The organism is Fulvivirga sedimenti (assembly GCF_020328055.1).
Map to the genome: position 1 here is coordinate 57672 of NZ_JAIXNE010000005.1, position 115343 is coordinate 173014.

Here is a 115343-nt window from a genome sequence, read left to right on the forward strand (position 1 = left end):
GGCTCCGGAATTAATCTTGCGAATTTTCTGCCAGCAAATGAATATCGGCGAAATGACCCGTTTACATTCCTGGTCATTTCCAGGTTAATTACAGATAAGGGTATTCTGGAATATGTTGGAGCCGCCCGAAAACTGCGCAGCGAAGGCCTGCCGGTTCGCTTTCAGATTTTGGGTGCAATGGATCCACAGCATAAACGCGGAATCGACCCCTCCATCATTGAAAGCTGGGTAAAGGACCGGACCATTGAATATTTGGGCACAACCGATGATGTCCGCCAGTTTATCTCAGATGCGGACTGCATAGTTCTTCCTTCTTACCGGGAGGGAACTCCCCGGTCACTACTGGAAGCAGCAAGTTGCGCCAAGCCCATAATTGCAACAGACGTTCCCGGATGCCACCATGTGGTCGAACATGAGTACAATGGATTATTATGTACTTTGAAATCTGCTGACGATCTGGCCCTTAAAATGAAGCAAATGGCATTGGCCGATAATGAGACCCTTCAGAAATTTGGAGAAAACGGACGCAAAAAGGTTGAATCAGAATTTGACGAAAAAATCGTTATTGAACGTTACCTGCATTCTATCCGGGAATTACAGTAAAAAAATTTAATACCTTTGACCATCCATTATGATAGAGGTAAAAGAAACAGGCATAGAAGGATTGGTTGAAATCATACCGGCTGTCTTCAGTGATGACCGAGGATTTTTCACCGAGATATATAATCGACAGAATTTTGTCAAATCCGGTATTACAACCGAATTTGTGCAGGACAACCTATCTTACTCGGTAAAGGGAGTAGTGAGAGGATTGCACCTTCAATATCCACCTCATGCCCAGGCAAAACTGGTAAGGGCAGTTAAAGGTCGTGTACTGGATACGGTTGTTGATATCAGGCCAGGCTCAGATACTTTTGGCAAGGTCTTCCAATGTGAGCTCACCGACAAAAAAAACAACGCTTTGCTCGTGCCCGCCGGTTTCGCACACGGTTTTGCGGCACTCGAAGACAGTATATTTCTCTATAAATGCTCAAGTCATTATGCGCATGAATTCGAGGGAGGTATTTGCTGGAATGATCCCGAACTGGCGATAAACTGGGGCATCGAAAAGCCGATAATCAGTGAAAAGGACAGTAAACTGCCATCTTTCAAGGATTTTCAATCAAATTTTAATAAGGTCTCATGAGTACACTCCGCCTTATCCTGATTCTGATACCTTTTGGTATATTGTTTTCCTGCAGTAGTTATAAGCAGAATATCATGTTCAAAACCGATGAATATGATTCGCTGCAAACACCTGTATGGACTGAAACAAGGTATACCATAGAACCTTACGATCAGTTGGAACTTCACGTTTTTACAAAGAACGGAGAAATCCTGATTGATCCGAATCTGGAGCTCATTGAAAGAAATTATCAGAATACTGAAACCATCAGACCAGAATTGTACTATGAAATTCTACCGGATGGAACGGTAAAAATGCCGATGATTGGTGAAGTGCAATTAATAGGTAAAACGCTGCCCGAAGCTGAAGCATACCTTGAAGCAAAGTATGCTGAATTTTACAATGAGCCTTTTGTGAAACTGCTGTATCTCAATAAACGCGTTTTCCTCCTGGGTGGATTTGGAAGCAAAGTGATTCCGCTGAGTAGCGAAAATATGACCGTGGCCGAAGTAATGGCACTTTCAGAACGTGATGATACGGATATTAAAGCAAGCAGTATTCGACTCATTCGTGGCGATGAAGTCTATGAAATGGATTTTTCAACCGTTGCCGGATATCAGCAGTCGCGCATGCGTGTCGAGCCGGGAGATATTGTTTATGTGGAGCCTGTTCGCAGGCCTTTCAGTGAGTTTTTACGTGACAATGCGCCTTTGATCACCATATTAAGCAGCCTTACCACACTCATCGCAGTGCTTATAAGCCTTTGATATTATGTCGACAAAAACAGTAGATGAAATAGGAATTGATTTGGATAAATTCTGGTCTGTTATCCGAAAAAATATCCTTTGGATCCTCCTGATATTCCTTTTTACCAACCTGATTGCATATCTGGTTATCCGCTGGACTAAACCTTTATTTGAATCAGAATCAATTCTGCGGCTGGATGTACAGGAAGAGGCTAATCTGCTGGGATTGGCACCGTTCCAGGATGCACCCGAAAACCTGCTGGCAGGTGAAATCGAACTTATACAGTCAAAACTCTTTCTGAACCGTATTATCGACTTCCTTGACCTGAAGGTGAGTTATTATGCCGCCGGGAATGTGCTGAATGACGAAAAATTCGGATCCGCCCCTATTCAGGTGGATGTTAATGTGCTTGATGATAAAATCCTGGATCAACGGATTTATGTGGAAATTATCGACGAATTTACCTACAAAGCCGGGTTTGGGAGTGAATCTGCACTGGAAGATTCTCCCATATATAAATGGGACCAGAGGGTATCATGGCCCGGTATGACATTCAGATTATATCTCACAAAGACCTATGACCCCAGCAGCGAGGTTCGTGTATATTTTTTCGTGGTAAACAGCCGGGATGCCCTGCTGAAATATCTTCAGGCCAATCTCATTGTTGAACCCGATAAAGAACTTGCCAAGACAATTCGAATCGCATATCAGGATAAAAGTGCAACAAAAGCGCAAGAAATCGTCGCCAGCATCGATTCACTTTATCTTCAGTATTCCGAACAGAAAAATAACCAGGAAAATGAACAAAAGATTGCCTGGCTAAATGATGAGCTTTCGAAAATAGAAAAGCAACTCGAGGGGTATGAGAATTATATCGAGAAATTTACGATCGAAAACCGCACCAGCGATCTCAACGAAGATCTGAAAAACGTACTGGTTTTAATGAATGAACTGGATTCCCAGCGATACAATTTCACCTCCAGAATCCGGCAGATCGATAAACTTTCAAAAGATGTAAAGTCGGGTGAGGCCGACTTCATTGATCTCAAAGCCATGGAATTGCCAGATTATATGGGTGAAGAACTCGATGCCCTGAATGAATTACTCAGAAGACGGGAGCGACTTGAATTATCCTATCGTGAATCAACACTGGCGATTCAGCAGCTCGATGAAAGTATCAAAAGCGCGCGGGAGTCTATATTGGGAAGACTGTCGGCACTTCGGGACCGCTTTGTGACCGATCTGGAACAGGTGGAAAAAACAAAAGCACGTCTGGAACAGGAATTCACCTCACTCCCCGGGAAAAGCAACGAATTCAACAAGAACAAACGCTTTTACGACCTTTACGAGGAGTTTTATCTTAGCCTGCTCCAATCCAAGGCAGAATTTGAAATTGCACGAGCCGGATCAAACACCGACTATGAAATCCTTTCGCCGGCTTCCACACCGGAATCCCCGATTTCACCTAATGTTTACCTCATTCATGGTGTAGGAGCCGTAGCCGGATTTATGCTTAGCATCCTTTTTATTGGAGTATCCTATCTGGCCAATAACAAGATCAATAACCTTTCGGAACTGGAAAAACTAACACCCGTATCAATCCTCGGTTCCGTTCCAACAGCTAATGTTGTGCTTAACACATCACAACTAATAGTACACAAGCATCCTAAGTCGGCCGTAAGCGAATCACTTCGTTCTATAAGAACCAATATTCAGTTCATGACGAGTAAGAAGGAAAAAAATATCATCTCGGTCACATCCACCATCGGTGGGGAAGGAAAGACATTTATTTCCGTAAACCTGGGAGGTATTATTTCCGTGACCAAGAAACGGGTGATCGTGCTTGATCTTGATATGCGAAAGCCACGGGTTCATTTGTCCTTTGGTGATGCCAACGAGGAAAAAGGTATATCCACCATTCTGATACATAAATATGATTACAAGGAATGTATTCGAAAAACCGAACTCGAATATCTCGATTATATTCCCGCCGGGCCTACCCCACCCAACCCTTCTGAATTATTGCTGAGTGCGGAATTCAAAACGTTGCTGGATCATCTTTCTGCCGAATACGATATGGTAATCCTGGACTCACCACCTATCGGACTGGTAACGGACGGAATTATTATCATGGAGCGGGCCGACCTGTCGTTATACATTATACGTTCCGGCTATTCAAAAAAGGAATTTGTCGAAACGCTAAACAGGGTAAACAAGGAAGAGAACCTTCATTCAAAAATCGCTGTTATCCTTAATGCTATGCCGAAATCCGGATCCTCCAGCTATGGTTACGGATATTACCATGACGGCAAGCACCACACAAATGCTACATAAGCTCAAGGACTTTTTTGGCAAAACCGGAGAGAATTCACCGCAACGGTCCTGTTTGAAAACAGATATTCACTCCCACCTTTTGCCGGGTATAGATGACGGTGTTGAATCATTCGAGGATTCTCTGGCTCTGATACGCAGGTTTTCTGCTCTCGGATACGAACGCCTCATCACCACTCCCCACGTAATGCATGACTTCTACCGCAATGATGCCGAAACCATCCGGAATCTGGCCGGAGAGCTGCAACATAAAATCCGGGAATCAGGCATACCCATCACCCTGGAGGCCGCAGCGGAATACTACCTCGATGAAGGTCTGATGGAGAAACTTGAGAATAACGAAGACCTGTTGACCTTCGGGAAAAACTATCTCCTGTTTGAAACTTCCTTTATCAATAAACCCATCTATCTTGAAGAATTCATCTTCAAATGTACAAGCCAGGGAATTGTCCCTGTGCTGGCACATCCCGAGAGATATGCCTTCGTGCATCAGGAACCTGGATTGTTGGGTGAGCTTGCGTCCCGGGGCGTATTGCTGCAGATAAATGCTAATTCAATCAGCGGCTACTATTCAAAGGAGGTAAAAAAGCTCACTCGTAAACTGATTGATCAGGGAATGGTTAACTTTGTAGGCAGCGATTGCCATTCCGAAAAACACATGAAACGTCTCGAACAGACCGTAAATGATCCGTACTTCGGAAAGGCTTGCGAATTACCGCTTTTAAATAAGTATTGTTAATGATCCTAGTTACGGGCGCCAACGGATTTGTGGGAAGTTATATTTGCAGGCAACTTGTGTCATCCGGGAAACCGGTGAAAGCACTTGTTCGTGAAGATGCCGATCTCAGACGTATCAGTGATATTCTGGATCAGATGACGATTTGTACAAGTGACCTGCTTGATCTACCCCTGCTGGATACACATTTCACTGATATCGAAAAAGTGGTCCATTGCGGTGCACAAATCTCATTTCACAGTTCAGATTGTGATGACCTGATGGCCGTAAATGTTGAAGGAACACGAAATATTGTAAATCTGTGCCTCAAATACGGTGTAAAAAAACTGGTTCATGTCAGCTCTACTGCGGCAATCGGACGAACCGGCCCCACAGACGTGCTGGATGAGGAAACCCCCTGGAATGAAACTAAACTGACCAGCTGCTATGGCAAATCAAAATACCTGGCGGAGCTGGAAGTATGGCGCGGACAGACCGAGGGCCAAAATGTGGCAGTGCTCAACCCATCTGTGATCCTTGGGCAAAAAACCCTGGGTAAGGGGTCCGGGCAACTGCTGGAATATGCGCGAAAGGAGCATCGGTTCTATCCTACAGGAGACCTGAATTATGTGGACGTCCGGGATGTGGCGAGCATTGCTATCCGGTTGCTGGACGACGAACATAACGGAAAGAAATTCATTGTTAATGCCGGGGCGGTATCATATCAAAGGTTCTTTACCGAAGTAGCGGAAATCGTGGGTATCCGTCCGCCGGAGATCGCGGCTGAAGGCTGGAAATTACGCATTGCAATATGGGGGGATTTCCTGCGTTCGGTATTCACAGGGAAAAGAAGAAACCTGAGTGCTGAAATGGTGCGATCCACGGCAGCCAAACCAGTTTTCAAAAATACCCGGGCTGTGAAGGAACTTAATTATTCATTTATTCCTTTAGCAGAATCACTGAAATGGGCATACGCCGAAAATTCGGAGAACGAAAAAAGTTAACAGGGCCGTAGGCTATCTGTTCAGAATGTTATAAATTGTTCAAACCTTATATACTTCCTGCATGGCAGAAAATTTTAAGAAAAGAAAAGAGGAAAATGAGCTGATTCGCAGGTTTGAAGACCACGTCAAAAACAAAGCAACTTACTTTTTTGAACTGGAAGCCTTTGAGGAAATCATTGCACATTACAGCGAACGCGGACAATATAAGCATGCACTGAAGGCTATTCAGCTGGCTTCAGAGCAATATCCTTTTTCAACCGAACTCATTCTTCAGCATGCCCAGGTGATGAGCCAGACGGAGCGTTTTGACGAAGCCCTTGATTTACTGGAACGCGCTGAAAACCTGCAGCCCGCAGATTCTGAAATTTATTTCATGAAAGGTTCGATCCATTCGCTGCTGGGCCAGTATGAGGAAGCTATCGAGGATTATCATAATGCTCTACTCTACACTGAAGATCAGGATGAAGCCTACTATAGTATGGGCCTTGCATTTCAGAGTATGGAAAAATACACTGAGGCCATCGAGGCATATAAGGAAGCCATTGAACTCAATATCTACCATGAAGGCGCATTGTATGAATTGGCATACTGCCTGGACCTGACTGGTGAGCTGGAAAAAAGCATCAGTTACTATCTCAAGTTCATTGACGCAGATCCTTTTTCCCAGGCGGCATGGTACAATCTGGGGATCGTTTATAACAAGCTCGAAAGATTCGATGAAGCGATTGAGGCATATGAATATGCGATCGCCATCGAACAACACTTTTCCTCCGCATTTTTCAATATGGGCAATACATATGCCCAAATGAAACAATACCCGAAAGCACTGGATGCTTACAGAAAGACAATCGATATCGAAGGTGCGAGCCCCGAAGTGTATTATCAGATGGGGGTTGTTTATCAGCAACTGGAGCAATTTGATCTGGGGCTGAAATATTATCAGAAGGCTACAAAGCTGGATACCATGTACGATGAAGCCTGGTTCGGGGCAGGTAAATGCCTTGAATCTCAGGACAAGTGGTACCAGGCGCTGCATTTTTATAATAAGGCTTTGAAGCTTGATCACGAAAATCCTGAATACTGGAAAGCAGTGGCTGATTGTGAATACCGGGTAGGGAACACTATATCAAGCCTGGATGCTTATGAAGAAGCCAGTATGCTTGATCCGGAGGATCGTGACATATGGCTGAACTGGTCATTTATTTACTTTGAACAGGGCGAATATGACAAGGCCATAGACCTTTTGCTTACCGGAATGGAAGAGCGTCCGGATGAAGCCATCTTCTTTTACAGGCTAACGGCGTACCTAATATCTGCAGGTAAATACAAGGAAGCCTTTAATTATTTGGAAAATGCGTTAATTTTGGATTTTGAAGGACATACCGCTCTCTATGAGTTCTTTCCAAAACTGGAAACTCAGAAAGCGCTTTTCCGTATCATAGAACAATTTAGAAAAGATAATCTCGAATGAACTATACGCTCAAGAACATTCCTGAGCGGACCCAGAAACCAAGGCAGTATGGTTTTACCATGGCCATGGACAAAGGTCTGAGCATCAGGGAGGTGGAAGATTTTCTGGATATTTCAGGAGATTTTATTGACATCGTGAAGTTTGGATGGGCTACAAGCTTTGTTACACCTAACCTCAAGGAAAAAATTAAGGTCTATCATGATGCAGGCATTCCCGTTTATTTTGGGGGTACGCTCTTCGAGGCCTTTGTGATAAGAGACCAGTTTGAAGATTACCGGAAGGTACTCGACAAATATGATCTTCAATACGCAGAAGTCTCGGACGGCTCCATTGAACTGGATCATGACAAAAAATGTGACTACATCAGCAAACTCTCAGAGCAGGTAACTGTGCTTTCTGAAGTCGGATCGAAGGATGCGGAGAAAATTATCCCTCCTTACCAATGGATCAAACTTATGCAGGAAGAGCTTGATGCCGGTGCATGGAAGGTAATTGGTGAAGCCCGTGAAAGTGGCAACGTAGGCCTGTTCCGGTCAACCGGCGAGGTACGTTCCGGACTCGTTCAGGAAATCCTTACCAAAATCCCATTTGAAAAGATCATCTGGGAAGCTCCGCAAAAAGCACAGCAGGTATGGTTTATAAAATTACTGGGGGCCAACGTGAACCTGGGAAATATTGCGCCGAATGAAGTGATACCTCTCGAAACTATTCGTCTGGGCCTTCGGGGTGATACCTTCTCCCATTTCCTTGATCTGAATCCATCCTGATTTACCATGCGTAACACACTGCTTATTTTCCTGAAAGGAATGGGAATGGGTGGTGCGGATGTTGTACCTGGCGTTTCGGGCGGAACAATCGCACTCATTGCCGGAATCTATGAACGATTGCTGAATGCGATCCGATCTGTAGATATGGATGCACTGAAGCTTTTGTTACGTTTTCAGCTGAAGGAATTATGGACAAAAATTGACGGTGCCTTTCTGTTGCCACTGTTGCTTGGGATTCTGACCAGTCTTTTAACCCTGGCCCGCCTGATCAAATATTTAATGTCCGATCACCCCATTCCACTGTGGTCGTTTTTTTTCGGACTTATCCTGATCTCGGCCTTTTGGGTACTGAAGGAAATCAAACAATGGAAGGCCGGCACAGTTATTTTCCTTATTGCCGGAGTGATCATTGCGTTTCTCATCACTACCCTCACCCCTGCGGAAACGCCAGAAGCATACTGGTTCATATTCCTTTCCGGTGCAATTGCCATTTGCGCGATGATCCTTCCCGGAATATCGGGCTCCTTTATCCTGCTGATCCTGGGTAAATATGAATACATCCTGGAAGCGCTGAATGAACGCGACTTTGTTACAATCGGAATTTTCGCACTCGGCTGTCTTACCGGCCTGCTGAGTTTTTCCCGTGTGGTTTCCTGGCTTCTCCGACACTACCACAACGCTACCATTGCTCTTCTTGCGGGATTCATGCTTGGCTCACTGAACAAGGTATGGCCATGGAAAACTGTTTCATCGTTTCGTATCAACAGTGCAGGGGAACAAGTGCCGTTCATTACAAAGAATGTGCTGCCTACAACCTATGCTCAAAATACCGGCGAACCATCTGAAATACTGATGGGAATATTTTTCTTCGCACTGGGCATCCTGGTGGTGGTAGGACTTGAGCGTTTGGCAGCTTATCGTTCAACCCCCTCTGCTTCATGAGGCAATTCGGACTGATCGGCAAAAAGTTATCCCATTCATTTTCCGCTGGTTATTTCAATACAAAGTTTAAAAATGAAGGGCTCACAGATCATTATTATGCGTTATACGAAATCTCATCCATCGAAGAGATCATCAGGATTTTCGGGATCCCGCACCTCGCGGGTCTGAACGTAACCATTCCCTACAAACAGGAAATCATCCCCTTCCTTGCAGACCTCGACAGTTCAGCAAAAAAAGTTGGGGCAGTGAATGTTGTAAAAATGTCTCCCCGGGGTCCGGTAGGATATAATTCCGACTATTACGGATTTCAGCAATCGCTGATGAGCTGGCTGGGGAACAAAAGTATTGAAAAAGCCCTCATTCTTGGCACCGGCGGTGCGGCAAAAGCAGTGCTGGCCGCCCTGGAAGATCTGAATATTGCAGCAACCAGCGTTTCAAGAAATCCTGCCCCCGGTCAACTTGGATATTCTGATCTCAATGCTGAACATATACGTGAATACAAACTCATTGTAAACACTACCCCGCTGGGGATGTATCCTGAAGTTGAAATATTTCCCGATATTCCATATGAATATCTTGATCAAGATAATTTTCTGTACGATCTGATATACAATCCGGAAACAACAGCGTTTATGAAGATGGGAGCAGAAAAAGGCGCCCGGGTAAAGAACGGACTTGAAATGCTGCACCTGCAGGCGGAACGATCCTGGGAAATTTGGAATTCATAGAATATGGAATTTAACATCACAAGCGAATATGAACCTACCGGGGACCAACCCTCGGCGATCACTGCACTTTCGGAAGGTATAGATGACGGGGAACGCTTTCAGACCTTGCTGGGAGCCACCGGAACGGGTAAAACCTTCACCATTGCCAATGTGATCCAGCAGGTACAGCGGCCAACCCTCGTTTTGAGTCATAACAAAACCCTTGCTGCCCAGCTCTACAGTGAGTTCAAGCGGTTTTTCCCGGAAAATGCTGTGGAATACTTTATCAGCTACTACGATTACTATCAGCCCGAAGCCTTCATTCCTACTTCCAACCTGTATATTGAAAAAGACCTTTCAATCAATGAAGAAATTGAAAAGCTCCGACTGAGTGCTTCATCATCACTGCTAACGGGCCGCAGGGACATTATCGTTGTTGCTTCAGTTTCCTGCATCTACGGTATCGGAAACCCGGAACAATTTGCGAAGAACGTTATCAAGCTGCGGGCGGGTGAAAAAATTGCAAGAAACAGACTGCTCCATGCGCTGGTCGACATTCTTTACTCCCGGACCACTGCTGAATTCAAGCGCGGTAATTTTCGTGTTAAAGGAGATACCGTCGATATTTTTGTGGCCTATGGAGACTTCGCCTACAGGATCATCTTCTGGGGTGACGAAATTGAAACGATCCAGCAGATTGAACCTGATACCGGAAGGAAAATATCGGATGAAAAGGCTATCACCATATTTCCGGCGAACTTATTTGTTACCGGCAAGGACCAGCTGCCCCAGGTGATCCAGGAAATTCAGCACGACATGGTGGCCCAGGTGGAATTTTTTGAAAGTGAACGCCGCCACCTCGAGGCCAAACGCCTTCAGGAGCGGACCGAATTTGACCTTGAAATGATACGGGAGCTCGGATACTGCTCAGGTGTTGAGAATTACTCCCGCTATTTCGATCGCCGGCAACCTGGTGCACGGCCCTTCTGCCTGCTGGATTATTTTCCGGATGACTACCTGATGGTTATCGATGAAAGTCATGTTACCGTTCCGCAGATTCGCGCCATGTGGGGTGGAGACAGATCCAGGAAGGTGAACCTGGTGGATTACGGCTTCCGGCTGCCATCGGCACTTGACAACCGGCCTCTCACGTTCAATGAGTTTGAAGCCATGCAAAACCAGGTTATCTATGTAAGTGCGACCCCTTCTGAATACGAATTGCGTAAATCAGAAGGTGTCGTCGTGGAACAGATCATTCGGCCTACCGGTCTGCTGGATCCGGAAATTGAAGTACGCCCGACACCCAACCAGATCGATGACTTACTGGACGAGATTGACGAGCGTATAAAAAGGGAAGAACGCGTGCTCGTAACCACGCTCACAAAGCGCATGGCAGAAGAATTAACCAAATTTCTGGAACGCGCCGGGGTGAAAACAAGATATATCCACAGCGAGGTTGATACCCTCGATCGGGTTGAAATTTTGCGTGAATTACGACTGGGAATTTTTGATGTCCTGGTGGGTGTCAACCTCCTGCGTGAGGGACTTGACCTGCCCGAAGTATCCCTGGTCGCTATTCTGGATGCCGATAAGGAAGGGTTTCTGCGAAACCAGCGATCCCTCATACAGACAATTGGAAGAGCCGCACGAAATTCACGCGGTATGGTGATTATGTATGCCGACAAGATCACTGATTCGATGCAGCAGGCCATCGATGAGACCAATCGCAGACGAAGTATTCAGGAGGCATACAATACCGAGCATGGAATCACGCCCACCACGATTCTTCGGTCGAAGGAATCAATTTTACAGCAGACCAATGTGGCAGATAGAAAAAAAGCACGTAAATTTTATTCTGAAGAAGAATCCGCTTCCGTGGTTCAGGATCCTGTTGTTCAGTATATGGAAAAGAAGGACCTGAATAAACTGATGGCCAAAACACGTCAGGCAATGGAAAAAGCTGCCAGGGAATTGGATTTCATTGAAGCTGCCCGCCTCAGAGATGAACTCATGGAGCTGGAAAAGCTCGCCGAAAATCGGGCGGAATAAGTAAAATATATCGGGAATTAAACCGAATCGGGAAAAGTAACGTTAAAAAAGGAAAGTCTGTAGAATCATGAAGTTTACCCGGATTTATTTTGGCATGTTCTTTTCAGCGCTGACAGGTGTTCTTGTTGCGTTGTTCTTGTTTTATGAATTTTGGTCACCGGGTTCATCAGCATCCTATAATTCCATTTCCAGGAGACAACAACAGGTAGCATTGACCGGCCAGTCAGATTCTACACTGATAGAAATGGGCGGCCTTAATTTCACTTTCGCCGCAAATAAAGTTACCCCCGCAGTGGTTCATATCAGAACACTTTATGCTTCGGGCCGATACAGTGTAAATCCAATGGATAATTACTTCAGGGCACCATCCAGGAGTTCGGGTTCCGGAGTAATTGTTTCTGATGACGGGTACATAGTCACAAATAATCATGTGATTGAAGATGCACGGCAGGTGGAGATCGTCCTGTTTGACAACCGCAGTTATGTGGCCGAAATCATTGGCGCCGATCCTACGACCGATCTGGCGCTTCTTAAAATCGATGAAACAGATCTGCCATTTGTGCCCTACGGGGACTCAGACCAGGTTTACCCGGGAGAATGGGTGCTGGCAATAGGAAATCCTTTTGATCTTAATTCCACCGTAACAGCAGGTATTGTAAGTGCAAAAGCCCGAAACATTGGCATACTGCGTGACAGAAATAATCTGCAGATTGAATCCTTTATTCAAACCGATGCCGCAGTCAATCCGGGAAACAGCGGTGGTGCCCTGGTAAATCTGAGAGGTCAGCTTGTGGGTATCAATACAGCCATCGCCACTCCAAACGGATCTTATGCAGGCTATTCATTTGCAGTTCCGGTCGCACTGGTGAAAAAAGTAATGGATGATCTGCTGGAATTTGGAAGAGTGCAGAGGGGCCTACTCGGAATCCGGATTAATGATGTCGATGCCCGGTTTGCGGATGAACGTGATCTCAATGTAGTGAGTGGTGTCTTCATCAGCCTGGTGAATGATAACAGTGCCGCAATGGATGCAGGACTTCAACAGGGTGATGTGATCACCGGTATCAACGGAATGACCGTTACAAATGTTTCTGAATTGCAAGAACTTGTAGCAAGAAATCGCCCCGGAGATGAAGTGGAAGTAACCTATATCCGTGATGGAGAAGTAGCCAAAACCATGGCAACCCTTCGCGATTATGAAGGTAACATTTCTGTTCAGCCAAAAGTGATCAGGGATGAGATCAGCGGTGGATTTTTTGAAGACCTCAGCGACCGGGATCTTGAAAAATATGAAATTGACGGTGGAGTACGGATCGCTCAGGTTGAGGACGGACCCTGGAAAGATGCCGGGATAGAACCCGGACTGATCATTACCCGAATCGATAAGGTTCGAATATTAAACCTGGAAGATCTTAACCGTAATCTCGAAAACAAAAACGGTCCTTTCCTCCTGGAAGGCATTTATGAAACGGGTGATCACGGAATTTTTGGTGTAACCTGGTAGAAGAGACTATCTAAATCAACGATTGTTACCTTTTTATTAGTCCAATTTCCTAGCTTTGACATGGAATCAATAAGCAATCATAACCATGTCTGAAGACCTGTACGGAATAGAAAAAGCCCTGAAAAATCTGGGGATTAAGGGTGAAAATAGCGGGACATCAACGGGAAATAACTGGCTGCCTGCAAAAGGAGCATGGCTGAAGTCATCCTCACCCGCAGATGGCAACGAAATCGCCCAAGTCGCATCCACTACCGAAGAACAGTATGAAAGTGTAATAGCAGCAGCGCAAGGTGCCTTCATCAAGTGGCGGCAGGTGCCGGCCCCTAAACGAGGTGAGGTAATCCGTCAGATTGGAGAAGCATTGCGCGAAAAAAAGGCGGATCTGGGCAAGCTTGTTTCCTATGAAATGGGAAAATCCTACCAGGAAGGTCTTGGGGAAGTGCAGGAGATGATTGACATCTGTGATTTTGCTGTGGGACTATCTCGTCAGCTGCACGGACTTACCATGCACTCAGAGCGGCCCAACCACCGCATGTATGAACAATATCATCCCCTTGGCATTGTAGGTATCATTAGCGCCTTCAACTTCCCGGTTGCTGTATGGTCTTGGAATACTATGCTTGCCTGGGTGTGCGGGGATGTATGCGTCTGGAAACCCAGCGAAAAAGTACCTTTGTGCAGCATCGCCTGCCAGAATATTGTAGCCCGCGTCTTCGCCGAAAATAATGTCCCGGAAGGGGTATCATGCCTGGTCAACGGTGACTACAAAATAGGCGAACTACTCTCCCATGATCATCGGATCCCGCTTGTCTCGGCAACCGGATCAACGCGAATGGGCAAGAAGGTAGGAGCTGCAGTTGGAGCACGGCTGGGAAGAGCATTGCTGGAATTGGGAGGAAATAATGCGATCATCATCAGCGAGACAGCTGATCTGGACGTAGCCATCACCGGAGCCTTATTCGGAGCAGTTGGAACGTGCGGCCAGCGTTGCACCTCCACCCGAAGGTTAATAATCCATGAAAGCATTTATGGTGAAATAAAGGAAAAACTCACCAACGCCTACAAGCAATTACGAATCGGTAATCCACTAAATGAAAAAAACCATGTTGGCCCGCTGATCGATACGGATGCTGTGAAGATGTATATGGACGCCCTGCAGAAAATTAAAGATGAGGGTGGATCCATTCTCACGGAGGCAGGTGTTCTTGAGGGCAAGGAATATGAATCAGGATGCTACGTGAAACCAGTAATCGCTGAAGTTGAGAATTCCATGAATATTGTTCAGACGGAAACCTTTGCTCCAATTCTATACATCATGAAATATTCCAACATTGAGGACGCAATTGCCATGCAAAATAACGTAGCACAGGGCTTGTCTTCGGCGATCATGACAATGAATATCCGTGAATCTGAACTTTTCCTATCCCAGGCCGGATCAGATTGCGGAATAGCCAATGTAAACATTGGTACATCAGGCGCGGAAATCGGCGGCGCATTCGGCGGTGAAAAGGAAACTGGCGGAGGTCGTGAATCCGGTTCAGACGCCTGGAAAGTATATATGAGACGTCAAACCAATACGATAAATTACGGACGGGAACTGCCGCTTGCGCAGGGAATTAAATTTGATTTATAAGTAATTAGATTTGAACCCTGACGGTTAGTTATTTATTTTGTTATTATATGTGAAAAAACTATATTAGCCGACGTAGAAACGCAGATATGGCAGATAACCAAAAGAAATTTAATACAGTAATGCTGGTTGATGATAATGAGATTGATAATCTCATTAATCAGAAGATGATCGAAGCAGCAAACATCGCAAGTCACATATTCACACATACCGGTGCCAAGAGCGCAATGGAGTTCCTGAAAAACATGGAACGCCTGGATGTGGATGAACGGGTTTTGCCGGATGTAATCTTTCTCGACATCGATATGCCGTTAATGGATGGCTTCCAGTTTCTGGATGAATTTGAAAAGCTTTCAGACGAAACCAGGAATAAATGCAAGATCATCATGCTTACATCTTCGATAAATCCTCAGGATATGAGTAAGTCAAAGAAATACAGCTACGTAAAACAATATCTGAACAAGCCCCTTTCACAGGATACGCTGGATAAGATCAATATCTGATTTCAGGATAAACTTAAAACAAGACCAAAAAAAAGAGCCGTCCTCCCAGACGGCTCTTTCCAATTTTAACCACACCTTTATCTTCAGACCGATAATCTGTCAATGAAATCATCATCCATTCTGATCAGCTTAATCGGTGTAAAGTGATCGGTTTTGATTTCATTCAGTTTATCGAGCAAACTCTTTATTTTCTGTTCTTTGTTCTTTCTTTTCTCTGAAATGGAAACTTTCAGAATCTTGGAAAGAATCAGAATATGTTCACACTTGTCTTTTCCGACAAGACGAATATGACGCTGAATACTATTAATCAGCTGGTTGAACAGGTCATAATCCCTCATCAGGCAATACAATAACGCCAACATGATCTTAATCTCAAGTAAGACCAGCGGGTATTTCTTCAGACTCACCTCATTCAACAGCTTATTGATCCAGCGGCTTCCTTCTGAATACTTTTCAACATAATAGCAGCACACCGCATGGTAAATACTGTAAGTCACAAAACTGGGTGTATCCTGAACATCAAATTCGTAATCCTGGAAGATGTTTTCATTCTCCTCATACACTTCATTGATCGTATCATAGCGAATATTCCGCATGATCTTGGTAATGAGGAATTGTGCAGGATATGTATATTGAGTGTAATTTGTCAGCAGGTTGCTTGCCGCATCATTCACTTCCTCAAAGTACTTCTCAGCCTTCCGGTAAACACCGTAATGATTATAATATTCGAGCTTAAGAAATTCAAACACCAGGTTGAGGTGATAATAGATTGAATCCAGGTGATAGGATTCAAATATCTTTTCAACATTATCCAGTATATCCTCTATCGGTTCCTGGGAATCGTCCAGACTTTCCCCTCCTTCAACGAACAGTCGATGGAAAATTGCCATACAACTGTGATAAACGTACAGCCTGTGCGACTCATACAGTGCACTTACATTACCCATTTCCTTCATCAGAAGGTTGAGCTCAAGTTTATCGATATCATCACCGGAAAGAGTGTAATACCCATATTTCTTAAAGTATTCCGCCAGCAGGTCCTCCGCCTTGTCTACGGCGAGCATGTAGGCTACGTGGCGGTTATACAATTGTGAATAATTGAAATAATCCGGTGAATTAATGTGCAGCTTTTTGAGCGATTTATATACGACTGTCAATTCGTTGGAAAGGTCGTAGTCCAACAACTCCTTTTCCAGCTTTTTCAGTGTCGCGATTGCAATGTCCTTCTTCTTTGTGAAGATGATCTCATTGATATTCGCCACTTTTTTCAGGATGTCCGTTCGTGGACTTTCCATCTGCTGCAGGAGATACTCCTCAATTTTCTGATTTAACCTCGATCGAAGTGTGTAATACGCATTCGTATTCACATCCAGTTCATCCATGATTTTTGCGTCGGAAAGAGAACGCTCCCGTAACGACTGCAGCAAGTACGCCGACTTATCGGCACTACTCTCAATCAACGAATCCTTAATCGCTTCGTAATCCTTGTCAGAAAGTTGTTTAATGATATTCTTCAGCTTCGCCATAAAAGAAGATGATTGGTAGTAAAAGTTTGGTCAAAAAAACGAGTAAAAAAATCTAATTCTATATAAAATACATCCCCTAAAAAGGTCATGGATGATTCGGTTTTGGTTAAAAAAAATAAACGTAATCCTAAAAAATAGCTTAAAAAACGTCTTTTCCTACATCAAAACAATCGCTTGTGAATTCAGCAATTGCCCTAAACATGGCGTAATATAATAAAATACTGATAAATCGCTACAATTTATTACATCTTATTTTTCAAATGAAAAATTACCAATTTTAAAAAACTGACAGGCAAAAAGTTAATTACGTGTTACTCGACTACAGTTGCATCGAAAGCTGTGTTCAGAACCTGTCCGTTTCTTTTCATTTGAATCCAGATCCTGTAGTCACCCGCCTCAGGAAAGACATAGGGAAATGTCACGACAGAATGGCCTTCATGTTCCCCATCGGATTCAATGTCGTGGTTCATCAGTTCTGACAGGTAATCGTTTCGCTCTTCTTCGGTAAGTGAAGCAATACGCTCAACTTCGTTGTCGACGCTATCCATGAAAACCGGCGCAGGAGAGAACTCTCCCGGCCTGCCCGAACCGGCTATCCGGGTGTCCATTATTTCCTGACTTGCTGTGGAATAACTTCCTACCGGATGCAGGTGAATATAGACAGACCCGTCATATTTCATCACCACCATATGACCCATCATTCCCATATAGGGCTCCAGTTCAGCCGGTTCACCGTCTGGATTAAGAATATTGAAGGTCATTGGGTAAAGTGTTCCGGTCTTGAGCGGCTGTGCGGCATCATATTCCCAGATCGCCGTGGAGCCGTCAGGCAGGGGTGTCCGTACCCCGGGTTTTCCGCAGACTATCACATCCGATCCGAAATCGAAATCATCATTTGATTCGACAGGATTTGAACGTATGAACGTATCATCGCTGTCCATTCTGTCCCATTCCTCCGGAGTTACTTCTGATTCCACAACAAGGGTGTCTACAATGGTTTCCTGAAACCCGTGAGCCCTTACGATATCTGCAAAAACAAAGTATCGGCCCTTAGGAAGCGGGGGCCAGTTAGTTTCGTAGGTCAGACTGTCCTTTCGGTGCGGATGAAGATGGGCAAATGCGTCAAGGGTACCTTCCCTCATCACGAACATATGCATAAGTTTTCCATGATCCGGAATCATATAAGCAGGTGACAGGGTGTTTCCACGGTATTCCCGGTAATTGGGATCGATCATGAATTCCATCACCGTTTTACCATTCTTTGAAACGATGGAGGATTCTGCCTTGAAGGGCTCATACATATACCGCTTGTAATTATCCGCCCAGCTATTCCACCAGCTCGCACCGCCATATAAAATCAGGGACATCAGTCCCAGTGAAATGGTAATACCGCGGATTCGACGGCCACGCAGACTGGATTCCTTACCGGGAGGCAGCAGTGCATCACTCACACTCGACCCGATAATAGTTGCCATAAGAATGACCAGCAAAATACCAAGGATTGCCAGAACCCATCCCAGGCCTGGTTCCATCTCCTTCTGGGCTGTCGCGGCTGCCATCAGCGGGATCAGGGCTTTGCCTTCGCCATCCGGGCCTTTAACCTCAATTTCCAGGCTTGCCGTTCCGGAAGACATGAGCCAGACAATACCCTGATACTGTCCTGGTGAATCGGGCACAGGTAAAGCAGGATCCGGTGAAGGGGATCCCTCGTCACCTGCATACCAATATATCGGTTTTACCCAAATCTCATCTACAACCCCATTTTCCACATAGATCTGAATATTGGCTGTTCCGGGGATTACGTCGGGTGGACTGATACTTACCATGAGTTGATAAGGTCCCGCTTTACCTTCATATACGACACCCGGACTGCCAACATGGGCAAAGCTGTTGGCAGAAAGCAACAGGCAAATTGTGAGAACAATGCGCTTTATCAGATTCATCATCGTTGTACTTTTTTCATCCAGTTTCCCCAATATAAACCAAGTCGTGATGTCAATACAGCTATGCCAATTGCTATCAGGATACCCCGTACTAGAATCCAGCCGGTAGAAACCATCCAGGGTGCGTAGGCATACCTGTATTCCCAGTCCGGACTATTACCAAAATACCACGTTTCTGTTCCAAACACCCAGTTACGGGCGTATTCGGTCATCAGGAAATCTCCCATATTCCATTGGACCAAAAGAAGGATCAAAATGAATGCAGGACCGATGATCAATGCCCGGAACCAATCGTTTCGGAGCGTCTTATGCTGAATATAATCAAGTGCCAATGCCGGAATGATCAGAAGCAATGGGAAATCCCAGGATTGAAATGAGTCGATGGGATTTAAAATAGGACCTAATTTTGGTTCCGCCGGAAATAAAGGTAATATCCAGTTCATCAGTAGCTGCACCAGCATATAAACCGCCGCTGCTGAAGTCGCACCCCAGCGCGACTGTGAAGAACGGGAAAAGGCAGATAAAAGAAGAGGATAAAATATGCCCGCTACAATATAAAATGTCGCACTGTGCATATCATGACGCGACTGGTATTCAGATAAAATGGTGCATACCATCATCAGAAAGAACCCCCCTGCCATCGCATAAATAACATTCAGTATGCGATTACGCTTCTCTGAAAACTCATCTGCCAACTGAGTCGACCGATTCTGAATCGCCATTACACTCACCATAGCACCGAACTGAATACCAACCATTCCCAGCAACAGCACGGTATGAGGCGGAGACAGAATGGTTACATCCAGTCCGTAAGTATTATGCCACCAGTCATCAAAGGGAGCCGAGGTAAGCATGGCTATTGCACCCCAGATACAGAACATCGCCCCCAGAGACCCGTAAAATATCTTCCAAAACTTCACCGATTGAGTTTTTTCCGCTGCTGTTCCGGCAATCGTTGTTTTAAGTACCTGGTAACCCGAAAACACGCCAGATATCACAGCCCCCAGATACATGGCCAGGTGGGGTGGAGAGAAAAGGCCGTCCCTTCCCACACTAATATGCCAGCTAATATCCCAGATTAGTCCGATCACAATACTCAACGAAGCAAAGACGGTTGCAAAAACAAAAACCGGAATTCCAAGGGTACGGTCAGAAGGTTGTGAAATCGGGTAAGAAACGGTAGTGTCCATAAGGTACTATTTTCATTTTTTGGAAGAATGAATATAAAAAAAATAGTACGGAAATTAGAATATAATATTGTCTCTCTGATATTTAACTTTCGGAAATTATCTGAATCAGCATGCAGATCATCCTACAAGCAACTCTTTGAAACGAAATGATTTTTACTTAAGAATTTGATCATAAGTAAGTGATCGGATCCATATTTTCTGCTCATTTCCCGAGACAGATGACCAGCTAACGACAACTTTCCCCTCATGAACATCCATTCTGGCAAGCAATGGCAACCACTGTTCATTTTCTACATTTAAAGCCACTTCATTAAGCTGCATATGATCAAAAGATTGTGCACCATCATCTGACAATGCAACGAAGAGATTGTACGTTCCGTCTCCGTTTTTTTGATAGTAAAGGGCGTAGAGAAATCCGTTTGACTGATCCAGGTACATTTGGGGTGAACGAACATCCAAAGGATCACCAGAATGTACCCTGAGCGGGGTCGTCCAGGAATCACCGTTGTTCGTACTCCTTGACGACAAAATATCATACCCTGACTCAACCGAATCAGCCCACATTACATACAAGGCCCGGCTCAGTACACTCCGGCTATTGTCACTAAGAACGGTCGGTTTTCCAGTTATTGAAGCCCCCTTCCGCGGATGTATAGCGATGTCTGAACGTAACCATTTTTCACCTCCATCATAGGACCTGTCCAGATAAATCACCCCATCATTCGACCATGCCGCAAATAAGTAATCCTGTGGTCCCTTTGTGATTCCGCCGTTGGAAAAACCAGGAGTTCTGCAGGAGATGTCATCACCATTTAGCCGTTTGGGATCTGTCCATTTCCTGGAATTTGATGATTGCAAAAAAATCAGTTCAATAGTACAATCATTCTCTTTAAGGTAAGAAACCATCACACGTTCCTTATCCGGATCAAAAAAGATGGATGGATAACCTGTAATACCTGGCAGCTCCAGGTTCCCTGCTTCTTTCCACTCAGTACCTCCATCAGTAGAAACACTCACATCCAGCGCTGTTTCAGAAATTCTTCTGAAATAAAAAAGATCGCCCTTTTTATTGCTGAATATCCATCCTTCACTCCCGGATACGGGATTTGGCAAAGCATGCTCATTCCAGGTCTCACCTGCATCATCGGTCATTAGCACGTTACCATTTGTGAAAAGCACGGTTAAATTCTCAGGTGATTTCCTGTCCACTGCCGGAAGCAATAGCACAGGTCTGAGGCTCTCTATGGTAAAATTTCTTGTGACTATTTTCTGACCTGACCCAACGTGTGGGACAGCCATTAAAACTGAAAGTATGAATATGATGATCCGCATGTCACAAAGATGTAAAAAAAATCCCGGGCAGAATCACGATCCGCAGTGAACCGCCTAGTCCTTTTTAGTTTTTTGCTGCTGATTCGCCACATGAATAATAAACTCGCGTTCCTCGGTAGAGAGATATTCAAGTTCGCTGGGCAATTCCCGTCCTGCCCTGCGACTGCGTAAAACTTCATCAACGAGTTGTTTCTGCCGTGACGGGAGAGTTTCATAGGTAAAAGGATCTTCCAGCCGGTTTTTGCGAACCATTTCCAGTTTTTCCAATTCTTCCATGCTCACCTCATCCCTGCGGGCTGAAGGTCCGCTTTCAAAAACCTGTGTAAAAAATGACTCCGGTTCCGGCAGTTCTGAAAAATAAATATCAAAGTTTCCTTCCGTCCCTTTCCGGTTCGATGACCAGTAAAAATGACCCGCATGGATTGTTGAATACGCGTCGTCACGGCTTGAATTGAAGGGTTTTCCGATATTTACAACATTCATATTGCTTCCTTCTGCATCCGCGATATAAAAATCAAACCCCCCAAAATTCTGATGTCCTTCGGATGAAAAAACGATGAGTTCAGATGTCACCCATCGCGGAGAAAGCTCATTGAGACCGGTATTAATATGGGATAGATTCACTGCATTGGTCCATCTCCCGTTTCCGGTTGACACACTCATCCAGATATCATTCATTCCTTTTCCTCCCGGTCGGTCGGATACAAACAGCAGGGTATCCCCTCCCACTGATAAAGATGGCTGTTTGGCATCATATCCTGGGTAATTCACTGCCGTATTTAATGGTCTGGGTTTGTCCCAGCGGCCCTGTTCATTTTGTTCTGTGACATAAATGCGGCAGTTCACCGAAATATCTCCGCAGGATGTAAAAAAATAACGCCTGAAATCGGCACTGAATGAACCATTCCCGTCATGATATTTCGAATTCACCATATCCAGTATCGAATGATCAAATGGCAGCCATTGATTACTGCGTTTCCGGAACGCATATTGATTCATGAAGCCCTCTCCATACTTCAAATCTTTCTTACCGGTCCAGCCCTTTCCTCTTCCGCTGGTGAGTATGAGGATATCTTCCCCCAGAAAGGCTGGCGAAAAATCATTGAACGGTGAATTCACAGGTGAGCTCAAATGATGAACCTGAAACCGGCCTTCGTCTTGAGTGATAAGGGCGAGATCCGCTCCGGCTTTCTCAACATATGCCTGATCCAGAAATTCGGGATATCGCCCTGAATTTCCAACCTGGGTTATGAATGCGGTAAATTCACCGGAAGCCCGCTCAAAATTACCTCCCAGCTTTAGCATTAGTGCGTAATAATAAATGGAGAGCGGCATTTGATCCGCCCATACATTACGGACTTTCCTGTAATTTATCTCGGCGTTCTCATATTGAAATGATAACCGGAATGCCTCTGCTAATCCGAATAACGTTTCAGGATTCTGATCATCAAGGGCAACCGCATCCTGATAAAGGGCAATAGCCGATTCATAGCGGCCGGCCTTCATCTCATCCCTCGCTTGTGAGTTTATGACAGACCAATCCTGACCAACGCTCGCGTTGACCCCAAACAGCCATAAAAGGATCGTTAGGTATTTCATCCTTGCAGTAGGGAACGAAGATATCAGAGATTAGTTCATTTTATCATAAAGCTACCACTTTATCGGATCATAATCCTTGAAGGGCGTAACCTCCAGGGATTCCATTGCTCTCCGGTATGCAGGCCATTCCGACTGGTAGAACGAATTCACCTCGTTCACAATAGATCGAAGCTGATCCTCAGCCTGCTGCATGAGACGTTCCTCAGTGGGACCCGGTGCCTGCAGTGACGATTGCATATAGCCGGATGCCGAACGCAAACGGCTGGATACCGGTACTTCAAGAAAACTAACGATTCCCTGAAGGTCGCTTTCCTTTCCGACAATGGGTTCCATCAGCAGTTTGATAGAATCCTGAATAGCTTTTGAAGCATCAATCTGTTCTTTATATGCTTCCTTATCAAGTTCTGCCAGACGTTTTGCATAGTCTTCGGCTATTTCCGAGGATTCGCGGAGTCGTTTGAGGGCATCGGCGGCAATCTGCTGATTCTTTTCCAATCGCTTTCCATATGAATATTTTGCCTGCAATGTGGCCATTGTAATGTCAACACGAGGATCAAACTTCACCTCTATCATCGTTGAATCCACGAATTCCCCATAAGTCATCTTAAGCTTGTACGTGCCTGGCAGGACATCCACACCCCCTGGTTCCTGATTGCCCCGCTGAGCCCGGCGACTCGGCGACTCGGCTCCTTTTTCATCCAGGTACCAGAAAATTCTATGCACACCTGTGGTATCCGGTGCTTTCCTTTTCAACGTACGGATCAACTCATTTGAACTGTTGAAAATTTCCAGCATCAACGAATCAGGGGAATCTTTTTCAGGTTTTTCTGAAGAAGTAACATCCGGCTGTTCTTCATTGCGTTTCTTTTTACCCTTTGAATTTTTATCCGAACCAGAGTTCTCAACAGGAGCCTCTTTCTCCGGAAGCCTTGTAAAATAGGTAATCATCGCACCGCGCGGCCGGTTCTCACCATTGTAAATCGCATCAGCGCCAAACCGGGATCCGGATGGCTGCTGGTTGAGTACATGATATGCGGTGGGCGGATCAAACAGCACCAGCTCTTTCTCCAGGAGTCCGGTGCCATCGGATGCCAGGCGACGTAATGGCCGAATATCATCCAGCACATATGCAGCTCTGCCGAAAGTGCCAATGATCAGGTCATGCTCACGCGGATGTATAACCAAATCCATGGTTGAAACGTGTGGAAACCCGTGCTCCCACTGCGTCCAGTTTCTGCCTGCATCAATCGAAATAAACAAACCTCCATCCGTTCCAAGAAACATAAGCTTAGGCTCTATGGGATCCTGCACAAAACTTAGTGTGTAGGTCCATACCTGTGACTCATTTATCAGAGATGTCCAGGTTTTGCCATAGTCGGTTGTTCTGAAAAGATAAGGTTTGTAATCAAAATTCCGGTAGTTATTTACGACAGCAAACGCTTCTCCGGCATTATAGGTGGAGGCCTTTACCTGCGCCACCCAGGACGCAGCCGGCATACCGGTAATGTTGCTGGTAACATCGGTCCATGATGTTCCGCCATTTCGTGTAATCTGAATCTTACCATCATCCGTACCAACCCAAATCACTCCTTTTTCGATCGGGCTGGGAGTGATCGCCAGAATAGTGGTATTATTTTCGGCACCCGTGGCGTCCATGGTCAATCCGCCGCTCAGGTGCTGCTTTTGTTTCTCAGGGTCATTCGTTGTGAGGTCCGGGGAAATAATTGTCCAGGAATGGCCCTTGTCGGTGCTTTTGTGGACAAACTGGCTTCCAAAATAGATCGTTCCATTGTCAAACGGATCCTGGGCGATAGCCGCGTTCCAGTTAAACCTCAATATAGTATCAGCGACAGGGTGAGTGGGGCGAATAAGTCTCGTATGTCCTGTTGCACGGTCGTATCGAACCACATACCCTTCCTGAGACATGGAATACCCAAACCGGGAATTATCGGGATCGGGAACCACATCGAACCCGTCACCAAACGAAATTTCCTGCCAGTATGAATTCCGTATCCCCTGGGATTTCCAAACATAGGCAGGCCCGGCCCACGACCCGTTATCCTGCATTCCGCCATAAACATTGTACGGATACTCATTATCTACATTAATGTGATAGAATTGTGCAAGTGGAAGGTTTTCGACGAACCGCCATGTCCTGCCCCGGTCGCGGGTGATGTTCAGTCCGCCATCGTTCCCCTCGATCATGAAATCGGGGTTTTCGGGGTGGATCCACCAGGCGTGATGATCCGGGTGAACCGCGCCCGTCCCCCCGTTTGCGGGCATGAGTTCTGTAAATGACCTGCCCCCGTCCTCACTGTAGTTTACCCGGCTGAAAAGTGAATAGAGCCTGTTCTCATTGGATGGGTCTACATATATTTCTGAGTAATAAAAAGGCCGGTTGCCAATTTCTCCTTTATCATTGATTTTGGTCCAGTTGTAGCCACCGTCATCAGAACGGTACAACGCATTTTTCTTTGATTCTATTAGCGCATAGACACGATCAGGATTGCTTCGTGATACCGCCAAACCCATTCGGCCGAGCTCACCCTCGGGCAAGCCATCTTCACCTGAAAGTTTTTTCCATGACTCTCCCCCGTCGACGGTAACATATAATCCGGAACCCGGACCTCCCGAATTAAAGGTCCATGGTTTACGCCTGTGCTCCCACATGGCAACAAAGATCTTGTTCGGGTTGGATGGATCCATCACCATGTCTGCCACACCTGTTTTATTATCCACGAACAGGATTTTCTCCCAGGACTTGCCTCCATCACTTGTTTTATACACGCCCCGCTCAGGATGCTCCCCCCAGGGTGATCCGATCGCACCCACATAAACAGTTTGAGGGTCGGAGGGATGAACAATGATCCGGTGGATATGCCGTGTTTTTTCCAGACCCATCAATTGCCAGGATCTCCCCGCATCGAGGGACCGGTAAACACCAAAGCCCCCGTTAAGGCTATTCCTTGGATTGCCTTCGCCCGTTCCCACCCAAATCACGTCAGGATTACTCTGCTGAATGGCGACCGCACCGATTGACATGATTTTCTGATCATCAAAAACAGGCGCCCAGTTGATACCTCCACTTGTTGACTTCCACAATCCGCCCGAAGCGGTACCGGCATAAATGATCTCAGGTTCTGCATGAACCGCATCTATGGCTGTTACGCGGCCGCTCATTCCGGCCGGACCGATACTGCGGGCTTTCATCGTTTTCAACAAGTCGGCCGGTACAGGCTGAGCTATAAGTGCCAATGGCAAAAGGAGGGTAAGCAGGATTAAGAATGGTCTGATCATATTTTTTTATTTTTCTTTTGGAAGATCCTAATTCCAGGTTAAACCGGCAATCCGGAAATTGTATAGGGGCCCAATTATTTGATGAATGGCCAATTTAAAGGAATTCAACCTCCTTGAATCGAAAATCGCGCTCCCCGCGGGGTGTTTCCATCACTAATTCACCGGAAGGACGTACATCAATGATCCTCCCACTGAACACTTCTCCCGATTTATAAAGATGATCTTCCCCAAACTGATACATATTTTGCAGATATTCCTTCTTCTGCCGACGTTCATGATCATTTTTAAGGATGAGGTATCTTCCTTCTATCTGTGAAAGAAGCGATTCAAATATATCCTGGAGATTATACTCCTTTCCGGTAATACGGGAAAGCGATGTAGCCGCAGGATATGAAAAATTTTGTTGATTCAGGTTCAGGCCGATCCCAATGATGGAATAGTCAAGCTGCCTGCCTTTGAGTGTGTTTTGGATCAGCATACCTGAGACCTTCCGGTCCAGGTGATAAATGTCGTTCGGCCACTTTACAGAAAACCCGCTTGAAAAACTTTTCAACACATCCAGCATGGCCAAAGAAATTGCCATGGTGAGGCGAAATTGCTCATTTACAGCAAGGAATGATGGCCTGAGGATTAGCGAAAATGTAAGGTTTTCACCAGGCGCAGATTCCCAGGTATTTCCCATCTGTCCACGGCCGCGTGTCTGATCATCCGTAATGATGACAGTTCCGTCCGGAATAGCTTCCTTACCAATTCTGTCATAGGCTTCCTCGTTAGTTGAATGACATGTTGTCAGGAAAACGAGCTTTTTCCCCATAAATAAAGTTTTGGCAGGAATTTTATACACAAGTTTTTGTAGTTTTGTTTATTAACCAAAGTTAGTTAATGGGTAAAAAAAATAATCCAGCTCCTTCCGAAATATTAAGTGATATCGTGGTGAAAGGAATGCAGGAAAAAAAAGCTTCCAACATCACTGTAATGGACCTGAGACAGGTTAAAAATGCCGTAGCAGACTTTTTTGTTATTTGTTCAGGGAATTCGGATACACAGTTGGATGCAATTGCCGAATCGGTCGACAACGAAGTGAGCAAACAACTTGCCCAGAACCCCTGGCACCGCGAGGGAACGCAAAACAAAGAATGGGTGTTGCTCGATTACGTTGATGTCGTTGCACATATCTTTAAGCCAGATAAACGAAAATTTTTTGGATTGGAAAATATGTGGGGGGATGCTACCATTCACCAGATTGAAGATGTTGCATAGGTATAAACCTTATGGCGACCAAATCGTTAAAACAGAGAAATAAAATTAGAGATGCCAGATAAGAAAAAGAAGATGATACCCGCGAAACCGCCAAGACCGAATTACCAGGTCTGGGTGATCGTGATTTTGATCGTAACCATCTTCGGTGTAACCTATCTTAATCAGAACAGCGCTGTGAAGCCTGTGACCCTGAATAAGCTTGAAGAAATGCTGAAGGACGGAGATGTGAAGGATGTTAAACTGATCAAGAATCAGGGGTTCGTAGAGATTACGCTAACGGAAGAGGCCCTAAGCAAGAGTAAATATAACGACCTGGAGTCAAATTCTCCTTTAGGAATGGGTTCCGGTCCGCATTTTAAATATCCGATTGCCAGTATTGACACATTCGATCGCAAATGGGAGGAAATTAAGAATAACCTTCCGGAGGATAAGCAGATGGATTATACCTCTGAAGAGAAATCCGATATCATCGGATGGCTCTGGCAGTGGGGAATCCTGTTTTTCATTCTCTTTGGATTCTGGTTCCTGATGCGCCGTATGACCGGTGGCGGAGGTCCCGGCGGTCAGATATTCAATATCGGTAAATCAAGAGCTGCCCTCTTTGATGCTGAAAACAAGGTAAAGATCACATTTGATAATGTTGCCGGACTAGATGAAGCCAAGGAGGAAGTGAAGGAGATCGTTGATTTTCTTAAGAATCCCGCCAAATTTACACGCCTGGGTGGTAAGATCCCGAAAGGTGCGTTGCTGGTTGGATCACCGGGAACAGGTAAAACCCTTCTCGCTAAGGCTGTGGCCGGAGAAGCGGCAGTGCCGTTCTTTACTTTATCGGGTTCCGACTTCGTTGAAATGTTTGTGGGTGTGGGCGCGGCACGAGTTCGCGACCTGTTCAAGCAGGCGAAGGAAAAAGCTCCATGTATTGTCTTCATTGATGAAATTGATGCCATTGGACGTTCACGCGGAAGAGGCCAGATGCCCGGCTCCAATGATGAACGTGAAAATACGCTGAACTCACTGCTGGTGGAAATGGACGGATTCTCTACAGATTCCGGGGTTATCATCCTGGCAGCGACCAACCGTCCCGACGTGCTGGATTCAGCCTTGATGCGCCCGGGACGTTTTGATCGTCAGATCAGTATCGACAAACCGGATATCGTTGGCAGGGAAGCTATATTCAAGGTTCACCTGAAGCCCCTGAAACTGGCTAAAGAGGTAGATCCCAGGAAACTGGCGGCTCAGACACCAGGTTTCGCGGGTGCCGAAATAGCCAACGTATGTAACGAGGCAGCTCTTATTGCCGCGCGAAAGGATAAAAATGCGGTAGACATGCAGGACTTCCATGACGCTATCGACCGTGTTATCGGAGGACTTGAGAAAAAGAATAAGATCATTTCTCCGAATGAAAAGAAAATCGTAGCCTTCCATGAAGCCGGTCACGCCGTTGCAGGCTGGTTCCTGGAGCATGCCGATCCGTTGGTAAAAGTGAGCATCGTACCACGCGGAGTGGCTGCGCTGGGTTATGCGCAATACCTGCCCAAAGAACAGTTCCTCTATCAAACAGAGCAACTTATGGACGAGATGTGTATGGCACTCGGAGGAAGGGCCGCTGAAGACATCATTTTTGGTAAAATTTCCACGGGAGCACTCAGTGATCTCGAACGGGTAACCAAAATGGCCTACAGCATGGTTTCAGTATATGGTATGAATGACAAGATCGGAAATGTTTCTTTCTATGATTCGAAACAGGCTGATTATGCATTTACCAAGCCTTATTCTGATCAAACGGCAGAAACCATCGATAACGAGGTTCGGGTGCTTATCGATAAAGCATACAATCGCACAAAGGATCTCTTGCTGCACCGAAAGACTGAACTCAAAACTGTAGCTGAGAAGCTTCTTGAAAAGGAAATTATTTTTCAGAGCGATCTGGAAGGACTTATTGGAAAGCGACCGTTTGAAGGCCAGACCACCTATGAAGCCTATACAAACGGACAGGCAGAGGATACAAAGACAGATGAGAAGGAAGAAAAGAAAAAGCCTTCCGGCAAAACATCTGCTCCCGAATCCAGTACTGAGCCAATCGAAGAAAAGCCTGATTTATCAAAATAATCAGGATACAAATCCATTTATGAAAGGGTCAGGTGCTTTAAAGTACCTGATCTTTTTTATTTTAGCCGAATATGGAAAATAATCCGTACAGCATTCCTGATCTGCAGGGCAAGAAACTATACTTCGCTTCAGATTTCCACTTGGGCGTTCCCAATCATGCCGAAAGCCGGAAGCGGGAAGACCGAATTGTACGGTGGCTCGAAGATATCCGTCATGATGCGCATACGATTTTTTTGCTGGGGGATGTATTTGATTTCTGGTTTGAGTACGGTACTGCCATTCCGAAGGGATTCATCCGGCTTCAGGGCAAACTGGCCTCACTTACCGACAGCGGTATACCTGTAATCATGTTCACAGGAAATCATGATATGTGGATGTTCAATTACTTTCCTGAGGAATTAAACATCCCAATTTACAGGGATCTGCTGCCCGTCGAAGTTGGCAATAAACGATTGCTAATTGGTCACGGAGATGGCCTTGGCCCCGGGGATCACACCTATAAATTCCTGAAAAAAGTATTCCGCAATAAGTTTTGTCAGTGGTTATTTGCTCGCATTCACCCGAATACCGGCATTGCGATTGCCAATCACTGGTCGAAAAGATCGCGCATCAGCAATTCGGATAAACAGGAGGACCAGTTCAAGGGAGAAAAGGAATACCTGCTCCAATACTGCAGAGAAATGGAAGGAAAGACGCATTTCGATTTTTATGTTTTCGGGCACCGCCATTTGCCACTGGATATTGAGATCAATGAAACAAGCCGGTATTTCAACCTGGGTGAATGGGTAAATTACAATACCTATGGCGTTTTTGACGGGAAGGATTTCGAACTTAAAACCTTCATGCATTGATCAGGTATGGCTGGATATTTATTTTTTTACTGTCATTCCTGAACCTCCGGGCACAGGATGTGCTGCTCGACAATATTCAGTCGGCCTCACTGGACAACAAGGGAAATCTGTATGTGGGGGACCAAAAGGGTAATCTTTACCAATATCTACCCACTGGTGAACGATCTGATCTGCTCTATGCTCCGCCCAGGCCAAGCGGCCTTACCCTCATCGATGCGTCAAACCCCCTCCGGATCTTTGCTTATTACCAGGATCTGCAGGAATACGTGATTCTGGACAGATTTTTAACTGAATCTGCCCGCTATTCCCTGACTGATTTTACTACCTTTTCCGGTTTATGTGCACCCAGCCAGAACAATCAGATATGGCTTGTGGATTTACAGTCATTTGCTTTAAAAAAAATCGACCCCCTGCGCAATATTGAACAAATATCAGTGCCCTTGGAGCAGGTGCTCGACCCTGACAGTTACGAGATTACCCATCTCCAGGAATATCAGAATCTTGTATTTATGTCAGACAAATATCGCGGGGTATATATTTTTGACAACCTGGGAAATCTGATGATCCAAATTCCCGTAAGGAATGTGTCCCACTTCAGCTTTTCGGGCGATGATATCCTGATGGCCACCAGCTCCAAAGAACTGATCCGTTATAACCTTTATGAAGGAACAGAACAAAAGATCACACTCACCTACCCGGTACTGATGTATTTCGAGTCGGCGAAACAGTATTTTATAAACTCCGGTGAGATCAGGATCAGATAATCAGATTCCCGTAAGCACCCAGCCTGATACCTGGTCATTCGAACTGATGGAGTGACTCGCATGGAGGTAGGTATTATAAAAAAGATATGCATCAAGTTCGAGAAACAACGGAATGCATGACACCGCAGTCAGGTTGTCAAAACGCACCTTACCGAAACGAAAAGAAGGAACCATACCGATCTCGTTTCCGGTGAATATCGAATCATCTATACGCAGTTTACATCCCGACTGGTAAAGTGGCGCCCGATCTGCAACATTGGTAAACAGGGTATCATTACCATAAAAATAGAAAAGGGCCGACGAAAAGCGATCTGGCAATAGCAGATAATCCTCTTTCTTTTCAATGCGGTATGTAACCGGACTTGCGTTTTGTTTGAATAACGGACTACCTGGCGTGAATGACTCGCTGAAGTACAACTCTTCATCTATCTCCTTTACTGATAGTATCAGGGTATCGCCTGTGTAGATTGCACTTGCTGGAAAATTACAGGAGCCTGTATACCGGACATAATAGGATCGCTGTCCATCCACCGGGTTCTTCAATGATGTGTTAATCGCTGTAATAACGATGGGTTCATAATCATCTTCGGAACAGGAAGACAATCCCGCCAGCAATATGAACATAAGAAACACAAGTTGTCTTTTCATAGCCCAGATAAGACACATTCGGCGTAAAAGACGTTGGAAAAGGGGCAAAAAAAGAAGTGCCCCAGGTCAGGAGGCACTTCAAGGTCAAAAACTCAAAATAATTCGGATAAATAGATTTATCCAATAACAACAACGCTAATATAACAAACTTTTAACAAAAAAGATTTTAAAAATTAAAATAAAATCCCGCAAACACGGTGATAAATTCATCCATTTATCAATTTTTCGTTTCGTTCTTTCACGCAACTTCATCAAAACCAATTATTTCTGAGAATAATTCGGATGAACTGAAATTTTCTGTTTGGGTTTAAAAAATTTAATGCATTTCGGGCTTTATCCACTGTGGTTACTAAGAAACGCAAATTGCACAGTGATTAATTAGGTGATGTTATGTAATTTTAACAATGTAAGGAACAGATCTGCTTACGGTCTGACAATCAATACCCGTTTTTGGTAAACCCCCGATATGGAAGAGAAGGAAATAGGCAAAATTTTAATGATCGATGATGATGAGGATGTGTTATTCGCAGCTAAAATGCTATTGAAAAAACACGCAAAGCAAATCATCATTGAAAAGAACCCGAAGAAAATTCCTTTCCTGCTAAACAACGACACTTACGACGTGATTCTGCTGGATATGAATTTCAGCAAGGATACCACCAGTGGTAAGGAGGGATTTTACTGGCTGGAAAAAATTCTGGAGCATGATCCCTCCCTTGTGGTGATAATGATCACGGCGTTTGGTGACGTGGAAATGGCAGTTGAAGCACTTAAAAAGGGTGCGACCGATTTTATCCTGAAGCCATGGCAAAACGAAAAGCTGCTTGCCACCCTGGGCACTGCCATGAAGCTGAAAGAGTCCTACCGGGAAGTAGACAAACTGAAAAAGGCAAAAAAACAGCTTGAGGAGGAATTGAATCAACCTTTCAAGGAGATCATCGGTAACAGTAAATCTATCACAGAGGTGTTCCGAATGATTGAAAAGGTTGCTTCTACCGATGCCAATGTTTTGATCCTTGGTGAAAATGGTACGGGCAAGGAACTGGTAGCACGGGCGATCCATCAGCGATCGTTGCGCCGTGATAACAGTTTCGTTACCGTGGATATGGGGGCTATCACGACAACCCTGTTTGAAAGTGAACTTTTTGGCCATAAAAAAGGATCCTTCACCGATGCAAGGGAAGACAGGGCCGGCCGTTTTGAAGTGGCCAATGAGGGAACACTGTTCCTTGATGAGATTGGCAACCTTCCGATGGGACTGCAGTCCAAGCTGCTGACCGTACTGCAAAACCGGCATGTAACGCGTATTGGAACGAATAAACCCATACCTATTGATATCCGACTGGTCTGTGCGACCAACATGCCATTATATGACATGGTTCATGATAATACATTCCGCCAGGATCTCCTTTACAGGATCAATACCGTTGAAATTAAGATTCCGCCGCTGCGGGAGCGAAGAGATGACGTAACACTGCTGGCCGACCACTTCCTGGTGCAGTATGCTAAAAAATACAGGAAGGAAATCGAGAAGATCAGTGAGGAGGCAATGATGGAATTGAAAAAATATCCATGGCCTGGAAATATTCGTGAACTTCAGCATGCGATAGAACGTGCTGTGATCATGTCTGACTCGGAAGAAATACAACCAGGTGATCTCTTTCTTCAGATGGGAGATAAGGAGCATGAAATGGGCGCCATTGGTATGGATAACATGAATCTGGACGATGTTGAACGCGCAGTGATTAAAAAAGCCCTGGATCTACACGAGGGCAATATTTCAAAAGCAGCGGAAGATCTTGGTCTTACCAGGGCATCCCTGTACCGACGATTGGAAAAGCATGGACTTCAGTAAACCCGGTACACAAACGGTACTACGGGTTCTTGGAATCGGTTTAACCAGTGTTTTCTGGGCGACAACCTATGTTCAAAACGGTTCCTTCCCATTTCAGCTGCTTTGGATGATCCTTTTCAGCGTTCAGCTCCTTTTGCTTGTTCGATTTGTTGACGGAAAACGTGAAGAGAAAAAAGATTATGAGGAACCCGTACAGGAACCTCTGCAGGCAGTTCCGGATGCAGGAAATTCTGAACGGGCAGAAGAAACACCAAAACCTGAGCGCGACAAGGCCAGGGAAGAGGAATTTTTGTTTCTTAAAAATATCGTTCAGCATGCCGGAACAGGTCTGATGGCCTTCAAAGCCAATGGCGATATTAAAATCATAAACCGTGCTGCCAAAAAGCTGCTGAAAGTAGACGAGCTTTCTAACGTTAATCAGCTCTCAACCAGCATACCGCTATTGCTGGAAAGCATGAAACGATTAAAAACCGGTGGCCGTGACCTGGTTCGTGCGGATATCGACGGAAATATTCAGCAGCTGGCTGTATATGCAATCCAGCTCAACCTGCATAACGAGGAAGTAAAACTGATATCCCTTCAGAATATCCAATCGGAACTTGAAGAAAAAGAAATGGAGGCTTGGCAGAATCTCGTGCGCGTGCTGACCCATGAAATCATGAATTCCGTAACACCCATTTCGTCTCTTGCAAATACTGTAAGTGAAGACCTGGCGGATCGGATCAAAAAACCGGAATCATTAAGCCCGGAAGATATCGAGGATTATCTGCTGTCTATTGGCACCATCAGAAAGCGCAGTGAAGGACTGATCCGGTTTGTGAAAGACTTTCGGAATCTCACGCAAGTGCCTAACCCGGAACTGCACCGTGTGCATGTTGAATCACTGCTGAAGGATGTAATTATACTACATAAAAAAGAATGGGAAAATAACGGCGTGAAAGTGGATATGATGGTGGAAAGGGAAGGCATGCATATTCTGATGGATAAGGGTCTGATTGAACAGGTGCTGATCAACCTGATCAAAAATGCATTTCACGCACTGGAAGAGACTGAGGTCGGGGAAATAACCCTGCGCGCCGGATATGATAAGGACAAGCACCCCTATATTTCCGTAAAGGATAACGGAAGCGGGATCGATGATGAAGCCATGGAAAAAATCTTCATACCGTTTTATACCACCCGTAAAACGGGTTCAGGCATAGGATTGAGTTTATCCAGGCAGATCATGCGCAAACACCGTGGAACATTAAACGTGCGGACGTGGAATGAAGGTGGCACTGAGTTCATTTTAAGGTTTTAGAAAAACAACATATTTTTTTACATTTACGAAAACATCTACCCATGCAAATACAGAATCAGATTACGCAAATTTTAGTGGATAAACTCGGTATTGCTCAAACCGAAGTAACACCGGAAGCAAATTTCATCAAGGACCTGGGAATTGATTCGCTGGATTATGCTGAGCTGGTTATGGAATTTGAACAAACTTTCAATATCCGTATTCCGGATGAAGATGCTGAACAACTGCAAACCATCAATCAGGCGATTAACTATATCGAGAAAAAGATGGTAAACCCGTGACAGCATTTAAATTCTTCGACTGCTGATCATTTGTCTTTACTGCCGCATCCCTCCTGGCTATTCTCAACGCAATACTCCTGAATCCGCGTAGAAATAGTTCTTGCAACAATTACACCCATCTTTTATCTTAACATGAAATCACCTGAAAGATGAAGAAAAGGGAGATCATGAATTCGGTTTCCACAACCATTGAAGTGGGTATACGTGTTCTAGTATTCACGTTTGTAATCGGTTGGTGTCTGTTTTTAATGCGTCCCTTTCTCACTCCGATACTTTGGGGTGTAATTCTCGCCGTTGCTGTAACACCCTTCTATAACTGGATTAATCATAAAATTTCAAACCGAAATATCCTCGCATCCATCATCGTGGTTTTTGTTCTTTTAGCAATGCTTGCCGGGCCGACTTTATTGTTCTCAAGTTCAATTTTACACGCAATGCAAAAGATTGGAATACACCTTTCTCATGGCACGCTTGAAATCCCAGATCCGCATCCTTCAGTACTTGAGTGGCCATTTATCGGTGAGTCTTTCCACGATATGTGGCAATCAGCCCATGATAATATGAATGGATTTTTTATAAAATATAAGTCTGAATTGTCCTCTGCCGGACTTTGGTTTTTAAATGCACTTAAACATATTGGGTTGAATATTCTCCATATCCTTGTTGCCATTATCGTGGCCGGCATTCTACTCGCTACCCGGGGCACCCAGGAAACAGCCGAGCTCTTTTACATTAAGCTGATTGGAAGGCGCGGTCCGGAACTGCGTATTTTAACTGAACAAACAATTCGGCAGGTAGCCAAGGGAATCCTTGGTGTGGCCTTCATTGAAGCCACTTATTTCGGATTGATATTTTTATTTGCCGGTGTTCCACATGCCGGGATTTGGGCGTTGCTTTGCCTTATATTGGTCATCATCCAGATAGGTTCCCTTCCTGTACTGATTCCGGTGGTTATTTATATGTTCTCTACCCTGGAGCCTTCCCTGGCCATTCTCTACCTGGCATTGTTAATTTTCGGTATTATCATTGATCATATTCTGAAGCCAATTCTTCTCGGTAAAGGAGCGTCAGTACCAATGTTGGTCATATTCATGGGCGCGATCGGCGGGTTGCTCCTCTCCGGATTCATAGGCCTTTTTACCGGCGCAATTGTATTATCACTGGGATATAAGCTATTTGTTGCATGGCTTTATGATGAACCAGCAACAGACGCAGAAATAACCGAAGAAGATTACCAGCCTATACCGTAATCCTCTCCGTAATTGCTGGATCCACCCCAGAAGGTCTTGTTCTCCGTGTCGAAATAAATCGCATTGATCGGTCCGGATGTGTGCTTTCTTAAATCGATCCGATACCCCATTTCACGAAGCTCATCCAGTACCCACGGCGGCATGTCATTACGCATTTGAACGCTGCCGGGCTTCGGACTGTGATCACCGAAAGAATTTCGCATTTGAAAAGAAATAATGTTGGCTGCTTCGGTAGCTTCCTGAACTGTCATCCCGAATTCAACTACATTCAAAAAGAACTGAAGTAAAACCTGGTCCTGGATGTCTCCTCCCTGGACAGCGAAAGACAAAAACGGTTTACCGTCCTTCAATGCCAGCGAAGGTGTTAGTGTTGCCCTGGGACGCTTCCCGGGCTCCAGCACATTATATGGATTCTCACTCGCGTCCAGTACGAAACTCTGCATACGCTGACTAAGTCCGACACCGGTTTTTCCGGCGATGTAGGCCGGCACCCAACCGCCGCTTGGCGTTACGGAAACAACCCAGCCTTCAGCATCTGCTGCCTGAATGGTCGTTGTCCCTGCTGTGAAAGAAGCCTCATGTTCGGCGTCCGGGATCTGAGCCGGCTCGAAAAGTGCCGCCGACTTGTCATACCACTTTTCAAGATAATTTCTGAAGGGATTCTCTCCCTCCTGATATTTGTAGGGATCCCCGGGCATTACTTCTTCTTCATTTTTATCGGGGTTAATCAGCTTCACGCGTTCCCTGGCATAATCCTTCGACAATAAGCCTTCCATGGGTTCTTCCGGCGGAAAATAGGGATCTCCATAGTAAAAGTCGCGATCGGCAAACGCCAGGTTCATTACCTGGTATAAGGTATGAAGATAGCGCGTTGAATTATACCCCATTTCCTTCACGTCTATATTCTCGAGCATATTAAGCGCCTGCAGCAGTACAGGGCCCTGAACCCACGAAGTGAGTTTGTACACATCTATCCCTTTATAGTTCGTGGAAACGGGCTCTTCAATATAAACCTGCCATTTATCCAGGTCTTCCATGGTGAATAAACCACCTCCTTCACGGGTACCCCGAACAATTTCTTCCGCGATATCACCCCGGTAAAAACGGTCATACGCTGCATAAATGGCCTCTTTACGTGACTTTCCACCTTCCAGTGCTTTTTTTTCAGCCTCCACCAGCTTCAGTAACGTGGCATGAAGGTCGGCCTGCCGGAATATCTCGCCGGCGTGAGGGGCTTCACGCTCCTCCCCCTGGTGTACAAGAAATACGTCGCGGGAATATTTCCATTCCCTGATCCGGTCCTTGCTGCGCTCAATGGAATTGGCAGTTTGGGCCTCAATAGGATATCCTTCTGCCATTTCAATGGCAGGAGCCAATACATCGGCAAGGCTCATCGTTCCATATTCGGCAAGCATGGTGAACAGTCCACCCGGGGTACCGGGTGTTACCGCAGCCAGTGGCCCGAATTCCGGAGGGAAATCCATACCTTTTTCCTTGTAATATTCAGGTGTCGCACCTGTTGGCGCCACACCCAGTGCATTGATACCAATAACTTTTCCAGTATTCGGATTATAAATAAGCGCCTGGGTTTCACCACCCCAGCTAAGCACATCCCACATGGTACACGTAGCAGCGAGCATTCCACATGCCGCATCTACCGCATTCCCTCCTTGCTGAAAGATCATCGAACCGGCCGTTGCAGCCAGCGGTTTTCCGGTAATGGCCATCCAGTGCCGGCCGTGCAAGGGCGGTTTTTCCGTCTTTTGGGAAATGGCAGCTTCAGACAGGAAAAAGCAAATGAGTATAGTCAGAATTATTCGCATTGTTCAGGTTTTGAGTGTTCCTGAAGATACAGATAATGACACAATTTTTAAATTTTTCCTTAACTGCATTTTAAACCGTTTACGATGGTATAATTGACGTTGGTTACATTATCACTTAATTTGGGGGAAACAAACCATTAGATATATGCGATTTACAATTTTACTGGCCGGTCTGCTCCTGATTGGAGCCGGTTCCATAGCCCAGGAAAAAAGATTCTTCATCCCGAAAGAAGTAAGGGATGCCTACGAATCGGGAACACGGAGCATGAATGGTGCTCCCGGTCCGAACTACTGGCAAAACACAGTAGATTACAAGATTAACGCCACACTTGATCCGACAACCAGGAAGATATCGGGATCCCTGTCGGCGACCTATTACAATAATTCGCCGGATGCGCTGAATACCATTGTAATCCGGCTTTATCATGATGTTTTCAAAAAGTCGAATAAACGACTGATGCAGGTGGCTGCCGAAGACATTAATGAAGGAGTGGATGTTACCAAAGTTGCCATTAACGGAGTGGATTACCCGCTGAATACACAGCAGGTTCGCAGGAGTGGCACCAATATGTATATTACCCTGAGTGAGCCGCTTGAGCCAAATTCGTCTCTTGAGTTCGCCACGGATTGGTCATATGTGGTTCCTCAGACACTGCGCCGTACAGGTGTATATGACAGCACAAGTTATCATGTAGCGTACTGGTACCCTCAGTTTTCCGTCTATGATGATATTTTCGGATGGGACACGATGGATTATACTTTTCAGACCGAATTCTATAACAACCTGGCCAACTACGATGTAACGATCACTATTCCCAACCGCTTTAATGTCTGGGCTACCGGTGTTTTGCAGAACCCCGATGAGGTCTTCACGAGTGAAATTCTCTCACGATATAATCAGGCCAAAACATCCGAGGAGGTTGTGCATATCATTGCCGATAAGGATTTTGCCTCCGGGTTTGCCAATAAAGGAAATACATGGCATTACAAAGCCGACGAGGTCAGTGATTTTGCATTCTCAATTAGCGACCACTACCTCTGGGATGCTGCGATTCAGAAGGTAGACAACCGGGATGTGCTCGTTAGTACTGTTTTCCCGAAAGGCAATGCGGTGGTTTATAAGGATGTGACATCGAACCAGCAAAAGGCGATGAAGCATTTCTCCGAAGACATCCCAGGGGTGCCTTATCCTTATCCTGCATTTACCACTTTTATCGGACTCAGAGGCGGAGGAATGGAATTTCCGATGATGGCCAATAATGCCGGTCCGGGATTGGGTGTAACCGTTCACGAAATGTACCATACCTATTTCCCGATGTATGTACGCATTAACGAGCGCAGGTTCGCATACATGGACGAAGGATGGGCACAATACATCACTAAAATAGTAACAGAGCGTTATTTTGAAGAGGATAACAAAACCTTCGAATTTGAAGGACTTGTAAACGGCGGTGCCCCTATGGGAACTTTCGAAGACCTGCCGCTGATCACTTCGACGCAATTTATGGATGGATCCAACTATGGTTATGCTTCGTACAGCCTGCCTGCATATTTTTATGGTATGCTGCACCACTATTTAGGGGACGAAATGTTCCGCAAGGCATATAAAACCTATATAGAGCGATGGGCAAAAAAATCACCAACACCTTATGATTTCATCTATACCATGGAAGACGTATCGGGTGAAGACCTTGGCTGGTTGTGGAATCCGTGGTTCTTCAATTACGGAAATGCCGACCTGGCGCTCAAGTCTATCAAAGGTGGCAAGGCAACCGTTGAAAAACTCGGTTCACGACCTGTTCCGGTAAAACTGGATGTATTCTATAAAGATGGCGGCAGTCAGACTACAGTGCTGAACGCCAAGGTCTGGGAAAAAACCAACGAGGTGACCCTGCCTGTTCAGAAAGAAAAGGACATCGCCTATGTGATGGTAAGCCAGGGCGTACCAGATGAGAACAGTATGAACAATATTTATCCTTCGCTAAAGGAAATTTATACGAATTATGAAATTGCGGAAGGTTTGACAGGTGAGTACGGACTGGATCAATACCCGGTTTCCATGTTCATTGAGGAAGAAGACGGTGTTTTAACGCTGAATATCCCCCAGGCTGGCCTGGGTGGCGAGCTTCTGCCTACAGGTTCAACAAGCTTCAGAGCGGTCGATGGGTTATTCACCGTGGAGTTCACAAAGGATGATGACGGCTCCTACAGCAAGGCACTGTTCACGATCCAGGGACAGAAAATTACAGCCACGCGGAAGTAGATCTGAATTGCATTTAAAAAGCCCTGCCGGAATGATCTGGCAGGGCTTTTTTTGTGACCCCGGCGGGAGTCGAACCCACAACCTTCAGAACCGGAATCTGACATTCTATCCAATTGAACTACGGGGCCGGTCTTGCTCCTGCAAAGGTAGTGCAAATCTGAAAATATGCTATAGCTGGTCGAAATTCTTAAAAAACTGCTGTAGAGAAAGACTGCCTCAGGCAGGTAATAATAACTACTGACTATCCCAACGGGACGCCCCTGGCGCTGACTACTGACTACTGACTAAAAAACCCGCCACTTCCGTGACGGGTTTTTGCTTTCTTAGTGACCTTGTCAGGATTCAAACCTGAAACCTCCTGAGCCGTAATCAGGTGCTCTATTCAGTTGAGCTACAAGGCCATTCCAACATTACAGACGAAAACCGTGTCTCCTTTCCGTAACGCCGTGCAAATTTAACCAATTATTTATGGCAAAAAAAAGCATCTCCCCCCTTACTTTTTCAAAAAAAGTTATCTTTGCCCACCTGCAACAAAAAATTCAATCTGTAGTTAGACCAATATGATACGTTCAATACTTGCACTAATTTTTATATTCTCATTGTCAGCCTCCTTTGCAACTGACACCGATCCGCTATATAAAATGGCACCGGTGAGCGTACGTCAGGCACAGGCGCGGCCCGACCTGCCAGGGAACCTGAAAGTTGAACTGGGCTGGAATTTTCTGCAGAATGAACCTGCTCCAATGGCGATCAACTCTTTTGGATCCCGGACCATAAACGTCAGCTATTCCTATGAATTGCCAATAGGGAAATTCGGACTATACTTTGTTCCGGGTATCGGAGTGGGAATGGATCGGTATAAGTTCGACGCAGACTTTACCCTTTCACAAAATGCCAATGGTGATGTTTCCTTCACCGATATCGCTGAACTGGATCCCAAAAAATCCCACCTCATCACAAACTATGTCGATATTCCACTTGAATTCAGGTTTTACTCCAATCCAGGTGACCGTAAACGCAGTTTCAACATCAGTTTCGGAGGAAAATTCGGATTCCTCTTCGAATCTCAGACAAAATTGAAATATGATGACGGCAGCGAAATGGTGAAAGTGAAAAACAAAAAATCGTACGGACTCAATCCTTTCAGGTACGGATTAACGGGCCGAATTGGTTACGGAGGTTTCAACTTTTTTGGTTATTACAGCCTGTCGGAATTATTTGAAAACGGACCCAACGGAACGGCCGACACATCCAACTTTACAATCGGACTGTCGGTTAACCTTTTCTAGAAGTCTCCATCCATATCCATTCTGTCATCACCACCTTTCCTGTCGCCTTTCCTCTGGCGGTCAGGCTTCTGATTGATGCGATATGTAAAGTTCACAGTGAACTGACGGAAACGTCGGCGGTATTCTGATTCAGAATAGAAGTTCTCACCCTCGGTAACACCGCGATAAACACCGGTATTGAAGACATCATTCACATTCATAACCAGGGTTGCCGCCCCGTTCAAAAGATCAGTGCTGAGGCCGACATCCAATGTATTGAATGACTTACGCGTTCCCTGGGTCGTGTTGCGAGGCGCACGGTAACGATAATTCATCTGGATATCAATCTTATCCCAAACCGTAAACCTGGAATTTAGACGGCCATTGGCCGAAAATGCCTGCGCATAATACCGCACATCCGAATACACCCCGTCTGTTTCGGAATAATAAACGTTGGCATTCGCATTGATCGTCCACCATTCTGCCAGGTCCTGAGAATAATTAAATTCGAAACCAACAGCATCCTCGGTCGAAAGGTTTACAGGAAATGACGTACTAACGCCTTCATCATCTACGGTGGTAATGCGTTCCCACTCACCGGTGCTGTGACGATAATATACACTGCTGAATAATGATCCCGTACCCCAGTTAAGCAAATAGCCCAGCTCATAGGAATCTGTATAAACAGGATCAAGATCAGGGTTACCTGTACGCAGGTATCTTGGATCACTAAAATTTGAAAAAGGATTCAAAATCCAGAAACCCGGGCGGCTCAATCGGCGGCTATAACTTGCCTGTAGCGAATTCTCCCCTCCCAGCTTGTAATTCAATGAGGCACTGGGGAAAAGGTTGAAATAATTCTTATTATTCACCTGTTCCTCCTCCTCCGGATCCAGGGGTTTCAGATCTGTCTGTATGTCTGTATATTCTCCCCGCATTCCCAGTTGCCAGGACCAGCGATCCCTTGTGTTTCCCACAATAAAATATGCTGCCTGAATTGACTCATCATAGCGAAAGTCATTACTGAAGTTGTACAGTGGCTCAAAGTCACCAGACTCATTCTGCTCCTGTACCAAATAATCATTGCCTATGCGGCGAAAATTGCTTCGTAAGCCGAATTCAAGGATACCGTTCTCAGCATATGGATGAACGTAAAAGGTCTCAATAAGAAAATTCCGCTCCCCCTCTTCATTCCTTGAGGTCTGAATTAACGGTGTATTTCCAAGGCCTTCACTGAAAATTGTTTCTTCATACAAATCTGATTCTTCCAGCTCTGTATTGTTTCTGTATTGAACATCAAAATTGAACTCCTGCTTCTCCTTGTTAAAACTCTTGCGGAAGGAAAGCGTATATTCCCGACTGTTCTCCGTCTCCTCTTCATTATCTGTTCGCACCGATCGCTCCTGCAAATCCTGATTCTGATCGAACTCAGCATAGTATGTATTACGGTCATTATTTTCATCAGATCTTCTGATGAGCATTGACCCTGTTAATACTGTCTTGTCATTGAAGTAGTACTCCGCTCCAAACTGAACATTATTGGAGATGCCACCCCGCTCAAAGTCAAAATCACGATTGAGGTATGTGGTGGTATCGGCACTAAACTGGCGCCGGCGTTCATAGCCTTCTCCCGGACTTCGCCGATAATTCAATCCGTAATTCCCGAAGAAATTGAAATTATTGGCCCTGTAATTCAGATTTGCTGAAATTCCATGGTCATTAGGGTATCCTGTATTGAGGGAGATACCACCGTTGAATCCCGCTTTCCTGTCTTTCTTCAGAATAATATTGATGATACCGCCTTGTCCTTCCGCCTGATAACGTGCTGAAGGGTTTGTAATCACCTCGATACTTTCTACCAGGTTCCCCTGAAGCAATCTCAAGCCATCACTGTCTGTTAATCCAATCAGCCCGGAAGGCTTACCGTCAATAAGGATCTGGACATTTGAACTTCCGCGTAGACTAACATTTCCTTCCTGGTCCACGGCAACTGATGGTACACGATCGAGTATTTCGGCTGCACTCCTTCCTGTATTGCTCACATCCACACCCACATTGAAAACACGCTTATCCAGCATCATCTCCATTTCCTGCTTTTTCCCGGTGATCACTACTTCCGACAGGGTTTCAACATCCTGACTTAATGTGATCGGACTGATCGTGTACAACTGTTGCTCTTTTGGGATTTGAATCCCGGAAACAGTTTTGGCCTCATAAGAAACAAACTGGGCAACCAGATAATAAGATCCGGGAGGCAGCATGAGTCGGTAATTACCCTCAAGATCGGTTATACCACCCGTGACAAGGGATGAGTCCTTCGGCGTATAGAATGACACCGTTCCATATTCAAGCGGGCCTCCGGTCTTTTCGTCAATCAGCCTACCGCTTACGGTAACCTGTGATTGACCCGATACGGTTAGTGCCGCAAAAAATAAAAGAATAAAAACAGTAAATCTTCGCATGTCTTGTTTGGTTTTAGCACCATAAAGACGGCAAAGGCGTGTCTATTGTTTATGTAATACCTGAATTTTACATGTACGGCAATATACCATATCAATGGTAAATTGCGTGTTTAAACATCAATATTGAAACGACACTCAATCACAGTACAGCTGTGAAGTAGAAATAGATCATGACAGCAGAGGCGGCCAGCTTGATGAATGTACCAGCAAGAAATCCCAAAAAACTCCCAAACGCTGCTTTAACGGCCTTTTTTTGATCAGAGCCAGCCAGGAATTCACCGATCAGCGCTCCCAGAAGTGGTCCGATTATAATTCCAAAGGGGGGAAAGAATATCAATCCGACAAAAAGACCAACCAATGTACCATAAATGCCATATTTGGTCCCGCCAAACTTCTTGGTTCCATAGGCTGGTATCCAGTAATCCAGCAATGCTACGGCCAGTGTGATCAGCGCCCAGATAACCATAAACCTGGTGGAAAACGGAGGTTCCTGCATCAGCTGAAGAATCAGTAGTCCGACATAACTCAGCGGTGTTCCGGGAAGAACTGGCAGCAGGCACCCGATCAGACCAATCAGTAAAAATATCCCCGAAAGAATCATCAGGAAGACATCCATCACTCAATCTCTTTTTCAACCAATTCAATACCCTCTTCAACAAGTTCCTTCAAAATCGGATCATAGATTTCCTGAACAATGGGAATCTGAACTCCACGCAGCCGGATATTTCCATTCAGTATGTGACGGGCCGCCATACCCAAAGGAAGGCCGACCGTCTTTGACATTGCTGTATTCACCGGATCATCGCCGATCGCAACCATGGTACTATGAATCTCCCTGTGTTTGCCGGAATCCATAAAGTCAAATTTATGCCACATAACAATCATGTCCCGATCATCAGGATCAAGAGTCCATTTCTTTTTCAAAATGTGCTCCAGTACCTGGGCAGGTGTTCCCTTATCCAAACCAACGGGGGTCTCGTCAAACAAGCCAAGCCACCGGAGCCGGTGCATCTCCGGGCCGTCAAGTTCCAGGCGCATATAATGAGCCAGCTTCAGCTCGACGGAATCATGCGGATTGTAGGACAGAAAACTATTAATGAATGACCGATGCGTCATTTCGCCTACGCCCTCCATATAATAGGCATCATCTGTGGCGCCCAGCTGAACAAAGATATCCCAGGTACGGCAAAAGCCGGGACGCCGGAAGGTTCCCCTGTAGATAGTTCTTATGCCCCGCAAGCCATAAACATCCAGATACTTGAGTGAGTCGCGGTTGGCGTAGCCTTCAAAGTGGCCATAGCCGGGAATATGAACGATCTCAGTTCGTCGAAAAAGACGCTGATACGGGATATATTTATAGGTCCCCTCCTGGATAAACTTAACGATACCCTGTCCGGCAAGTACCACATTCCTCGGGTTCCAGGTGAATTTATAATCCCATGGATTGTCCGCCCGTTCATTTGGAGCAAGCAAACCTCCGGTAAATGATTCAAATCCAATCAACTCATGTCCGTCCGAACGTATTTTATCGATCACACGCATAGCAGACATATGGTCGACCCCCGGATCCAATCCGCACTCATTGAGTAACAGAATCCCTTTCTCCTTAGCTTCACGGTCGAGCGACCGCATTTCATCTGAAACATAGGAGGCTGTAAGCAGGTGAACACCATGGGACAAGCACTGACGCGCCACCATCGGATGATAGGCAGCGGGAAGCATACTGATAACCAAATCTGCCTTGCCTACTTCCACACTACATTGTTCAGGATGGTTTATATCGAACTGAAAAGCCTCAGCCCTGCTGCTGTTATGGCACTTTTCACGGGCAATGCTTTCGTCATAATCCCCGACCCGGATCACCCAGTCATTCTCCATACTGTTTTTGATCAGGTATTCAATCAGTGAGGTTGCCGACCGGCCGGCGCCAAGTACTAAAATCGTTTTCATAGGTGATCATTCAATTCACACCCTGAAACTAAGGGAATCATTATGCGTTTAAAAAACAACGATCAAAAATATTTTTAACCCGACGAATTAACGACCTTTAAAGACCATGGAACAAGACAAATACACGATTATCGGTCAGTTCGATGAGCTGGTTGAATCTGATAAGTCATTAGCACAGGCTGCAATGGATGCACTCAGATTTTCCTATGCCCCTTACTCGACATTTCATGTGGCGGCGGCAATCCGTTTGGCCGACGGGACGGTAATTACAGGGGTCAATCAGGAAAATGCCTCATCACCTGCGGGATTATGTGCAGAACAGGTTGCACTCTATCGCAAGGGCATCGAGTTTCCGGAAAAAGAAATCACCCAAATCGCCATAGTTGCCCGTTCCGGAGACAAGCAAGATCTTGTACCTGTGAGTCCGTGCGGGAACTGTCGTCAGGTAATGGTTGAATTCCTTCACCGACAGGAACCCAATTATTCGATACTCATGAAATGGGAAGGGAAAAGCTGGATAAAGATCCATCAGGTCGATTCGCTTTTGCCTTTTAGTTTCACTGCAAAATCACGTTAGATAGTACACGCCCCTTTCATTTTCAGGCATATATAGTAAATTGGTTAATCTATTTCCGAATGCGCCCGTGCGCTGAAGAATAGCATTCGTTCCATTTTGGCGTCATCATTCATATGAAACGTCAGGCGGAACCTTGATTTTTTAATGTGTGAATGCCGGTGGCATTTACCTATGGAGTGGCTGGAAAGAATTTTTACACCATGCTGTTCACAAAATCATTTAAAAAAAGAAAAAACCTTACCATTTGAGATGGTGCTGGTTTTGGCAATCAAATTACGCGGAAGCGTGTATTGTTGGGTGAAGACTGAAAGAACATGATAGACATCGACATTGCTGATATCAAGCAGATCACAGAGGTGATAAGAAGCCGTTATGATTACGACTTTACCAACTACGCCCTGTCATCCTTTAAACGACGTGTAACACGGATTCTTGAACTTAACAGGTTCAGCGTGGAAACACTCATCAGCAAGCTGGACGATCCCACCTTCATGGAATATTTCCTGAATGAAATCACCGTAAATGTAACCGAAATGTTCCGCGACCCTTCCTTCTGGAGGATAATGCGCGATGATATTCTTCCCGCTATTCTGGTCAATCATGATAAAATACGTATCTGGCATGCCGGATGCTCCTCAGGTGAGGAAGTCATCTCAATGGCCATCCTGATCAAGGAGATGGGAATTCTCAATAACGTCAGCATGATTGCCACCGATCTGGATACCAATATTCTGGAAAAAGCACGTGCTGCACGTTACTCCGTGAAGCATATGGATCTGAATGAGAAGAACTATATCAGATTCCAGGGAACGTCATCCATCCGGGATTATTATGAAGAAAAGGACGGGATTGCGATCATGGATCCCTCGTTACTCGAAAACATCTCCTTCAGAAAACACGACCTGGTGAAAGGAAGTGTTTTCAATAAATTCGACCTGGTTCTCTGCAGGAATGTTATGATCTATTTCAATCAGCAGCTGCAGAATGAGGTGTTGAAGAAATTTCATGAGAGTATGTTCAAATATGGCTATCTGGCGATTGGCTCAAAGGAATCCCTGATATGGTGTGAGATAGCCAATAAGTTCATTGTAGTTAACAATGAAGAGAAAATTTACAGGAAAATAAAGGACTGATGCGGCATAAACTATGATCATCACATCCTTACATAATAAATATAAAGCCATCGTAATTGGCGGATCAGCGGGAAGCTTCCAGGGGATCACCAGAATCCTTTCAGAACTTCCGGATAATTTCCCGCTGCCCATAATTATGTGCCTGCACCGGTTGAAACACGTGCGAAACGGGTTTGTCGAAGCCCTTTCCATTAAAAGCATTGCAGAAGTGATCGAACCCTATGATAAGCAGCCCATCAAGAAAGGCAAGGTGTACCTGGCCCCGGCAAATTATCATATGGCGATCGAATTGGGGAATTATTTCAGCCTGTCCACGGAAGAAATGGTCAATAACAGCCGGCCAGCCATCGATATCACGCTGAATTCGGCATCGTATGTCTTCAAGGACAAACTTATCGGGATCCTGCTTTCGGGGGCCAACAAGGATGGCGGATTAGGAATGAAACATATCAAGAGCAGAGGCGGCCTGACGATCGTGCAGGATCCATCAGATTGTATGATAGATGCCATGCCAAAGGCTGCATTGGAACAGACGAAGATTGATATGGTCATGAAGATCGATGAAATCGTTCTTTTTTTGAAAGAGTTGAATAAACAGTATACAACATGAAACGAGGAAACTTCAACGGAATAATATTCACGATCATTTTTGTGATCGGAATCCTTATATCAGGATACCTGCTGATTCAGTTGAAATCAGACCTGGCCCTCACGTCGGGTGTGCTTTCCACCACTGAAATCGAACTGGCCATGCCCTATTTCATACGACTGCAAATAGCTGTATTCGGAACATTCCTGGTTGGACTTCTCGGTTTTTATTTCATGCAACGCCACCATCAACATGAATTAATCTATGTTGACCGGAACCGACAGGAAAAACGTTCACAGGAAGATAAGGAGCATAAGGAAGCCGATAATAGAGCTGACGACGCTTCATTTATTGATGAAATCTTAAAAAAGGAAAAAAATAAACCCCTCGAAAAGGCATTTCATGCACTTTGCGAGCATCATGAGGCCATTGCAGGGGCATTGTACCAGGTAAATGGCAAGAAAAATTCACCTCAGTTCGAACTTACAGTGCCGTTTGCACTGTCATTCTCCGAATCTGAGCGGCCCGTATATGAATTTGGCGAAGGGTTCATCGGACAAACAGCTAAAGAAAAGCGGGCAATGTTTATCGATAATATACCTGAAAATACACATCGTGGAATCAGCGGGCTTGGGCAGGCACCTCCGAAGTTTCTGTCGGTCGTTCCACTGATCCATGAAGATGATGTGGTTGGAGTCTGTGAATTGGGGACTTACAAAGTTTTGAATGAAGGAGAACGTAAAAACCTCACCATTGAGTGTGAAACAATCGCAGGCTATCTGAAGAAAGGAAATGGTATCAAACAAGAAAAAACTCCGAAGTCATGAATAAAAGATTCAGTATACGGACGAAAATAACAGGATTGGTAGTTGTTCTTGTTGCCGCAGCTGTGGCAATCAGCAGCTATATTTCATTTGAGGTAAGTCGGGATTCACTGGAAGAACGATACCAGGAAAACCTTGCCTTGCTGGCGGGAAATAAAGCACTGGAGATTGAACTCATGCTGCAGCGCATCTCACAAAACCTTCAGTTCGCTCAGGAAAACGGATTCCTGAATCCACCTGATGAATATGAGGTTCCTGCCGAAGAGGCCTCTGAATCAGGTGATCCCTTTGCAGACATGTTCACTGTAAGTGACGAAACCTCCACAGATGATAACTCTTTCCTTGCAATGGAAACAGTGAACGATGATAAAGGAGCAGACATCGTGGCCATGTTAATGTCCTACAAAAAATCATATGAGTTAGGTGATATACATCTGACAAAAAGGAATGGTGTAGTAACGCACAGTACCCGCCCTGGGCTTACAGATCAGAATTTTCCGGACCCCGGATCCATCATTTCAGAAACATCTAATGGGCTGTTTATCAGTGAGATTTATGGAAAAAGATTCTTTGCCGGAATTCCATTGAATTCGGCCACTGATAAATCATTGCTGATCTTCGAGATCAATGCCGATGAGATCAACAACATTTTGAGCGATACACTCGGGCTTGGAGACAGCGGTGAACTTCTGCTGGTTTCCGGGAACGAGGAAAACATAACCATACTGAATCATCTTCGCCATAAACCCGGCGACAGTGTTGAAATCGTGAAACCAACCTCCCGGTCGGGACAGTCACTTGTTCGGGCACTGGCTGGCGAGAAAGGTGAAAGCATGGATATAGATTACCGCGGCCGCGAGGTACTGGCAGCCTATCATCCAATTGCATCAACGAATTGGGCCATCGTGGCAAAAATAGACAGCGATGAGGTATATGCCTCCACAGGTGGAACATTCATCAAATACCTGGTAGCCGGAATGCTGCTGTTGCTTTCAAGTGTTTTTCTGTCCCTGATCGTATCAAGACAGCTGATCAATCCCTTGATCTCCCTGAAATCAAACCTTGAACTCCTGCGAAACGGAATTCTGCCTGAGAAGATAGACCAGATCAGCGAGGATGAGGTAGGTGAAATGGCTCAGAACGTTAACCAGCTCAATGAATCCTTAAAGGCCACAGCACTGTTTGCACAGGAAATCGGTGAGGGCAACTTCGATGCTGATTACAAGCCCGTAAGCGACAGTGACGCACTGGGTAATGCATTGATCACCATGCGCGACAATCTTATCGAGGCTGAAAAACGTGATAAGGAAAGGAACTGGATCGTTACCGGAGTGGCGGAAATCGGCGAGATACTACGGGCAAGTGATAACCTCCAGGAACTTGGAGACGAAGTGATCAAATACATCATACAGAAGATCGGAGCTGTGCAGGGTGCGTTTTATGTGGTAAATGATGACGGCGACGAACGTATTCTGGAAATGACAAGCAGCTATGCCTACAGCCGGAAGAAATATCTGGAGGCGAAATTCAAATTCGCAGAAGGACTCGTGGGCCAGGCCGCCGCTGAAAAGGATTCTGTACTTCGCACGGAAATACCTGATGACTATGTCACCATTACCTCCGGTATTTTAGGGGACACCAAACCAGGCTGCCTGTTGATCGTTCCGTTAGTCGCCGAAGAGAACGTTTACGGAGCGCTTGAATTCGCAGGATACCAGAAATTCTCAAACAGCGAAGTTAAATTCGTCGAAGAACTTAGTGTAATTACCGCCAGGACAGTATTTAACATCAAGGTGAATGAAAGAACGCGGAACCTGCTGGCAGAATCTCAGACCATGAGTACAGAACTCCAGGAAAAACAGGAGATCCTTCGCCAGAATGCGGAGGAAATGCAGGCGACCCAGGAAGAGCTTCAGCGTTCAAACCAGCGACTCGAAGAGCAGATCGAAGAAGTGAACTACACCCAGCGCAGAATGCAGATTCTGCTGGAAAATGCCTCAGAGGTGATTACCATCTATGACGAGGATGGCACCATCAAGTATGTAAGCCCCTCGGTTGAACCTATTCTTGGCTATTCACAGAATGAAATTATCGGAACTCACGATATAGAAAAGGTGCATTCCGACGGTCAGGAAGCGTTCAAAAAACTGTTCAACCGCTTGCTGAAAAAGCCGGATGAGCAGGTGACCATTCAGTATGAATACCGGACCAAGGAGGGCGAATACATCTGGATGGAGGCAACGGGAAGTAACTTCCTGGGCAATCCGGCCATACGCGGGTTGGTAATCAATTCTCAGAATATTACGGAACGCAAACGTGCAGAAGCCGAACAGCGTATGCGAAGTAAGATGCAGGCACTATCGGAAAATTCTCCTGACCTCATTACCAGGCTTGAGCAGGGAGTAATTTCCTATATCAACCCGGTTATTGAGGAATATACCGGTAAACATCCTGAATCCTATATTAATCAGCCCGTTGATCAGGCTCAATTGAATGAAAAGGTTCTCGAGCAGTGGCTGTCGATCGTGGAACAGGTACGTGCCGAGGATAAAACGCTGAAAACAGAAATGGACTTCCCTTCTGAAATGGGGGAACGCATCATGCAGGTGAATGCCATTCCGGAATACGACGAAAATGAAAGCCTGGAATCGGTTCTTGTTGTTTCCCATGATATTACAGAGCGGAAACACATTGAACTTGAAATTCAGAATAAAAACAAGAAAATCGCCGATAGTATCAACTACGCGAAACGAATCCAGAATGCAATTCTGCCTGATAATTCGGTAATAACCCGAACACTGCCCGATTCATTTATACTTTACAAACCAAAAGATGTCGTAAGTGGAGACTTCCCCTGGTATGTGGAGGTGAACGATGCGATCTATATCGCCGCGGTAGACTGTACCGGCCATGGTGTTCCCGGTGCTTTGCTCTCGCTGATCGGGTATTTCCTTCTCAATGACATTGTACGGAGCCGGAAGATCTCCGACCCGGGAGTGATTCTTGATATTCTCGATGAAGGCGTAACGACAACCCTGCGACAGGATCAGGGCGATTCCCAGACGAAGGACGGTATGGACATCGCGCTGTGCCGCATCGACAAAAAATCAAGAAAAGTTGAATTCGCAGGAGCTCATCGTCCGCTGTATGTGATGAAGAAGGGCGAGATGGATGAGATCAAGGGGAATAAATTCGCTATCGGCGGCGGGATCTATAAGAACCAGACCAATTTCACAAGTCATCAGATTCAGCTTTCGAAGGGTGATTCCATTTTCTTCTGCTCAGACGGATACCCCGATCAGTTCGGAGGACCGCAAAACCGTAAGTTTGGACCGAAACGCTTACGTCAGCTAATCGAAGATATGCATGACAAACCGATGAAAGCAGCCTATAAAGCCTTCGATGACCAGTGGGAAACGTGGAAAGGTGACGAAAAACAAACAGACGATGTTTTATTAATAGGTATTAAGTTTTAGAAAAAAACATTAAGTAGTATTTTGGGGCTACTTTTTAGCCCACCGGATATATATTTTAACGAAAACACATTTTTTAACTATATCACTTATGAGGTATATATATGACTTACATCAGACGATGATTGACCATCACCTGATCCTTGTTTACGAAGGTGAATTTACCCAGGAGATCACAAAATCCGTTTTGGCCATGGCCGAACGTAATATGGATTCCACGGGAGAAGAATCCTCGATCAAGAGAAAGGTATTCAATGTAATGGTAGAATGCTTGCAGAACATCGTAAAACATGCTGATCATAACAATCAGGATAATGCGGCGGTGTTTCTGATCGGCAGAAGTGCTGACTCCTATATCATCACTTCAGGTAATCCGATACATCAGTCGGAAATAGCAGGTCTGAAGCAAAAACTTGAGAATATAAACAACCTGGATAAGGATGGTCTCAAGGAATTGTACAAAGACATTATTAAGAACACCCAGATTTCTGACAAAGGTGGTGCAGGCCTGGGCTTTGTTGATATGGCGCGTAAATCCGGACAGCCCCTGGAATTCGAATTTGTAGAACTCGACAATGGTGGTGCATTTTTCTGTCTGAAATGCTCCATCCCACGCGCTTAATTTTTTAATGAATACAAAAAATCAGAAACCATGGATATACTTAATCTAGAAGGAACAGAAGATACTCCAAAAATATTACTTGATAAAGGAAACGGTATTTTTGAAATCTCGGGCCGTTCGTTACCCGAAGACTCCGCTGAATTTTTTCAGCCCGTACTGGACTGGATCGATGCCTATTCCGCTGAACCAAACAGCTCAACAGAATTTGTTTTCAAGCTGGAATATTTCAACACTGCATCATCCAAACTGATACTTGATGTACTATCAGCATTGGAAGACATAGACGGAACAACGATTCACTGGTATTTTCACGAGGATGATGAAGATATGGAAGAAGCAGGTGAGGAATTTTCCGAGCTGGTTGAACTTCCCTTTGAATTCAAAACTTACTAGTCGCTGATCGGCCATTTTTTAAGGAGAAATTTTTTTAACTGAACCTAGCCGGTAACAATGAGTGAGGAAATACTTAAAGCGTTAACGCAACTTTTTGCCATTATCACTAAACAGGATGGTGGCGTCACAGAAAAGGAACGTCAGTTCGTAATCGGATTCTTTAAACAGGAACTCGATCAGGACTCCGTAAAAGAGTACCTGCAACTCTATGACCAGTATTCCGGGTACTCAGAGGAAGAGAAGCAGGAAGAAACCCGGAAAAAACTCACCTCCGTCCGAGATTCAGTAAAAACCCTGGGCCTTTGTAAAAAAATCAATAAGACACTTACCCAGAAGCAAAAAGTCGTTGTATTGATAAAAATCCTTGAGCTCGTGAGTTCTGATAAGAATTTTACGCCTCAGCGGATGGAAATCATCGATACGATCAGTACAGTCTTTAATATTGACAAAACCGAATACAAGGAAATTGAATCCTTTGTTATAGGCGAGGATGCTGCGGGAATAGACGCGGCAAACCTGCTCATCGTTGATCAGCGTGAGTCCGATGATCCGGAAAAGTCCCGGAAACATCTTAACGCTGAACTGGAAGGAGTGCTTTTATTCCTTCGCGTAAAGAGCGTCGATATGTACTTTACCCGCTACCTGGGGGAAGATGAAAACAACCTGAATGGATTTATCATGCAAACCGGAAGGGTATATCTCTTCTCACACGGCAGCACGGTAAAAACAATGCTGGGATCGGCCCTGTATTATTCCGACCTGATCATGATGTTCAGTGAGGAAATCCGAACCACCAAACTGTCCTTCAATGCAGATATTGAAGAGTTTCAGTTTCCAAACGGTGCAACAGGTCTCCATGATATCCATATTTCCGAGGGACCTGGCAAACTGATCGGCATCATGGGTGCCAGTGGTGCCGGAAAAACCACACTGCTTAACGTTCTTGCAGGAATTGAACCTCCCGGGAAAGGATCAATCCGGATCAATGGATATGACATCCATACAGAAAAAGCAAAGATTCATGGTGTGATCGGCTATGTTTCGCAGGATGATCTGCTGATTGAAGAACTTACTGTTTTCGACAACCTGTATTATAACGCCAAATTGTGCTTTGCCGATAAGAATGAGGAGGAGATCAGGGAAAGAGTACTGCGCGTTCTGGAAAGCCTCGGACTTGAACAGCGTAAAGACCTTCGCGTGGGCAGCGTGCTCGATAAGACGATAAGCGGCGGACAGCGAAAACGACTTAACATTGCATTGGAGCTTATCCGGGAACCCGCGGTTCTTTTCGTGGATGAGCCCACTTCCGGCCTTTCTTCACGGGATTCAGAAAATGTGATTGACCTGCTTAAGGAACTCTCACTAAAGGGCAAACTGATTTTTGTTGTTATCCATCAGCCTTCTTCAGACATCTACAAAATGTTTGATAAGATGTTCATCATGGATACCGGGGGATATCCCGTATACTATGGTAATCCGGTGGGCGCGGTAACTTATTTCAAACAGGTTACGAACCAGGTTGACAGCGAGCGCGGCCAGTGTGAAACTTGCGGTAACGTAAATCCTGAGCAGATTTTCAATATCATCGAAGCAAAGGTGGTGGATGAATACGGTCAGCTGACCAATAAGAGAAAGATCAATCCACTGGGATGGCATGAGCACTTCGGAACCAATTTCAGTCTCGACAGGGTGGAAGATGTAAATGAAAAACCACCACACAGCCTTAGCATTCCTTCCAAAATAAAGCAAAGTCTGATTTTCCTGAAGCGTGATATGCTTTCCAAAATCAGCAACCGACAATATTTACTGATCAACCTGCTGGAAGCCCCGCTCCTGGCATTGATCCTGGCATTCATTATTCGATACAGAAGCAGCCCTGATGGAAGTGAATATATTTTCAGATTCAACGAAAATATCCCCGCTTTCATGCTTATGAGCATTATTGTAGCCCTTTTTATGGGGCTTACCGTAAGTGCCGAGGAAATTATCCGGGACAGAAAGATACTCAAACGGGAGAGTTTCCTGAACCTCAGCTGGAATAGCTACCTGGTCTCAAAACTCGGACTCCTCTTCCTGCTGTCGGCCATTCAAACACTCACATTTGTAGTAATCGGAAATGTTATCCTGGAAATTCATGACATGACCTTCGCATTCTGGTTTGTTCTGTTCAGCTGTTCCTGCTTTGCGAATGTACTCGGACTGAACATCTCAGCGGCCTTTAATTCAGCCGTTACGGTGTATGTCATGATTCCGTTACTGCTCATCCCTCAGATGATCCTGAGCGGGTTACTGTTCAGTTTCGACAGGCTTAACGATATTATTACCACCAAGGGTAAAGTGCCTGTTGTGGCCGATTTGATGGCTTCACGGTGGGCGTACGAGGCCATGGCAGTGTACCAGTTTAAGGAGAACAGCTACGAATTCCTGTATTATGACCTGGAGAAAAAGGAGGCGGATGCCGATTTCAAGGCGGCCTATATTCAGCCCAAGCTGCTTGAAAAAACCAAAGAGATCAGGAATCTTCTGGCCGACTCATCGGATTCCTCACGGCAGGTAATCAATGCTTCCCTGGCCATCATTGGCAACGAACTCAAGGGAGAGTCGTTCACAGACAGCCTTGAAAGTACCTGGACGCAGGGTCCTCTCGATGCGGCTGAGGTTACGACAGCATTGCTGGACAACCTGGATGCCTACCTGCAAACATATAGAAAACATTATCAGAATATCTATAATACCACGGTGAGTGAACGTGAAAAGAAGGTTTACTTCTACGAGACCAAGACCCCTGATTATAACCTGAATGAATATAAGGATAAGTACTACAATGAAAGCCTGGCGGATCTGGTGACAAATGCCACCGAGACTGACAGGGTAATCGAATATAACGGACAATTATTACAGCAAATAAATCCAGTATTTGTGACGCCTGACAAACCGTCTAATCCACTGGATTACCGCGCACAATTTTTTGCTCCTGTTAAATATTTCGCAGGAAATTACATAGATACATATTGGTTCAATGTCGTTGTAATATGGCTTATGTCACTGGTATTATACCTCACATTGTACACTGAACTACTTAGGAAGCTGATGGATTATTTCGGTAATCTGTCCTTTTCCTCCAAAAAGAAGAGTTAACCTTACATCCCTTGTCAGACGGGCATTTGGATATGAGGTGAGGAAGTATATTTTTGTTATCAGATTAATTTTTTAACCATGAGGAAATTATTTTTTGGGCTTGGCCTGGTTTCCCTTTTAGCATCTTGTTCCGGGAACAAACCTGATGAAGCAGCCTACGAGGTGAATGCAGATTCAGTAACTGTTGCCGAACCACCGGTTTCGGAAGAAGTGATCAGCAGTGTGATACAGCAGATCCCTTCACCATTGGAAATTTCGGTGCTGCTGAAGGAATCAGGAAGTTCGTACGACAGGTCGCTGTTAAACGAAGCCGACAACAAATCGAAATACAACAGTAACTATCAGAAAGCAGTCAATCTGGGCATCTACGGTACAGACCTCGGCTATACCAATATATACGAGCAAAACCAGGACGGACTCGACTACATGGATGCCATTAAGGAAATGGCTGACGGATTGAGTATCGGGCAGTTTTTTGATATTGAAACCATCGGTCGTCTTGCGACAAACAGCAAAAACCTGGATTCATTATTACTGATTACAACCCAGAATTTTAATGAAATTAATCACTACCTGCAGGAACAGAGCCGCGCAAATCTGAGTGTTTTGCTCCTTACAGGCGGATGGCTGGAAGCCATGCATATCACCACCCAAATCGCGCAGAAAAACCCCGATAATAAGGCGTTGAGCGAAACTATTGGTGAGCAAAAGATAATTTTAGACAATATTACCATCCTACTTTCTTTCTATGAGTCGACTGATCCGCGAATAGCCGATTTGCACGGACAAATGAAAGACCTGCAGTCTATTTACGAGGCTGTGGAGATCACCCACACCTATGAGGAATCCACATATGAAATCGTCGATGGCGTGATGGTGATTAAGGATAACAGTTCAAGTGAAATAAATATCAGCCCTGAAACGGAAACAGCTATCCGAAATAAAGTAGAGGAAATCAGGAAGGGAGTAATTAACTAGGTAACAATGAAAAAAATAGTTTACATATTCATTCTGGCAGGTTTCTTTATGGTAATGAACCAGGCATCCTTTGCACAGTGCAACCCGGAATCCTTAACGGAAAATTGTATTCCGAAGCTGGCAGATGGTTTTAACTATCTGAAAAGCTATAAAATTAACGGGGCCAACGGAACGAAGGACAAAATAGAGTATTCGTATGTTTTTACGAAAGGTACTCAGTATATGATCAATCTTTGCGCAATGGGAGAACAGACCGATGGAATCGTCGTGAACCTCTTCGACAGCAATAGAAATAAGGTGGTAAGCAGTAAGATCGACGGACAGTTTATTTCTGCCATCGTCTACCCCTGCAACAACACAGGCATTTATTATATCCAGTACACATTCGACAATTCCACAAATTACTGCGGTGGAAGTGCTCTGGGTTTTAAACGATAGTAGTAGTGGTTTGGGTTTGAACCATAAAGGCCGGCGCTTCGCCGGTCTTTTTTTATTTTTGTCCGATGAAAACATCCTACATAACCTTTCCGCACACTGCGCGATTCCAGCAATTGGGCGAAATCACCACAGATACAAACGAAATTGTCTATGTTATCCATGGATACGGACAGCTTGCAAAATATTTCATCAGGAAATTTGAATCAATCGCCTCTCCGCAACGTATGATCATTGCCCCCGAAGGATTGTCCAGGTTTTACCTGGACGGCTTTGACGGACGGATCGGAGCAACCTGGATGACACGTGAAGACAGGGAAACAGACATCGCCAACTATGTTGCATACCTGGATGCCATTCACACATCCATCAAAGTCCGGCTTGACCACGACATAAAAATTACTGTGCTCGGCTTTTCCCAGGGAGCTGCAACTGCCACCCGCTGGCTCATGAACGGAAATATTAAAGCATCATCCCTCATCCTCTGGGCGGGCATACTACCCTATGATCTGAACCTTGACAATGCCGGACAAAAACTTGGCGATCTGGAAAAATGGTGCGTTTACGGATTACAGGATCCGTATCTGAAAGATGAGAAAATGAACGAAATGACTGACCTTGTGTCACGAACCGGTTTGGAATTTCAATATATCACTTTTCAGGGCGAACATGAAATTGAAACAGACACGCTTAAAGGTCTGTTCAACTAGCTTATTTCCGTGAAACGATGGTCGACGATGCCTGTGCCTGTGGCAATACCAGAATATCAGCGAGATTTACGTGAGCAGGCCTGGAAAGCATAAAAGCGATGATCTCTGCAATATCACGGGCTTGCAAGGCGTCCATCCCGGCATACACCTTGCGTGATCGGTCCTCATCACCCTTAAATCGAACCATGCTGAATTCCGTTTCCACCAGGCCCGGATTGATCGCCGATACCTTAATCCCGGTTCCGTTTAGATCGATACGAAGTCCCTGGTTGATGGCGTCTACGGCATGTTTCGAAGCGCAATATACATTCCCTGACGGATAAACTTCCTTTCCAGCGATGGAGCCAATGTTGATAATATATCCATTGTTACGATCAATCATACCGGGTAAAACCGCGCGTGTTACGTATAACAATCCTTTAACATTGATATCAATCATAGCATCCCAGTCGGCAACATCCCCCGACTGCAGCGGAGCCATGCCATGGGCATTCCCTGCGTTGTTTATAAGCACATCGATTTCCAGGTGGTCGGGCAGCGTCGCAACCGCTTCATCCACTTCAGCCTGGTTTCGAACATCAAACGTGAGTGTATGAACCTCTGTGGGCAATTCTTCCTTCAGGCGTTCCAAGCGGTCTGCCCTCCTTCCGCACAGAATAAGCTTATAACCCTGATCTGCAAGAATCTCTGCGGTTGCCTTTCCGATACCCGATGTGGCACCGGTGATGAAAGCCGTTTTAAACGTCATAGTTATTGAAACAAGAGTATAAGGGATACAGTATTCGTATTGATGCGATCAAGACCGGCACCATATGCATTATTGGCATCGCCGAGCAGGTTTGTGAACCCTTTTGAAAACCGAATTTCAGGAGAAAACTTAAAAAGCGGATAATAGATATCCACTCCAAATCCCAGTTCCCCGGAAAAATTAAAATCCTTTGTTATCAGATAGTCATCTCCAAAATCTTCGTTCTTATTCTTACCTGAAACTTCAAACCCCGGCTTTACGCCTCCCACGAAATACATTCGGGCATTTCCCCGCCGGGCAGACTTATATTTCAGCATAACGGGCAGCTCCACAACTGTTGACTCGATCAGCTGATTATCTACCGGCTCATCCACATATTCATAGTCGATAGCGTATTCGTGAAATGAAACGGTGGGCGTAAGCCTCAGATCAAAATATTCCTCAAGCCTGAAATTTACAATGAATCCCAGGCTGAAACCTGTGGACCATTTGGGTGAAATGGCATATACCGAATCAAATGAATCTGAAACAAATGCATCACTGTATTTAATCTGATATGAAGAGGTTTGTCCCTGGAGCAAAAATCCATAGGTAAGCCACCTCCTATCATAATTTGGGTTATTCAACTGCTTCCTTCGCTGCGCGAAAGCGGCCAGAGGCAACACCAGAAGGATGAGGATTATCAGGCCTTTTCGCCCACGTAAATTGAACTTACCCCGAATGTTAAAGGTTTGCATTTTGTGTTTTTATATCCTACTTGCTGCATATGCGCAAGGAATCTGTCGCCATCAGGAAAAGCTTCCACAGATTCAGGCAGGTACGTATACGCGGCCCTGTCTTTGGAGATTACCTTTCCAATTTTAGGTAAAATTGCCTTAAAGTAAAAATTGTACAGCTGCTTAAATGGAAAGCGGTTTGGTCTGCTGAATTCCAGCACAACCGCCTTGCCTCCCGGTTTCAACACCCTGTACATATCGGCCAATCCCTTATCCAGATTTTCAAAGTTCCTTACTCCAAATGAAACGATCACCGCATCAAACTTATTGTCTTCAAATAACAACCCTTCAGAATCGCCTTGCTGAAGTTCAATACGGTCATCATAACCTTTTCTCTTCATTTTCTCCCGGCCAACACTGAGCATCCCCTCAGAAATATCCACGCCAATTACCTTATCGGGATTCAACGCCAGCGCCTCGATGGCAAAGTCACCTGTGCCGGTCGCAATATCCAGGATAAGACGAGGTTTGTCCTCGCGAAGCAATTTTATGGCCTTCTTCCTCCAACGGATGTCAATTCCGAGACTTAAAAAATGGTTCAGGAAGTCGTAATTCTGACTGATATTGTCGAACATTTCGGCAACCTGCTCCTTCTTGCCTGATTCCTTGTCTTTATAGGGTACTACTGTCATAATTCATTGATATAAACCCTTAATCACATATCTTGTTCTGCGGGCCGGCAAATATCCGACAGAACTGTGGAGAAAACAAAAAAGCCATCTGTATTCGAACAGATGGCTTTCCCTTGTTCAATGAATTTTATTTCAATCCTGTCACCTTGAATTCAACGCGGCGGTTTATTTCGCGACCTTCGGCTTCATCATCATTACTGGCCAGGGGTTTTTCCTCCCCAAAGCCGACAGACATGATCCTGCGGGAATCGATTCCTTTGTTCACAAGGAAGTTCTTCACTGCATTTGCCCGCCGTTGCGACAGATCCAGGTTGTATGCTTTAGACCCGATATTATCGGTATGTCCTGAAATTTCAATCACCATGCCCGGATTCTGCGCCATCATGGTCTCAAGTTTGTTCAACTCGCTGTAGCTTTCGTCCTTGAATGTAGCTTTATCAAAATCAAAATAAATATTTCTTAAAACCTTCCTGGTTCCAAGCTCAAGCTTCCTCAGCCGCACGGTACGCTCCATCGTAGAAGATTCTGAACTGGCAGCCAGTGAGCCCAGGTCAATATCCTCGAAGAGATATCCATCCTTTTCAACAGATAACCTGTATGATTTAGGCGTAGACTGCCGAATCATAAAACGATATTTTCCAAGATCTTCCCTGCTTTTTCCAGCAACCATGTTATCCGGAATACTTTGAACACTAACCTTCGCATCCGTCGGATTTCCCGCCTCATCAAGTACGTTGACTACCACCTCCAGCGGCTCCGTTTTTTTCTCCGTCACATTCACAGCCGTTTCCAAATCGGTCTTTACCTGCTCAATGCTGTCAGATTCAACATCTTTATTGGCCAGGGCCTCCATTTCTTCATCACTTAAAATGGTCACCATATAAATATCGGTATAGCCCAGACCATCTTCCCGAACAGACGCATAATATCCGCGCTGTCCATCCTTGGTACTCACAAAGTAAATATCATCATCTGGCGTGTTGATCGGGAATCCAAGATTTTCAGGTTCCGTCCACGCATTGTTGGCACTGTCATATTCAGAACGGAAAATGTCATATCCACCCATACCCTTACGACCACGGGTACTGAAATACAACGTTTTTCCATCATAATCGATGAAAGGACCGTCATCATCATATTCGGTGTTGATGGTCGGCCCAAGATTTTTTGAACGTCCCCATTCACCCCGCGCATCCTTTACGCTGAAGTATATATCCGAACCGCCATATCCTCCCGGACGGTCACTGGCAAAAAACAGCGTGGAACCGTCGGGAGAAATCGAGATTGAACTCTCCTTAAATCCTTCTGAATTGATGTTTTCACTAAGGGGCTCCGGATAGGACCAGGAGCCATCTTCATTGCGGTTTGCCGCATAGATATCTCCGTTGTTCTCGTCCTTATAAATAAACAGTTGCTCCCCGTCGGCAGAAAGGGCAAGATTTGAATCGTGATATTCCGTGTTTACAGTACTTCCAATATTCATGGCAGGAGACCATACACCATTCTCCTTTGTCGCCATAAAAATATCTTCGAACGGTTTGTTATCCTTGAACACATTTTCATTCAGGTTGCCATCCCTCCGACGTGTGGTGAAAATCATCAGGGTCTCATCCTCGTTGAGAACGGGGGCATATTCCTCGTACTCCGTATTGATGGCATTTCCAATATTAACGATAGAGTAGTGGGCCGGATTCGCAACATATTCCTTGGCATTACTGCACTCATAGATCCTTCGGGTAACTTCAGCTAATTCAACCTTATCGATACCACGGTATCCATCCTCCTGCTTGAGTTTGTTCAGATATCGGTTGTAGTAAGCAAGGGCATTATCGAAATCCATTCCGTACTGGTAGCTCCGGCCAATCTGATACATAATGTCAAATCGATAATTCGGATCCAGCTCAAGGACCTTGAGAAAATATTTAACCGCACGGTCTTTTCCGATCGTCTTCAAATGAAAATCTCCAGCCATCCAGTTTGCCTTCACATTGGAAGGATCCGCCTCTGCGGCAAGAACGTACAGATCACGGGCATCCACCATCGCGGCTGTTGCTTCCATGATCAATTCTGCCTGGTTAATGTATTCCTCTGCGAGCTCCTTATCACTTTGCTCCTGTGCAAAAAGGGATGTTGATATACTGAGCAGAAAAACGGTAAAAAATTGTAAAACGCGTTTTTGTATCATTTCTGGCGATATTTGCAGATCATTATGGTTTACCTTAAAAAAATAGCAGCCAGGGACTGCCTTACCATACTAAATAAAGGACAATAAACGATAAAATTCCCAATTAGGGAATTAAACTCCCGCTTAAATGTTGCTTTTGTACACTAAATATAAAAAATTGTTGAATTAATTCTAGAGGCTACACAACATGTCCATCAAAAAAGCAGAATTTATCACCTCCAGCAGTGTCTATACGCAATGTCCGCCGCCTGAACGCCCGGAAATTGCATTTATAGGACGTTCGAATGTTGGGAAATCCTCTCTGATCAACATGCTTACGGGACGTAAGAAATTGGCCAAAGTTTCAGGAAAACCTGGAAAGACACAGCTAATCAACCATTTCCTGATTGACGAGAACTGGTTTTTGGTCGATTTGCCGGGTTATGGGTGGGCTAAAGTGAGCAAAACAGACCGTTCAAAGTGGGGCGAAATGATTCATGACTACCTCACAGAACGTAAAAATCTAATTAACGTTTTTGTACTGATCGACACCCGGCTGGACCCTCAGCCCGTGGATACTGAATTCATTCAGTGGCTGGGAGAAAAGGGGATACCTTTTGCACTCATTTTTACAAAAGCCGACAAACAATCCAAGAACAAAAATCAGTCTTCCATGGCTAAATACAGGCGGGTATTGAAATCTCAATGGGAGACCTTGCCTCCCATGGTGCTCACCAGCTCTGAAACCGGGGAAGGAAAGGATGATCTTACCGACTATATTAACTATTGTTTGCAGGTCGCCGCTGAAATTTAATCCCGATCGTATGGTCGATCCATTGTAATCTCTAACTTTGCGCTTTAATTTAAAGGTATATGGAATATAGCGACATCGCCTCCGTTGCAGGAAAAGGCGGACTTTTCAAAGTGATAAAACCCACACGGACCGGAGTAATTCTGGAATCCCTGGATGATGCACGTAAAAAACTGATTGCGAATGCCACACAACGGATTTCCGTGCTCAGTGACATCTCCATTTATACCACCGACCAGGAAGGTTCAACACCCCTGCCGGATATTTTCAAAACCATATTTGATGAATTCGAGGATGATCCCGGAATTGACAGTAATTCTGATACGGATGAGCTGAAGGCATTCCTGAAACATGTTCTGCCTGAATATGATGAGCAGCGGGTATACCCGTCAGATATAAAAAAACTTGTTTCCTGGTATAAAATTTTATTGAAGGAAGCACCGGAATTGATTAAAAATGGAAACCAGGACGCATCAGCTGAATCAACTGATCAATAAACACCTTCCGGATTCGATCACGCCTCTGTCCGAAGAAACTTCCGGGGAAGAACTCATGGAAGCGGTTCGGAAACGTTTAAAATTCCTGCTGGACACCGACATGGAGAGGCTTCTGCATACGCTCTACCGAATTGATGTGGCAGAAAACAGGGTTAGGGAAATTCTCAGTTCAACAGATCCCGACCTGATCGATACAGCGCTTACAGAGCTTGTTATCGAACGCATCCGGCAAAAACTTGAAACCCGAAGAAAATACAGTCAGCATTAAAAGAATGAAACCGCTTTCTCAACCATTCTTTTTGAACCAATGAAAAGAGGTACCCGCTGATGCAGGCTCTGTGGTGCAACTTCCAGAATGCGGCCTGTACCTGTTGACGCCATGCCGCCAGCCTGCTCAACAATAAAGGATAAGGCATTACACTCATACATCAGACGCAACTTGCCATCAGGGTTTTTTTCCGTAGGCGGATACATGTAAATACCTCCTTTCAGAAGATTCCGATGAAAATCAGCCACCAGCGAACCGATGTAGCGAGCGGAATACTGTTGATCGTGGCAGTGTGTAATGTATTTTTTAACGGGTTCAGGAAAGCTGTTGTACATACCTTCATTCACACTGTAGATAGAGCCATCCTCCGGAATCATCATATCCGGGTGGGAAAGAAAATATTCTCCCAGTGAGGGCTCATAGGTAAATCCATTCACCCCATGACCTGTGGTATAGACCAGCATGGTCGACGACCCGTAAAGCAGATAACCCGCAGCCACCTGTTCAATACCAGACTGCATGATATCTTCCTTCTCAATTGGCTTGCCAAGCGGAGAAACCCGTCTATAAACCGAAAAAATTGTCCCTATTGAAACGTTTACGTCAATGTTGGAGGATCCGTCAAGCGGATCGATCGCAATGACATATTTTCCGTCATTTTTCAGATCAGTGAAATGCTCGTCTTCTTCGGAAATGATGGCACAGGCTTCGCCGCCCTTCGTTAACGCACGGATAAACCGGATATTTGCCAGCACATCAAGCTTCTGCTGTTCTTCACCCTGCACATTCTGAGTGCCGATGGCTCCGCCGATATTGATTAGTCCGGCCTTGTTTATCTCACGGTTTACAACCTTTCCGGCCAGGGCAATATCCCGGAGCAACTGCGAAAGCTCCCCCGTGGCATATTGAAATTCATCCTGTTTTTTCTTGATATAGCGGTCCAGGGTAGTTCCTATTGGGAGAGCAATCCGCGAATCTTCCATGTTCAGGTTTCAGTTTTCAGTAATTAGATGCAACTTGGGCAAAGTTATATATTTTTATTGCAAACGTTTGCGATTATGCGAGTATTCAAATTTGGAGGAGCCTCTGTAAGCAATGAAAAAGCCATCCGAAACATGGCATCCATTCTCAGAAAATTCCAAAATATTCCATTGCTGGTTGTGGTTTCTGCTATGGGAAAAACCACCAACCATCTTGAAAAGATACTGGGACTTTCCGCAGATAAAGATGGGTGTAAACGGGAAATAGAACTCCTGAAAAAATACCATCTGGAAACCGCAAAAGGTCTCTTCTCTGAAATTTCCAATGAACTACAGCTCTCATTGGATAAGATTTTTAATGAAATCGAAAACGATACAACCCTTGACCTCCCCTATCCCGAACTGTACGACCGGATTATCAGTCAGGGAGAAATTCTTTCTTCAACCATCATCGCCAGCTATCTGCAGGAAGAAGGTCTTCCTGTTCAGTGGCTCGATGCCAGGGAGTATGTAATAACGGATGCGCACTTTCGTGAAGGACATGTGGACTGGTCTGTTACCTGTGGCCGTATAAACAAACTGAAAGAAACGCTCAATGCCACCATCCTGCTTACCCAGGGATTCATAGGCCGAAGCACAGACCAGCGGGTCACAACCCTCGGGCGCGAAGGATCCGATTACACCGCTGCTATATTTGCATCATGCCTCAACGCGGAATCAGTAACTGTGTGGAAAGATGTGGAAGGGATCATGAACGGCGATCCCAAAAAGATAGAGGGAACCCAGCGCTACAAAGAACTACCCTACAGGGAAGCAGCGGAAATGACCTATTACGGAGCCTCAGTTATCCATCCGAAAACTATTAAACCGTTGGCCAACAAAGGGATTCCGCTGATGGTAAAGAGCTTTTATGAACCCGATGCACCAGGTACTGTAATTCACGAATGTCAGGCTGAAAACCTTATTCCTGCTGTAATTATAAAGGAAAATCAGTGCCTGATTTCCTTTCATGTGCGAGATTTTACCTTTATTAATGAGCGAAACCTGACGAAGATATTCCATGAAATCTCAGAGGCAGACCTGAAGATAAACCTGATGCAGAATTCGGCGATTTCCTTTTCCATCTGTGTTGATTTCCACACCGGTCATCTGGATGAAATTATGAGCCGGCTGCAGTCGGATTTCAGTATTCGATATAATACCGGACTGGAATTGATCACCATAAAAAACTATACGCAGGAATATATAGACCGGTTCCGTTCGGGAAAGCATATGCTCCTGGAACAAATCTCACGAAACAATTACCGTGCAGTGATCAAACCTGATCAGCCTTCAAATGAATGACGTTCAGCCAGCCAGTCCAGAAACTGATTAGTTGACCGGTCTAAAATCTCAAACACATTCTGAAATCCCTGTGCCCCTCCAAAATAGGGATCGGGTACATCGGCCCCTTTTTCAAGCGGATCAAACATACGCATGAGTATGATCTTGTCACGGAATTTTTCATCAGGATCCAGGCGGTGAATATTGGTTTTGTTGGATGCATCCATGGGAATGATATAATCGAAATTCCCAAAGTCTTCATAGGAGAACTGGCGTGCTCTTGATTCGAGGATCAGACCATTATTCTTTGCATTTTCCCTGGTTCTGTGATCCGGCATTTCGCCGATGTGATAATCCCCGGTTCCACTCGAATCAATGTGAATAAAGGAATCCCATCCACGCTCAAGTACCTTTTTCCTGAATAAACCTTCGGCAAGAGGTGAACGGCATATATTACCCAGACAGACAAACAATACGTTGATCATATTTCTTTTTACACAAAAATAATAAAGGAAGGTTACCTGTCACCCTAAGTTGGTATATAAACGTACATAGCACTTTTGCTCACCTGTTTAGTATGGTTAGATAAAGCCGTCTTTTTTCAAAAGGCGGCTTTTCTTATTATTGCACCATACCCCTACAACTATGGAACTTATTAAAGTAAATCCCGCCCATAAAAAATATATCGCTTTAATTGAGTTGAACAGGCCTAAAGAGCTGAATGCACTCAATCTTCAACTCATGCAGGAATTGAAAGAAGCATTGCGCCAGCTTGATGAAGATGAAACTGTTCGCGTCATTATCATTACCGGTAATGAGCGTGCCTTTGCAGCAGGCGCTGATATTAAACAAATGGCAGGTAAAACCGCGATTGATATGCTGAATATCGATCAGTTCAGTACCTGGGATCAGATTCGGAAAACGAAAAAACCATTGATTGCCGCCGTATCGGGATTTGCGCTCGGAGGAGGATGTGAACTTGCGATGACATGCGATATGATTGTGGCCTCTGAAACGGCTAAATTCGGACAGCCGGAAATAAAAATCGGAGTGATGCCGGGCGCAGGGGGCACACAGCGACTGACACGCGCCATAGGAAAGGCCAGGGCCATGGAAATGGTACTGACAGGCGATTTTATAGACGGACACGAAGCCCAGCGTCTCGGTCTGGTGAACAGGGTGGTTCCGGTTGAAATGTATCTTCATGAGGCCGAATCACTTGCAGCAAAGATCGCGGCTATGTCACCCGTCGCTGCTAAACTGGCAAAAGAATCCGTAAACAGAGCTTTCGAAACGCATTTGGACGAAGGGTTGAACTTTGAACGCAAAAATTTCTATCTGACATTCGCTTCTGAAGACCAGACCGAAGGAATGAATGCGTTCATAGAAAAGCGTAAGGCTGAATTCAAGGGCCGTTAATGAACGGTTATTCCGAAACCAAGTTCGAATGAATTATATCGTTGAATGGTATAACTGCTATGAAGTGAGAAAACCAACAGTTTTACGCGAACCCCTGCTGTGACTGACGGTCCACCGAAATTATACTTGAAATCTATTGGATCATCAACGACGGTCTGCTCCTGTCCGGAATCATAAATAAATGTGCCATTTACTTCGGTAGTAGTGGTAACAAAAGTATAACCAACACCTCCATAGAAGGTGAATACCGACAGTTCCTTTGATATCATTCCCCTGAAGAGCATCGACTGAAGACGTGTAATACCTTCTCCATTCGTTGAAATCACATCATTTTCTGTGGTTATTACATCATTGCGAAGATCAGTTTTAACACGGAAGGAGGTGATTCCTGCAAATGCCGATAGTTCAAAGGTCTTATCCTGCAAGCCAAAATAAGGCTTCAGACTATGCTGTACCCCGATACCCCAGAAATTGAAATTGGTATCATCGCCTACCCTGATGGCTGGAAGCCACCGTATACGCAAATCTGTTCCGGCTGGAAGACCGATCCCCAGGTTTGCCATAGGCACAGGAGCCATTGATTTATTTATTCCGAGCAGGTCATTCATCCCGTCTGCAAGATCGATACCTTCCGGTCCGGTAAAAGTGGCTGTTTCGCCGGTTTCCGGGTCTGTGAATTCATATTCAGGCCTCAATTCCTCCCCGGATGGCCCGAATACCGTAGGAGCCTGATTTCCATTCACCTGGGTAGTATTCACCATTCCCAGGTTGTCGGTCCGGTAAAAAAGGTCCTTATCAGGGACATTTAAAAATCCCACCGACAAAGTGAGGTCCACACCGAGAACATCATGGGTTGCAGCCGTATTCGACCACCCTCCTGAAAGGCCAAAACCGGCAGCCGTATAGAGTGGCTTCAGATATCCTTCAATCAGCAGTTCAGCATCGTCAGACCCCGACTCCAAAAGAGCGGCAAAATCACTGCTTTGTCCGTGCACGGCAGCCGAGATGACTGTTAAAACGATTATTATATATTTCCGCATGATGCTATTAATATCTGATTTTCTATACGGGTAACCAAAATAATCTCCGTGGCGTTGCCTGATGACCAAATGATGACTATCTTGTTTATATTAATTATTCTTATTTAATAATTATTCTTATTTAATAATTTATATCCATATGGTACGTCAGAAAATAATGAATGCAGGATTGCGCGTCACTCCACAGCGAATGGTGATCCTGGATGCAATTCAGGGCATGAACAATCATCCTACCGCCGATGACATTTATCTCGCGATCCATCCGGCAAATCCGGGCATATCCATGGCCACTGTGTATAAAACCCTCGAAACTTATGTGGATTCAGGATTACTTCAAAAAGTGTACACAAGGGAAGGACAAATGCGATATGATCCGCGCATCGATAATCATGGTCATATCTATTGCACTAATACTGGAGAAATCATTGACTTCTATGACGACGAGTTGAATAAGATCATTACCGCATTCTTCCGAAAGAAAAAAGTAAGCAACATCCGGATCAGCAATATTTCACTGCAAATCAATGCCCTGAAAACGGATCCCGGTAAATCCATTTCCATTAAATAACCGAAACTGTGATTACCCCAATCCCGTCGGTTTCAGCCCGACACATAAATAAATTCACGCAAAGGACCCAACCCTCCGATAAGGGTTCTTTATTTTTGTCGGAACCATGGGAAAAATAGTTTACCGCTTCTTCCTCCTCCTCTACCGTACAGCTATTAAGCTGGCGGCACCTTTCAACAGCAAGGCCCGACTATTCAGAGACGGCAGGCAAAAAATCTGGGAGCAGGCTGCAGCAGTTAACCCTTCACAAAAACCATTATTGTGGGTACACTGTGCATCCCTCGGTGAATTCGAGCAAGGCAGGCCCCTTATCGAAAAATACCGGCTTGAATACCCCGAACATCTTATACTGATCACATTTTTTTCTCCCTCAGGTTATGAGGTACGCAAAAATTACAGCGGGGCGGATGCGATCCTTTATCTCCCGCTGGATGGCAAAAAAAATGCGCAACGCTTTATTGACCTCATAAAACCTACCCTTGCCTTTTTCATTAAATATGAATTCTGGCATTACTACCTCCGGACTCTGAACCGCCACAAGATCCCTGTCCTTTCCATTTCAGCGATTTTCAGAAAGGACCAGATTTACTTTCAGCCCTGGGGTGGGTTTCAGCGCGCATCACTTCGATTTATCACCCACTTCTTCGTTCAGGACCGGGAATCAGCTTCACTCTTGTCGGAAATCGGACTTACAAACGTGTCAGTTTCCGGAGATACCCGCTTTGATCGCGTTTTTGAGATCAGCCGGGAAGCCCGTGATCTTCCGGAGATTCGTTCTTTCCTGGGTGAAAAGCCGGCATTTATCATCGGAAGCGCGTGGCCTGCAGATCTGGATGTAATGATCCCCTTCATGAATGAACATGATCTGAAATACATCATCGCACCCCATGAAATTTCAGATCGCTTTCTCGCTGAGATTGAGAGTGACCTTGAAAAAAAATGTATCCGGCATTCCCGATGGACAAAGGCTCAGGAAGGTGAGTTTGATATCCTGATCATCGATAATGTAGGCATGCTGGCACATCTCTATCAATACGGAAAATTCGCCTGGGTTGGTGGTGCATACGGACAAGGCCTTCACAATATTCTGGAGGCGGCTGTTTTTGGATTACCTGTATTTTTTGGAAATAAGAATTACACGAAATTCAGGGAAGCAAGGGATCTGATAAATCTCGGTGGTGCATTCGCGGTTGCCAATTATGTCGAACTCCGGGAGCATTATACACGATTAGAAATTGAAAACTCCTACCTTATTGTGAAAGAAACCAATGAGCAATATATACAGTCTCAACTGGGTGCTACCAAAGAAATTATAACATATACAAAAGAATTACTGAATCATGACAGGTCTCGTTCTTAAATCTACCGGATCGTGGTACGAGGTACTTGCAGAAGATGGTAATCGTTATCAATGCCGGGTTCGCGGAAAATTGCGTATCAGGGATACTAAAACAACTAATCCTGTAGCCGTAGGGGATCAGGTGGAACTTGATCCGGAAGATACCAGTCAGGCAATCATTACCGATGTACTTCCGCGTGAAAACTATATTATACGGCAGTCTGTACATAAAAAGGGGCATGCCCATATTCTTGCATCAAACCTGGACCAGGCCGTTCTGATCGTTACACTATCTTATCCGAGAACTTCTCTTGGATTTATAGACCGTTTCCTTGTTTCCGCTGAATCATTTCGCATACCCCAGGTCCTGATTTTTAATAAAGTCGATCTTCTGAATGAAAAGGAGAAAAGGAAGATGGAACACTTCATAGAAATGTATGAAAAGATCGGCGTCAAATGTCTGCGTACTTCGGCAAAGAGCCAGGAAGGTATAGAACAGTTTCGTGCCATATTAGCTCATAAAAAATCTCTTATCGCCGGACATTCCGGTGTGGGTAAATCAACCCTCATTAATCTTCTTTCTCCTGAAATCGAACAGAAAACCGGTGAGGTTTCAGACTTCGCCAATAAGGGAATCCATACGACGACGTTCGCAGAGATGTTTCAGCTGGAAAATGAAACCTTCATTATCGACACTCCCGGAATAAAAGAATTGGCGCTCGTAGAAATACCCCCCGAAGAATTGGGTGACTATTTTCCTGAAATCAGGGTACTGCGGGGTTCCTGCAAATTCAACAATTGCCTGCATCTCAGGGAACCGGGATGCGCCGTTAAGCAGGCTTTGGAAGATGGGGATATCAATCCACTCAGATTTAAGAGTTATTTAAGTATGCTCGACGGCGACGAGGACTGATCCCTATCCTGCCCAGCCTTCCCGATCCAGGCTTCGGAATTGAATTGCTTCCGCCAGGTGGCCGATATCAATAGATTCAGAACCCGCCAGATCCGCGATGGTACGCGATACTTTCAGGATTCTGTCATACGCCCTGGCCGATAATCCCAGCCTGTCCATGGCGGTTTTCAGCAAGGCTCGTCCTGCCTGATTGATCTCACAATACTCCTTAATACTTGCCGTAGGCATCATGGCATTTGCGTAAACGCCATCCAACTCCTCATACCGGGCTTCCTGAATATTCCTGGCGGCAATCACACGCGATCGAATTTCCGTACTGCTTTCCGTTTTCCTCCCGGATGTCATTTCATCAAATGATACCGGCGTAACCTCCACATGCATATCGATCCGGTCCAGCAACGGTCCGCTTACCCGATTCAGGTACTTCTGCACATTTCCCGGACCACAAACACAATCCTTTTCCGGATGATTATAAAATCCGCACGGACAAGGATTCATACTGGCGATCAACATGAAATTTGCCGGGTAATCAATTGAAATCCTTGCCCTGGAAATAGTTACCCTTCGTTCCTCCATGGGCTGGCGCATCACTTCGAGTACCGACCTTCTGAACTCCGGCAATTCATCAAGAAATAAAACACCGTTATGCGCAAGTGAGATTTCTCCTGGTTGCGGAAACCCACCGCCGCCAACCAGGGCTACATCACTGGTGGTATGATGCGGGGAGCGAAACGGCCTGCATGCAATGAGTGATGCCTGTGCTCCCAATTTGCCGGCAACCGAATGAATCTTGGTGGTTTCGAGGGCCTCCCTCAGTGACAATGGCGGAAGGATCGTCGGCAGACGTTTCGCCAGCATCGTTTTACCGGCACCAGGCGGTCCGATCATGATTACATTATGCCCGCCGGCTGCAGCAATCTCAAGGGACCTTTTAATGTTTTCCTGGCCCTGCACATCGTTAAAATCAACCTCATAATCATCCAGCTCATCATTGAATATTTCGCGCGTGTTTACCGAAACCGGAGATAAGGATATTTTCCCCGTCAGGTAATCCACCGCTTCCCTGATATTCTCCACACCGATCACATTCAGATCACTCACAATGCCTGCCTCGCGAATGTTCCCTTTCGGAAGGATGAGAACATCAAATTTCCTTTTCCTTGCCTCTATCGCAATGGGCAATACGCCCTTAATAGGCAGAACTGTACCGTCGAGGGAAAGCTCACCCATGATCATGAACCTTTCGAGCTGCAACGACTTTACCTCGCCTGAGGCATGCAACATTGCAAGCGCTATAGCAAGATCATAGGAACACCCCTCCTTTCGCATATCAGCAGGAGCAAGATTTACAATTACTTTGGTCCGGGGAGGCCGATAACCGGCTGCCTGAATGGCAGAATTAACACGATGTTCACTTTGCTTTACGGCATTATCTGGCAAACCACTCATGAAGAACTTTAAGCCCTGCCCGACACTTACCTCTATGGTGACCACGTGCGCATCAACCCCGATAACAGCGGCACCATACGTTTTTGAAACCATTCAGGTTAGTTTTTCGATCAACTGTATCAGGATGTGAATTACCTTAATATGTACTTCCTGGATTCGGTCTGCGTAGCCAACATGCGGCACATCTATAATGATGCCTCCCATGTTCTTTAACGAACCTCCTCCCTTACCGGTAAGTACAACCACATCCATACCAAGTTCATTGGCCTGGCGGACAGCTGCAATAATATTTGGGGAATTTCCACTTGTAGATATTGCCAGCAACACATCACCTCTCTTTCCGAGTGCCGCCAGATATCTGGAAAAAACCTGTTCGTATCCATAGTCATTCGAAACGCAGGAAATGTGCGAGGGATCAGATATGGAAATCGCAGGAAGCGGGCGGCGATCATCCCTAAAGCGGCCTGTCAGCTCTTCCGCAAAATGCATCGCATCGCACATGCTGCCGCCATTTCCGCACGAAAATATTTTACCGCCATCATTGATACGATCAGCAATGAGCACCGCCGCCTTTTCAATTAATGACAGCTGTGCCGGATCTTTGAGGAAATTATCAAGAACATCACGCGCCTCACTGAGCTCCCGCGTAATAATCGATCTGAGTTCCATCAGTCTTCCTGGCTTTTATTCGGTTCAGATTCAATTGCCGGTTTGCCGGATGACACGGGTTTGGTGCCATGAATATCGAAAAGCTTTGCCTTCAACTCAACGATCTCCCGATCCTTGGCCTCCAGTTTCTTCTTCTCCCTGCCGCTGTCCATCCAGAGCATCAATGCATTAATTCCAAAAAGAATTAATCCGAGCACGGTGAATGTGATCAGATTACTGCTATTTAACAGCAGATTTTCATCATTGATAAAACCATTGATAAACTTGAAATCGGACTCCCTGATCTTACTGATAGTGAGAATACTCCCCATCAGCAGCAATGCATGAAAAAGAAAATAAATGAGGAGAAAAACGTATCTGAATGTGCTCATAACCAAGCTTTCTAAAAATAAACTTACAAAATCTTCCTAAGTATTCTGCATTACACTGAGCTTTTTGTACATCCCGCCCCGGCTCACCAGTTCATCGTGCGTACCTGTCTCAATAATTTGACCGTCCTGAATCACCACAATCTTATCCGCGTGCTGAATTGTACTCAATCTGTGCGCTATAACAAGGGAGGTTCGGTTGGCCATTAAATTGGTCAGCGCTTCCTGTACCAGCAATTCTGATTCAGAATCCAACGCAGACGTTGCCTCATCCAGAATAAGTATGGCCGGATCTTTCATCACAGCCCGTGCAATACTAAGACGTTGCCGCTGTCCGCCACTCAGCTTCAATCCGCGATCCCCTATATTGGTATTATACCCTTCGGGTAATTCCATGATAAAATCATGTGCATTGGCTACCTGGGCAGCATGTATCACCCGATCGGGATCGGCATCACCCAATCCAAAAGCAATATTATTAAAAACAGTATCATTAAACAGGATGGACTCCTGTGTAACGATCGCCATCTGAGACCGGAGTGATTCGAGGGTATAATCGGTGAGCGGCCGCCCGTCAAGCAAAACACGTCCAGCCGTCGGATCATAAAACCTGGGCAGCAAATCAGCCAGAGTAGATTTGCCTCCTCCGGAAGGTCCGACAAGAGCCACCGACTGGCCCCTTCCGATTTTTAGATTAATATTTCGCAGCACTTTATTGTCCTCATTGTAGGCAAAGTCCACATTGTCAAATACAATACTGTCGGAAAATCGCTCAATATTCACAGCACCCGTGGTATCCCTGATCTCCGGTTCCTTATCAATTACACTAAAGATTCTTGATGCAGAAATGATACCTTTCTGTATTCCTGAAAAAGCCTGACTAAACGATTTTGCCGGGGAAATGATCTGAGAGAATATCGCCAGATATGTGATGAATTCACTGGCTTCGAGCGAAGAAGTCTGGTTCAGAACCAGCGTGCCTCCATAATACATTATGATTAAAACGATACCCACTCCCAGAAACTCAGATACCGGCGAACCCAGCTCCTTTTTATAGTAGTAGGAAAGGTTAACTTTTCTGTAATGCTCATTCTCCTCCTCCATGACCCGCGTCACATACTTCTTGGCATTAAAGGCTTTAATAATGCGCATTCCACCAATCGTCTCGTCCAGAATATTCACAATCCGGCCAAGTGATTCCTGGCTCTGAATGGCACGCCTTTTTAATCTGCGAACAATTTCACTCAGTATTCCACCAGCAACAGGCAAAACCAAAATCGTAAAGATGGTGAGCTCAAATGAAATCTTGAACAGGACAATGAAGTAAACAATAATGGTAACAGGCTCCCTGAACAACGATTTCGGACTGGCAAGGATCGTATTGTCAACCTCCAGCACATCATTGGTCATTCTTGAGATCAGATCGCCCTTTCGCTCATTGCTGAAATAGCCGATGTGCAGCGAAGTTACCCGGTCATACACCTTCATCCGGATGTTCTTTATGACATCCAGCCTGATTTTTGCACTGACGATCGATGAGAGATAACGAAAAATATTGGTGATGAAGACCGAGAAAAACACCACAATACAAACAAAAAGCAAGGCCCTGGCTGGACCGTTTTCTGCAATGATCGTATTAAAGTAAAAATTGAAATAATCGGAAACGTAATCGATATTCAGGCGGAAAGGTCCCGGGTTAACAGGTACAGACCCCTCTTCTCCCGGATTAAAAAGCACCTTCAACAATGGCATCAGCATCGCGAGGTTCACCGCACTGAAGATAACACTGATCAGCATGTAAACGCCATACAATGTAAAGCGTACGCCTATATTCTGCGCGTATCCAAATACCCTGAAAAAAGTTTTCATAAGAATGGCGGCAAAGTTACATATTAAAATTCACTCAGCCTTGCTGGTATATTCCACCGTATGGCAAGCTCTGTTACATTTGAGCGCAATGAATATGGCTCAAATTCACTTTCAACATTACGAAATGTATGATGCGCTTCTATAAAAAAGTTGTGTTTCCACATGAACGAAACCCGCAAATCAGCAAACAACTGCTGTGTACTCACACCCTGCCCGATTTTATTATTGTAATTCTGCTCCCGGGTAGAATTATTCAGGAGAATATTGCCCCCCCAGTTGGACGATAGTGTGTCAAGTCCGTAGTCTGAATAAATCAGCTTCCCTGTTACCATCCACTTTGGAGCAGGCTGAAAGCGGGCTATCCCGATAAATTCCTTGAAATTAGCACCACGCGGATGCGCAAGCGGCTGTCGGTAATGACTGTAACTGCCGTATGGCGAATCATGGGAGAAATTGTAGGGCCGTGAAATATTGGTCTCAACCTGAAGATCGAGATGCCGTATTCCAAAGGCATTCACATATTCGGCACCTGCCTGAATCCCAAACTTATTGCCCCACCAGCCATTGCCCTCCTTCAGGTCGTCGATAACCAGCTCATCCAGCATGAATTGACCGTAGAGTGAAACACTCCGTACAGGGAGCCATTTAAAATCAAGTCCGAGCACAACATTGTCACTGCTTCCATCCTGCTGTTCGATCGCCCGGTAAAATATAATGGGATTGAGGTATTTCAACTCAAAATTACGGCTCTCACCAATTTCATTCGGACCATATATCACACTTTCAAAAACCCCGACGTTCAGCTTCCGCCCTATATTAAAGGTAAGATGATGAAATGCCAGCCACTTATTGGGAAACTCATCCGTTCCGGTCAATCCTGAACGATTTCCTTCCACGTCCGCTGTAAGCTCGGAAACCAGCATGGTATACTTTAACTTCCATACCTGGGCTTCAAACTTGAAAAAGGTATAGGCTGGCGCAAAATCCGAAAGGATCATCGAACGATAGCCATTTCCAACCCTGAATCTGTCATGACCGAATTGAATGTTCAGATGTTCGGTGGGATTGAAGCTGATGTACCCTCGGGCGGTTAGAAAATCAACCCCGTTATCCTGATAACCCTTCCAGAAACCCTCTCCAGGCACTGCAAGCGTCTGATCAATCTGATCCCGGACATATCCGGGATATATAATCTGGTTTTCACCGATATAACCGTAAAATCCAAGTTTACGATCGATCCAGCCCCGAACCTCTGCGCCTCTCGTGTTTATAAAGGGTATGTCATCAGTATCAGACGCGCTTCCGGCCGACAGATGAAGTACGGGATTCACATGTAAATTGAAGTCGCGGGTATCAACATGGAATAAATCCGGCTTAACACGATAAAAATGCTTTAAAAATGGTTTCCGGCTCGAATTATCGGGATTATCCGACCACTCCCAGTTGTCGCTTCGGAAATATCCCATGTTAAACCGGTCAATTGCATCAAGATCAGAGCGCTGAGACAGGCTGTCGGCAAAGGCTGCGATCTGATTCCGCATATACGGCTTCCAGTTGGTGAAAAATCCAGGATGAATCTCCCCCTGCAAAATCTCATAGCGATCAATAAGATGATAATAATCGTCATTCAAAGGCGCATTCACGCTCTGGGCCAGAAGAGATGAAAAAGAGAAGCTGGCCAGCAAAAAAAATAATATACGGCTCATACGGTGTGCAAAATAATCTAAATTTGTAAAACTTCATACCCCGCTATTTACCAGAGGAATTTATTACTGATAATAATCCGGGATATTGTTTGGCAATTATTGGCGGAATATTTAATTTTGTGCCTCTTTTGAAGGCAACGCACGAAAAGGTTACAATAATGAAAAAAGAAATACATCCGGAATACAAAGAAGTCGTTTTTCACGATACATCAAGTGACTTCCAATTCCTTACAAAGTCGACCATGTCGTCAAATGAGACGATCAAATGGGAAGACGGAAACGAATATCCGCTGATCAAGATTGAAGTTAGTTCGGCTTCACACCCTTTCTATACTGGCAAGAAGCTGTTTGTGGATACTGCAGGACGTGTTGAGAAATTCAACCGTAAGTACAAGAAGTAAAAGAATTAATTCGGTTTAGTTCCGAATAAAAAGTCTTCATGGTGACTGAATCATGAAGACTTTTTTATTTTTGTGCCATGAAGGTTATCCTCTTCGATGAAGCCGAAACCTGGCAGCATCTGCTTCCGCTTACATACACGCGCCCCGTTGCCGATCTGCGGGTTGGCATTCTTACACTTGCCGAAAAATGGGAAAGGCGACTTCATGCAGATTCAATGGGTTACGATACCCGGGAATATCTTCAGAAAAAATTCCCGAAAGGGACGGGTAACATCTGGATCAATGCGGCAGCTGTTGCTTCAGATATGCTTGCCAAAGCCGTATCAGACTTGTCGGAAGGTGAAGGGCTTGTTCATAATGGACGCCTGATCGCTGCTCACAGCTCAGATCCGGCCTTCAACCCCAGCGACCCAAAACTAAGCTCCGCCAGTGAATACGAAGATTTCCTGTTCATCGACCGTACATGGAAAATTTTCAGACATGTGGCCGATGAAATAAAGAGTGACTTTGCACTGATTACCAATAATCGCGAATCAGCACCGCTGGATGACCCGCATACGATCGTATATGGTCGTGAAAATCTGTTCCTCGAACCCGGAGCACGCGTTCAGGCCGCAATCATAGACGCGACGAACGGGCCGGTATACCTGGGTAAAAATTCATTTGTCTCAGCCGGATCCATTATTCGCGGATCATTCGCCCTGGGTGAGGAATCGGTGGTGAACATGGGAGCAAAGCTCCGGGGTGATACCAGTGTCGGACCCGGCTGTAAGGTTGGCGGGGAAATCAGCAATTCCGTATTCCAGGCAAACAGTAATAAATCCCATGATGGCTATCTGGGCAATTCGGTAATCGGTGAATGGTGTAACCTGGGCGCCGATACAAACTGCTCCAATCTAAAAAACAACTACGCCCCAGTGAAAACCTGGAGTTATGTAAGTAAGGGTTTTGCAGATACCGGACTTACCTTTTGCGGACTTACGATGGGTGATCATTCAAAATGCGGGATAAATACCATGTTCAACACTGGAACAGTCGTTGGAGTGGCTGCAAATATTTTCGGTTCCGGATTCCCGCGAACCTTTATCCCATCCTTTTCCTGGGGTGGAGCTTCCGGGATGATTACCCATCAGATGGGAAAAGCGACTGAAACGGCACGCCTCATGATGGAACGCAGAAAAATCCCGTTCAGCAATGAAGATCTTGAAATCATGGAAGAAGTTTTCCGTAGTAGTGCAGAATTCAGGATTTGGGAGGGGCGTAAATGAGATTCAGCGATATACATGGCATGGAAGACATCAAGCACCAGCTGGTGAAATCTGCTGCTGCCGGAAAAATTGCGCATGCACAGCTTTTCTCCGGCCGGCCGGGTGCCCCCAATTTACCCATGGCCCTGGCATATGCAACCTACCTGAATTGTGAATCCCCTACCGAATCTGACGCATGCGGCGAATGTGCGGCATGCACCAAGAACAACAAGTTTATTCATCCGGATCTCCATTTCGTGTTTCCTGTAAGCGGAACCAAATCTGTAAAATCCAAAGACGCCATCAGCCAGGTATTCCTGAAAGAATGGCGCACATTTTTGCAAAAAACACCCAATGGGACCCTGGAGCAATGGGCTGCGGAATACGGAGGTGAAAACAAGCAGGTAAATATATCCAAGGAAGAAAGCCGCCAGATCATTCGCAACCTTACCCTGAAAGCCTTCGAGGGAAAATACAAGATCATGCTCATCTGGCTGCCAGAATTTTTCCACCCGTTCGCGGCAAACGGAATCTTAAAAATCCTCGAGGAACCACCTGAAAATACAGTGTTTCTGCTGGTCTCAAATGAATCTGAACGTCTGCTCGGAACAATTCTGTCCAGAACACAAATGGTTCAGATACGCAAACATTCACCTGATGAGATCACCCAAATCCTGTCGGCCGACTCAACAATTGATCCTGCAAGGATCCGGCAGGCGGCCCGCATTTGCGACGGGGATGTTAATGAGGCCTACAGACTGCTTGACAAACTCGATGGAGATCAGCATCATACTTATGTAGAATGGGTTCGGCTGTGCTACGACCGAAGTAAAATGGATGAACTGGTACGCATGGCCGAAGACTTTCATCGCAGTTCGAAGATCGAACAAAAAACACTGTTTCAATATGGGTTAAATATTATGCGTGAATGCATGATCACTTTTCATGCACCGGAATTATCACGCTCAGGAGAAGACGAAAAGTCCTTCTTAACTAAATTCAGCAAACTGCTTAGTGTGACGCAGGTGGAGGAGATCAGTGCCAGATATAATGAAGCCCTGTTCCACCTGGAACGAAATGGAAGTCCGAAAATGACATTCCTGGATACAAGTCTTCAAATCATGAAAATTTTTCATCCCTAATGCATATCAGGATAGCCACACGTGGGAGCAAACTTGCCCTTTGGCAGGCACATCATATCGCTGCCTTGTTGAAGGATGCAGGAATCTCCACCGAGATCGTTACAATGGAAACAACCGGTGACAAAATTCTGGATGTTACCATAGCAAAGATTGGCAGCAAGGGTGTCTTTACCGAAGAACTCGAGGCGGCCCTGAAAAATGGAAAAGCAGAAATCGCCGTCCACAGTGCGAAGGATATGCCCTCAGAGCTTCCCGCCGGCTTTGAACTGATCGCATTCACACGGCGCGAAAAAGAAAATGACGTACTGATCAGTGAAAAGGACGGGGTTAGCATGAACAGCGAAATCACCGTTGGTACATCTTCGACACGCCGAACCGCACTCATCAAACATTACTATCCTCATTGCCGCATCATTCCGGTACGGGGAAACCTTCAAACACGCATACGCAAAATGCAGGAAGGCTTGTGTGACGCGCTCCTGCTGGCCTATGCCGGCATACACAGAATGGAATATGATCATCTTATCAAGGCGCACCTTGCTATGGATCAGTTCACTCCGCCGGTCGGACAGGGCAGTGTTACTGTTGAAATACACGAAGGCCTGCCAGTCGAAATAAAAAACGCGGTGCGTGCAGCAGTGAACGATACCCAAACAGAATATTGTTTAAGGGCTGAACGTGCATTTCTCAAAAAACTTGAAGGAGGTTGCAGCATCCCGTCCTTTGGATATGCACGCTGGATTAACGAGGAAATACACATGGATGCGGGCCTTGTAAGCCTGGATGGAAAGCAACTTATCCGCACATCGGGCAAGGCAGCCGGTGCTGAGGCTCACCAACTGGGATTTCGTCTGGCGACGGAAGTACTGGAAGCCGGGGGTGATAAAATTTTAAAAGATATAAAAACCAATCAATTATGAAATCAAGAAACTGGCTTATCGGATTAACGCTTGGCATGGTCCTTTTTTCAGCCTGTAGTACTGAAAAGGATTACCTGGTCACAATACATACCGAATATGGTGATATGCACGCCGTATTGTACGATGAAACTCCTCAGCACAAGGAAAACTTCATCAAATTAACGAAAGAAGGCTTTTATGACAGCCTCATCTTTCACCGGGTAATAGAGAACTTCATGATTCAGGGCGGAGATCCCGAATCCAGAAATGCGCAACCCGGACTTCCGCTTGGCTCGGGTGGACCCGGTTATACTGTACCTGCGGAATTTGTTCCCAAATACCACCATAAAAAAGGTGCACTTTCAGCGGCCCGCCTTGGAGATCAGCAAAATCCGTCAAAAGCCAGCAGCGGAAGTCAGTTTTATATCGTACAGGGCCAGGTCTACAGCGAAGAGGAGATTACGATTGATATGCAGAAACTGGGCATGATCGCACAACGGGCAATGCAACAGAATGACTCCCTGGCGAAGTATTGCGCTCAGGTCTACCAAACACAGGGCAGTGCCGGTTATGCAGCCCTGTTACTGGATCTGAAAGATAGTCTGAGTTCCATGACAGGAATGGATTACAAGCGCACGATGGATCCCGCCAGGATGAAAGACTATACCACTATCGGAGGTGCACCGCATCTCGATGACGAGTACACCGTCTTCGGCGAAGTGATTGACGGAATGGAGATCATCGATAAAATCGCCGTTCAGCCTACCGACCAGCGTGACCGTCCGGTTGAAGATATATCGTTCACAATATCCGTTGAAGAATTGCCCAGGAGCCGTATCACAAAGGACTACGGCTATGAATTTCCTTTAATCGAGAACTAAAGCCGGAAATGAAGATACTCGTTACAGGATCGAATGGTTTACTCGGACAAAAACTGGTAAAACTCATCACTTCTTCAGGAACGCATGAGTTGATTGCAACAGCCAGGGGCACCAACAGATTGCCATTCACCGACGACTATATCTATGAGACCATGGATATCACAAATGCAGATCAGGTGATGAGCATTTGCAGTAAACACAAGCCGGAGACCATTATCCATACAGCCGCGATGACCAATGTGGATACCTGTGAGACAGACCGGGAAGAATGCTGGAAGATGAATGTGGATGCGGTAAAAAATCTTGTGGAAGCGGCCCGGCATATTCAAGCACACCTGGTACATGTCTCCACCGATTTTATTTTTGACGGGAGCCAGGGTCCGCTTACAGAAGAGGCCAAACCAGCTCCCGTGAATTTCTACGGAGAGAGCAAGCTCGCCGCTGAGCAGATTGTTCAGCAATCCAATATCTCATGGAGTATCGCGCGCACCGTACTGGTCTACGGTATTGCACATGACATGAGCAGATCAAACATTATCCTCTGGGTGAAAAACAGCCTGGAAAATCAAAAAAATATCCAGGTCGTCAACGACCAGTGGCGGACGCCTACATTGGCCGAAGATCTTGCGATGGGTTGCCTTTTACTGGCGGAAAAGAAGCAACATGGGGTTTATAACATCAGTGGAAAAGACATGTTAACGCCCTATGAGATGGCGCTTGCGACTGCTGAATTTTTCAGGCTTGATAAAAACCTGATAACCGAAACAGATGGCTCAAAATTCAAACAAACAGCCAAAAGACCTCCAAAAACAGGATTTATAATTGATAAAGCCCGGCGGGACATTGGGTTTGAACCGCACAGCTTCATGGAAGGGCTGGCCATTCTTAGGGATCAGCTCACCTCCTGATCCCTGTTTTTTTCATTCTCCTTGCGAATCGCCACGGTGAGAAAGTAAATGAACCCTCCTACAACCGTGAGGATGATCAGAATCATGGTGATGATCGATAATGTACTCATGATTTAATTATTTTCTTGTAAATCCAATTGTTTAATAAAACGCCCAGCAGGATCACAATTAACCACTGAGTAACGACCGATGCATTGCTGTATACATCAAAGAAATTCCAGTTGCCTTCCTCATCAAACCATGGGTAGTCTGAATAACCTCGCGACAGCCACCAGTAAACTAAAATGACGGCCAGCGCAATGTTAATGAACATACAGGCCACAAAATAATTTGTGTTCACACGGAAATCTGAGTCCTGATCAATAAAATCTCTTTTAAACCTGGCGGCACCGTATTTCACTACTGCAATGATGATAAACAAACCACTGATGATCAGTCCGACTCCCCATACCCAATCCTGGTTGGAAAAAATATCCAGTGACCAGGCCGAGGGAAACCCGAATACCACGCAAAACACCAGAACACGCACCGCTGCCTTGCCCCGGGTTAGCCCTAAATCCATCAGGTTACTTATGAAGAGCTCCAGCATCGGCAACAGCGAGCTGAATGCGGCCAGGAAGAACGCGAGAAAGAACAGTGCTGAAAGAAACGCACCGCCTGTGAAGGTGCTGAACAACTTGGGAATTATCGTGAATGTCAGGGCCTGATTGCCCGTCTGCAGGTATGCAATAGCCTCAGATTCCGACGGCGACAATGCGAATACAGCCGGCAAAATAGCCATGGCAGCCATTATCGAAGCGGTGTTATTACCAAAACCACCAATGAAGGTATTCAGCGTAACATCCTCTTTTTTCCGTGAGTATGACGAGAGCGTCATGATCAGTCCCCAGCCGGCTCCGGTTGACCATGCCGATTGCGATAATGCCTCTATCCAAATCGCGGGATCGGAGAAATACCTGGTATTTACAGAAAACATATATTCCAAACCACTGATGCCGTTATCCATATTCAGTGACAGAATAGAGATCAGGATGAGCATCAGAAAAAGCAAAGGAATTAAAATACGGTTGGCTTTCTCAAGGCCGTTCTGAATACCCCGAACCAACAGAACAATGCCGGCAATTACTGCCAGGATATACAAAACCACGGAACCTGTATTACCATACGCTATATGATCCCAGAAATTTTCAAGATATGCGGGATCATTCTCCAGATGTTTGGCAATGGTTGCTTCTCCGCCGAGTAAATTGAACATATTGCCGAACGACAGACCCACATACTGCAATGCCCAGCCGGTTACGACAGAATAATAAAAGGCAATTCCCAGTGTACACAGTGTAATGAAAACACCACCCCACGTAAGGCCTTTTCCCGCCGCGGAAGCATAGGAGCCAATGGTTCCCATTTTATACTGCTTGCCAATTGAAAATTCTGCCAGGAGAATCGGTATCGACCACACCAGTAAGAAGACAATCCACAGGATGAGGAACGCCCCGCCGTACTGGCCTGCAAGCCTTGGAAAACGCCATAAATTCCCCGCTCCGATGGCCATTCCTAAAGATGCCAGTACTATACCCCACCTGCTGCTGAACTGTTCTGTATGCGACATATCAAGTAAATTATCAACGGCTATAATAGGGATTTTTCCGGGTGTTTCTAAATGGGAAACTGTGCAGAATAAAAATTATGTGGTAAATGAAAAAATAATTGTGTTACACCAAATCTTTTTTATCTAACTTTCGTTCATGTGCTCGTCCGGAATGTTGTATTCGGGGCATATAAAATGAAAGCAGTACAAGCGAAAAAACAAACCAATAGGAACGGAACTGGGTTCCGCGGACCTGTAGACAATCCTGAAGCTTTTTTAAGACCTGATTGGTGGCGTAAAATATTTAACGCCATGTACCTGAAAACAGACGCTGACGTCGTTGAAGATCAAAAAATAACCGCCACTGAAGTCAGCCTCTTCACCGAAATCACTAAAATCTCTGCCAACGATGCCGTTCTTGACATGGCTTGTGGCCAGGGACGGCACCTGATCGAACTTGCCAGGCGTGGATATAAAAACCTTAACGGTATCGACCGTTCACGCTACCTAATTCAGCGGGGCAGGAATATTTCGAGAAAGGAGCAACTTCCTGTCACATTTCGTGAAGGCGACGTTCGGAAATTGCCATATCAGACAGACTCCTTCGATCTGGTGACGATCCTTGGAAATAGCTTTGGGTATTTCGAAAGTACAGATGATGATGCCCGCATAATTAAAGAAGTATTCCGGTGTTTGAAACCAAATGGTCAATTCCTTATTGATGTTTCAGATGGTGAATATATACGGAATCACTTTGCCCCACGCAGCTGGGAATGGATTGATTCAAAGCATTTCGTTTGTCGTGAGCGAACCCTTGCATCAGATAATGAACGTCTCATATCCAGGGAGGTGATCACCCATACCGATAAAGGTGTTATCGTTGATCAGTTCTATGCCGAGCGGCTTTATACCCGCGAATCACTGCGTAACCTCCTCGATTCTGTAGGCTTTTCAGATATAACTTTCCATATGGAAATCAGTCCGGATTCACAGCGAAATCAGGATTTGGGGATGATGGAACGGCGACTGATCGTTACAGCACGGGCAAAAAAGGAATGGACACCCCGCAAGGACAGAAAAAAAACAGCCAATATCGTCGTTGTCATGGGCGATCCCAAACGTTCCGACATCATAAAGCCGGATGCCGTTTTTGACGACGATGACCTGGAAACGATCAATCAGTTAAAAACTGCCCTGAGCAGCCTGGATGACTATAAAATTACGTATCTGAACAATCATCATACGCTTATTGATGATTTGGCTAAAATAAAAGGTAAAACGGACATGGTTTTAAACCTTTGTGATGAAGGTTTTAACAATGAGGCGACCAAGGAGCTGCATGTGCCTGCACTGCTGGAAATGCTGGAAATTCCCTATACCGGTTCGGGGCCTCAGTGCCTGGCATTCTGCTACGACAAGTCACTCATCCGTGGAATAGCAAGTGAGGTTGGGGTGCCTGTGGCACGCGCTTTTTTCATAAAGCCAGGTGACAACCTGTTTGAAATGAATATCGCCTTTCCCGTGATTGCCAAACCAAACTTCGGTGATTCATCCTTCGGCATAACCAGCAAAAGCGTCGCCTATTCGATAGAAGAGCTGGATGACGCAATACTGATGATTCGCGAAAAATTTGGATATGCAAAACCAATTCTGGTTGAGGAATTCCTTACAGGGCCAGAGATTTCACTTGGAATCATTGGCAATCCTCCGGAACAATACCAGATCCTGCCGATCATTGAAGAAAGCTATGAGGACTTGCCCGAAGGTCTGCCAAAAATATGTGGGTATGAAGCCAAGTGGCTGGTCGACTCACCCTATTTTAAGGCACTGAAGTCGGTCCCGGCCAATTTGCCCCGGGAAACGGAACAGGTAATTATCACCTGCAGCCTGAGATTGTTCGAACGTCTGGAATGCAGGGATTACTGCAGATTCGACTGGCGGCTTGACGAACATGGTAACCCATGCCTGCTGGAAGCCAACCCGAATCCAGGCTGGTGCTGGGACGGCCACCTGGCCAAAATGGCGGCACTGGACGGCATTTCATACCCCATGATGTTGGACAAAATTATAAATTCGGCCATCATTCGGGTAAACGGCATGCACTGATCCCAATAATTCTGCTATCTTGTTTTTAAAAAAATCATGTAAAGTATGAAAAAACTCGTAGCAGAATTCATCGGAACTTTCTGGCTCGTGCTGGGAGGTTGTGGCAGTGCTGTACTGGCCGCCGCATTTCCGGATGTCGGAATAGGCCTTCTGGGCGTATCGCTGGCATTCGGTTTAACCGTACTCACCATGGTGTATACCATTGGACCGATCTCCGGATGTCATTTGAATCCGGCAGTTACATTTGGCCTCTGGGCCGGTGGACGTTTTGAAGGAAAGGATATCCTGTCCTACGTAGTAGCACAGGTGTTGGGAGGAATCGCGGCAGCAGCAGTATTGTATATCATCTCAACCGGCAATGGAAGTTCCATCGGGGATTTTGCAGCCAATGGTTATGGAGACCACTCTCCCGGTGGATATGGTCTTACTGCAGCCTTTGTTTGCGAACTGGTGATGACATTCATGTTTCTGATCATTATCCTGGGAAGTACCGATAAAAAGGCACCTGCCGGATTTGCAGGAATTTCGATTGGCCTAGCACTCACGCTTATTCACCTGATCTCCATACCGGTTACCAATACTTCGGTGAATCCTGCCAGAAGCACCAGCCAGGCGCTATTTGTTGGCGACTGGGCTATACCACAATTATGGCTTTTCTGGGTGGCACCGATTGTCGGCGCTATCATTGCCGGTTTTATCTATAAATCGGTATTCAGCAAGGAATAAAAAAAGGCCGGGGATCCCCGGCCTTTTTTATGCGTTCTCCGACGCCTTCTCCTGATATCCCAGCAAAAAGGCCTTGATGTAATCATCCAGATCGCCGTCAAGTACATTCTGAACGTCGGTACGTTCAACGCCCGTACGTGCATCCTTGATCAGTTTGTATGGATGCAAAACATAATTTCGGATCTGCGACCCAAAATCAATTCGCATCTTGGAACTCTCAATCTTATCACGCTCGGCATTGCGTTTCTCGACCTCTATCTGGTACAGCCTCGACTTCAGCATCTTGATCGCCTTTTCCTTGTTCTGAAGCTGTGACCGCTCCTGTTGACATTCAATTACAATGCCCGATGGCTCATGGTGCAGACGAACAGCGGTCTCTACTTTATTAACATTTTGACCGCCCTTGCCCCCTGCCCGATAGGTGTCCCAACTGATATCTGCCGGATTCACATCAATTTCAATAGTATCATCGATAATCGGGTAAACATATACCGATGCAAATGAGGTATGCCTGCGCCCGCCGGAATCAAAAGGTGATATCCGAACAAGCCGGTGCACACCGATTTCCGACTTTAAATTACCATAGGCAAAATCGCCTTCGATTTCTAGTGTCGCAGACTTTATTCCCGCTGTATCACCGGCCTGGTAATTCACCTGCCGCACACTATATCCATGGGACTCACCCCACATGATATACATGCGATTCAGCATGTCTGCCCAGTCCTGGCTTTCAGTACCGCCCGCACCCGGATTGATCTCAATCATCGCGCTGAGCTGATCTTCCTCACCACTGAGCATCTTGCGAAATTCAAGATCGTCAACAAGCTTTAAGGCCTTATTATATTCACGGTCCATCTCGTCCTCACCCACCTCATCAAGCTCATAGAACTCGTAAAGTGTTTCAACATCATCAACGGCCTGTTTCATCTGCTCAAAACTGTCCGTCCATACCTTTTTAGACCGTATTTCCTTCATAATCTTTTCGGCTTCCGCCGGATCATTCCAGAAATCTGGCTGTGCCGTAAGCATTTCCTGATCTTTTACCTCTTCAATCCTGCGATCGTAGTCAAAGATACCTCCTCAAGGCCTCTGTGCGCGCCTTCAAGTCTTTCAACTCGTCTGTTGTCATAATAGTCTAATTAAATGTCAAATCTACGCGAACGCCGTTCGATTTAAAAATCACCTGCGGGCGCCGAATTCCTGATCTCCGTATAATCTATAATCTCCATGACCGATTTTCCTCCCGGTCTGAATACTTTCTTCTGAATCGCCCTCAATAGAAAACTTGATGCGATCAAACTGCCTGAAACAATAGCCACTCCCGTACTTAAACCCGCAGGCTCATCACGGATCACCACCTGATTGAGCTGATCTATCGCAATAAGGCCTATGCCGGCTACAAATAATTTACCCGGACTGCTTCTAAAACTGAAGACGGTAAAATTCCTGCCTCTTACGTCGATGGCCTCTATCTCCGAAAGTTTTATAGAATAATAGTGAAACCTGATCACATCACCCTTCAATCCCTGTATATAATCCTTTATGAATTTCTTCTCTCCCTTAACACGAAATCGCATTTCTTCTCCTTCATAAAAGACAATTTGATACGGCCGGCCAACTTTTCTCAATAATAAATAACGATCCTGTCCCCATAAATGAACGATGGGAATCAGGATAAGGAGGATGGTGACAATTCGATTTTTCATTCATTGCACCGACAGCCACCCCCGGTTTCTAAAGGGTATGCAGCCAGCCGAATTTATCTTCTGTTCGACCGTAACGTATATCATCGAGCATTCGGAGTACCCGATTTGAAAAGTCCCTGCCTTCAACGGGAGGAAGATCATAATCCTTCCCGTTATACCCGATCGTGGCAATTTGCGCAATTGTCGCCGCTGTTCCAGCACCAAAAGCCTCCTGCATTCTGCCGGTTTCAATCGCATCTACCACCTCAGCAACCTCTACTTTCCGCTCTTCTACTTCTACGCCCCAGTCTTTCGCCAGAGTAAGGACACTGTCCCGGGTGATTCCGTTTAAAATGGTATCACCAAGTGCGGCCGTAATAAGTTTACCGTCTATAATAAACATGAGATTCATCGTTCCGGATTCCTCCACATATTTGTGGTACTTACCATCTGTCCAGATCAACTGGTCATATCCTTCTTCCTGCGCCAGCCTGGCGGGATAGATTGCCGGACCATAATTACAGCCCGTCTTGCAATAACCACTTCCGCCTTCAACTGCCCGCACAAAATGCGTTTCTATCTTCACACGTACGGGCTTCGAATAGTAGGCCCCAACAGGACAGGTTATCACCATATATTTGAACCGCTGTGAGGGTCGGATACCGATGAAATCGTCGTCTGAAAAAAGAAATGGGCGAATATACAAACTGGTTCCGGGATTGACAGGAACCCACTGTCGGTCGATATCCAGCAATGCATTCAGGCTATTGTAGTACACATCCTCCGGAATTTGTGGCATACACATCCGCTTGGCTGAAAGATTCATCCGCTCAAAATTCATGTCAGGCCTGAACACAGCCACTGTACCATCTTCGTGTTTATACGCCTTTAATCCTTCAAAAATGGAAATTCCATAATGAAGCGCCGGACTTGCCGGGCTGATTTGTAAGGGCTTATAGGCGTTAATAATTGGTTTAATCCAGTTTTCTCCGTCATAGCTGATCGAAAACTGATGGTCTGAATAGATCTTGCCAAATTGGATATTGGAAAAATCTACTTTCGATATTTTAGATTCAGTAGCCTTTTCTACCTGAATGGGTTGGGTGTCCAGCATAATATTATCGTTTCATTTTATAAAAAATGACTTGCGCAAAAGTAAGGAAATCTGACTTAATTACAGTGCTACTTCAGCCTCTGGAGATCCATGGGGTCTCCTTGGCTCCAAGGGACCGTGACATTTCGCGGGAAAGAACAAAAAGATAATCAGAAAGCCGGTTCAGATAATGAACGATGATCTCATCACCGGGCTCCTCATGAAATAAATGTACCACCCTGCGTTCGGCCCTTCGGCAAACGCAACGTGCGATATGGCAAAAGGAAACATCCTGATGCCCGCCCGGCAATATGAAATTCTTCATTGGAGGTAAATTCTCCTCCAGGGAGTCTATGGCTTGCTCAAGTTCAGCTACATCAGCCGCAGAAATTGCCGGAACCTTCACTTTTTCATTCCCCGGTTCCGCTGCAAGCATGGAACCAATTACAAAAAGATTATTCTGAATTCTGACGATCAGATCCTCACGGCTCTTATTTACGGATAAATCACGCAGAAGCCCTAGGTGGGAATTCAACTCATCCACAGTTCCGTATGCTTCGATACGAACATCAGATTTTTGAACTCGTTTACCTCCAAATAGGCCGGTAGTACCGGTATCACCTGTTTTTGTATAAATCTTCATAGATCAGGAAAAGCTAACTTCCCCGGAACGTGAGATACTCTGGTTCACATCGTCACGTTCGATCAGACCATCCCGCAGCCGTACGATACGATGGGCATAGTGGGCGATGTCGTCTTCGTGCGTGACCATGATAATTGTATTTCCGTTATCGTGCAATTGCTGGAACAACGCCATAATATCATAGGAGGTCTTGGTATCAAGGTTTCCGGTGGGCTCATCCGCAAGAATGATACTAGGATCATTCACGAGTGCTCTCGCAATTGCAACACGCTGTCGCTGACCACCGGATAATTCATTGGGACGGTGATGTGCACGGTCTGCCAACCCTACACTATTCAGGGCAGCCAGGGCCTTTTCATCACGGTCGGCCTTTGAAAAACCGGCATAGATTAGGGGTAATGCCACATTCTCCAGTGCTGATGCACGAGGTAAGAGGTTAAATGTCTGAAATACAAATCCGATTTCCTTATTCCGAATCTCCGCCAATTCATTTTCGGTAAGGTCAGAAACGTCATTGTTATTTAAAATATAGGTTCCACCGGTTGGGGTATCCAGGCATCCAATGATATTCATTAAGGTTGATTTACCAGATCCGGACGGACCCATAAATGCAACATATTCACCTCTGTTGATTGTTATATCAATAGATTTCAGGGCTTCAACCGTTTGAGTACCCATTTTATAAATCTTCGAAATCTCTTTCGTTTCAATTATTTTAGACATTCGCTCTGACACTTTTATTGCTATTGCACTAAGTTACATATCTTCAACTCATTTTGCTCATGCATTTCCTTAAACGGCATGTGAACAGATTGAGTGTAACTTTTAACGTTTTAATCTTCTCGCTTGTTCAGTTCGGAATTCAAATAAGCGATCGCGATAACTGTAGGTTGAAGTATCATACGTACGCTCGAGGAACGTAACCTGACCCTTTCTGCTCTTCAAAATAACACTGGAAGTACGGCTGCCATAAGTCTCACTCTTGATGAACATCGGTGACAGCATTCGCTCCATTTCAAGGCCAACACCCGTATCAGGGAGTTTATGATCCACTGCCTTGGAATCATTGTACAACAGTTCCATGAGCCCATAAATCGAAACATCTCCTGCAATCAGCGCAGCCAGTTCACTCCTTCCCCGCTCAACCTTGGGCCAGTCATCATTTAGCAGAGCATTTGACAAACCATGAATTCCGGCTGTTACCGGACGAACCTGCCCTTCATAATTGCCATAATAGAACATTCCCTCAGGATCAGCACACAATAAATTGAACCCATTGTACTGGGCTGATATCTGATCGACAGATTCCAGGTATTCTGAAGAAGACTTATTCGCCTTGAAATAATCAGAAACCAGTGCACCGCGGGAGGGGGCATCCTGCCTGATGTTTTTCAAATCCCTGAAATTAGTTAACATGGCCAACCGGCCATGCACATCGAGCCCAAGCCATGTGCCCCCGCCTTCCAAATCCTTCCCGGCAATCATCCATGGTGGGTCAGACCAGATATGGGCCGGTTCTGTCGGACGGGCATAGAATTCATCACGGTTGGCCGCCACGATGAGGTCATAATCCGGGTGTGCGTCGATGGCAAAAAGGATCAGGCACATGTGGATTCAAAAAGTGACAGCTGTTCGGGTAACTGACGAAATGATTTCCTGTGATACGGTGTTAGTCCGTTTTCCCTGATTGCATTCCGATGCTTTTCTGTGGGATAACCCTTATTGTTCTCCCAATCGTAAACGGGAAATTCGAGTGCTTTGCTTTTCATCCATTCATCCCGGTAGGTTTTTGCCAGGATCGAGGCCGCTGCAATGGATAAAAACTTACTGTCTCCCTTGATCACACATTCGAACGGAATATCGTTATGAGGCTTATACCGGTTCCCGTCGATCAGCAATAGTTCAGGACACTTACTGAGTTTCTCAATGGCAAGGTGCATCGCACGGTAGGAGGCATTCAATATATTGATGTCGTCAATTTCCTCGTTATGGACCATGGCAACACCATAAATTGCCTCACGCTCAATTTCCAGCCGAAGGATATCGCGCTTTTTCTCAGTGAGTTGCTTGGAGTCATTCATAAATGGATGATGATAATCCCTTGGCAGGATCACCGCAGCTGCAACCACCGGCCCTGCAAGACATCCTCGCCCGGCTTCATCACAGCCGGCCTCCAGCAAATCAACAGAAAAATGTGTTTGAAGCATATGTAAAGATACATGCTCACTTCAGACATAAAAAGGACTATTCCGCTGAAATTAGGAGTGGTCAAAAAAACAAATTGCTAGCTTTGGGGGATGAGTGATAAAAATAACCCCTGGAAGCGTATTTCTTCAACTGAAATTTATTCAAATCCATGGATCACCGTTACCGAGGATCAGGTCATAAACCCAGGCGGCGGTAAGGGAATTTATGGAAAGGTGCATTTCAAGAATATCGCGCTCGGCATCATTCCACTTGATGACGAGGACAACACATGGCTGGTGGGACAGTACCGGTATCCGCTCGACCGATACAGCTGGGAAATTCCGGAAGGCGGTGGCCCTGAAAATACGGATCCGCTGGAATCAGCGAAACGGGAGTTACGGGAAGAAACAGGTATTACTGCTGATTCATGGGAGAAAATTATTACCCTGCATACATCAAACTCCGTAACGGATGAAATCGCCTTCGTTTATCTCGCAACGCACCTTTCCTTTGGTCAATCTCAGCTCGAAGAAAGCGAAACAGATCTTGTGTTGAAAAAGGTACACCTCAGGGAAGCCCTGGAAATGGTACTGAATCATGAAATTACAGACAGTATCAGTATGGCTGGTATCTTGAAAGCAGCGCGCCTCCGCGGGTATTGAAATGCATCAAAATTACAGGGAACATATTAAAAAGAATTTCCTGCTGGCATATCCGGTGATGCTGAGCCAGTTGGGGCATATGATGGTGAGTGTTGCCGACAGTGTCATGGTAGGTCAGCTTGGCGCAACACCACTGGCCGCTGCCTCCCTTGCCAATGTGATTTTCACGATTGTACTGATGTTTGGCATAGGTGTTTCATACGGCGTTACACCCCTCGTGGCAGCAGCGGATGGTGAGGGGGATCACCAGAGGTCAGCCCAGTTATTGAAACATGCCTTCGTCATCAATCTTTTAACAGGCATTCTTCTTTTTCTAATTATTATTCTTGCCTCACCCGGACTTTACTTACTTGATCAGCCGGCAGATGTCGTGGAACTGGGCATCCCCTATCTGGGCATCATCACATTTTCGATCATCCCCCTGATGCTGTTCCAGTCGGGCCGGCAATTTGCCGAAGGGTTATCCAGAACAAAAATGGCAATGGTGATTGTGATCGTGTCCAACCTGTTCAATGTGGCCCTGAACTACCTTCTCATTTATGGAAAGCTGGGGTTTCCGGCATTGGGTCTTAACGGGGCCGGATGGGCATCGCTTCTTTCCCGTATAATCCTCGCGGCCTGGATGATAGCGTATCTTTATTATGGCAAAAAATTCAAACGGTACAGAGCCGGATTCCAAATAGGTGAATACTCCAGGTATTTTATCCGGCGGATAACCAACATCGGCATACCGGCAGGATTTCAATATATATTTGAAGTAGGGGCGTTTGGTTTTGCGGTAATTATGATGGGATGGCTGGGCACCAAATCACTCGCAGCGCATCAGATAGCAGTTAACCTTGCTGCGGTAACGTATATGGCGGCTTCGGGATTGTCGGCAGCCGCAACCATTCGCGTGGGCAACCAGTGGGGAAAAAAAGATATTCCTACCCTTCGCGCCGCCGCATTCTCCATATACGGCATGGTCATCGTTTTCATGTCCTTTACGGCCATCATTTTTATTACGGCGCGGTACTTTCTGCCTTCCCTTTATATCCATGATGAAGAAGTGATCTCAATTGCCTCCACCTTACTGATCATCGCCGGATTCTTTCAGCTCTCCGATGGGATACAGGTAGTGAGTCTTGGAGCTCTGCGCGGACTCGAAGATGTAAAGATACCCACGCTGGTGACCTTCTTTGCCTACTGGGTTGTTGCACTTCCAACCGGTTATCTGCTCGCATTCAGGTTTAATATGGGTCCTACCGGTATTTGGATCGGACTGCTGAGCGGCCTTACGCTAACCGCCATCTTTTTGTTTTTCAGATTTAACAGGATTACTGCCCGGATGATGCCTGAAAAATCAGAAATTGCTAATTTGGCTGAATGAATACTTTCACGAAATACTTCCTGATTCTTTTTACGTTCATTACCATCAGTTCATTTGCCCAGATTCCGGTTATTTTACCGATGAAAGAACGGGCCCGCGTGATTGATGAAATCCTTGATGAGCGAATTAAAACGGTATTACCAGATATAATGAGAAAAAATGATCTCGATATGTGGGTGATCATTAGCCGTGAATACAACGAAGATCCTGTAATCAAAACCTTCCTGCCATCAACGTGGCTTGCTGCCCGCAGAAGAACGATCCTCGTGATTTATGACCCGGGGGAAGGAAAAGACCTTGAGACGCTTGCTGTAGCCAGATATGATGTGGGCACAATGTTCAAAAAAAGCTGGGACAAGGAACAACAGCCGGATCAGTGGGCAAGATTGGTAGAAATTATCAATGAACGAAATCCCTCCAGGATCGGTGTGAATACTTCTGAAAATTATGGCCATGCCGACGGGATGGCTTCCACAGATCTTGAAATATTCCGGGAACGTCTTGGTAAAAAATATGCGCAACGAATCGTTTCTGCTGAAAAAGTAGCCGTCGGATGGCTTGAAACACGCAGCGCTACGGAATTGGTGATTTATGGGAACGTATGCAGCATTGCACATCAAATCATCAAGGAAGCGTTTTCTTCGGAAGTAATTCATCCCGGAATCACTACCACAGACGACGTGGTATGGTGGCTTCGCGACCGGATTCGCAGCCTGGGATTGGTGACCTGGTTTCATCCAACCGTTTCTATTCAACGGGCAGATCCTGAATCTTTCGACCATCTTCGCAGTTTTTCTAATCGGCCTGACAACCAGGTAATCCAGCCAGGTGATTTACTTCATGTTGATTTCGGTATCACCTACCTGCGCCTGAATACAGACACTCAGCAACACGCATATGTTCTTCGCCCGGGTGAAAATGAAGCCCCGGAATACCTGAAAAAAGCACTGGACAGAGGAAACAGACTACAGGATATCTTCACTAATAACTTCAGCGAAGGTAAGACAGGAAATGAGATCCTTAAAGAGTCACGTGAACAGGCCATCGCAGAGGGAATTAAACCTTCCATCTATTCACACCCTATCGGTTTTCATGGTCATGCCGCCGGAACAACACTGGGTATGTGGGACTCTCAGGAAGGTGTGCCCTACACGGGTGACTATCCGTTGCATGTAAATACGGCCTATGCGATCGAGCTGAATGCGGCAACCTACATCGAAGAGTGGAAAAAAGAGATCAGAATTATGCTGGAAGAAGACGCTTTCTTCCTTCAGGAAGGTGTGCGATACATCGACGGACGACAAACCGAACTTATCCTGATCCGCTAAGATGCTGCGAATCCTACGTAAGGGAATTCGAATTTTGTATGCACTCTATGCATTCCTTGTATTTTGTGTATTCTTTATTCTCTTTTTCCCCTTCTTCATGATTCCCATTATTTTTCCTTCCCTTCATAACTGGGTTGGGATTATTAACCGGATTTGGGCTCATATATTTTTCAATTTGATATTTATGCCGGTTTCAGTGGAAATGCATTTTACCCCTGAGAAGGATAAAGTCTATATTTTCTGTCCGAACCATTTCAGCTATCTTGACATCCCGGCAATGGGGCTTAATCCGGTAAATGCCATATTCGTTGGAAAGAACGATATGGAAAAAATTCCCCTTTTTGGTTACATGTACAGAAAACTGCACATTACAGTAAACAGGGAGAGCGTCAAAAGCCGGTATGAAACCCTCCTGAGGGCCGGAAAAGCCGTGGAGGATGGAAAAAGCCTGACGATCTTCCCTGAAGGAGGAATTATTACACGCCATCCCCCTGTAATGGCCCGCTTCAAGGATGGTGCATTTCGCACAGCTATCGAAAAACAAATCGAAATAGTACCCGTAACAATTCCCTATAATTGGATAATTTTACCGGATTCGACATTTTTACCAAAACGTCATAGTATGAAAGTAATCTTCCATGAACCCATAAGTACTCTGGGAATGACGCTCAGTGAAACCGGTTCATTGCGTGAGAAGACCTTCAGAATAATTGACGCGGAGTTAAAGAAATATTTTAATGAAGATCGATAAGGACTTACTCAACAAGATTGCCCATCTGGCCCGGCTGGAATTCGATGAGAATACCGCCGAAGAAATGATGAAGGACATGAGTGAAATCCTGACGTGGGTTGAAAAACTTAATGAACTCGATACCGATGGTGTCGACCCGCTCACAACAATGTCACATGAAGTGAACGTGTTGCGTGAAGACCGGGTAGGACCTCATTTGAGTCGGGAGAAAGCGTTGAAAAATGCACCCAACAAGGATTCTGAATATTTCAGGGTCCCTAAAGTGCTTGAATAAGCTATGCAAAACTTAATTTTTTGGCGCCATTGGTCGCCGGGACAGCGAGCTCTATATTTTTTTATTTTCATCTTGCTGATCCTCTTAGGAATCACCATAGTCGTACTGGAACTGGCGGGCATCGGCTCGCTGATCGGCTGGGATACGTTCGCCAGAACCGAAACCATGAATATACCTGTTCAGGATTTCAGCCTCGGACCTTTCCAGTTTTCTGTAGATGCTCCCGCACAGATATTCTGGCAGTTCTTCAGTGGCGGCGAAAACTTTATTCCGATATGGTCCTACTATTCATTCCTGGCGATTGCTGCATTTTGCTTCATCACACTGGCAACGGTTATTTCACACCTTCGCGGTTTCTGGTATTTTGTCGGGGCGTCCCTCCTGATCGCCGCCCTCGTATCACTTAACCTTGAGCTCCTTTTTCTTTTCAACACCGAATCGAAAGAAGGATTAATCCTGGCGCTTATCCTGTATGTCCCTGCGACTTATATCTTCAATCGGATCAAATCAAATGTTCCGTTCATTAAGCGATGGGTGTTCTTCCTGTCGGTGACCATCATTTTCGCGCTGATCATCTATCAATTCTCAGAGGTGAAGAACCCTTTCCTCTACCTGGCCACATCGTCATTTTATATGATGATGATCCTGTCAGTGATTTTTACGCTGATGGTAGCCCATGAAATTTTAATTGCCATAATCAGGCTACTGACCGCCAATGCAGAAGGAAACAGCAGCAGCGCTCTTCGGCATTTCCTGATTTTCTGCTTTGTATACCTGGCTATTCTTTTGATGGCATGGCTGAAGGAATCCAACCTGGTGACCTGGGAACTGATCTATATTAACCTTTTTGTTTTATTACTGGTTTCAGCGTTTCTGGGGATCTGGGGATTCGCACAACGGGAAGTTCAATACAGCTACCTCATGTCTTTTGAACCGGTGGGCGCATACTTCTATGTTTCTATGATGCTTGCCGCACTCACAACCCTAACCCATTTGATGTTCACCGGAAATGATCCGGGGAAAGAAGTATTTCGTGATTTTGTCGTAAACGGCCATCTCGCTTTCGGGATTATCTTTCTGCTCTATGTGATGGCTAATTTCATCGGTCCGCTGGGAAATAACCTGCCCGTATTTAAAATACTGTTTAAGCCGACCAGCATGCCCTACTTCACATTCCGGCTGGTAGGTATCATTACATTCCTTGGCTTTATCCTCCCGGCAGGTAAAAGTGTTTCCGTGTTTCAGACCCGGTCTGCATACTACAATGGCCTGGGTGATATGTACCTCTATGACAATCAACCCCTTTTCGCACTCAGGTATTACCAGGATGGCGCGAGCTATGGTTTCAATAACCACAAATCGAATTACTCACTCGGCAAATTTTATGCGAACGAAGGAGCACACGCACGGGCCATTCCATATTTTCAGCGGGCCATCAGCAAATGGCCAACACCACAAAGCTATATCGATCTGGCCAATGCATATATTGAAACCAGCCGGTTGTTCGATGCGGTATTCATTCTCAAAGAAGGGGTTGACAAATTTCCGGATAACTATGAAATTTTAAATAATCTCGGCCTTACCTTCAACGAGGTTAATATCATCGACAGTGCCTATATATTCATGGACCGGGCACATGAGTTACGCGATGAGCAAACAGCATCTGCGAGTAATATAACGGGTCTGCTTATTAAAAATGATATCCGGGTAAATGCAGATTCAGTCATTGAACGCTACGTGGACCGTACAGATCCGATCTCCAGAAACAATGCGTTTGTCTTGAAAAATATGCAGCACGAAGCATGGAATACGGAAGGGTCATCCTACGACTCGGCTCTTTCATTTGTGCAAAGCTCAGTGGTATTCAACGAAACACTGAATTACCTCTACCGCCAGGATTCATTCCCGTCCTCAGAATTACACCGTCATACGCTGTATCCTTTTAACAGCCGTTACCGCGACATCCTGGAATTCAGTGAAGCTCTGAATCTGAAAAAGGATCATCAGGTGAACAATGCCTTTCGGTTGATTAATGCCATGGGGAACCGATCTGAAGAAAAGGACTATTTCGAAATTGGAGGAAAATGGGCATTGGAGGAAAATGCTCCCTTTGTGGCTGTTCAGTATTTCAGCTGGTCTGTCGACCGTAATAATCCGAATGCACGCTTTAATCTGGCAGTAGCATTTTCTGAAAACCACCAAATCCAAAATGCTGTCCCGCTTTGGCAGGAGCTCGCAAATGATAAGGAGGATCAGGGATCGGTGGTTGCCTCAACAATGCTGGAAATATATCAGAGCAGCAGGGATGCTGTCATCGCTGAAAATGATAGCCGGAAATATCTTTTCCTCCGCTATAATACAGATCTGCAGGATACGACCAATTACGTGAAGATCGCATCGACCATAAACGATACCGACCTGAAGGCCAGGGCATACCTTTATGCCAGTCAATACCTTCTTGAAAAAGACAGAACAGCCTCGGCCATCGCCATGTTCGCACACATTTCCGGGTTACAGATATCCGATACAGCACTGTATGAGGAAATTGTCTGGCATGACCTCGAGCTGCTGGCTGCCAGTAAAAATATTAGAGGTCTGGCCGACCGTATTAATGACGGAATCGAGTTTGATCAGCACCATCTGTTGGAAAAACAGTATTACACAGCCCTGATCAAAGCCGCAAGCGGAGACTCGTCAGCCCTGCCAATTTTTGAATGGGTGGCTCAAAGCAATCCGTTTAAAGAAGATGCCGTGGTTACAGCGGCAAGCTATATTTCAGCATCCGACAGGTTTCTGGCCTATGATTTGCTCGTGAATGCCATAGAAATAAACCCGAACTCAGTGCGCCTTTTAAAAGCTTATATTTTACAGTGTGCCGAAACACAACTGGATTCATATGCAAGCCTCAGCCTGGAAGAACTGAGGGAGATCATCCCGAAATCTGAATTCGACGAGTTTTATGCTGAATATCTGAACAGGGTGGCTGAGGTTAAAGAAAGAGAAGAAAACTTTATTGAATAAAACCATGCGGATATACGCTGTCATGATGATCGTGGGAATGTTCATCACCGGAAACCTGAATGCCCAGGACAAAGGTTCATTGAAAATTACCGTTCAGAATATCAAAGACCACGGGGGCTCGATCCACGTTGCACTATACACCTCGGAAGATACATTTTTAGAGCTGGATCATATCACACTAAACCAATCCGCCCCGGTCAATGAAGAATCATCCATTGTGATCATTATTGAAAACATTCCAACCGGCAAATACGGATTAAGTATTTTTCACGACGTAAATGACAACGGCGAACTTGATACCAATTTCATGGGTATACCGAAAGAGCCTTTCGGATTTGGAAATGATTCCATGGGCGCCTTTGGCCCGCCATCCTTTGAAAATGCCTCAGTTCAGGTAGAAAAGGGCACTATATCAACCACAATAAAACTTAAATCGATTTTTTAATTCCCTTCGCCACATTCAGCAAGAATCCGCGTCACTTCTGTAACAGGAACAAATCGCTTATTTTCACTGAATGTATTGAAAACATATGTTCCTATCTCGGCAACTTCAAGATCAGTGAGCATGTTAAGGGGAGGCATAATCTGGTTATATGTTTTGCCGTTCACAACAATCTCGCCCTGCTTCCCATTCTTGATTATACAAATGATCGCTTCATAATTGTTAGCCAGGTAATCCGAATCCTTTAACGGGGGATAAAGATCCGCCAGACCTGTGCCATCCTGCTGGTGACAATTGGAGCAATATTGCAGGAACAGCGTTTCCCCGGCCACCATGTATTGAGCTTTTTTCATATTGTCCTCCTGTGACATTTCACTTCCGGAAGTTGAAGAAGAATTACAGGAGGTCAGTGCCCAGGCAGTTAGTAATACAAAAAGGAAGTTTTTCATCCGTTATATTCTTTTTTTAGTCGTTTAATGTCATTCATAAGCCGATCTACCTGATCGGGTTTGGTGCCGTCATATATTCCGCGAATCCTGCGTTCCTTGTCAACAAGAATGAACGCTCCGCTATGAATATAGCCGCCCGGTTCCGTCGAATCTTCCGCCGCGGTCACAATATAGCTCTTCTGCCCTATTTCAAAAATCTTTTCCTTATCACCGGTAACGAATCGCCATTGATTCCCGGTTACACCCAGGTCCTTTGCAAATTCGTGCAGCAGCGCCACAGTATCATGAGTCGGATCAATACTGTGCGATAATATGCCAATTTCCGGATCATCCCGGAATTCCTCATAAACACGCAGCATCTGTGTTTTCATGATCGGGCAAATCGTCGGACAGGATGTAAAGAAAAAATCCGCGACATAGATCTTGTCTTCGAATGTTTCATTTGTCACGAAATTACTATCCTGATCAACAAATTTAAACTCGGCGATCGTGTGGTAAATAGTATCTGTGCCATCAATTTCCTTCCTTCCCAAAATAGGAAGATCTTCCTCGTTACCTGGCTCATTAGAACACGAAACAGCGCAGATTCCAATGACGAAAACCAGGCCAAATATGAACTTATTCCTTTTCATTTTTCAATCGAACGTTTTTATACAATCGTATCGCTACGAATAAAATTATTGCCAAAATCACAAATCCAGCGAGCCCTATCACCATATTCATTGCGCTTTTCAGCACAATCAGGAAAACAATGCCAAACAGGAACAATGTTGCAACCTCATTCCAGATGCGCAGCTGCTGTGAAGTAAAGCGGATCGAATGGTTCTGAAGCTGACGATATATGCGATGACACAGCAGCTGATATACATATAACAATAATACCAGCACAAGTTTCAGCTGCATGAAACCCTGAGATAAATATTCAGGTATTAAATACAACAACCACAAACCAAAGATAAGTGTCAGAATAGCTGATGGCCATGTAATTCCCAGCCATAACCTGCGGGCATTTCTTACATATTCCTGAATTAACACAGACCTTGCCGGCTCTTCCCGCTCATTGGCCTCAATGTGATAAATGAAAATCCGCACAATATAGAAAAGCCCTGCGAACCATGTCACAACAAAAATTATATGCAGTGCTTTGATATAAAGATAGGTCATACGCCACGGTTTACGTCAAAGTTACACAGCAACACCAAATTAGAGCGGATCATACGGAGATTCTTTGCGAAGAAGTATCTGAACGGCATCCCCTTCATGAATAATGCCGTCGGACTGCACAGAGGCATGCTGCCCGAAAACTACTTTACCATCAATTTTCCGGCCTGCCAGCATCTGCAATGGCTCCTTCCCGGCAATACCCGAATCCGGATCAATGGTAGTTACAACACATCTTTCACATGGTTTAAGAGCTGAAAATTTTACTCCCCCCACAATAATTTCCTTCCAGAAAAATTCTTCGTATTCAGGAGTACCATCGATGACCAGATTCGGTCGAAATCTGCGGGGATCCGGTTGTAATCCTGTTTTCTCCGATACATCGTCAAGGCTTGATTTGCCAGTAACCAGGTAAGCATATCCATCAGCAAAACTTACCAGGTCCCTGCCCGTATGCCATCTTTTACCAATGATTCGTTCAGAATCGGCTGGCATATAGACAAGTTTGATCTCCTCACCAAGTAAATTGGAAAACCACTGACTAACCATTTTATCCGGCTCAATCGCAGATACAACATCATCCCAGACGGTCACCTGTAACTCTTCACCATGAACCGGATTTAGGTTAAGCCGACATGGTGTAGGCTCATCCGGATGACTGATTACAAGCATATCATGGGATATTGCTACATTAAATCTATAAAGTTCCTTTCGCTGACGAACCGAAATAAACCGGTTATCCTGGTCACAAAGCATGAACCTGCGGTCTCCCTCCAGGCCCCTGAGCCCAGCCAGTGCGCTTTTCACCCGTATACCGGGAAGTGATTTCACCGGATAATACCATATTTGAGCAAGTCTTGGCAATTCTGTCATTCCCTATTGAAACTGATGCTGTTGAAAATTACGTTAAACAAAAGTATGACTGATTATTCTGTTATACTTTTTTGATAATTTCAGGATACTCCCGTAACAATCAGTTTGTAATTTGCGATATGTACAACCGGGACAGATTTGAAATATACACTGATTATCAGCAAATTATTATGAGGAAATATGGAAAATAATGAGCTCTGGTTTTTCGAAGATGTAAATCTCTTCAATATTATGTGCCCGCATAAGACGGCCGGAATGGCTGATAAGCATGAATTTACCCGGTATCGAAAAAATCAGTTCATTTACTTCCCCAACGACCAGGCGCGGCATATTTATATGATTGCAGAAGGCAGGGTGCGCATCGGCTCCTACCTGGATGATGGTAAAGAAATTGTAAAAGCTATTTTGACTACCGGCGAAATATTTGGTGAACTTGTTCTGGCCGGTGAAGATAAAAGAAATGACTTTGCTCAGGCCATGGATGACAATACCACAATCTGCCCTATCAGCATCGATGAAATGAAAGAATTGATGGCAGAGAATAAGGAATTGTCATTTAAGATCTACAAACTCATTGGACTTCGAATCCGAAAACTGGAAAAAAAAGTTGAATCCCTTGTCTTCAAGGATGCACGGACCCGTATCATAGAATTTTTACGGGAAGCCGCAGCATGGAAAGGCAAAAAAGTAGGTTTTGAAACCATGATACCAACTAAACTAACCCATAAGGATATTGCCAACCTCACAGGTACATCCAGACAAACCGTAACTACTATACTCAATGAGTTGAAGGATAAGAACCTCATCTATTTCGATCGGCGCAAGATTCTCATTCGGGATCTCGACAAACTTGCCTGATCACATTAACCCGGAATCCTTAAGATCTTCAGCCTCATCAAGATCCTTCAGAAGCCGGGTTTGCGACACAGACAATCCCAAACCCTGTATTTTATCCATAGTAACATGAAAAACCCGCGAATGGCTCCAATGATCCAGGTTCAACACTTGTGGATGAAAGCGCGTCATTCCAATCAGGTAATACCCACCATCCTTGGCTGGCCCGATTACAACATCATGATCCTTCAGTTTTAAAAAGGCCTCGTTCAGAATTTCGGTTGAAAGATCCGGAATATCGGACCCTACCAGGACAGCCTTCTTATAACCCGCCTTGAATGAATTTTCAAAGGCATGCTGCATACGCGAACCCAGGTCATCACCCATTTGCGCAAATCGCGAAATATTCTGAATATTCCATTCATCTTCGGAATCTACGAAGCTGGAATAATAAAGATGAACATCATAGTCAATGCCGGAAAGTGTTTCCCTCAGTTTAGACAGTAAGCGCAGATAAATCGCCAACGCGACCTCATCCCCAAACGCTTTTGCAATCCGCGTTTTTACCTTTCCGAGCTCAGGATTTTTAAGAAAAACGATCAGTACTTGATCAGTCATATATTTTTGTTCCATTCAGCATCCAGCGCGACCAGGACTTGTTATAAGTATGAATACTGTCGGTTACCTGCTGTTTCAAATTCACAACCTCAAATCCTTCATTCTTCCACTCGAATATTCCGCCGTAGAGATTCAGGACATTGGTAAACCCCTCTTCCTTTAGCTTTTCCCCAATTTTTTCACTGCGGTAACCTACTGAACAGTAGACAACGATAAGCGTATCCCTGGGCAATCCGGAAACTGCCTCGAAACTAAATTCATCGTAGCTAATGAATTCTGCATTTCTGATATGACTCACTTCGTATTCACGCGGTGAACGTGTATCCAGCAAGACATAGGGTGAATCCAACGAATTCAGCTCTTCCGGTGCAATATACGGTACAGACTCTTTAAGGAGTCCCTTCAGCATAATATCATATTCCTTTTCACGGTTCATACACCCTGCAACAAGTAAAACAATGGCGCAGATAATAAACAGACTATATCCCCTTCGCATTTAAAATTCTTTTCGTTCGAAAATCCCATATAAGCGCAATCAGCAACACACCGTATTCCAAAATTATCCAAAAGGCAGGTATCTCATATCCATTGTCATCATAGCCGAAATAGCTGAACATTGCGACAAATGACCATATGAATGCATACCTGTAGTTTGTAAAAACCAGGAGTCCCACGATCGGGGTAATATACCACGGATGCACCGTTGTAGCTAATAACAGGTAAATAGTTAGAATGATCCCAAAAGATTCAAATAAATCAAGCCTGGCTACTTTCCTGCGCCACCAGGAATAAGTCATGATAATTGCGAATGTTACCATGCCCAGAAACGGACCGATAAAGGCTATATCATTATATCCCTTCCTCCAAAAACCGATTTCACGTATGACGTAGTAAAGGCTTGCATTGAATTCAAACTTTTTGAAATACAGACTTAGGCTTTCAGACATCCCCGAAAACAACCCATATGAGACCATTGGAAGCCCGGCTAAAATAATGATGCCTGCAAAAGCACTGAAAAATATTAACCGCTGTCTGAAGGATTCCCGAAAAAAAAGAATGGGCATAAAAATCAAGGGGACAAGTTTTACCAGTACAGAAGCGCCAAATGCAACTCCAGAAGCAACGCTGCTTCGGTCCAGCATCCAGACCATTAAAACCGTCAGAAACAGTGCGGCCCCGTCGAAATGAAGATTCCCGGTAATTTCAAGAATGATCATCGGATTCAGTGCATACAAAAGTAAATTTCGGTTATCCTTCTTTCGGGAGTATAATAGATAGAACGTGCCCGACTCAGCTAAAAGCAAAATGCCCCGCAGGAAAACAACATTACCAATCACCGACGTACCCGCCACCTTGGCAGAAATGAGGAATAGATATTGTAAGAGCGGTGGGTAAACAGTGAAATAATTCTGACTATTGAGTAATCCATAGAGGTGCTCAGACGTACCTGGCGGAAAATCTCCTGACGCCGCAATTGCTGAAGGCAAACGCTCGAACGGATCTAAACCGTTGGCCAACAGCTGGCCGTCCCAGATAAACCGGTAAATATCATCAGACAGATTAGGCATCATAAAAATAAGCACAGCGCGTAATACAATACCTGCGTAAATCAGATGAAGAAGATTCACATCGGAACGATACAAATACCAGCATGCAAGAAATCCGGGCACAAGAAACAACATCAGTTGAATATGTTGTGTACGATCTGTAAAATAGCCGAGACCTGCGACACTGCAGGCCAAAATGAGAAGCGCGAATACTTTCGCGAAACGGTTATGATGAAATGGATGTGCCCCCATGAATTGATTTCACCGACTGATAAAACACAAATCCGAAACCGAGCATCAGCATTAAATGGAAAAGCATAAGACCCGGATCACCTGCCCGGAATCCGCTTAAGAGGCCGAAACCGAAATACAGTGTAAGAAATCCCTCGGCGACCGTTCGCCAGGAGAATCCTCTTTTAACGTAACGGTTGTTCTTCCACGAATCTGTTGAATTAAGGATATTAAATTTAGGTGTACGTAAAAAAGGGGTTTTCCTCCCGAATAATCCCTCCAGAACTGCCATTCCATTGTGAAGTGAAAGACCCATGGATACAATCAGAAAAGGGAAGAAATTTAGAAAAAAGTATCCTGCCGAACGTTCCGGGTGCAACGATTTTATGGCTGTCCAGTAAAAATATGCGATCGAAAAGAACCCAATCAGAAAAATACCTCCCACATGGAAAAGGATATTCAGCTCGGGATGAGACTCTCGAATAAATATGACAGGGATACTTACCAGACCGGCGAGTAACAAGGCCACAAAAACGGAACTGTTCAGCAAATGAAAAAAAGCATGGAATTTGGAGGTTAGTGACATTGGCGACCGAAGAACCTTTCCGAGATTTTTCCGGGCGGTTTCAGCAGCTCCCTTGTTCCATCGGTATTGCTGACTTTTAATAGCCGGCATAATCACAGGTAATTCAGCAGGAGCGACATTGTACTCAAGATAGTGAAACTCCCAACCGTTGAGCTGCGCCCGATAGCTAAGATCAAGGTCTTCGGTAAGGGTATCGGCCGACCACCCGCCCGCATCAATGATACATGCCTTTCGCCAGATACCTGCCGTACCGTTGAAATTAATAAAGCTTCCAGCATGGCTTCGGCCAGACTGCTCGACAGTAAAGTGCGCATCAAGTCCGAATGCCTGCAGGCGTGTTAGCAAGGAATAATTCTCATTGATATGTCCCCAGCGGGACTGAACCACTCCGGTTCGTTCTGTAAAGCTGGCCAAAGACGTTTTAAGAAAATCAGCCTGCGGCAAAAAATCCGCATCGAAAATGGCTATAAATTCACCCTTTGCCATGCCCAGTCCGTATTCAAGTGCACCGGCTTTAAAGCCTGTGCGGTCGGCCCGTTGAACATGAACGATGGGAATTCCTCTCTCCTGCCAGAATTCAATACGTTCCCTGATGATTTGAACTGTTTCATCTGTTGAATCATCCAGAACCTGAATCTCCAGGCAGTCTGCCGGATAATCAAGATTGCAAATACTATCAATTAAACGAGCTGCAACATAGCGTTCATTGTAAACCGGTAGCTGAACCGTAACAAATGGAAACGTTTCCAATTCTGAATTCCCTGAAGTTCTTTCTTTTTGTGCTTTGCGATAATGCCAGGTAAGATGGAGCTGTCCCAGGCTGAACAAAAAGATGAACAGCAACGACAGCATGTATATGATCAGAATGATAATTTCCATCATCCGTAGGTAAAGAGCGTCCACAAAATTTTATATCCAGCCATGACCGTCCCTTTCAAGGTACCCGATACTTTTGAAAAACCAATCCTTTTCCGGTACCGAACGGGCACTTCTGTAAAGCTGAGTCCCTGTTTTGCTGCCCTGATCTGCATTTCAACGGTCCACCCGTAATTCTTGTCCTGCATTCCAAGTTCAAGAAGACGATCGAACCGAATAGCCCGGAACGGTCCAAGATCTGTAAAACGGGCACCATATTTCCAGTACAGGATGCGCGTAGCCAGCCAGTTACCGAAAACCTGCTGGGGCGTCATGGAGCCTCGTTCACGGTCACCCAGTGCACGCGAACCGATCACCAAATCTGCGTTTCCTGAAAGAATGGGCCCTATAACCATAGGCAATTCCTCTGGATAATCGGAATAATCAGCGTCCATAAATACCACAATATCAGGTCTAACCGGTTTCCCGGCAAGATATTCAATTCCGGTGAGGCAAGCCTTTCCGTAGCCGGGAACAGATTCATCAAGAACCGTGGCACCTGCCTTTTCAGCTACCGAACGGGTATTATCCGTCGATGCATTATTTACCACGACTACCTCATCGACAATTTCCATGGGAATCTCCGACAGCACATGTGCCACACTTTTTTCCTCGTTGTACGCCGGAATGATTACTTTGACGATCATGCCCTCTGTAAACAAGAATTAGTCGGAATAGGTTGCCTTGAAAAGTCCCGGTGCCGACAAAACATCGGATTAATATGCCCGGGCGAAGAGAACACGCTGTTTCGAGGGCTTACCGCTATACATACATTTTCCGCCTTCGGGTTGGTCAGTATCTATAGGAATACATCGGATCGTTGCTTTGGTCTCCTCCTTGATCTTCTCTTCGGTTTCGGGAGTACCATCCCAATGAGCCCAGATAAACCCGCCCTTTTCGTCCAGCAGATTCTTAAATTCCTCGTAATTATCTACAAAATGTGTGTTTTCTTCGCGGAAAGCCAGCGCCCGCTTGTAAATGTTGGCTTGGATGTCATCCAGTAAGGCCACAACATGATCCACAACCTGATCGAGGGGAACGGTCTTCTTATCCCTGATGTCACGGCGGGCCACTTCAATGGTACCATTCTCCATATCCCGGGGGCCCATAGCCAAACGCACAGGAACTCCCTTCAATTCATACTCAGCAAATTTCCATCCGGGGGTTTGGGTATCCCTGTCATCAAACTTAAATGAAATACCGCGTGATAAAAATGCATCCCGAATAACGTTGATCTTCTCCCGAATCGCTTCGAGCTGTTCGGGCTGCTTGAAAATAGGTACCGCAACCACTTGAATCGGTGCGAGACTTGGAGGTAATATAAGGCCGTCATCATCCGAATGAGCCATGATCAACGCCCCCATGAGACGGGTGGATACACCCCAGGAAGTACCCCAGACATACTCAAGTTTACCATTCTTGTCAGCAAATTTTACGTCGAATGCGCTCGCGAAATTTTGCCCCAGGAAATGCGAAGTGCCGGATTGCAGTGCCTTTCCGTCCTGCATAAGGGCCTCAATACAATAAGTATCGACAGCTCCGGGAAATCTTTCACTCTCTGTTTTTACTCCCTTGATAACAGGGAGAGCCATAAATTTTTCAGCGAATGTGGCATATACGTTCAGCATTTGAAGCGTCTCCTCAACTGCCTCCTGTTTTGTGGCATGAGCTGTGTGACCTTCCTGCCACAGAAATTCAGCTGTGCGCAGAAATAATCGGGTCCGCATTTCCCAGCGCACTACGTTTGCCCACTGGTTGATCAGAATGGGCAGGTCGCGATAGGACTGTATCCAGTTCTTATAACTGTTCCAAATCACGGTTTCGGATGTGGGCCGAACAATGAGCTCCTCCTCCAGTTTAGCCTCCGGATCCACGATTACTCCGGATCCGTCTTCCGCATTCTTTAAACGGTAATGGGTAACGACGGCACACTCCTTAGCGAAGCCTTCAACATGGGCAGCTTCCTTGCTCAGATAGGACTTTGGAACAAAAAGCGGGAAATATGCGTTAGAATGACCCGTATCTTTAAACATTTTATCAAGAGCTGCCTGCATTTTTTCCCATATGGAATATCCATAGGGTTTAATAACCATGCAGCCCCGAATGGCGGAGTGTTCAGCCAGATCGGCTCGTTTCACCAGTTCATTATACCACTGAGAATAGTCTTCGCTTCGTTTTGGTAATCCCTTGGCCATTATTTTTGGTACAGTTTTTGATTATTTGTTACGTAGGAAAAGAATTATGCGGCAAATATAAAGATTACGAGATCCTATTTTGGCATTTGCCGTTTAATAAATTAAGTTTATATAACGAAAGGAAAACATCATGAAAGCCCCAAAAACAAAATTCAGTGTTATTCTGGCTGCTTTTTTCGCATTTGCGGGAATAGCTCAGGCGCAGGAATATGATGACATGTACTTCACGAAGAAGGACCGAAAGGCCCTTAAAGAGAAGGAAATGAACATTAATCCTAATTTATCCAATGCGCAGGCCGAAAAAACAAGCGAATACGTGATCAAAAATGAAAACGCGTATTCTGAAGAACATGTAAATCCGGAATATCTGGCCCGATATGGGAATAATGAGACCGGAAATGCACAGTATTCAGATGATGAATACTACACTGAAGGCGGAAATGCAGGAGATGATTACCAGGTTCCAGTGGTCAATAATTATTATGTGAACACAAATCCCGGTTTTTACGATCCTTTCTATTCCGGTTTTGGCGGATGGGGTTATCCCTATAATTCATGGTACGTTCCTGCAAGATGGAGATTCAGTGTTGCTTTTGGCTTCGGTTGGGGCTGGGGCGGCGGATGGGGTCCGTCATGGGGATTTGGTCCTTCATGGGGCTGGGGTCCTTCGTGGAATGTAGGTTTCGGTTACGGATGGGGTAGTCCCTATTACGGCTGGGGTGGAGGATACTGGGGTAATCCTTACTACGGCGGTGGATTCTGGGGATATCCCGGATATGGCAATGTTGTGATCGTTAACAACTACGAGTCAAGATATAATCGCACGTTCAGAAACGGAGCAGGTCCTTCAAGAGTGACCGGAGCCCGTGAAAGAACTGCAAACGGTTCAGACGGCCGATTTACCAGTCGTACCGGTGACAGCTATGGAAAAGCAGGCAACAATTCGCGTGTCGCTTCTTCTACTGCTACACGCAGATATATAGATCCGAATAATTCCGCGTCGAGAAATCGCGCTACAACCCAGGCGGATTATCACCGCAGGTCCGTGGCCTCTTCGCGATCTGTTTCCAACGATGTGGTATCACGTTCAGTGAGTTCAAGAAACTCATCGGCATCGAGGTCGACAGCATACACAAGTCCGCGATCCAATTACTCTACCCGTACACGTGGCAGTGCCTATACGTCAGGTTCAACTTCTCGCGGGTCGTCTTACGGAAGGACTTCAACGCAGTCTTCTATGCCTTCGTACAGAACTCCTTCATCGAACTCTTACCGTTCAGGTAGCAGTCCTTCTTACAGAGGTTCGTCACCTTCAAGAAGCAGCGGATCCTCGTACAGAGGTTCGTCACCTTCAAGAAGCAGTGGCTCTTCTTACAGAAGTTCGTCTCCATCCAGCGGATCTTCTTACAGAAGTGCACCTTCCTCTAGTGGAGGATCGTACAGGAGTTCCGGAAGCTCTAGTGGCTCAAGCCGTTCATCCGGCTCGAGCGGTGCTTCGAGATCTTCAGGATCTTCAGGAAGTGTACGCAGGGGAAACTAGTATTACTTTAAACAAGTAGGTCATGAAAAAATTGCTTATAGTAATAAGCCTGGGAATGGTGTGCACTATTGGGTCGGTTCAGGCTCAGGATGCCACAGATTTCCCGGCAACGGCTTTAGAAATTACGAATACCTATAATGGAGGTTCCGCCCGCCTGCAAGCACTGGGCGGTGCCGGAACAGCCATCGGAGGTGACATCAGCACGGCGCACCTCAATCCCGCCGGCCTTGGATTATATAACCGATCGGAGTTTTCATTTACCCCTTCGATGAATTTCATCACATCTGAGGCTGACTACCTTGGGGTTCGCACGATGTCCTCCATCAATAATTTCAATATGGCTAACATCGGGGGCGCTATACATCGCCCCATCAATAAGGATAAGTGGCTGTCAGGAACGATCGGGATTTCGGTGAACCGAATTGCGAATTTCCAGAACAGTATAGTCTACATTGGCGATAATGCTGAAAGGGATTTTATCGATTTTTCTGTTGATAGCGATAATTTCTTTAACGGACTGTCCCGAAATGATCTTTCAGACCTGGCATATAATACTTTTATGACTGATGATTTCTATTCGATTTACCAGGGACAGGAAACGATTTCCATCAACGGTTTTGATTATAATGTCATAGACCTGTATGGGCCGAATGTACAAATTGGCGACAGCCTTTTCTTTGTCGATCGAAATACCTACCGAGGAAATGATCTTGGCTTCCCTACACAGGAATTCCCTACACGGCAATCGGAAACAATCAGAACACGGGGTGGTGTGTATCAAACTTCCCTGAGTTATGGTGCCAACTATGATGATCGTGTATACCTCGGTATCGGGGTGGGAATACTAACAGTAAGGAAAGAAGTCGAACGAACTTACCGTGAAGAGCCTACGGCAACAGACTTGATTAATATGACCCTCACCGATGATTATCGACTGAGTGGAGTTGGTGCTAATATTACGCTTGGCCTGATCGTAAGGCCCATCACACCCCTGATGATTGCCGCAAGCTATACCTCGCCATCGTGGTATGCACTTGAGCAATCCAGGGAAATAGCGATGTACGCCAATTTTGATAATGAATTAATTGAAGATGGCTTCATTTATCCTTCCTTCCAGTATAATCTTCAGACACCGCACCGATTCAGGGTTGGTGGAACATTTATCCTCGGAAAAGCAGGATTCATCACAGCTGAAGCAGAGAATGTAAAATTTGCAAATGCGTCGCTTTCAAAACCTTCAGAGGGCGCCTTCACAAGTGATAATAATTATATCAATAATACTTATCAGGATGCGCTGAACTTCAGAGGCGGGGCGGAAATCAGATTGGCAATTTTCAGGATTCGTGCCGGTTATGCATTTTTCGCCGATCCTACAGATGATGGTATCGATAACGAGCATTCACAATTCTCCGGTGGCGTTGGAATCCGTACAAAAACATTCTTTGCCGATCTGTCAGCGGTGACAAATATCAATCAAAAATCTGTAATCGTACCCTACCCAACAGCAGAAGCTGCCAGCGTAAATACGGATATGACGAGAGTATCCCTTACTATCGGGATGCTGTTCTAAAAACTTTATTGCTTTGTAAAGAAACGATCGATCTCTTTCTGAAGATCGGTCGTTTCGCTTTTTATATGAATCCTGGCTTCACAGTACCAGTTCTTCCTTTGTGCAAATGTTTGTTTAAGGGTTCCGTACAAATCATTGGTATTGTCCAGCAGTGGCCGTCCTTCACGATCCCGGAGTCTGTTGTAAATGGTTAATAAGGGTGTATCAAGAAAAATGGTGAGACCGGCATCATTCATGACATCGGCATTATCAAAAAAACAGGGGGCCCCGCCACCGGTGGCAATTACCCCTGTGGTCTTTTCACAAATAGACCGCAGAGCCTCCTTTTCAAGCTTTCGGAATTCGTCTTCACCCTGTTCTCTGAAAATCTGCGGTATTGATTTCCCGGCTTGCGCAACAATCCAGTCATCCATATCAGTGTAGGTACAGGAAAGCTGTTCGGCAAGCTTCCGTCCAAATGTCGACTTGCCGGAGCCGGGCATACCCCAGATAAAAATTTTGTCAGAGTTTGGATTGAAGCTCATCAGGTTCAGGTACATCATTGGCGTGCCACT

General features: G+C 45.3%; 106 protein-coding genes and 2 tRNA genes (2 of these 108 cut by a window edge). 61 read left to right on the forward strand and 47 right to left on the reverse strand.

Annotated features, from left to right (window positions below; all coding sequences use genetic code 11):
* The 14 genes from LDX50_RS23970 to LDX50_RS24035 form a co-directional block, all read left to right on the forward strand.
* A protein-coding gene (locus LDX50_RS23970) for a glycosyltransferase family 4 protein (RefSeq protein WP_225698815.1) crosses the window boundary here: on the forward strand, positions 1-603 show its 3' portion. It extends 504 nt beyond the left edge of the window; 603 of the gene's 1107 nt are visible here — the last part of the coding sequence; its start codon lies off the left edge, out of view; its stop codon occupies positions 601-603.
* Positions 604-631: 28 nt separating this feature from the next.
* Positions 632-1186, forward strand: coding sequence for a dTDP-4-dehydrorhamnose 3,5-epimerase (rfbC, locus tag LDX50_RS23975; RefSeq protein WP_255647392.1), 555 nt, complete (start codon positions 632-634; stop codon positions 1184-1186).
* Complete coding sequence (locus LDX50_RS23980) at positions 1183-1932, forward strand: polysaccharide biosynthesis/export family protein (RefSeq protein ID WP_225698816.1); 750 nt, start codon at positions 1183-1185, stop codon at positions 1930-1932. Before rfbC ends, LDX50_RS23980 begins: the two co-directional genes overlap by 4 nt.
* Positions 1933-1936: 4 nt before the next feature.
* Complete coding sequence (locus tag LDX50_RS23985; protein ID WP_225698817.1) at positions 1937-4246, forward strand: polysaccharide biosynthesis tyrosine autokinase; 2310 nt, start codon at positions 1937-1939, stop codon at positions 4244-4246.
* Positions 4236-4982 (forward strand): tyrosine-protein phosphatase, encoded by a 747-nt coding sequence (locus LDX50_RS23990; protein ID WP_225698818.1) that lies wholly within the window; start codon positions 4236-4238, stop codon positions 4980-4982. Before LDX50_RS23985 ends, LDX50_RS23990 begins: the two co-directional genes overlap by 11 nt.
* Positions 4982-5962, forward strand: coding sequence for an NAD-dependent epimerase/dehydratase family protein (locus LDX50_RS23995; RefSeq protein WP_225698819.1), 981 nt, complete (start codon positions 4982-4984; stop codon positions 5960-5962). Before LDX50_RS23990 ends, LDX50_RS23995 begins: the two co-directional genes overlap by 1 nt.
* A gap of 61 nt (positions 5963-6023) precedes the next feature.
* Positions 6024-7433 carry a tetratricopeptide repeat protein gene (locus tag LDX50_RS24000; protein WP_225698820.1) on the forward strand — a complete coding sequence of 470 codons (1410 nt, stop codon included), beginning with the start codon at positions 6024-6026 and terminating at the stop codon, positions 7431-7433.
* Entirely contained in the window at positions 7430-8200 is a 771-nt protein-coding gene (locus tag LDX50_RS24005; RefSeq protein ID WP_225698821.1) for a phosphosulfolactate synthase, read from the forward strand. Before LDX50_RS24000 ends, LDX50_RS24005 begins: the two co-directional genes overlap by 4 nt.
* Before the next feature lie 6 nt (positions 8201-8206).
* The gene (locus LDX50_RS24010; RefSeq protein ID WP_225698822.1) at positions 8207-9142 is read left to right on the forward strand and encodes a polyprenyl-phosphate transporter; all 936 of its coding nucleotides are present in this window, start codon (positions 8207-8209) and stop codon (positions 9140-9142) included.
* Entirely contained in the window at positions 9139-9870 is a 732-nt protein-coding gene (locus LDX50_RS24015; protein ID WP_225698823.1) for a shikimate dehydrogenase family protein, read from the forward strand. Before LDX50_RS24010 ends, LDX50_RS24015 begins: the two co-directional genes overlap by 4 nt.
* 3 nt (positions 9871-9873) lie before the next feature.
* The gene (gene uvrB, locus LDX50_RS24020) at positions 9874-11898 is read left to right on the forward strand and encodes an excinuclease ABC subunit UvrB (RefSeq protein ID WP_225698824.1); all 2025 of its coding nucleotides are present in this window, start codon (positions 9874-9876) and stop codon (positions 11896-11898) included.
* Between the two features lie 67 nt (positions 11899-11965).
* Entirely contained in the window at positions 11966-13402 is a 1437-nt protein-coding gene (locus tag LDX50_RS24025; RefSeq protein WP_225698825.1) for a trypsin-like peptidase domain-containing protein, read from the forward strand.
* Positions 13403-13487: 85 nt separating this feature from the next.
* On the forward strand, positions 13488-15035 hold the full coding sequence (amaB, locus tag LDX50_RS24030) for an L-piperidine-6-carboxylate dehydrogenase (RefSeq protein WP_225698826.1): 1548 nt from the start codon (positions 13488-13490) through the stop codon (positions 15033-15035).
* An 86-nt stretch (positions 15036-15121) separates the two neighbouring features.
* Positions 15122-15535 (forward strand): response regulator, encoded by a 414-nt coding sequence (locus LDX50_RS24035; RefSeq protein WP_225698827.1) that lies wholly within the window; start codon positions 15122-15124, stop codon positions 15533-15535.
* 83 nt (positions 15536-15618) lie between these two features.
* On the opposite strand, the gene LDX50_RS24040 is transcribed toward LDX50_RS24035, so the two are convergent.
* The 7 genes from LDX50_RS24040 to LDX50_RS24070 all read right to left on the reverse strand — a co-directional run bounded on the left by LDX50_RS24040 (position 15619) and on the right by LDX50_RS24070 (position 27236).
* Positions 15619-17061, reverse strand: a complete 1443-nt coding sequence (locus LDX50_RS24040) for a hypothetical protein (RefSeq protein ID WP_225698828.1) — start codon at positions 17059-17061, stop codon at positions 15619-15621.
* A 311-nt stretch (positions 17062-17372) separates the two neighbouring features.
* On the reverse strand, positions 17373-19007 hold the full coding sequence (locus LDX50_RS24045) for a hypothetical protein (protein WP_225698829.1): 1635 nt from the start codon (positions 19005-19007) through the stop codon (positions 17373-17375).
* Entirely contained in the window at positions 19004-20194 is a 1191-nt protein-coding gene (locus LDX50_RS24050) for a hypothetical protein (protein ID WP_225698830.1), read from the reverse strand. Before LDX50_RS24050 ends, LDX50_RS24045 begins: the two co-directional genes overlap by 4 nt.
* Positions 20195-20347: 153 nt before the next feature.
* Positions 20348-21526 carry a sialidase family protein gene (locus tag LDX50_RS24055; protein WP_225698831.1) on the reverse strand — a complete coding sequence of 393 codons (1179 nt, stop codon included), beginning with the start codon at positions 21524-21526 and terminating at the stop codon, positions 20348-20350.
* A 54-nt stretch (positions 21527-21580) separates the two neighbouring features.
* The gene (locus LDX50_RS24060) at positions 21581-23125 is read right to left on the reverse strand and encodes a tetratricopeptide repeat protein (RefSeq protein WP_225698832.1); all 1545 of its coding nucleotides are present in this window, start codon (positions 23123-23125) and stop codon (positions 21581-21583) included.
* A 51-nt stretch (positions 23126-23176) separates the two neighbouring features.
* Positions 23177-26422, reverse strand: coding sequence for a WD40/YVTN/BNR-like repeat-containing protein (locus LDX50_RS24065; RefSeq protein ID WP_225698833.1), 3246 nt, complete (start codon positions 26420-26422; stop codon positions 23177-23179).
* Positions 26423-26516: 94 nt separating this feature from the next.
* A complete protein-coding gene (locus LDX50_RS24070) occupies positions 26517-27236 on the reverse strand; it encodes a biotin--[acetyl-CoA-carboxylase] ligase (RefSeq protein WP_225698834.1) in 720 nt (239 codons plus the stop codon).
* A gap of 68 nt (positions 27237-27304) precedes the next feature.
* Between LDX50_RS24070 and rsfS the strand changes: the two genes are divergently transcribed.
* From rsfS to LDX50_RS24090, 4 genes are all read left to right on the forward strand, one after another.
* Positions 27305-27682: a ribosome silencing factor gene (gene rsfS, locus LDX50_RS24075; protein WP_225698835.1), complete on the forward strand. Its 378-nt coding sequence runs from the start codon at positions 27305-27307 to the stop codon at positions 27680-27682.
* A gap of 51 nt (positions 27683-27733) precedes the next feature.
* Positions 27734-29791, forward strand: a complete 2058-nt coding sequence (ftsH, locus tag LDX50_RS24080) for an ATP-dependent zinc metalloprotease FtsH (RefSeq protein WP_225698836.1) — start codon at positions 27734-27736, stop codon at positions 29789-29791.
* 71 nt (positions 29792-29862) lie between these two features.
* Positions 29863-30642, forward strand: coding sequence for a UDP-2,3-diacylglucosamine diphosphatase (locus LDX50_RS24085; RefSeq protein WP_225698837.1), 780 nt, complete (start codon positions 29863-29865; stop codon positions 30640-30642).
* Entirely contained in the window at positions 30639-31406 is a 768-nt protein-coding gene (locus tag LDX50_RS24090; protein ID WP_225698838.1) for a hypothetical protein, read from the forward strand. Before LDX50_RS24085 ends, LDX50_RS24090 begins: the two co-directional genes overlap by 4 nt.
* On the opposite strand, the gene LDX50_RS24095 is transcribed toward LDX50_RS24090, so the two are convergent.
* Positions 31407-32054: a hypothetical protein gene (locus tag LDX50_RS24095; protein ID WP_225698839.1), complete on the reverse strand. Its 648-nt coding sequence runs from the start codon at positions 32052-32054 to the stop codon at positions 31407-31409.
* A gap of 466 nt (positions 32055-32520) precedes the next feature.
* Between LDX50_RS24095 and LDX50_RS24100 the strand changes: the two genes are divergently transcribed.
* The 4 genes from LDX50_RS24100 to LDX50_RS24115 all read left to right on the forward strand — a co-directional run bounded on the left by LDX50_RS24100 (position 32521) and on the right by LDX50_RS24115 (position 36740).
* Complete coding sequence (locus tag LDX50_RS24100) at positions 32521-33909, forward strand: sigma-54-dependent transcriptional regulator (protein WP_225698840.1); 1389 nt, start codon at positions 32521-32523, stop codon at positions 33907-33909.
* A complete protein-coding gene (locus LDX50_RS24105) occupies positions 33896-35209 on the forward strand; it encodes a sensor histidine kinase (protein ID WP_225698841.1) in 1314 nt (437 codons plus the stop codon). Before LDX50_RS24100 ends, LDX50_RS24105 begins: the two co-directional genes overlap by 14 nt.
* Positions 35210-35250: 41 nt before the next feature.
* Positions 35251-35490: an acyl carrier protein gene (locus tag LDX50_RS24110; RefSeq protein WP_225698842.1), complete on the forward strand. Its 240-nt coding sequence runs from the start codon at positions 35251-35253 to the stop codon at positions 35488-35490.
* Positions 35491-35639: 149 nt separating this feature from the next.
* Positions 35640-36740: an AI-2E family transporter gene (locus tag LDX50_RS24115; protein ID WP_225698843.1), complete on the forward strand. Its 1101-nt coding sequence runs from the start codon at positions 35640-35642 to the stop codon at positions 36738-36740.
* On the opposite strand, the gene LDX50_RS24120 is transcribed toward LDX50_RS24115, so the two are convergent.
* On the reverse strand, positions 36722-38563 hold the full coding sequence (locus LDX50_RS24120) for a gamma-glutamyltransferase family protein (protein ID WP_225698844.1): 1842 nt from the start codon (positions 38561-38563) through the stop codon (positions 36722-36724). The two genes, LDX50_RS24115 and LDX50_RS24120, sit on opposite strands and share 19 nt — an antisense overlap.
* Before the next feature lie 145 nt (positions 38564-38708).
* Between LDX50_RS24120 and LDX50_RS24125 the strand changes: the two genes are divergently transcribed.
* Positions 38709-40826 carry a M1 family metallopeptidase gene (locus LDX50_RS24125; RefSeq protein WP_225698845.1) on the forward strand — a complete coding sequence of 706 codons (2118 nt, stop codon included), beginning with the start codon at positions 38709-38711 and terminating at the stop codon, positions 40824-40826.
* A 54-nt stretch (positions 40827-40880) separates the two neighbouring features.
* On the opposite strand, the gene LDX50_RS24130 is transcribed toward LDX50_RS24125, so the two are convergent.
* Both LDX50_RS24130 and LDX50_RS24135 read right to left on the reverse strand, forming a co-directional pair.
* Positions 40881-40954: transfer RNA gene (locus tag LDX50_RS24130), tRNA-Arg, on the reverse strand.
* Positions 40955-41153: 199 nt separating this feature from the next.
* Positions 41154-41227: transfer RNA gene (locus LDX50_RS24135), tRNA-Arg, on the reverse strand.
* Between the two features lie 159 nt (positions 41228-41386).
* Between LDX50_RS24135 and LDX50_RS24140 the strand changes: the two genes are divergently transcribed.
* The gene (locus tag LDX50_RS24140; protein WP_225698846.1) at positions 41387-42115 is read left to right on the forward strand and encodes a porin family protein; all 729 of its coding nucleotides are present in this window, start codon (positions 41387-41389) and stop codon (positions 42113-42115) included.
* Here the strand turns inward: LDX50_RS24140 and LDX50_RS24145 are convergent.
* The 3 genes from LDX50_RS24145 to LDX50_RS24155 form a co-directional block, all read right to left on the reverse strand.
* Entirely contained in the window at positions 42112-44556 is a 2445-nt protein-coding gene (locus LDX50_RS24145; protein ID WP_225698847.1) for a TonB-dependent receptor, read from the reverse strand. The two genes, LDX50_RS24140 and LDX50_RS24145, sit on opposite strands and share 4 nt — an antisense overlap.
* Positions 44557-44695: 139 nt before the next feature.
* The gene (locus LDX50_RS24150; protein WP_225698848.1) at positions 44696-45172 is read right to left on the reverse strand and encodes a DUF456 domain-containing protein; all 477 of its coding nucleotides are present in this window, start codon (positions 45170-45172) and stop codon (positions 44696-44698) included.
* Positions 45172-46506, reverse strand: a complete 1335-nt coding sequence (locus tag LDX50_RS24155) for a saccharopine dehydrogenase family protein (protein ID WP_225698849.1) — start codon at positions 46504-46506, stop codon at positions 45172-45174. The genes LDX50_RS24150 and LDX50_RS24155 overlap by 1 nt, the downstream gene beginning before the upstream one ends.
* A gap of 106 nt (positions 46507-46612) precedes the next feature.
* Between LDX50_RS24155 and LDX50_RS24160 the strand changes: the two genes are divergently transcribed.
* The 11 genes from LDX50_RS24160 to LDX50_RS24210 all read left to right on the forward strand — a co-directional run bounded on the left by LDX50_RS24160 (position 46613) and on the right by LDX50_RS24210 (position 59378).
* Positions 46613-47083 carry a cytidine deaminase gene (locus LDX50_RS24160; protein ID WP_225698850.1) on the forward strand — a complete coding sequence of 157 codons (471 nt, stop codon included), beginning with the start codon at positions 46613-46615 and terminating at the stop codon, positions 47081-47083.
* Between the two features lie 314 nt (positions 47084-47397).
* Positions 47398-48216 carry a CheR family methyltransferase gene (locus LDX50_RS24165; protein WP_225698851.1) on the forward strand — a complete coding sequence of 273 codons (819 nt, stop codon included), beginning with the start codon at positions 47398-47400 and terminating at the stop codon, positions 48214-48216.
* 13 nt (positions 48217-48229) lie between these two features.
* Positions 48230-48826 (forward strand): chemotaxis protein CheB, encoded by a 597-nt coding sequence (locus tag LDX50_RS24170; protein ID WP_225698852.1) that lies wholly within the window; start codon positions 48230-48232, stop codon positions 48824-48826.
* A complete protein-coding gene (locus LDX50_RS24175; RefSeq protein WP_225698853.1) occupies positions 48823-49632 on the forward strand; it encodes a GAF domain-containing protein in 810 nt (269 codons plus the stop codon). Before LDX50_RS24170 ends, LDX50_RS24175 begins: the two co-directional genes overlap by 4 nt.
* Positions 49629-53105, forward strand: coding sequence for a PAS domain S-box protein (locus LDX50_RS24180; protein WP_225698854.1), 3477 nt, complete (start codon positions 49629-49631; stop codon positions 53103-53105). Before LDX50_RS24175 ends, LDX50_RS24180 begins: the two co-directional genes overlap by 4 nt.
* A gap of 88 nt (positions 53106-53193) precedes the next feature.
* On the forward strand, positions 53194-53724 hold the full coding sequence (locus tag LDX50_RS24185; RefSeq protein ID WP_225698855.1) for a SiaB family protein kinase: 531 nt from the start codon (positions 53194-53196) through the stop codon (positions 53722-53724).
* Between the two features lie 30 nt (positions 53725-53754).
* Positions 53755-54117 (forward strand): DUF1987 domain-containing protein, encoded by a 363-nt coding sequence (locus LDX50_RS24190; RefSeq protein WP_225698856.1) that lies wholly within the window; start codon positions 53755-53757, stop codon positions 54115-54117.
* Positions 54118-54174: 57 nt separating this feature from the next.
* The gene (locus tag LDX50_RS24195; RefSeq protein ID WP_225698857.1) at positions 54175-57255 is read left to right on the forward strand and encodes an ATP-binding cassette domain-containing protein; all 3081 of its coding nucleotides are present in this window, start codon (positions 54175-54177) and stop codon (positions 57253-57255) included.
* Positions 57256-57333: 78 nt separating this feature from the next.
* Positions 57334-58233: a putative periplasmic lipoprotein gene (locus tag LDX50_RS24200; RefSeq protein ID WP_225698858.1), complete on the forward strand. Its 900-nt coding sequence runs from the start codon at positions 57334-57336 to the stop codon at positions 58231-58233.
* Positions 58234-58239: 6 nt separating this feature from the next.
* A complete protein-coding gene (locus tag LDX50_RS24205; RefSeq protein ID WP_225698859.1) occupies positions 58240-58671 on the forward strand; it encodes a hypothetical protein in 432 nt (143 codons plus the stop codon).
* Positions 58672-58736: 65 nt separating this feature from the next.
* Positions 58737-59378 (forward strand): alpha/beta hydrolase, encoded by a 642-nt coding sequence (locus tag LDX50_RS24210; RefSeq protein ID WP_225698860.1) that lies wholly within the window; start codon positions 58737-58739, stop codon positions 59376-59378.
* A gap of 1 nt (position 59379) precedes the next feature.
* Here LDX50_RS24210 and LDX50_RS24215 read toward each other — a convergent pair whose 3' ends face one another.
* The 4 genes from LDX50_RS24215 to LDX50_RS24230 form a co-directional block, all read right to left on the reverse strand.
* Positions 59380-60126, reverse strand: coding sequence for an SDR family NAD(P)-dependent oxidoreductase (locus LDX50_RS24215; RefSeq protein ID WP_225698861.1), 747 nt, complete (start codon positions 60124-60126; stop codon positions 59380-59382).
* A 2-nt stretch (positions 60127-60128) separates the two neighbouring features.
* Positions 60129-60863 carry a type IX secretion/gliding motility protein PorT/SprT gene (gene porT, locus LDX50_RS24220; protein WP_225698862.1) on the reverse strand — a complete coding sequence of 245 codons (735 nt, stop codon included), beginning with the start codon at positions 60861-60863 and terminating at the stop codon, positions 60129-60131.
* The gene (gene ubiE, locus LDX50_RS24225; RefSeq protein ID WP_225698863.1) at positions 60809-61534 is read right to left on the reverse strand and encodes a bifunctional demethylmenaquinone methyltransferase/2-methoxy-6-polyprenyl-1,4-benzoquinol methylase UbiE; all 726 of its coding nucleotides are present in this window, start codon (positions 61532-61534) and stop codon (positions 60809-60811) included. The genes porT and ubiE overlap by 55 nt, the downstream gene beginning before the upstream one ends.
* Before the next feature lie 127 nt (positions 61535-61661).
* Positions 61662-63719 carry an OmpA family protein gene (locus LDX50_RS24230; RefSeq protein ID WP_225698864.1) on the reverse strand — a complete coding sequence of 686 codons (2058 nt, stop codon included), beginning with the start codon at positions 63717-63719 and terminating at the stop codon, positions 61662-61664.
* A 187-nt stretch (positions 63720-63906) separates the two neighbouring features.
* Here LDX50_RS24230 and yihA point away from each other — a divergent pair, with 187 nt between their 5' ends.
* Genes yihA through LDX50_RS24245 form a run of 3 tightly spaced genes read left to right on the forward strand, consistent with a single transcriptional unit; the run spans position 63907 to position 65274 of the window.
* Entirely contained in the window at positions 63907-64512 is a 606-nt protein-coding gene (gene yihA / locus LDX50_RS24235) for a ribosome biogenesis GTP-binding protein YihA/YsxC (protein ID WP_225698865.1), read from the forward strand.
* A 59-nt stretch (positions 64513-64571) separates the two neighbouring features.
* A complete protein-coding gene (locus tag LDX50_RS24240) occupies positions 64572-65006 on the forward strand; it encodes a DUF5606 family protein (RefSeq protein ID WP_225698866.1) in 435 nt (144 codons plus the stop codon).
* Positions 64966-65274, forward strand: coding sequence for a hypothetical protein (locus tag LDX50_RS24245; RefSeq protein ID WP_225698867.1), 309 nt, complete (start codon positions 64966-64968; stop codon positions 65272-65274). The genes LDX50_RS24240 and LDX50_RS24245 overlap by 41 nt, the downstream gene beginning before the upstream one ends.
* On the opposite strand, the gene fbp is transcribed toward LDX50_RS24245, so the two are convergent.
* The gene (gene fbp / locus LDX50_RS24250; RefSeq protein ID WP_225698868.1) at positions 65271-66257 is read right to left on the reverse strand and encodes a class 1 fructose-bisphosphatase; all 987 of its coding nucleotides are present in this window, start codon (positions 66255-66257) and stop codon (positions 65271-65273) included. The two genes, LDX50_RS24245 and fbp, sit on opposite strands and share 4 nt — an antisense overlap.
* Before the next feature lie 75 nt (positions 66258-66332).
* Between fbp and LDX50_RS24255 the strand changes: the two genes are divergently transcribed.
* Complete coding sequence (locus LDX50_RS24255; RefSeq protein WP_225698869.1) at positions 66333-67598, forward strand: aspartate kinase; 1266 nt, start codon at positions 66333-66335, stop codon at positions 67596-67598.
* On the opposite strand, the gene LDX50_RS24260 is transcribed toward LDX50_RS24255, so the two are convergent.
* Positions 67580-68062, reverse strand: coding sequence for a low molecular weight protein-tyrosine-phosphatase (locus LDX50_RS24260; protein ID WP_225698870.1), 483 nt, complete (start codon positions 68060-68062; stop codon positions 67580-67582). The genes LDX50_RS24255 and LDX50_RS24260 overlap by 19 nt on opposite strands.
* Before the next feature lie 160 nt (positions 68063-68222).
* On the opposite strand from LDX50_RS24260, the gene LDX50_RS24265 reads away from it, so the two are divergent.
* Positions 68223-68996 carry an enoyl-CoA hydratase-related protein gene (locus tag LDX50_RS24265; RefSeq protein ID WP_225698871.1) on the forward strand — a complete coding sequence of 258 codons (774 nt, stop codon included), beginning with the start codon at positions 68223-68225 and terminating at the stop codon, positions 68994-68996.
* On the opposite strand, the gene LDX50_RS24270 is transcribed toward LDX50_RS24265, so the two are convergent.
* Positions 68993-70036, reverse strand: a complete 1044-nt coding sequence (locus LDX50_RS24270) for a DUF6588 family protein (protein WP_225698872.1) — start codon at positions 70034-70036, stop codon at positions 68993-68995. The genes LDX50_RS24265 and LDX50_RS24270 overlap by 4 nt on opposite strands.
* 139 nt (positions 70037-70175) lie before the next feature.
* Between LDX50_RS24270 and LDX50_RS24275 the strand changes: the two genes are divergently transcribed.
* From LDX50_RS24275 to rsgA, 3 genes are all read left to right on the forward strand, one after another.
* On the forward strand, positions 70176-70604 hold the full coding sequence (locus tag LDX50_RS24275) for a Fur family transcriptional regulator (RefSeq protein WP_225698873.1): 429 nt from the start codon (positions 70176-70178) through the stop codon (positions 70602-70604).
* Positions 70605-70710: 106 nt separating this feature from the next.
* The gene (locus LDX50_RS24280) at positions 70711-71964 is read left to right on the forward strand and encodes a 3-deoxy-D-manno-octulosonic acid transferase (RefSeq protein ID WP_225698874.1); all 1254 of its coding nucleotides are present in this window, start codon (positions 70711-70713) and stop codon (positions 71962-71964) included.
* Positions 71945-72856 (forward strand): ribosome small subunit-dependent GTPase A, encoded by a 912-nt coding sequence (rsgA, locus tag LDX50_RS24285; protein WP_255647393.1) that lies wholly within the window; start codon positions 71945-71947, stop codon positions 72854-72856. The genes LDX50_RS24280 and rsgA overlap by 20 nt, the downstream gene beginning before the upstream one ends.
* Before the next feature lie 3 nt (positions 72857-72859).
* On the opposite strand, the gene LDX50_RS24290 is transcribed toward rsgA, so the two are convergent.
* The 5 genes from LDX50_RS24290 to LDX50_RS24310 are packed head-to-tail and all read right to left on the reverse strand — an operon-like array spanning position 72860 to position 78917.
* Positions 72860-74398 carry a YifB family Mg chelatase-like AAA ATPase gene (locus tag LDX50_RS24290; protein ID WP_225698875.1) on the reverse strand — a complete coding sequence of 513 codons (1539 nt, stop codon included), beginning with the start codon at positions 74396-74398 and terminating at the stop codon, positions 72860-72862.
* A complete protein-coding gene (gene lpcA, locus LDX50_RS24295) occupies positions 74399-74974 on the reverse strand; it encodes a D-sedoheptulose 7-phosphate isomerase (RefSeq protein ID WP_225698876.1) in 576 nt (191 codons plus the stop codon). It abuts the gene before it with no gap.
* A complete protein-coding gene (locus tag LDX50_RS24300) occupies positions 74974-75345 on the reverse strand; it encodes a hypothetical protein (RefSeq protein ID WP_225698877.1) in 372 nt (123 codons plus the stop codon). Before LDX50_RS24300 ends, lpcA begins: the two co-directional genes overlap by 1 nt.
* 36 nt (positions 75346-75381) lie before the next feature.
* Positions 75382-77211: an ABC transporter ATP-binding protein gene (locus LDX50_RS24305; RefSeq protein WP_225698878.1), complete on the reverse strand. Its 1830-nt coding sequence runs from the start codon at positions 77209-77211 to the stop codon at positions 75382-75384.
* A 23-nt stretch (positions 77212-77234) separates the two neighbouring features.
* Positions 77235-78917 (reverse strand): hypothetical protein, encoded by a 1683-nt coding sequence (locus tag LDX50_RS24310; RefSeq protein ID WP_225698879.1) that lies wholly within the window; start codon positions 78915-78917, stop codon positions 77235-77237.
* A 158-nt stretch (positions 78918-79075) separates the two neighbouring features.
* Between LDX50_RS24310 and LDX50_RS24315 the strand changes: the two genes are divergently transcribed.
* From LDX50_RS24315 to LDX50_RS24340, 6 genes are all read left to right on the forward strand, one after another.
* Positions 79076-79318, forward strand: a complete 243-nt coding sequence (locus LDX50_RS24315) for a type B 50S ribosomal protein L31 (protein WP_225698880.1) — start codon at positions 79076-79078, stop codon at positions 79316-79318.
* 77 nt (positions 79319-79395) lie between these two features.
* Complete coding sequence (locus LDX50_RS24320) at positions 79396-80586, forward strand: GlmU family protein (protein WP_225698881.1); 1191 nt, start codon at positions 79396-79398, stop codon at positions 80584-80586.
* Entirely contained in the window at positions 80583-81707 is a 1125-nt protein-coding gene (locus LDX50_RS24325; RefSeq protein WP_225698882.1) for a DNA polymerase III subunit, read from the forward strand. The genes LDX50_RS24320 and LDX50_RS24325 overlap by 4 nt, the downstream gene beginning before the upstream one ends.
* Positions 81707-82627, forward strand: coding sequence for a hydroxymethylbilane synthase (gene hemC, locus LDX50_RS24330; protein ID WP_225698883.1), 921 nt, complete (start codon positions 81707-81709; stop codon positions 82625-82627). Before LDX50_RS24325 ends, hemC begins: the two co-directional genes overlap by 1 nt.
* Positions 82624-83487, forward strand: a complete 864-nt coding sequence (locus LDX50_RS24335; RefSeq protein WP_225698884.1) for a peptidylprolyl isomerase — start codon at positions 82624-82626, stop codon at positions 83485-83487. Before hemC ends, LDX50_RS24335 begins: the two co-directional genes overlap by 4 nt.
* 8 nt (positions 83488-83495) lie before the next feature.
* The gene (locus tag LDX50_RS24340) at positions 83496-84395 is read left to right on the forward strand and encodes an SDR family oxidoreductase (protein ID WP_225698885.1); all 900 of its coding nucleotides are present in this window, start codon (positions 83496-83498) and stop codon (positions 84393-84395) included.
* Here the strand turns inward: LDX50_RS24340 and LDX50_RS24345 are convergent.
* Together LDX50_RS24345 and LDX50_RS24350 are read right to left on the reverse strand one after the other, a co-directional pair.
* A complete protein-coding gene (locus tag LDX50_RS24345; protein ID WP_225698886.1) occupies positions 84380-84505 on the reverse strand; it encodes a MetS family NSS transporter small subunit in 126 nt (41 codons plus the stop codon). The genes LDX50_RS24340 and LDX50_RS24345 overlap by 16 nt on opposite strands.
* Positions 84502-86004, reverse strand: coding sequence for a sodium-dependent transporter (locus LDX50_RS24350; RefSeq protein WP_225698887.1), 1503 nt, complete (start codon positions 86002-86004; stop codon positions 84502-84504). The genes LDX50_RS24345 and LDX50_RS24350 overlap by 4 nt, the downstream gene beginning before the upstream one ends.
* 174 nt (positions 86005-86178) lie before the next feature.
* Between LDX50_RS24350 and LDX50_RS24355 the strand changes: the two genes are divergently transcribed.
* Together LDX50_RS24355 and aqpZ are read left to right on the forward strand one after the other, a co-directional pair.
* Positions 86179-88089 (forward strand): methyltransferase domain-containing protein, encoded by a 1911-nt coding sequence (locus LDX50_RS24355; protein ID WP_225698888.1) that lies wholly within the window; start codon positions 86179-86181, stop codon positions 88087-88089.
* Positions 88090-88134: 45 nt separating this feature from the next.
* Positions 88135-88815, forward strand: a complete 681-nt coding sequence (gene aqpZ, locus LDX50_RS24360; protein ID WP_225698889.1) for an aquaporin Z — start codon at positions 88135-88137, stop codon at positions 88813-88815.
* A gap of 27 nt (positions 88816-88842) precedes the next feature.
* Here aqpZ and prfB read toward each other — a convergent pair.
* From prfB to LDX50_RS24395, 7 genes are all read right to left on the reverse strand, one after another.
* Positions 88843-89944, reverse strand: a protein-coding gene (prfB, locus tag LDX50_RS24365; RefSeq protein ID WP_225698890.1) for a peptide chain release factor 2 whose coding sequence is annotated in 2 segments (ribosomal slippage) — positions 88843-89883 and positions 89885-89944 — 1101 coding nt in all. Because the reading frame shifts where the segments join, the coding sequence is not laid out codon by codon here.
* 43 nt (positions 89945-89987) lie between these two features.
* Positions 89988-90521: a hypothetical protein gene (locus tag LDX50_RS24370; protein ID WP_225698891.1), complete on the reverse strand. Its 534-nt coding sequence runs from the start codon at positions 90519-90521 to the stop codon at positions 89988-89990.
* Positions 90522-90549: 28 nt separating this feature from the next.
* Positions 90550-91614, reverse strand: coding sequence for a branched-chain amino acid aminotransferase (locus tag LDX50_RS24375; RefSeq protein ID WP_225698892.1), 1065 nt, complete (start codon positions 91612-91614; stop codon positions 90550-90552).
* A gap of 73 nt (positions 91615-91687) precedes the next feature.
* Entirely contained in the window at positions 91688-92236 is a 549-nt protein-coding gene (locus LDX50_RS24380; RefSeq protein WP_225698893.1) for a cob(I)yrinic acid a,c-diamide adenosyltransferase, read from the reverse strand.
* A 3-nt stretch (positions 92237-92239) separates the two neighbouring features.
* A complete protein-coding gene (locus LDX50_RS24385; protein WP_255647394.1) occupies positions 92240-92959 on the reverse strand; it encodes an ABC transporter ATP-binding protein in 720 nt (239 codons plus the stop codon).
* Between the two features lie 102 nt (positions 92960-93061).
* Positions 93062-93844, reverse strand: a complete 783-nt coding sequence (locus LDX50_RS24390; RefSeq protein WP_225698894.1) for an NRDE family protein — start codon at positions 93842-93844, stop codon at positions 93062-93064.
* Positions 93835-94443 carry a ribonuclease HII gene (locus tag LDX50_RS24395; RefSeq protein WP_225698895.1) on the reverse strand — a complete coding sequence of 203 codons (609 nt, stop codon included), beginning with the start codon at positions 94441-94443 and terminating at the stop codon, positions 93835-93837. Before LDX50_RS24395 ends, LDX50_RS24390 begins: the two co-directional genes overlap by 10 nt.
* Before the next feature lie 90 nt (positions 94444-94533).
* Here LDX50_RS24395 and LDX50_RS24400 point away from each other — a divergent pair, with 90 nt between their 5' ends.
* The 7 genes from LDX50_RS24400 to LDX50_RS24430 all read left to right on the forward strand — a co-directional run bounded on the left by LDX50_RS24400 (position 94534) and on the right by LDX50_RS24430 (position 102273).
* Positions 94534-95085, forward strand: coding sequence for an NUDIX domain-containing protein (locus LDX50_RS24400; RefSeq protein WP_225698896.1), 552 nt, complete (start codon positions 94534-94536; stop codon positions 95083-95085).
* A gap of 1 nt (position 95086) precedes the next feature.
* Positions 95087-96454, forward strand: coding sequence for an MATE family efflux transporter (locus tag LDX50_RS24405; RefSeq protein WP_225698897.1), 1368 nt, complete (start codon positions 95087-95089; stop codon positions 96452-96454).
* Positions 96451-97782 (forward strand): M24 family metallopeptidase, encoded by a 1332-nt coding sequence (locus LDX50_RS24410; RefSeq protein ID WP_225698898.1) that lies wholly within the window; start codon positions 96451-96453, stop codon positions 97780-97782. Before LDX50_RS24405 ends, LDX50_RS24410 begins: the two co-directional genes overlap by 4 nt.
* Before the next feature lie 184 nt (positions 97783-97966).
* Positions 97967-98533 (forward strand): lysophospholipid acyltransferase family protein, encoded by a 567-nt coding sequence (locus tag LDX50_RS24415; protein WP_225698899.1) that lies wholly within the window; start codon positions 97967-97969, stop codon positions 98531-98533.
* Positions 98520-98807 (forward strand): Asp-tRNA(Asn)/Glu-tRNA(Gln) amidotransferase subunit GatC, encoded by a 288-nt coding sequence (gene gatC / locus LDX50_RS24420; RefSeq protein WP_225698900.1) that lies wholly within the window; start codon positions 98520-98522, stop codon positions 98805-98807. Before LDX50_RS24415 ends, gatC begins: the two co-directional genes overlap by 14 nt.
* Before the next feature lie 72 nt (positions 98808-98879).
* Entirely contained in the window at positions 98880-101828 is a 2949-nt protein-coding gene (locus LDX50_RS24425; protein WP_225698901.1) for a tetratricopeptide repeat protein, read from the forward strand.
* A 4-nt stretch (positions 101829-101832) separates the two neighbouring features.
* Positions 101833-102273: a DUF2141 domain-containing protein gene (locus LDX50_RS24430; protein ID WP_225698902.1), complete on the forward strand. Its 441-nt coding sequence runs from the start codon at positions 101833-101835 to the stop codon at positions 102271-102273.
* Here the strand turns inward: LDX50_RS24430 and LDX50_RS24435 are convergent.
* Genes LDX50_RS24435 through LDX50_RS24450 form a run of 4 tightly spaced genes read right to left on the reverse strand, consistent with a single transcriptional unit; the run spans position 102270 to position 104753 of the window.
* Complete coding sequence (locus tag LDX50_RS24435) at positions 102270-102719, reverse strand: c-type cytochrome (RefSeq protein WP_225698903.1); 450 nt, start codon at positions 102717-102719, stop codon at positions 102270-102272. The two genes, LDX50_RS24430 and LDX50_RS24435, sit on opposite strands and share 4 nt — an antisense overlap.
* A complete protein-coding gene (locus LDX50_RS24440) occupies positions 102716-103351 on the reverse strand; it encodes an SCO family protein (RefSeq protein WP_225698904.1) in 636 nt (211 codons plus the stop codon). The genes LDX50_RS24435 and LDX50_RS24440 overlap by 4 nt, the downstream gene beginning before the upstream one ends.
* Complete coding sequence (locus LDX50_RS24445; RefSeq protein WP_225698905.1) at positions 103338-103883, reverse strand: CopD family protein; 546 nt, start codon at positions 103881-103883, stop codon at positions 103338-103340. Before LDX50_RS24445 ends, LDX50_RS24440 begins: the two co-directional genes overlap by 14 nt.
* A 39-nt stretch (positions 103884-103922) precedes the next feature.
* Complete coding sequence (locus LDX50_RS24450) at positions 103923-104753, reverse strand: MOSC domain-containing protein (RefSeq protein WP_225698906.1); 831 nt, start codon at positions 104751-104753, stop codon at positions 103923-103925.
* Between the two features lie 180 nt (positions 104754-104933).
* On the opposite strand from LDX50_RS24450, the gene LDX50_RS24455 reads away from it, so the two are divergent.
* A complete protein-coding gene (locus tag LDX50_RS24455; protein WP_225698907.1) occupies positions 104934-105611 on the forward strand; it encodes a Crp/Fnr family transcriptional regulator in 678 nt (225 codons plus the stop codon).
* Here the strand turns inward: LDX50_RS24455 and LDX50_RS24460 are convergent, their stop codons facing one another.
* From LDX50_RS24460 to proS, 6 genes are all read right to left on the reverse strand, one after another.
* On the reverse strand, positions 105612-106205 hold the full coding sequence (locus LDX50_RS24460; RefSeq protein WP_225698908.1) for a TIGR04282 family arsenosugar biosynthesis glycosyltransferase: 594 nt from the start codon (positions 106203-106205) through the stop codon (positions 105612-105614). It abuts the gene before it with no gap.
* Positions 106198-106701 carry a rhodanese-like domain-containing protein gene (locus LDX50_RS24465; RefSeq protein WP_225698909.1) on the reverse strand — a complete coding sequence of 168 codons (504 nt, stop codon included), beginning with the start codon at positions 106699-106701 and terminating at the stop codon, positions 106198-106200. Before LDX50_RS24465 ends, LDX50_RS24460 begins: the two co-directional genes overlap by 8 nt.
* A complete protein-coding gene (locus tag LDX50_RS24470) occupies positions 106685-108004 on the reverse strand; it encodes an MptA/MptB family glycosyltransferase (protein WP_225698910.1) in 1320 nt (439 codons plus the stop codon). The genes LDX50_RS24465 and LDX50_RS24470 overlap by 17 nt, the downstream gene beginning before the upstream one ends.
* Positions 107979-109472 carry a glycosyltransferase gene (locus LDX50_RS24475; RefSeq protein ID WP_338030007.1) on the reverse strand — a complete coding sequence of 498 codons (1494 nt, stop codon included), beginning with the start codon at positions 109470-109472 and terminating at the stop codon, positions 107979-107981. The genes LDX50_RS24470 and LDX50_RS24475 overlap by 26 nt, the downstream gene beginning before the upstream one ends.
* Positions 109448-110131, reverse strand: a complete 684-nt coding sequence (locus LDX50_RS24480; RefSeq protein ID WP_225698911.1) for a glycosyltransferase family 2 protein — start codon at positions 110129-110131, stop codon at positions 109448-109450. The genes LDX50_RS24475 and LDX50_RS24480 overlap by 25 nt, the downstream gene beginning before the upstream one ends.
* Before the next feature lie 69 nt (positions 110132-110200).
* Entirely contained in the window at positions 110201-111679 is a 1479-nt protein-coding gene (gene proS / locus LDX50_RS24485; RefSeq protein WP_225698912.1) for a proline--tRNA ligase, read from the reverse strand.
* A 130-nt stretch (positions 111680-111809) separates the two neighbouring features.
* Between proS and LDX50_RS24490 the strand changes: the two genes are divergently transcribed.
* A complete protein-coding gene (locus tag LDX50_RS24490) occupies positions 111810-113219 on the forward strand; it encodes a hypothetical protein (RefSeq protein ID WP_225698913.1) in 1410 nt (469 codons plus the stop codon).
* A gap of 22 nt (positions 113220-113241) precedes the next feature.
* The gene (locus LDX50_RS24495; protein WP_225698914.1) at positions 113242-114789 is read left to right on the forward strand and encodes an OmpP1/FadL family transporter; all 1548 of its coding nucleotides are present in this window, start codon (positions 113242-113244) and stop codon (positions 114787-114789) included.
* Positions 114790-114794: 5 nt separating this feature from the next.
* Here LDX50_RS24495 and LDX50_RS24500 read toward each other — a convergent pair whose 3' ends face one another.
* Together LDX50_RS24500 and LDX50_RS24505 are read right to left on the reverse strand one after the other, a co-directional pair.
* Positions 114795-115313, reverse strand: coding sequence for a shikimate kinase (locus LDX50_RS24500; RefSeq protein ID WP_225698915.1), 519 nt, complete (start codon positions 115311-115313; stop codon positions 114795-114797).
* Positions 115291-115343, reverse strand: the final stretch of a protein-coding gene (locus LDX50_RS24505) for a BT_3928 family protein (RefSeq protein WP_225698916.1). The gene runs 1051 nt beyond the window's last position; only the last 53 of its 1104 coding nucleotides appear in the window; its start codon lies beyond the right edge, outside the window; its stop codon occupies positions 115291-115293. Before LDX50_RS24505 ends, LDX50_RS24500 begins: the two co-directional genes overlap by 23 nt.

Excerpts from the sequence above, each read along its gene's own strand:
- rfbC (WP_255647392.1), top strand. The coding sequence starts at position 632 with ATGATAGAGGTAAAAGAAACAGGCATAGAAGGATTGGTTGAAATCATA.
- LDX50_RS23980 (WP_225698816.1), top strand. The coding sequence starts at position 1,183 with ATGAGTACACTCCGCCTTATCCTGATTCTGATACCTTTTGGTATATTG.
- LDX50_RS23985 (WP_225698817.1), top strand. The coding sequence starts at position 1,937 with ATGTCGACAAAAACAGTAGATGAAATAGGAATTGATTTGGATAAATTC.
- LDX50_RS23990 (WP_225698818.1), top strand. The coding sequence starts at position 4,236 with ATGCTACATAAGCTCAAGGACTTTTTTGGCAAAACCGGAGAGAATTCA.
- LDX50_RS23995 (WP_225698819.1), top strand. The coding sequence starts at position 4,982 with ATGATCCTAGTTACGGGCGCCAACGGATTTGTGGGAAGTTATATTTGC.
- LDX50_RS24000 (WP_225698820.1), top strand. The coding sequence starts at position 6,024 with ATGGCAGAAAATTTTAAGAAAAGAAAAGAGGAAAATGAGCTGATTCGC.
- LDX50_RS24005 (WP_225698821.1), top strand. The coding sequence starts at position 7,430 with ATGAACTATACGCTCAAGAACATTCCTGAGCGGACCCAGAAACCAAGG.
- LDX50_RS24010 (WP_225698822.1), top strand. The coding sequence starts at position 8,207 with ATGCGTAACACACTGCTTATTTTCCTGAAAGGAATGGGAATGGGTGGT.
- LDX50_RS24015 (WP_225698823.1), top strand. The coding sequence starts at position 9,139 with ATGAGGCAATTCGGACTGATCGGCAAAAAGTTATCCCATTCATTTTCC.
- uvrB (WP_225698824.1), top strand. The coding sequence starts at position 9,874 with ATGGAATTTAACATCACAAGCGAATATGAACCTACCGGGGACCAACCC.
- LDX50_RS24025 (WP_225698825.1), top strand. The coding sequence starts at position 11,966 with ATGAAGTTTACCCGGATTTATTTTGGCATGTTCTTTTCAGCGCTGACA.
- amaB (WP_225698826.1), top strand. The coding sequence starts at position 13,488 with ATGTCTGAAGACCTGTACGGAATAGAAAAAGCCCTGAAAAATCTGGGG.
- LDX50_RS24035 (WP_225698827.1), top strand. The coding sequence starts at position 15,122 with ATGGCAGATAACCAAAAGAAATTTAATACAGTAATGCTGGTTGATGAT.
- LDX50_RS24040 (WP_225698828.1), bottom strand. The coding sequence starts at position 17,061 with ATGGCGAAGCTGAAGAATATCATTAAACAACTTTCTGACAAGGATTAC.
- LDX50_RS24045 (WP_225698829.1), bottom strand. The coding sequence starts at position 19,007 with ATGATGAATCTGATAAAGCGCATTGTTCTCACAATTTGCCTGTTGCTT.
- LDX50_RS24050 (WP_225698830.1), bottom strand. The coding sequence starts at position 20,194 with ATGGACACTACCGTTTCTTACCCGATTTCACAACCTTCTGACCGTACC.
- LDX50_RS24055 (WP_225698831.1), bottom strand. The coding sequence starts at position 21,526 with ATGCGGATCATCATATTCATACTTTCAGTTTTAATGGCTGTCCCACAC.
- LDX50_RS24060 (WP_225698832.1), bottom strand. The coding sequence starts at position 23,125 with ATGAAATACCTAACGATCCTTTTATGGCTGTTTGGGGTCAACGCGAGC.
- LDX50_RS24065 (WP_225698833.1), bottom strand. The coding sequence starts at position 26,422 with ATGATCAGACCATTCTTAATCCTGCTTACCCTCCTTTTGCCATTGGCA.
- LDX50_RS24070 (WP_225698834.1), bottom strand. The coding sequence starts at position 27,236 with ATGGGGAAAAAGCTCGTTTTCCTGACAACATGTCATTCAACTAACGAG.
- rsfS (WP_225698835.1), top strand. The coding sequence starts at position 27,305 with ATGGGTAAAAAAAATAATCCAGCTCCTTCCGAAATATTAAGTGATATC.
- ftsH (WP_225698836.1), top strand. The coding sequence starts at position 27,734 with ATGCCAGATAAGAAAAAGAAGATGATACCCGCGAAACCGCCAAGACCG.
- LDX50_RS24085 (WP_225698837.1), top strand. The coding sequence starts at position 29,863 with ATGGAAAATAATCCGTACAGCATTCCTGATCTGCAGGGCAAGAAACTA.
- LDX50_RS24095 (WP_225698839.1), bottom strand. The coding sequence starts at position 32,054 with ATGAAAAGACAACTTGTGTTTCTTATGTTCATATTGCTGGCGGGATTG.
- LDX50_RS24100 (WP_225698840.1), top strand. The coding sequence starts at position 32,521 with ATGGAAGAGAAGGAAATAGGCAAAATTTTAATGATCGATGATGATGAG.
- LDX50_RS24105 (WP_225698841.1), top strand. The coding sequence starts at position 33,896 with ATGGACTTCAGTAAACCCGGTACACAAACGGTACTACGGGTTCTTGGA.
- LDX50_RS24110 (WP_225698842.1), top strand. The coding sequence starts at position 35,251 with ATGCAAATACAGAATCAGATTACGCAAATTTTAGTGGATAAACTCGGT.
- LDX50_RS24115 (WP_225698843.1), top strand. The coding sequence starts at position 35,640 with ATGAAGAAAAGGGAGATCATGAATTCGGTTTCCACAACCATTGAAGTG.
- LDX50_RS24120 (WP_225698844.1), bottom strand. The coding sequence starts at position 38,563 with ATGCGAATAATTCTGACTATACTCATTTGCTTTTTCCTGTCTGAAGCT.
- LDX50_RS24125 (WP_225698845.1), top strand. The coding sequence starts at position 38,709 with ATGCGATTTACAATTTTACTGGCCGGTCTGCTCCTGATTGGAGCCGGT.
- LDX50_RS24140 (WP_225698846.1), top strand. The coding sequence starts at position 41,387 with ATGATACGTTCAATACTTGCACTAATTTTTATATTCTCATTGTCAGCC.
- LDX50_RS24145 (WP_225698847.1), bottom strand. The coding sequence starts at position 44,556 with ATGCGAAGATTTACTGTTTTTATTCTTTTATTTTTTGCGGCACTAACC.
- LDX50_RS24150 (WP_225698848.1), bottom strand. The coding sequence starts at position 45,172 with ATGGATGTCTTCCTGATGATTCTTTCGGGGATATTTTTACTGATTGGT.
- LDX50_RS24155 (WP_225698849.1), bottom strand. The coding sequence starts at position 46,506 with ATGAAAACGATTTTAGTACTTGGCGCCGGCCGGTCGGCAACCTCACTG.
- LDX50_RS24160 (WP_225698850.1), top strand. The coding sequence starts at position 46,613 with ATGGAACAAGACAAATACACGATTATCGGTCAGTTCGATGAGCTGGTT.
- LDX50_RS24165 (WP_225698851.1), top strand. The coding sequence starts at position 47,398 with ATGATAGACATCGACATTGCTGATATCAAGCAGATCACAGAGGTGATA.
- LDX50_RS24170 (WP_225698852.1), top strand. The coding sequence starts at position 48,230 with ATGATCATCACATCCTTACATAATAAATATAAAGCCATCGTAATTGGC.
- LDX50_RS24175 (WP_225698853.1), top strand. The coding sequence starts at position 48,823 with ATGAAACGAGGAAACTTCAACGGAATAATATTCACGATCATTTTTGTG.
- LDX50_RS24180 (WP_225698854.1), top strand. The coding sequence starts at position 49,629 with ATGAATAAAAGATTCAGTATACGGACGAAAATAACAGGATTGGTAGTT.
- LDX50_RS24185 (WP_225698855.1), top strand. The coding sequence starts at position 53,194 with ATGAGGTATATATATGACTTACATCAGACGATGATTGACCATCACCTG.
- LDX50_RS24190 (WP_225698856.1), top strand. The coding sequence starts at position 53,755 with ATGGATATACTTAATCTAGAAGGAACAGAAGATACTCCAAAAATATTA.
- LDX50_RS24195 (WP_225698857.1), top strand. The coding sequence starts at position 54,175 with ATGAGTGAGGAAATACTTAAAGCGTTAACGCAACTTTTTGCCATTATC.
- LDX50_RS24200 (WP_225698858.1), top strand. The coding sequence starts at position 57,334 with ATGAGGAAATTATTTTTTGGGCTTGGCCTGGTTTCCCTTTTAGCATCT.
- LDX50_RS24205 (WP_225698859.1), top strand. The coding sequence starts at position 58,240 with ATGAAAAAAATAGTTTACATATTCATTCTGGCAGGTTTCTTTATGGTA.
- LDX50_RS24210 (WP_225698860.1), top strand. The coding sequence starts at position 58,737 with ATGAAAACATCCTACATAACCTTTCCGCACACTGCGCGATTCCAGCAA.
- LDX50_RS24215 (WP_225698861.1), bottom strand. The coding sequence starts at position 60,126 with ATGACGTTTAAAACGGCTTTCATCACCGGTGCCACATCGGGTATCGGA.
- porT (WP_225698862.1), bottom strand. The coding sequence starts at position 60,863 with ATGCAAACCTTTAACATTCGGGGTAAGTTCAATTTACGTGGGCGAAAA.
- ubiE (WP_225698863.1), bottom strand. The coding sequence starts at position 61,534 with ATGACAGTAGTACCCTATAAAGACAAGGAATCAGGCAAGAAGGAGCAG.
- LDX50_RS24230 (WP_225698864.1), bottom strand. The coding sequence starts at position 63,719 with ATGATACAAAAACGCGTTTTACAATTTTTTACCGTTTTTCTGCTCAGT.
- yihA (WP_225698865.1), top strand. The coding sequence starts at position 63,907 with ATGTCCATCAAAAAAGCAGAATTTATCACCTCCAGCAGTGTCTATACG.
- LDX50_RS24240 (WP_225698866.1), top strand. The coding sequence starts at position 64,572 with ATGGAATATAGCGACATCGCCTCCGTTGCAGGAAAAGGCGGACTTTTC.
- LDX50_RS24245 (WP_225698867.1), top strand. The coding sequence starts at position 64,966 with ATGGAAACCAGGACGCATCAGCTGAATCAACTGATCAATAAACACCTT.
- fbp (WP_225698868.1), bottom strand. The coding sequence starts at position 66,257 with ATGGAAGATTCGCGGATTGCTCTCCCAATAGGAACTACCCTGGACCGC.
- LDX50_RS24255 (WP_225698869.1), top strand. The coding sequence starts at position 66,333 with ATGCGAGTATTCAAATTTGGAGGAGCCTCTGTAAGCAATGAAAAAGCC.
- LDX50_RS24260 (WP_225698870.1), bottom strand. The coding sequence starts at position 68,062 with ATGATCAACGTATTGTTTGTCTGTCTGGGTAATATATGCCGTTCACCT.
- LDX50_RS24265 (WP_225698871.1), top strand. The coding sequence starts at position 68,223 with ATGGAACTTATTAAAGTAAATCCCGCCCATAAAAAATATATCGCTTTA.
- LDX50_RS24270 (WP_225698872.1), bottom strand. The coding sequence starts at position 70,036 with ATGCGGAAATATATAATAATCGTTTTAACAGTCATCTCGGCTGCCGTG.
- LDX50_RS24275 (WP_225698873.1), top strand. The coding sequence starts at position 70,176 with ATGGTACGTCAGAAAATAATGAATGCAGGATTGCGCGTCACTCCACAG.
- LDX50_RS24280 (WP_225698874.1), top strand. The coding sequence starts at position 70,711 with ATGGGAAAAATAGTTTACCGCTTCTTCCTCCTCCTCTACCGTACAGCT.
- rsgA (WP_255647393.1), top strand. The coding sequence starts at position 71,945 with ATGACAGGTCTCGTTCTTAAATCTACCGGATCGTGGTACGAGGTACTT.
- LDX50_RS24290 (WP_225698875.1), bottom strand. The coding sequence starts at position 74,398 with ATGGTTTCAAAAACGTATGGTGCCGCTGTTATCGGGGTTGATGCGCAC.
- lpcA (WP_225698876.1), bottom strand. The coding sequence starts at position 74,974 with ATGGAACTCAGATCGATTATTACGCGGGAGCTCAGTGAGGCGCGTGAT.
- LDX50_RS24300 (WP_225698877.1), bottom strand. The coding sequence starts at position 75,345 with ATGAGCACATTCAGATACGTTTTTCTCCTCATTTATTTTCTTTTTCAT.
- LDX50_RS24305 (WP_225698878.1), bottom strand. The coding sequence starts at position 77,211 with ATGAAAACTTTTTTCAGGGTATTTGGATACGCGCAGAATATAGGCGTA.
- LDX50_RS24310 (WP_225698879.1), bottom strand. The coding sequence starts at position 78,917 with ATGAGCCGTATATTATTTTTTTTGCTGGCCAGCTTCTCTTTTTCATCT.
- LDX50_RS24315 (WP_225698880.1), top strand. The coding sequence starts at position 79,076 with ATGAAAAAAGAAATACATCCGGAATACAAAGAAGTCGTTTTTCACGAT.
- LDX50_RS24320 (WP_225698881.1), top strand. The coding sequence starts at position 79,396 with ATGAAGGTTATCCTCTTCGATGAAGCCGAAACCTGGCAGCATCTGCTT.
- LDX50_RS24325 (WP_225698882.1), top strand. The coding sequence starts at position 80,583 with ATGAGATTCAGCGATATACATGGCATGGAAGACATCAAGCACCAGCTG.
- hemC (WP_225698883.1), top strand. The coding sequence starts at position 81,707 with ATGCATATCAGGATAGCCACACGTGGGAGCAAACTTGCCCTTTGGCAG.
- LDX50_RS24335 (WP_225698884.1), top strand. The coding sequence starts at position 82,624 with ATGAAATCAAGAAACTGGCTTATCGGATTAACGCTTGGCATGGTCCTT.
- LDX50_RS24340 (WP_225698885.1), top strand. The coding sequence starts at position 83,496 with ATGAAGATACTCGTTACAGGATCGAATGGTTTACTCGGACAAAAACTG.
- LDX50_RS24345 (WP_225698886.1), bottom strand. The coding sequence starts at position 84,505 with ATGAGTACATTATCGATCATCACCATGATTCTGATCATCCTCACGGTT.
- LDX50_RS24350 (WP_225698887.1), bottom strand. The coding sequence starts at position 86,004 with ATGTCGCATACAGAACAGTTCAGCAGCAGGTGGGGTATAGTACTGGCA.
- LDX50_RS24355 (WP_225698888.1), top strand. The coding sequence starts at position 86,179 with ATGAAAGCAGTACAAGCGAAAAAACAAACCAATAGGAACGGAACTGGG.
- aqpZ (WP_225698889.1), top strand. The coding sequence starts at position 88,135 with ATGAAAAAACTCGTAGCAGAATTCATCGGAACTTTCTGGCTCGTGCTG.
- LDX50_RS24370 (WP_225698891.1), bottom strand. The coding sequence starts at position 90,521 with ATGAAAAATCGAATTGTCACCATCCTCCTTATCCTGATTCCCATCGTT.
- LDX50_RS24375 (WP_225698892.1), bottom strand. The coding sequence starts at position 91,614 with ATGCTGGACACCCAACCCATTCAGGTAGAAAAGGCTACTGAATCTAAA.
- LDX50_RS24380 (WP_225698893.1), bottom strand. The coding sequence starts at position 92,236 with ATGAAGATTTATACAAAAACAGGTGATACCGGTACTACCGGCCTATTT.
- LDX50_RS24385 (WP_255647394.1), bottom strand. The coding sequence starts at position 92,959 with ATGTCTAAAATAATTGAAACGAAAGAGATTTCGAAGATTTATAAAATG.
- LDX50_RS24390 (WP_225698894.1), bottom strand. The coding sequence starts at position 93,844 with ATGTGCCTGATCCTTTTTGCCATCGACGCACACCCGGATTATGACCTC.
- LDX50_RS24395 (WP_225698895.1), bottom strand. The coding sequence starts at position 94,443 with ATGCTTCAAACACATTTTTCTGTTGATTTGCTGGAGGCCGGCTGTGAT.
- LDX50_RS24400 (WP_225698896.1), top strand. The coding sequence starts at position 94,534 with ATGAGTGATAAAAATAACCCCTGGAAGCGTATTTCTTCAACTGAAATT.
- LDX50_RS24405 (WP_225698897.1), top strand. The coding sequence starts at position 95,087 with ATGCATCAAAATTACAGGGAACATATTAAAAAGAATTTCCTGCTGGCA.
- LDX50_RS24410 (WP_225698898.1), top strand. The coding sequence starts at position 96,451 with ATGAATACTTTCACGAAATACTTCCTGATTCTTTTTACGTTCATTACC.
- LDX50_RS24415 (WP_225698899.1), top strand. The coding sequence starts at position 97,967 with ATGCCGGTTTCAGTGGAAATGCATTTTACCCCTGAGAAGGATAAAGTC.
- gatC (WP_225698900.1), top strand. The coding sequence starts at position 98,520 with ATGAAGATCGATAAGGACTTACTCAACAAGATTGCCCATCTGGCCCGG.
- LDX50_RS24430 (WP_225698902.1), top strand. The coding sequence starts at position 101,833 with ATGCGGATATACGCTGTCATGATGATCGTGGGAATGTTCATCACCGGA.
- LDX50_RS24435 (WP_225698903.1), bottom strand. The coding sequence starts at position 102,719 with ATGAAAAACTTCCTTTTTGTATTACTAACTGCCTGGGCACTGACCTCC.
- LDX50_RS24440 (WP_225698904.1), bottom strand. The coding sequence starts at position 103,351 with ATGAAAAGGAATAAGTTCATATTTGGCCTGGTTTTCGTCATTGGAATC.
- LDX50_RS24445 (WP_225698905.1), bottom strand. The coding sequence starts at position 103,883 with ATGACCTATCTTTATATCAAAGCACTGCATATAATTTTTGTTGTGACA.
- LDX50_RS24450 (WP_225698906.1), bottom strand. The coding sequence starts at position 104,753 with ATGACAGAATTGCCAAGACTTGCTCAAATATGGTATTATCCGGTGAAA.
- LDX50_RS24455 (WP_225698907.1), top strand. The coding sequence starts at position 104,934 with ATGGAAAATAATGAGCTCTGGTTTTTCGAAGATGTAAATCTCTTCAAT.
- LDX50_RS24460 (WP_225698908.1), bottom strand. The coding sequence starts at position 106,205 with ATGACTGATCAAGTACTGATCGTTTTTCTTAAAAATCCTGAGCTCGGA.
- LDX50_RS24465 (WP_225698909.1), bottom strand. The coding sequence starts at position 106,701 with ATGCGAAGGGGATATAGTCTGTTTATTATCTGCGCCATTGTTTTACTT.
- LDX50_RS24470 (WP_225698910.1), bottom strand. The coding sequence starts at position 108,004 with ATGGGGGCACATCCATTTCATCATAACCGTTTCGCGAAAGTATTCGCG.
- LDX50_RS24480 (WP_225698911.1), bottom strand. The coding sequence starts at position 110,131 with ATGATCGTCAAAGTAATCATTCCGGCGTACAACGAGGAAAAAAGTGTG.
- proS (WP_225698912.1), bottom strand. The coding sequence starts at position 111,679 with ATGGCCAAGGGATTACCAAAACGAAGCGAAGACTATTCTCAGTGGTAT.
- LDX50_RS24490 (WP_225698913.1), top strand. The coding sequence starts at position 111,810 with ATGAAAGCCCCAAAAACAAAATTCAGTGTTATTCTGGCTGCTTTTTTC.
- LDX50_RS24495 (WP_225698914.1), top strand. The coding sequence starts at position 113,242 with ATGAAAAAATTGCTTATAGTAATAAGCCTGGGAATGGTGTGCACTATT.
- LDX50_RS24500 (WP_225698915.1), bottom strand. The coding sequence starts at position 115,313 with ATGAGCTTCAATCCAAACTCTGACAAAATTTTTATCTGGGGTATGCCC.